This window comes from Allobosea sp. UNC402CLCol, assembly GCF_000745475.1.
Lineage (GTDB): Bacteria > Pseudomonadota > Alphaproteobacteria > Rhizobiales > Beijerinckiaceae > Allobosea > Allobosea spartocytisi.
The window spans coordinates 1-113,352 of record NZ_KN050692.1; the positions used below are offsets into that span (position 1 = coordinate 1).

At 66.4% G+C, this 113,352-nt stretch carries 103 protein-coding genes and 3 tRNA genes (1 of these 106 only partly in view); 54 read left to right on the plus strand and 52 right to left on the minus strand.

The features are described 5' to 3' along the window. Positions 1-677 precede the first annotated feature (677 nt). The 8 genes from GY40_RS22525 to GY40_RS22560 form a co-directional block, all read right to left on the minus strand. Entirely contained in the window at positions 678-1,973 is a 1,296-nt protein-coding gene (locus GY40_RS22525) for an ISNCY family transposase (RefSeq protein ID WP_038358251.1), read from the minus strand. Between the two features lie 151 nt (positions 1,974-2,124). Next, on the minus strand, positions 2,125-2,928 hold the full coding sequence (locus GY40_RS22530; protein WP_038367340.1) for an MBL fold metallo-hydrolase: 804 nt from the start codon (positions 2,926-2,928) through the stop codon (positions 2,125-2,127). Between the two features lie 7 nt (positions 2,929-2,935). After that, positions 2,936-3,736 (minus strand): TatD family hydrolase, encoded by an 801-nt coding sequence (locus GY40_RS22535; protein ID WP_038367343.1) that lies wholly within the window; start codon positions 3,734-3,736, stop codon positions 2,936-2,938. Beyond that, the gene (metG, locus tag GY40_RS22540; protein WP_038368632.1) at positions 3,736-5,295 is read right to left on the minus strand and encodes a methionine--tRNA ligase; all 1,560 of its coding nucleotides are present in this window, start codon (positions 5,293-5,295) and stop codon (positions 3,736-3,738) included. The genes GY40_RS22535 and metG overlap by 1 nt, the downstream gene beginning before the upstream one ends. Before the next feature lie 21 nt (positions 5,296-5,316). Continuing rightward, positions 5,317-6,387 carry a DNA polymerase III subunit delta' gene (locus GY40_RS22545; RefSeq protein ID WP_038367346.1) on the minus strand — a complete coding sequence of 357 codons (1,071 nt, stop codon included), beginning with the start codon at positions 6,385-6,387 and terminating at the stop codon, positions 5,317-5,319. Continuing rightward, the gene (tmk, locus tag GY40_RS22550) at positions 6,387-7,037 is read right to left on the minus strand and encodes a dTMP kinase (RefSeq protein ID WP_038367348.1); all 651 of its coding nucleotides are present in this window, start codon (positions 7,035-7,037) and stop codon (positions 6,387-6,389) included. The genes GY40_RS22545 and tmk overlap by 1 nt, the downstream gene beginning before the upstream one ends. A gap of 1 nt (position 7,038) precedes the next feature. Beyond that, a complete protein-coding gene (locus tag GY40_RS22555; protein ID WP_051988431.1) occupies positions 7,039-8,268 on the minus strand; it encodes a D-alanyl-D-alanine carboxypeptidase family protein in 1,230 nt (409 codons plus the stop codon). 49 nt (positions 8,269-8,317) lie between these two features. Continuing rightward, entirely contained in the window at positions 8,318-9,421 is a 1,104-nt protein-coding gene (locus GY40_RS22560; RefSeq protein ID WP_156116048.1) for a septal ring lytic transglycosylase RlpA family protein, read from the minus strand. A 457-nt stretch (positions 9,422-9,878) separates the two neighbouring features. Between GY40_RS22560 and GY40_RS22565 the strand changes: the two genes are divergently transcribed. Next, positions 9,879-9,968, plus strand: a tRNA-Ser gene (locus tag GY40_RS22565). A 78-nt stretch (positions 9,969-10,046) separates the two neighbouring features. Here the strand turns inward: GY40_RS22565 and GY40_RS28515 are convergent. Then, on the minus strand, positions 10,047-10,631 hold the full coding sequence (locus GY40_RS28515; RefSeq protein ID WP_081925616.1) for a TetR/AcrR family transcriptional regulator: 585 nt from the start codon (positions 10,629-10,631) through the stop codon (positions 10,047-10,049). A gap of 84 nt (positions 10,632-10,715) precedes the next feature. Between GY40_RS28515 and GY40_RS22575 the strand changes: the two genes are divergently transcribed. Next, entirely contained in the window at positions 10,716-11,783 is a 1,068-nt protein-coding gene (locus tag GY40_RS22575) for an aldo/keto reductase (RefSeq protein WP_051988432.1), read from the plus strand. A gap of 67 nt (positions 11,784-11,850) precedes the next feature. On the opposite strand, the gene GY40_RS22580 is transcribed toward GY40_RS22575, so the two are convergent. Further along, complete coding sequence (locus tag GY40_RS22580) at positions 11,851-12,750, minus strand: LysR family transcriptional regulator (protein ID WP_038367355.1); 900 nt, start codon at positions 12,748-12,750, stop codon at positions 11,851-11,853. 119 nt (positions 12,751-12,869) lie between these two features. On the opposite strand from GY40_RS22580, the gene GY40_RS22585 reads away from it, so the two are divergent. Next, entirely contained in the window at positions 12,870-13,487 is a 618-nt protein-coding gene (locus GY40_RS22585; protein ID WP_038367358.1) for an FMN-dependent NADH-azoreductase, read from the plus strand. Positions 13,488-13,505: 18 nt separating this feature from the next. Here GY40_RS22585 and GY40_RS22590 read toward each other — a convergent pair whose 3' ends face one another. Next, positions 13,506-13,694, minus strand: coding sequence for a hypothetical protein (locus tag GY40_RS22590; RefSeq protein ID WP_038367360.1), 189 nt, complete (start codon positions 13,692-13,694; stop codon positions 13,506-13,508). Positions 13,695-13,906: 212 nt separating this feature from the next. Beyond that, on the minus strand, positions 13,907-14,836 hold the full coding sequence (locus GY40_RS22595) for a LysR substrate-binding domain-containing protein (protein WP_248312670.1): 930 nt from the start codon (positions 14,834-14,836) through the stop codon (positions 13,907-13,909). Between the two features lie 174 nt (positions 14,837-15,010). Here GY40_RS22595 and GY40_RS22600 point away from each other — a divergent pair, with 174 nt between their 5' ends. The 6 genes from GY40_RS22600 to GY40_RS22625 all read left to right on the plus strand — a co-directional run bounded on the left by GY40_RS22600 (position 15,011) and on the right by GY40_RS22625 (position 21,740). Continuing rightward, the gene (locus tag GY40_RS22600) at positions 15,011-15,844 is read left to right on the plus strand and encodes a transporter substrate-binding domain-containing protein (protein ID WP_038367363.1); all 834 of its coding nucleotides are present in this window, start codon (positions 15,011-15,013) and stop codon (positions 15,842-15,844) included. Positions 15,845-15,908: 64 nt separating this feature from the next. Beyond that, the gene (locus GY40_RS22605; protein WP_038367365.1) at positions 15,909-16,571 is read left to right on the plus strand and encodes an amino acid ABC transporter permease; all 663 of its coding nucleotides are present in this window, start codon (positions 15,909-15,911) and stop codon (positions 16,569-16,571) included. Next, a complete protein-coding gene (locus GY40_RS22610; RefSeq protein WP_038367367.1) occupies positions 16,568-17,347 on the plus strand; it encodes an amino acid ABC transporter ATP-binding protein in 780 nt (259 codons plus the stop codon). Before GY40_RS22605 ends, GY40_RS22610 begins: the two co-directional genes overlap by 4 nt. A gap of 24 nt (positions 17,348-17,371) precedes the next feature. Next, entirely contained in the window at positions 17,372-18,493 is a 1,122-nt protein-coding gene (locus tag GY40_RS22615) for an enolase C-terminal domain-like protein (protein ID WP_038367368.1), read from the plus strand. A gap of 95 nt (positions 18,494-18,588) precedes the next feature. Continuing rightward, a complete protein-coding gene (locus GY40_RS22620; protein ID WP_038367371.1) occupies positions 18,589-19,878 on the plus strand; it encodes an NAD(P)/FAD-dependent oxidoreductase in 1,290 nt (429 codons plus the stop codon). Between the two features lie 107 nt (positions 19,879-19,985). After that, positions 19,986-21,740, plus strand: coding sequence for a thiamine pyrophosphate-binding protein (locus GY40_RS22625; protein ID WP_038367373.1), 1,755 nt, complete (start codon positions 19,986-19,988; stop codon positions 21,738-21,740). Between the two features lie 37 nt (positions 21,741-21,777). Here GY40_RS22625 and GY40_RS22630 read toward each other — a convergent pair whose 3' ends face one another. The 3 genes from GY40_RS22630 to GY40_RS22640 all read right to left on the minus strand — a co-directional run bounded on the left by GY40_RS22630 (position 21,778) and on the right by GY40_RS22640 (position 26,384). Beyond that, positions 21,778-22,224: a hypothetical protein gene (locus GY40_RS22630; RefSeq protein WP_156116049.1), complete on the minus strand. Its 447-nt coding sequence runs from the start codon at positions 22,222-22,224 to the stop codon at positions 21,778-21,780. Between the two features lie 154 nt (positions 22,225-22,378). Beyond that, positions 22,379-25,927, minus strand: a complete 3,549-nt coding sequence (gene mfd, locus GY40_RS22635; protein ID WP_038367378.1) for a transcription-repair coupling factor — start codon at positions 25,925-25,927, stop codon at positions 22,379-22,381. 160 nt (positions 25,928-26,087) lie between these two features. Further along, the gene (locus GY40_RS22640) at positions 26,088-26,384 is read right to left on the minus strand and encodes an FAD assembly factor SdhE (RefSeq protein WP_038367379.1); all 297 of its coding nucleotides are present in this window, start codon (positions 26,382-26,384) and stop codon (positions 26,088-26,090) included. 172 nt (positions 26,385-26,556) lie between these two features. On the opposite strand from GY40_RS22640, the gene recG reads away from it, so the two are divergent. Both recG and GY40_RS22650 read left to right on the plus strand, forming a co-directional pair. Continuing rightward, positions 26,557-28,656, plus strand: a complete 2,100-nt coding sequence (gene recG / locus GY40_RS22645; RefSeq protein WP_038367381.1) for an ATP-dependent DNA helicase RecG — start codon at positions 26,557-26,559, stop codon at positions 28,654-28,656. Positions 28,657-28,726: 70 nt separating this feature from the next. After that, entirely contained in the window at positions 28,727-29,560 is an 834-nt protein-coding gene (locus GY40_RS22650; RefSeq protein WP_038367383.1) for an AraC family transcriptional regulator, read from the plus strand. Here the strand turns inward: GY40_RS22650 and GY40_RS22655 are convergent, their stop codons facing one another. Continuing rightward, positions 29,561-30,271 carry a DUF502 domain-containing protein gene (locus tag GY40_RS22655; protein ID WP_081925617.1) on the minus strand — a complete coding sequence of 237 codons (711 nt, stop codon included), beginning with the start codon at positions 30,269-30,271 and terminating at the stop codon, positions 29,561-29,563. Positions 30,272-30,460: 189 nt separating this feature from the next. Here GY40_RS22655 and GY40_RS22660 point away from each other — a divergent pair, with 189 nt between their 5' ends. After that, positions 30,461-30,847, plus strand: a complete 387-nt coding sequence (locus GY40_RS22660) for a YbaN family protein (RefSeq protein WP_318652288.1) — start codon at positions 30,461-30,463, stop codon at positions 30,845-30,847. Positions 30,848-30,864: 17 nt separating this feature from the next. Here GY40_RS22660 and glmS read toward each other — a convergent pair whose 3' ends face one another. Together glmS and glmU are read right to left on the minus strand one after the other, a co-directional pair. Next, complete coding sequence (glmS, locus tag GY40_RS22665) at positions 30,865-32,691, minus strand: glutamine--fructose-6-phosphate transaminase (isomerizing) (protein ID WP_038367386.1); 1,827 nt, start codon at positions 32,689-32,691, stop codon at positions 30,865-30,867. Between the two features lie 120 nt (positions 32,692-32,811). Next, positions 32,812-34,179, minus strand: a complete 1,368-nt coding sequence (gene glmU / locus GY40_RS22670) for a bifunctional UDP-N-acetylglucosamine diphosphorylase/glucosamine-1-phosphate N-acetyltransferase GlmU (RefSeq protein WP_038368645.1) — start codon at positions 34,177-34,179, stop codon at positions 32,812-32,814. A 310-nt stretch (positions 34,180-34,489) separates the two neighbouring features. Between glmU and GY40_RS22675 the strand changes: the two genes are divergently transcribed. After that, on the plus strand, positions 34,490-36,037 hold the full coding sequence (locus GY40_RS22675; RefSeq protein WP_248311262.1) for an OpgD/OpgG family glucan biosynthesis protein: 1,548 nt from the start codon (positions 34,490-34,492) through the stop codon (positions 36,035-36,037). Between the two features lie 32 nt (positions 36,038-36,069). Further along, on the plus strand, positions 36,070-38,211 hold the full coding sequence (gene mdoH, locus GY40_RS22680) for a glucans biosynthesis glucosyltransferase MdoH (protein ID WP_038368647.1): 2,142 nt from the start codon (positions 36,070-36,072) through the stop codon (positions 38,209-38,211). A 185-nt stretch (positions 38,212-38,396) separates the two neighbouring features. On the opposite strand, the gene GY40_RS22685 is transcribed toward mdoH, so the two are convergent. The 4 genes from GY40_RS22685 to GY40_RS22700 form a co-directional block, all read right to left on the minus strand. Then, on the minus strand, positions 38,397-39,278 hold the full coding sequence (locus tag GY40_RS22685; protein ID WP_038367391.1) for a VOC family protein: 882 nt from the start codon (positions 39,276-39,278) through the stop codon (positions 38,397-38,399). 74 nt (positions 39,279-39,352) lie between these two features. After that, on the minus strand, positions 39,353-40,522 hold the full coding sequence (locus GY40_RS22690; RefSeq protein WP_038367394.1) for a glutathionylspermidine synthase family protein: 1,170 nt from the start codon (positions 40,520-40,522) through the stop codon (positions 39,353-39,355). A gap of 1 nt (position 40,523) precedes the next feature. Further along, positions 40,524-41,153, minus strand: coding sequence for a DUF1190 domain-containing protein (locus GY40_RS26745; protein WP_051988433.1), 630 nt, complete (start codon positions 41,151-41,153; stop codon positions 40,524-40,526). Between the two features lie 9 nt (positions 41,154-41,162). After that, positions 41,163-41,564 (minus strand): DUF350 domain-containing protein, encoded by a 402-nt coding sequence (locus GY40_RS22700; RefSeq protein ID WP_038367396.1) that lies wholly within the window; start codon positions 41,562-41,564, stop codon positions 41,163-41,165. 121 nt (positions 41,565-41,685) lie between these two features. On the opposite strand from GY40_RS22700, the gene GY40_RS22705 reads away from it, so the two are divergent. Next, complete coding sequence (locus GY40_RS22705) at positions 41,686-41,961, plus strand: GFA family protein (protein ID WP_349236418.1); 276 nt, start codon at positions 41,686-41,688, stop codon at positions 41,959-41,961. Next, positions 41,895-42,071: a GFA family protein gene (locus GY40_RS28570; RefSeq protein ID WP_349236419.1), complete on the plus strand. Its 177-nt coding sequence runs from the start codon at positions 41,895-41,897 to the stop codon at positions 42,069-42,071. Before GY40_RS22705 ends, GY40_RS28570 begins: the two co-directional genes overlap by 67 nt. Here GY40_RS28570 and GY40_RS22710 read toward each other — a convergent pair. The 3 genes from GY40_RS22710 to tpiA form a co-directional block, all read right to left on the minus strand. Then, a complete protein-coding gene (locus tag GY40_RS22710) occupies positions 42,068-43,696 on the minus strand; it encodes a CTP synthase (RefSeq protein ID WP_038367398.1) in 1,629 nt (542 codons plus the stop codon). The genes GY40_RS28570 and GY40_RS22710 overlap by 4 nt on opposite strands. A gap of 152 nt (positions 43,697-43,848) precedes the next feature. Continuing rightward, positions 43,849-44,274: a preprotein translocase subunit SecG gene (gene secG, locus GY40_RS22715; RefSeq protein WP_038367399.1), complete on the minus strand. Its 426-nt coding sequence runs from the start codon at positions 44,272-44,274 to the stop codon at positions 43,849-43,851. A 156-nt stretch (positions 44,275-44,430) separates the two neighbouring features. Next, the gene (tpiA, locus tag GY40_RS22720) at positions 44,431-45,195 is read right to left on the minus strand and encodes a triose-phosphate isomerase (protein WP_038367401.1); all 765 of its coding nucleotides are present in this window, start codon (positions 45,193-45,195) and stop codon (positions 44,431-44,433) included. A 192-nt stretch (positions 45,196-45,387) separates the two neighbouring features. Between tpiA and GY40_RS22725 the strand changes: the two genes are divergently transcribed. Beyond that, a complete protein-coding gene (locus GY40_RS22725) occupies positions 45,388-47,301 on the plus strand; it encodes a peptidylprolyl isomerase (RefSeq protein WP_248311263.1) in 1,914 nt (637 codons plus the stop codon). Positions 47,302-47,303: 2 nt separating this feature from the next. After that, a complete protein-coding gene (gene trpE, locus GY40_RS22730) occupies positions 47,304-48,818 on the plus strand; it encodes an anthranilate synthase component I (RefSeq protein WP_038367403.1) in 1,515 nt (504 codons plus the stop codon). A gap of 70 nt (positions 48,819-48,888) precedes the next feature. Here trpE and GY40_RS22735 read toward each other — a convergent pair whose 3' ends face one another. Further along, on the minus strand, positions 48,889-49,464 hold the full coding sequence (locus GY40_RS22735; RefSeq protein WP_038367406.1) for a TIGR00645 family protein: 576 nt from the start codon (positions 49,462-49,464) through the stop codon (positions 48,889-48,891). A gap of 248 nt (positions 49,465-49,712) precedes the next feature. Here GY40_RS22735 and GY40_RS22740 point away from each other — a divergent pair, with 248 nt between their 5' ends. Continuing rightward, entirely contained in the window at positions 49,713-50,177 is a 465-nt protein-coding gene (locus GY40_RS22740) for a BA14K family protein (RefSeq protein WP_038367408.1), read from the plus strand. 135 nt (positions 50,178-50,312) lie between these two features. Next, on the plus strand, positions 50,313-51,092 hold the full coding sequence (gene xth / locus GY40_RS22745) for an exodeoxyribonuclease III (protein WP_038367409.1): 780 nt from the start codon (positions 50,313-50,315) through the stop codon (positions 51,090-51,092). Here the strand turns inward: xth and GY40_RS22750 are convergent. From GY40_RS22750 to dps, 5 genes are all read right to left on the minus strand, one after another. Next, complete coding sequence (locus GY40_RS22750; RefSeq protein WP_051988434.1) at positions 51,089-52,021, minus strand: tetratricopeptide repeat protein; 933 nt, start codon at positions 52,019-52,021, stop codon at positions 51,089-51,091. The genes xth and GY40_RS22750 overlap by 4 nt on opposite strands. 16 nt (positions 52,022-52,037) lie before the next feature. Then, positions 52,038-53,768, minus strand: coding sequence for a dihydroxy-acid dehydratase (ilvD, locus tag GY40_RS22755; protein WP_038367412.1), 1,731 nt, complete (start codon positions 53,766-53,768; stop codon positions 52,038-52,040). Between the two features lie 288 nt (positions 53,769-54,056). Then, positions 54,057-54,638 carry a YqaA family protein gene (locus GY40_RS22760; protein ID WP_038367413.1) on the minus strand — a complete coding sequence of 194 codons (582 nt, stop codon included), beginning with the start codon at positions 54,636-54,638 and terminating at the stop codon, positions 54,057-54,059. A 150-nt stretch (positions 54,639-54,788) separates the two neighbouring features. After that, the gene (locus GY40_RS22765; RefSeq protein ID WP_038368654.1) at positions 54,789-57,608 is read right to left on the minus strand and encodes a valine--tRNA ligase; all 2,820 of its coding nucleotides are present in this window, start codon (positions 57,606-57,608) and stop codon (positions 54,789-54,791) included. A 147-nt stretch (positions 57,609-57,755) separates the two neighbouring features. Further along, positions 57,756-58,259 carry a DNA starvation/stationary phase protection protein Dps gene (gene dps / locus GY40_RS22770; protein WP_349236420.1) on the minus strand — a complete coding sequence of 168 codons (504 nt, stop codon included), beginning with the start codon at positions 58,257-58,259 and terminating at the stop codon, positions 57,756-57,758. 297 nt (positions 58,260-58,556) lie between these two features. On the opposite strand from dps, the gene GY40_RS22775 reads away from it, so the two are divergent. Continuing rightward, complete coding sequence (locus GY40_RS22775) at positions 58,557-58,787, plus strand: hypothetical protein (protein WP_133564231.1); 231 nt, start codon at positions 58,557-58,559, stop codon at positions 58,785-58,787. A 6-nt stretch (positions 58,788-58,793) separates the two neighbouring features. Here GY40_RS22775 and GY40_RS22780 read toward each other — a convergent pair whose 3' ends face one another. The 4 genes from GY40_RS22780 to GY40_RS22795 form a co-directional block, all read right to left on the minus strand. Then, the gene (locus GY40_RS22780; RefSeq protein ID WP_038367417.1) at positions 58,794-59,381 is read right to left on the minus strand and encodes a PopZ family protein; all 588 of its coding nucleotides are present in this window, start codon (positions 59,379-59,381) and stop codon (positions 58,794-58,796) included. Positions 59,382-59,562: 181 nt separating this feature from the next. Further along, on the minus strand, positions 59,563-60,879 hold the full coding sequence (locus GY40_RS22785) for a TolC family outer membrane protein (RefSeq protein WP_248311264.1): 1,317 nt from the start codon (positions 60,877-60,879) through the stop codon (positions 59,563-59,565). 259 nt (positions 60,880-61,138) lie between these two features. Continuing rightward, on the minus strand, positions 61,139-61,777 hold the full coding sequence (locus GY40_RS22790) for a protein-L-isoaspartate O-methyltransferase family protein (RefSeq protein WP_038367419.1): 639 nt from the start codon (positions 61,775-61,777) through the stop codon (positions 61,139-61,141). A gap of 309 nt (positions 61,778-62,086) precedes the next feature. Then, positions 62,087-62,161, minus strand: a tRNA-Asn gene (locus GY40_RS22795). Positions 62,162-62,329: 168 nt separating this feature from the next. Here GY40_RS22795 and GY40_RS22800 point away from each other — a divergent pair. Beyond that, positions 62,330-62,403, plus strand: a tRNA-Cys gene (locus GY40_RS22800). A 120-nt stretch (positions 62,404-62,523) separates the two neighbouring features. After that, positions 62,524-63,978 carry a cryptochrome/photolyase family protein gene (locus GY40_RS22805; RefSeq protein WP_038367421.1) on the plus strand — a complete coding sequence of 485 codons (1,455 nt, stop codon included), beginning with the start codon at positions 62,524-62,526 and terminating at the stop codon, positions 63,976-63,978. Positions 63,979-63,985: 7 nt separating this feature from the next. Here GY40_RS22805 and GY40_RS22810 read toward each other — a convergent pair whose 3' ends face one another. Further along, positions 63,986-64,771, minus strand: coding sequence for an SDR family NAD(P)-dependent oxidoreductase (locus GY40_RS22810; RefSeq protein WP_038367423.1), 786 nt, complete (start codon positions 64,769-64,771; stop codon positions 63,986-63,988). A gap of 170 nt (positions 64,772-64,941) precedes the next feature. On the opposite strand from GY40_RS22810, the gene GY40_RS22815 reads away from it, so the two are divergent. The 3 genes from GY40_RS22815 (at position 64,942) to GY40_RS22825 (ending at position 67,223) form a co-directional block, all read left to right on the plus strand. Then, positions 64,942-65,658 (plus strand): alanyl-tRNA editing protein, encoded by a 717-nt coding sequence (locus GY40_RS22815; RefSeq protein WP_038367425.1) that lies wholly within the window; start codon positions 64,942-64,944, stop codon positions 65,656-65,658. 168 nt (positions 65,659-65,826) lie between these two features. Next, on the plus strand, positions 65,827-66,681 hold the full coding sequence (gene sseA / locus GY40_RS22820) for a 3-mercaptopyruvate sulfurtransferase (RefSeq protein ID WP_038367427.1): 855 nt from the start codon (positions 65,827-65,829) through the stop codon (positions 66,679-66,681). 26 nt (positions 66,682-66,707) lie between these two features. Beyond that, positions 66,708-67,223: a cupin domain-containing protein gene (locus GY40_RS22825; RefSeq protein WP_038367430.1), complete on the plus strand. Its 516-nt coding sequence runs from the start codon at positions 66,708-66,710 to the stop codon at positions 67,221-67,223. Positions 67,224-67,366: 143 nt separating this feature from the next. On the opposite strand, the gene tsaA is transcribed toward GY40_RS22825, so the two are convergent. Then, complete coding sequence (gene tsaA, locus GY40_RS22830; protein WP_038367432.1) at positions 67,367-67,858, minus strand: tRNA (N6-threonylcarbamoyladenosine(37)-N6)-methyltransferase TrmO; 492 nt, start codon at positions 67,856-67,858, stop codon at positions 67,367-67,369. Positions 67,859-67,863: 5 nt separating this feature from the next. Beyond that, a complete protein-coding gene (locus tag GY40_RS22835; RefSeq protein ID WP_038367435.1) occupies positions 67,864-68,070 on the minus strand; it encodes a TOBE domain-containing protein in 207 nt (68 codons plus the stop codon). A 153-nt stretch (positions 68,071-68,223) separates the two neighbouring features. Here GY40_RS22835 and modA point away from each other — a divergent pair, with 153 nt between their 5' ends. The 6 genes from modA to GY40_RS22865 all read left to right on the plus strand — a co-directional run bounded on the left by modA (position 68,224) and on the right by GY40_RS22865 (position 75,406). Further along, positions 68,224-69,009: a molybdate ABC transporter substrate-binding protein gene (gene modA / locus GY40_RS22840; RefSeq protein WP_248311284.1), complete on the plus strand. Its 786-nt coding sequence runs from the start codon at positions 68,224-68,226 to the stop codon at positions 69,007-69,009. Between the two features lie 10 nt (positions 69,010-69,019). Further along, positions 69,020-69,718, plus strand: coding sequence for a molybdate ABC transporter permease subunit (modB, locus tag GY40_RS22845; protein ID WP_038367440.1), 699 nt, complete (start codon positions 69,020-69,022; stop codon positions 69,716-69,718). After that, complete coding sequence (modC, locus tag GY40_RS22850) at positions 69,715-70,812, plus strand: molybdenum ABC transporter ATP-binding protein (protein WP_038367442.1); 1,098 nt, start codon at positions 69,715-69,717, stop codon at positions 70,810-70,812. Before modB ends, modC begins: the two co-directional genes overlap by 4 nt. 89 nt (positions 70,813-70,901) lie before the next feature. Then, positions 70,902-73,397, plus strand: coding sequence for a heavy metal translocating P-type ATPase (locus GY40_RS22855; RefSeq protein ID WP_038368659.1), 2,496 nt, complete (start codon positions 70,902-70,904; stop codon positions 73,395-73,397). Between the two features lies 1 nt (position 73,398). Continuing rightward, positions 73,399-73,809: a Cu(I)-responsive transcriptional regulator gene (gene cueR / locus GY40_RS22860; protein WP_038367445.1), complete on the plus strand. Its 411-nt coding sequence runs from the start codon at positions 73,399-73,401 to the stop codon at positions 73,807-73,809. Positions 73,810-73,987: 178 nt separating this feature from the next. Further along, entirely contained in the window at positions 73,988-75,406 is a 1,419-nt protein-coding gene (locus tag GY40_RS22865; protein WP_038367447.1) for a M20 family metallopeptidase, read from the plus strand. Positions 75,407-75,788: 382 nt separating this feature from the next. Here the strand turns inward: GY40_RS22865 and GY40_RS22870 are convergent, their stop codons facing one another. The 6 genes from GY40_RS22870 to GY40_RS22895 all read right to left on the minus strand — a co-directional run bounded on the left by GY40_RS22870 (position 75,789) and on the right by GY40_RS22895 (position 79,622). Then, positions 75,789-76,034 carry a hypothetical protein gene (locus tag GY40_RS22870; RefSeq protein ID WP_038367450.1) on the minus strand — a complete coding sequence of 82 codons (246 nt, stop codon included), beginning with the start codon at positions 76,032-76,034 and terminating at the stop codon, positions 75,789-75,791. A 74-nt stretch (positions 76,035-76,108) separates the two neighbouring features. Next, on the minus strand, positions 76,109-76,969 hold the full coding sequence (locus GY40_RS22875; RefSeq protein ID WP_051988436.1) for an energy transducer TonB family protein: 861 nt from the start codon (positions 76,967-76,969) through the stop codon (positions 76,109-76,111). Then, positions 76,966-77,412: a TonB system transport protein ExbD gene (gene exbD / locus GY40_RS22880; protein WP_038367453.1), complete on the minus strand. Its 447-nt coding sequence runs from the start codon at positions 77,410-77,412 to the stop codon at positions 76,966-76,968. Before exbD ends, GY40_RS22875 begins: the two co-directional genes overlap by 4 nt. Positions 77,413-77,415: 3 nt before the next feature. After that, positions 77,416-78,453 carry a tonB-system energizer ExbB gene (exbB, locus tag GY40_RS22885; protein WP_051988437.1) on the minus strand — a complete coding sequence of 346 codons (1,038 nt, stop codon included), beginning with the start codon at positions 78,451-78,453 and terminating at the stop codon, positions 77,416-77,418. Positions 78,454-78,743: 290 nt separating this feature from the next. Further along, positions 78,744-79,094: a winged helix-turn-helix domain-containing protein gene (locus GY40_RS22890; RefSeq protein ID WP_038367455.1), complete on the minus strand. Its 351-nt coding sequence runs from the start codon at positions 79,092-79,094 to the stop codon at positions 78,744-78,746. A gap of 9 nt (positions 79,095-79,103) precedes the next feature. Then, a complete protein-coding gene (locus GY40_RS22895; RefSeq protein ID WP_051988438.1) occupies positions 79,104-79,622 on the minus strand; it encodes a GAF domain-containing protein in 519 nt (172 codons plus the stop codon). 217 nt (positions 79,623-79,839) lie between these two features. Between GY40_RS22895 and GY40_RS22900 the strand changes: the two genes are divergently transcribed. From GY40_RS22900 to GY40_RS22915, 4 genes are all read left to right on the plus strand, one after another. Beyond that, positions 79,840-80,256: an NUDIX hydrolase gene (locus GY40_RS22900; protein WP_038367456.1), complete on the plus strand. Its 417-nt coding sequence runs from the start codon at positions 79,840-79,842 to the stop codon at positions 80,254-80,256. 15 nt (positions 80,257-80,271) lie between these two features. Beyond that, a complete protein-coding gene (locus GY40_RS22905) occupies positions 80,272-81,063 on the plus strand; it encodes a class I SAM-dependent methyltransferase (protein WP_038368665.1) in 792 nt (263 codons plus the stop codon). Positions 81,064-81,172: 109 nt separating this feature from the next. Then, on the plus strand, positions 81,173-82,288 hold the full coding sequence (locus GY40_RS22910) for a DNA topoisomerase IB (RefSeq protein WP_197062805.1): 1,116 nt from the start codon (positions 81,173-81,175) through the stop codon (positions 82,286-82,288). Positions 82,289-82,505: 217 nt separating this feature from the next. Continuing rightward, positions 82,506-82,805, plus strand: a complete 300-nt coding sequence (locus GY40_RS22915; RefSeq protein WP_038367462.1) for a hypothetical protein — start codon at positions 82,506-82,508, stop codon at positions 82,803-82,805. 50 nt (positions 82,806-82,855) lie between these two features. Here GY40_RS22915 and GY40_RS22920 read toward each other — a convergent pair whose 3' ends face one another. The 5 genes from GY40_RS22920 to GY40_RS22940 all read right to left on the minus strand — a co-directional run bounded on the left by GY40_RS22920 (position 82,856) and on the right by GY40_RS22940 (position 87,215). Further along, positions 82,856-83,272, minus strand: coding sequence for a DUF1236 domain-containing protein (locus GY40_RS22920; protein WP_038367466.1), 417 nt, complete (start codon positions 83,270-83,272; stop codon positions 82,856-82,858). Positions 83,273-83,783: 511 nt separating this feature from the next. Beyond that, positions 83,784-84,335, minus strand: a complete 552-nt coding sequence (ssb, locus tag GY40_RS22925) for a single-stranded DNA-binding protein (RefSeq protein ID WP_038367469.1) — start codon at positions 84,333-84,335, stop codon at positions 83,784-83,786. Positions 84,336-84,552: 217 nt separating this feature from the next. Continuing rightward, positions 84,553-85,410, minus strand: a complete 858-nt coding sequence (locus GY40_RS22930) for an ABC transporter permease (RefSeq protein WP_038367471.1) — start codon at positions 85,408-85,410, stop codon at positions 84,553-84,555. Continuing rightward, positions 85,407-86,399: an ABC transporter substrate-binding protein gene (locus tag GY40_RS22935; RefSeq protein ID WP_051988547.1), complete on the minus strand. Its 993-nt coding sequence runs from the start codon at positions 86,397-86,399 to the stop codon at positions 85,407-85,409. Before GY40_RS22935 ends, GY40_RS22930 begins: the two co-directional genes overlap by 4 nt. 249 nt (positions 86,400-86,648) lie before the next feature. Beyond that, positions 86,649-87,215 (minus strand): biotin transporter BioY, encoded by a 567-nt coding sequence (locus GY40_RS22940; protein ID WP_038367475.1) that lies wholly within the window; start codon positions 87,213-87,215, stop codon positions 86,649-86,651. Positions 87,216-87,431: 216 nt separating this feature from the next. Between GY40_RS22940 and GY40_RS22945 the strand changes: the two genes are divergently transcribed. The 3 genes from GY40_RS22945 to uvrA all read left to right on the plus strand — a co-directional run bounded on the left by GY40_RS22945 (position 87,432) and on the right by uvrA (position 93,794). Further along, the gene (locus GY40_RS22945) at positions 87,432-88,610 is read left to right on the plus strand and encodes a pyridoxal-phosphate-dependent aminotransferase family protein (RefSeq protein ID WP_038367477.1); all 1,179 of its coding nucleotides are present in this window, start codon (positions 87,432-87,434) and stop codon (positions 88,608-88,610) included. A gap of 240 nt (positions 88,611-88,850) precedes the next feature. Continuing rightward, the gene (locus GY40_RS22950; protein ID WP_038367479.1) at positions 88,851-90,473 is read left to right on the plus strand and encodes an ABC-F family ATP-binding cassette domain-containing protein; all 1,623 of its coding nucleotides are present in this window, start codon (positions 88,851-88,853) and stop codon (positions 90,471-90,473) included. A gap of 399 nt (positions 90,474-90,872) precedes the next feature. Beyond that, entirely contained in the window at positions 90,873-93,794 is a 2,922-nt protein-coding gene (uvrA, locus tag GY40_RS22955; protein ID WP_038368666.1) for an excinuclease ABC subunit UvrA, read from the plus strand. A 62-nt stretch (positions 93,795-93,856) separates the two neighbouring features. On the opposite strand, the gene GY40_RS27295 is transcribed toward uvrA, so the two are convergent. Then, positions 93,857-96,691 carry a type I restriction enzyme HsdR N-terminal domain-containing protein gene (locus GY40_RS27295; protein ID WP_081925624.1) on the minus strand — a complete coding sequence of 945 codons (2,835 nt, stop codon included), beginning with the start codon at positions 96,689-96,691 and terminating at the stop codon, positions 93,857-93,859. A 631-nt stretch (positions 96,692-97,322) separates the two neighbouring features. On the opposite strand from GY40_RS27295, the gene GY40_RS22965 reads away from it, so the two are divergent. The 14 genes from GY40_RS22965 to rimO all read left to right on the plus strand — a co-directional run bounded on the left by GY40_RS22965 (position 97,323) and on the right by rimO (position 110,809). Further along, entirely contained in the window at positions 97,323-97,649 is a 327-nt protein-coding gene (locus tag GY40_RS22965) for a hypothetical protein (protein ID WP_038367484.1), read from the plus strand. 384 nt (positions 97,650-98,033) lie between these two features. Beyond that, positions 98,034-99,374 carry an O-antigen ligase family protein gene (locus tag GY40_RS22970; protein WP_156116051.1) on the plus strand — a complete coding sequence of 447 codons (1,341 nt, stop codon included), beginning with the start codon at positions 98,034-98,036 and terminating at the stop codon, positions 99,372-99,374. A gap of 234 nt (positions 99,375-99,608) precedes the next feature. Beyond that, positions 99,609-99,965: a DUF2849 domain-containing protein gene (locus GY40_RS22975; protein ID WP_038367490.1), complete on the plus strand. Its 357-nt coding sequence runs from the start codon at positions 99,609-99,611 to the stop codon at positions 99,963-99,965. A 3-nt stretch (positions 99,966-99,968) separates the two neighbouring features. Then, on the plus strand, positions 99,969-101,639 hold the full coding sequence (locus GY40_RS22980; RefSeq protein WP_038367493.1) for a nitrite/sulfite reductase: 1,671 nt from the start codon (positions 99,969-99,971) through the stop codon (positions 101,637-101,639). Next, positions 101,626-102,159 carry a DUF934 domain-containing protein gene (locus tag GY40_RS22985; RefSeq protein ID WP_038367494.1) on the plus strand — a complete coding sequence of 178 codons (534 nt, stop codon included), beginning with the start codon at positions 101,626-101,628 and terminating at the stop codon, positions 102,157-102,159. Before GY40_RS22980 ends, GY40_RS22985 begins: the two co-directional genes overlap by 14 nt. After that, positions 102,156-102,407, plus strand: a complete 252-nt coding sequence (locus tag GY40_RS22990; protein ID WP_038367496.1) for a hypothetical protein — start codon at positions 102,156-102,158, stop codon at positions 102,405-102,407. Before GY40_RS22985 ends, GY40_RS22990 begins: the two co-directional genes overlap by 4 nt. Beyond that, positions 102,404-103,858, plus strand: coding sequence for a siroheme synthase CysG (gene cysG / locus GY40_RS22995; RefSeq protein WP_038367498.1), 1,455 nt, complete (start codon positions 102,404-102,406; stop codon positions 103,856-103,858). The genes GY40_RS22990 and cysG overlap by 4 nt, the downstream gene beginning before the upstream one ends. Before the next feature lie 202 nt (positions 103,859-104,060). Further along, the gene (locus GY40_RS23000; RefSeq protein WP_038367500.1) at positions 104,061-105,104 is read left to right on the plus strand and encodes a sulfate ABC transporter substrate-binding protein; all 1,044 of its coding nucleotides are present in this window, start codon (positions 104,061-104,063) and stop codon (positions 105,102-105,104) included. Between the two features lie 4 nt (positions 105,105-105,108). Further along, positions 105,109-106,002 carry a sulfate ABC transporter permease subunit CysT gene (cysT, locus tag GY40_RS23005; RefSeq protein WP_038367502.1) on the plus strand — a complete coding sequence of 298 codons (894 nt, stop codon included), beginning with the start codon at positions 105,109-105,111 and terminating at the stop codon, positions 106,000-106,002. Beyond that, positions 105,995-106,882: a sulfate ABC transporter permease subunit CysW gene (gene cysW / locus GY40_RS23010; protein WP_038367504.1), complete on the plus strand. Its 888-nt coding sequence runs from the start codon at positions 105,995-105,997 to the stop codon at positions 106,880-106,882. The genes cysT and cysW overlap by 8 nt, the downstream gene beginning before the upstream one ends. Positions 106,883-106,910: 28 nt before the next feature. Then, positions 106,911-107,957 (plus strand): sulfate/molybdate ABC transporter ATP-binding protein, encoded by a 1,047-nt coding sequence (locus GY40_RS23015; protein ID WP_038367506.1) that lies wholly within the window; start codon positions 106,911-106,913, stop codon positions 107,955-107,957. A 128-nt stretch (positions 107,958-108,085) separates the two neighbouring features. Continuing rightward, positions 108,086-108,523: an OsmC family protein gene (locus GY40_RS23020; protein WP_038367508.1), complete on the plus strand. Its 438-nt coding sequence runs from the start codon at positions 108,086-108,088 to the stop codon at positions 108,521-108,523. Beyond that, complete coding sequence (locus GY40_RS23025; RefSeq protein ID WP_051988441.1) at positions 108,520-109,386, plus strand: sulfurtransferase; 867 nt, start codon at positions 108,520-108,522, stop codon at positions 109,384-109,386. Before GY40_RS23020 ends, GY40_RS23025 begins: the two co-directional genes overlap by 4 nt. A gap of 103 nt (positions 109,387-109,489) precedes the next feature. Then, positions 109,490-110,809, plus strand: a complete 1,320-nt coding sequence (rimO, locus tag GY40_RS23030) for a 30S ribosomal protein S12 methylthiotransferase RimO (protein ID WP_038367510.1) — start codon at positions 109,490-109,492, stop codon at positions 110,807-110,809. Between the two features lie 179 nt (positions 110,810-110,988). On the opposite strand, the gene GY40_RS23035 is transcribed toward rimO, so the two are convergent. Then, a complete protein-coding gene (locus GY40_RS23035; RefSeq protein WP_156116052.1) occupies positions 110,989-111,315 on the minus strand; it encodes a hypothetical protein in 327 nt (108 codons plus the stop codon). A gap of 219 nt (positions 111,316-111,534) precedes the next feature. Continuing rightward, on the minus strand, positions 111,535-112,509 hold the full coding sequence (locus GY40_RS23040; RefSeq protein WP_038367515.1) for a quinone oxidoreductase family protein: 975 nt from the start codon (positions 112,507-112,509) through the stop codon (positions 111,535-111,537). Between the two features lie 135 nt (positions 112,510-112,644). Between GY40_RS23040 and GY40_RS23045 the strand changes: the two genes are divergently transcribed. Continuing rightward, on the plus strand, positions 112,645-113,352 hold the 5' portion of the coding sequence (locus tag GY40_RS23045; protein ID WP_038367517.1) for a UbiH/UbiF family hydroxylase. 468 nt of this gene lie beyond the right edge of the window; the window shows 708 of its 1,176 coding nt (coding positions 1-708); its start codon is at positions 112,645-112,647; its stop codon lies beyond the right edge, outside the window.

Below are 113,352 nucleotides of genomic sequence, written 5' to 3' on the forward strand. Positions count from 1 at the left end.
TGTCAGAGCTCGTTAGACAAGTCGCTTTCTGTGCTCGTTAGAAATGTCACTCAGGCCAGTTCTCCGGCTTACCTCAAGCAGCGCGGCGGAGCTGGTCAGGGTTGCGCAGCCGCGCTGCGGCATGGCTACAAGCGACCGGGCGGGCAGGGCGCGACTCACGCTGAAGGGCAAAGAACGACCCACTGCCGACATTGCTATATCTTCGTTCAACGTCGCTTCGGCTCCACCAGCGCGACCGCTGGCTGCCCACATGAGTCCGAGCGTGGTACGACGAATACGGTTTGCCTGTATTCCACCTGATGGCCCGGCAAGGTCACTTCGGTCTGGCACAGGACCCACGTTCCCGAAGCATCCTTCCTAACAAACTCGATCACCGCGCGAGTGTTATGCTTGATACGCCAGTGAGATAGCACACTACCGCGAATGTGAGGCTCGACAGCAAGGCGCCTTTGATCAGCGAAGTGGCGCCATAACATAGCTACAAATGGCAAGCTCGCGACAACCAAGCTCAAGCTGATCAGTCCGACTTTAGCAACAGAGGAAGGCGAGGCTGACGTTGTCACGACCATTGCCAGTAGCGGCTGAACCCGATGGACGGTCGTAACGCCTCCATCATAGGAGCCGCAATAGCCTCTATCCACCCATCTAGGAAATTGCCGATCCATCCGGCTGCTTCGCTAGCCGGCCTTGAAGATGCTCTTCCCCTGACCCTGCCGTCGAGGCGCTCGGCCGCTGCGTGACATGTTGAGCTCCTTCTGGCGCTCGGCAATGTAGGCCAGCGTCGCGCCTAACCGTTTGTTCTCGACGATCGCGGCCTGATCGACCTGCTGAACCTTGTCGAAAGTCCGATAAGGCAGGTCAAGGCCCTGGTGCCGGATCGCAAACCGACCATCTGGATAGTCGTAGATCGTGACACGCTGGCGGGCGAGGGTGCGGGTCACCGGCGTCGGTTCAAGGATGAACAGCATCTTGTCGTATTGCAGCGTCAGGTTCTGCGAAACCGTCCGCTCCTCCTTCCAGGCAAAGGCCTCGTCGATATCGTCGTCCCCGGCGAGCGGACGGTGCAGATCCTTGTCGTTGAACGGCACCTTGGCGAAGCGCCGGTTGAAGTCCTCCATGAAGCCCGGCAGGAAGGCGTTCCCGGCCTCGAGCGATGAGATCCCGGCGAGCCGCAGCTCCTTCACCAGCCGGTCTTGCAGCGTGCCATTGGCGCGCTCGACCCGGCCTTTGGCCTGCGGGACGTTGGCACAGATGATGTCGATGTTGAGCTGATCCAGCGCCCGGCCGAACTGCGTCATGCCATTGCCGCCGGTCGCACCGACCTTGTTGACCCGAAACGTCGCGTGCTTGTCAGAGTAGAACGCAACCGGCTTGCCGTGGCGCTGCAAATAGCTCCGCGTCGCGGCAAAATAGTCGAACGTCGACTCTGCCGTGACGAATTGCAGGTGCATCAGTCGGCTGGTCGCATCGTCGATGAAGACGAGCAGGGTGCATTGCGGGCCACGGTCCTCAAACCACCAATGCTGCGAGCCGTCGATCTGGACGAGCTCGCCGACGCAATCGCGCCGGTAGCGCGGCTGATGCACTGGCTTGAGCCGCTCTCGACGATCGCGCCAGATTCCGTCAGCGATCATCCAGCGCCGCACCGTCTCGACGCCCAACCGCAATCCATGCCGTTCCGCGAGCTTCTCTGCCGCCAGCGTTGGCCCGAAATCCGGATAGTTCGCCCGGATCAGCGCCAAAGCCTGCGTCCGGACCGTCGGCGGATAAGACCGGTTGCTCGGCTTGCCACGCTTTTGCGACACCAGGCCGACTGGCCCGCGCCGGCGATAAACCTGCAGCAGCCGAAATACGTGCCGGTGCGTCAGATGAAGTAGCTGCGCCGCGTCGCCGACCGAAATCCGTTCCGCCACAACATCCCACAGCACCTGAACCCGGTCGAGTTCGGCATGGCTCATCGACACCACCGTCATCACGCAAAGCTCCCAGCAAGCCAGCACTCAGAACGAGTGACATCTCTAACGGGGAGACTGGTGACCTTTCTAACGGGGGCCTACATCTATGATTCGCATAAGACATATTATGGAACATAAACTCATGCCGAAACACGGCCAGGGCCGGATGTCAGGCCCGTGTCTCGATGATCATTCCATCATACGCAACCTCGATACTTCCCTCCAAGCGCTTGGACAGGCTCGCATAATCGAGATCGACATGGAGGTTCGTCAGGATCGCGCGCTTTGGCTTCAACGCTGCGATCGTCTCAAGCGATTGCGCGAGATGGAAATGGCTCGGATGCGGCGTCTCGCGCAAGCAATCGAGGATCAGCACATCAAGCCCCGCCATGGCCTCCAGGGCGGCCTGCGGGATCAGGCTGACATCCGGCAGATAAGCCAGATCGCCGAAACGGAAGCCGAGCGCTTCGTAATTCGGCCCGTGCTCGACGCGGAACGGCAGCGCCTCGATCGGGCCTCCGGGGCCGTCGATCGTCCGGCTGCGCCCGGGGCTGATCTCATTCAGATCGAGGATCGGCGGATAGTAGCTGCCCGGCGGCATCTCGAAGAGATAGCCGAAGCGTCCATGCAGCGAAGCCTGCGTCGGCTTGTCGGCATAGATGGGGATGCGACGGTGCATGTGCAGGACCAGCGCGCGCAAATCGTCGATGCCGTGGGTATGGTCGGCGTGGTCATGCGTCATCAGCACGCCGTCGAGCGCCGGAACCTCGGCCGAGAGAAGCTGCTCGCGCAGATCCGGCGATGTGTCGACCAGCACCCGCGTCGTGCCGTCTGGACCGGAACGCGTCACCAGGATCGAGCAGCGCCGGCGGCGGTTCTTCGGATCGGCAGGATCGCAGGCGCCCCAGCCGGAGCCGGGCCGCGGCACACCGCCGGAGGAGCCGCAGCCGAGGATCGTGACCGTCAGCGCCATGGCCGGATCAGGCGACCTGCGCCACGGGCGCGGCGTGATCCATCTTCCAATAGCAACGCTGCGCGTTTTCCGTGGTGATCCGGGCAGCCTCGTCGAAGTCGACGCCGATCGTATCGGCCAGAACCTTCGCTGTCTCAACGACATAAGCGGGCTGGTTACGCTTGCCTCTGAACGGCACGGGCGCAAGATAGGGCGCGTCCGTCTCGACCAGCAGCCGTTCGCGCGGAACCATGCGGGCGATCCGGCGCAGGCTCTCGGAGGTCTTGAAGGTCAGGATGCCGGAAAAGGAGACGTAGAGGCCGAGCTCGACGCCGGTCATCGCCAGCGCTTCGCCGGCCGTGAAACAATGCAGGATGGCGGGGAAGGCGCCCTTCCCCATTTCCTCGCGCAGGATCGCCGCCATGTCGTCATCGGCCTCGCGCGAATGGATGACGAGCGGCAACTGCGTCATGCGCGCCGCGGCGATGTGCGTGCGCAACCCCTGCGCCTGCGCCTCGCGCGGGCTCGAATCGTAGTGGTAGTCGAGCCCGGCTTCGCCGATGGCGACGCAGCGCGGATGACGGGACAGCTCGACGAGCCGTTCGGCCGTGACGTCGAGCTCCTCATGCGCCTGATGCGGATGGGTGCCGACCGAGAACCAGACCGACGGAAAGCGCTCGGCGATTCCGGCATAGTCCGCGAAACGCGCCACCCGCGTCGAGATCGTCACCATCCGGCCGACGCCGGCGGCCTCGGCCCGCGCGACATAGGCCGGCAGGTCCTCGGCGAAATCCGGAAAGTCGAGATGGCAATGCGTATCGATCAGCATCACGCGGCCTGACCATCCTCGGGCTCGACATAGCGCGGGAAGACCGCGCTCGGCGCCGGCAACGCTGTCCCGCTGTCCAGACGACCGGCCTTGCCGAGTGCCGCGAAATTGCGCGCCTCGGCCGGAACGCCAAGCAGGTCGAGCAATTTGCCCGCGGCCACCGGCATCACCGGCTGCACCAGGATCGCGACCTGCCGGATCACCTCGATCGTGACATAGAGCACGGTGTCACGGCGGGCCGGATCGGTCTTGGTCAAGCGCCAGGGCTCGTTGGCGGCGAAATAGCGGTTCGCCTCCGCCACCACGGCCCAGATCTCGGCGAGCAGGCTGTGCAGGGCGAAATCCTTCATCGCCTCGCGCGCCCTGGCGAGCGCGCCGTCGGCCATGGCGAGCATCGCGTCGTCGGCCTCGGTCAGCGTCCCGCAAGGCGGCACCCTGCCCTCGCAGTTCTTGGCGATCATCGAGAGCGAGCGCTGCGCGAGATTGCCGAGATCGTTGGCGAGGTCGGCATTGATGCGCCCGACGATGGCGTCATGGCTGTAATTGCCGTCCTGGCCGAAGGAGACCTCGCGCAGGAAGAAATAGCGCAGCTGGTCGACGCCATAGGTCGCGGCGAGGTCGAACGGGTCGACCACATTGCCGAGCGACTTCGACATCTTGGTGCCCTTGTTCAGCAAGAAGCCGTGGCCGAAGACGCGCTTGGGCAGCGGCAGCCCTGCCGACATCAGGAAGGCTGGCCAGTAGACCGTGTGGAAGCGGACGATGTCCTTGCCGATGATGTGGACGTCGGCCGGCCAGTAATGGGCGCGCGGGCTCGCCGGATCGGGAAAGCCCGTTCCGGTCAGGTAGTTGTTGAGCGCGTCGACCCAGACATACATGACATGCTTCGGGTCGCCCGGAACGGGCAGCCCCCAGTCGAAGGATGTGCGGCTGATCGAGAGATCCTCGAGCCCGCCTTTGACGAAGGAGACGACTTCGTTCTTCCGCGTCTCGGGCGAGACGAAGTCCGGCACGTCCGCATAAAGCTTCAGCAGCGCGTCCTGGTATTTGGTGAGGCGGAAGAAATAGCTCTCCTCCTCGACCCACTCCACCGGGGTCCCCTGCCCGCCCAGCCGCGTGCCGTCGGGCTGGAGGGTGGTCTCCTCCTCGCCGTAGAAGGCTTCATCGCGGACGGAATACCAGCCGGAATATTTGGCGAGATAGATGTCGCCATTGGCCTCCATCCGGCGCCAGAGCTCGTCGGTCGAGATCTTGTGGTCAGGATCGGTGGTGCGGATGAAACGGTCGAAGGAACAGCCGAGCGCCTGCTCCATCTCGTGGAAGCGGGCCGCGATCCCGTCAACGAACGCCTTCGGCGAAAGACCGTTCTGAGCGGCCGTGCGCTGCACCTTCTGGCCGTGCTCGTCGGTGCCGGTCATGGCGAAGACGTCGTAGCCGTCGAGCCGCTTGAAGCGCGCGATCGCGTCCGCCGCCACCATCTCATAGGCGTGGCCGATATGCGGCGGCCCGTTGGTATAGTGGATCGCGGTCGTCAGGTAGAATTTCGGGGCCGTGGCCATCATCTGTCCGAGAGCTTCGCTTCACGCTGCGCGCGAGCGGGAAACCGCAGCCGACAGATCATGAAACATCGACATCACCAGCGGGCGGCGGTCGAGATTATAGGTCTCGACCTCGCGCGCCGAACGTTCCAGCTTTTCCCATACCTCCGCCAGCGGTGCAAGGCGCGCCGGCCCAGCCGCAGCATGCGCGTGGAGATGGTCGGAGAGCCAGCCCTGCACCGTCTCGATCATTACGGCGAAGTCGCGCTCGCCGGCCTTGCCGGCGACATCCTCGGCCAGCGCCAGCAGGGCGGCAAGGTCGATCTGCGGCAAGGCATCGAGCCGTGCCCGCACCGCCTCGACCAGCGCCAGCGTCTCGGGATCGACATAGGTCAGGGCGCGCCTGACCGAGCCTTCCGCGAGATGGGACGCCCGCAGCAGGGCCGATGCGTCGAACGGCGTCTCCATGCGCTCCAGGGCGATGCTCCCGGCCTCGAGCACCTGCTCGGCCGGCAAAGGCTCGAAGCTCAGGAGCCGGCAGCGCGAACGGATCGTCGGCAGCAGCCGGCCCGGCGCATGGGCGACGATGAGGAACAGCGCCCTTGGCGGCGGCTCTTCCAGCAGTTTCAGCAGGGCGTTTGCGGTCGGCCGGTCCATATCCTCGGCGGAATCGACGATGCAGATGCGCCAGCCGCCTTCCGCCGCGCTGGCGCCGAAGCGGTCGATGACGCGGCGAGCCGCATCGACGGGGATGTTGCTGGTGTAGCTCTTGCCGTCCGGCTTCAGGCTGCGGCGCAGCAGATGCAGGTCCGGATGCGAGCGGGCCATGACGCGCCGCGTCGCCGGGTCGTTCTCCGGCATGGCGAGGCTGTCGCTACGGGTCGCCCTTTCAGAGGGATCGCCCGCCGCCAGCATGAAGCGCGCGGCGCGGTAGGCGAAGGTCGCCTTGCCGATGCCCTCCGGGCCGCCGAGCAGCCAGGCATGATGCATCCGGCCGCCGCGCAGCGCATCGAGGAAGGCGCGTTCCTGCGCGGCATGGCCGATCAGGGCGAGGGTCTCGCGCGGATGCGGCGCGATGGGCAGCCGGTCTGGTTCGTCGCTGGTCTCGCGCATCAGGATTCCGGTCCGATTGGGAGGCGGTCGCGCAGGGCGTTCCAGGCGGCGTCGGCGAGTTCTTCCGCCGGCAGCGCCGCATCGATCACGACGCAACGTTGCGGCTCGCGCCCGGCGATGTCCAGATAGGCCCCGCGGAGCTTGCGATGAAAGGCGAGCGCCTCGCCTTCGAAACGATCGACGCTCTCGCCGGGGCTGCGACGCTTGGCGGCGCGGGCGAGACCGATTTCGGGATCGAGATCGAGGATCAGCGTCAATTCCGGCATCAGCCCGTCGATGGTGACCTGTTCGAGCTCGCCGAGCAAACTCGCGTCGATATCGCCGAGGACGCCCTGATAGACGCGGGTCGAATCGATGAAGCGATCGCAGATCACCCAGTTGCCCTGCGCCAGAGCCGGGCGGATCAGGCGGTCGATATGGTCGATCCGCGCCGCCGAAAACATCAGCGCCTCGGCAAAGGCGCCGTATTGTTTGATGCGGCCGGCCAGGATGGCCTCGCGGATGGCTTCCGCCTTTGGCGAGCCGCCGGGCTCGCGCGTCGTGACGACGCTCGCGCCGCCATCGCGCAGCCTCTGCGCCAGCGCTTTCGCCAGCGTCGACTTGCCGGCGCCCTCACCGCCTTCGAGCGTGATGAAATGACCGTGCTGCACGTCAGGACCGCGTGATCCGAGCGAGCGCCTGACGAACCCAGCCGGTCGAGACTTCGAGCAAGGCATCGAGCGCCCGGCTCTGCAAACTCCCCGCCTTGACCGTCTCCGCGGCGTAGAGCGGAATCTCCAGCGTCTTCACATCGCCGCGCGAGACGACGAGCTGCGCCACCGCGGCGCCTTCCTGCACCGGCACGTTCAAGGGGCCCTGATAGACGATCCGGGCCGAGAGGCGCTCGCCCGTGCCACGCGGCAACAGCAGGCTGACCGCGCCCTTGGTCCGCAGGGCGATGCGGCCCTTCTCGCCGCCATAGACGCTTGCCTCGCCGATCACCTCGCCATCGGCGAAGAGCTGGCGCTTCTCAAAGGCTCGAAAACCCCATTCGAGCAGCTTGCGGGCCTCGGCGGCGCGGTCCCGCCCGTTCTTGAGCCCGTTCACCACGACGATCAGCCGCTGGCCGTTCTCGATGGCCGAGCCGACCAGCCCATAGCCGGATTCCTCCAGATCGCCGGTCTGCAATCCATCCGCACCGATCTCCATCGTCAGCAGCGGATTGCGGTTGACCTGGCGGATCTTGTTCCAGGTGAATTCCTTCTGGCCGAAGATTTTGTAGAGCTCGGGGTAGGTCTTGACGATGTGGTTCGCCAACAGCGCGAGCTCGCGCGCCGTGACCCGCTGTTCGGGATCGGGCATGCCGGTCGCGTTGCGGAAGACGGATTTCGTCAGGCCGAGCGCCCTCACCCGCTCGGTCATGACGCGGCCGAAGGTCGCCTCGTCGCCGGCGATCGCTTCGGCCAGCGCAATGGCCGCGTCGTTGCCCGCCTGGACGATCAAGCCCTGCAGGATGTCGGAGAGCTTGATCCGGCTGCGAACCATCGCGAACATCGTCGTGCCGCGCGCCGGGGCGCCGCCCTTGCGCCAGGCATTCTCGGAAATGCCGATCTCGCTATCGAGATTGAGCCGCCCTGCCCCGATCTCCTGGAAGGCGACGAGCGCGGTCGCGATCTTGGCCATGCTGGCCGGCACCATCGGATCGTCGGCCGACTTCTCGTAGAGAACTGCGCCGCTGTCGGAATCGAGCAGGAAGGCGAAGGGCGCCTGCGATTGGAAATTCTGGGCTCGCGCTTCGGGAGCCGCGACGAAGACGAGAAGCAGCAGCGCCAACCCGCGCAGAAACCTCCCCGCGAGGGGGAACGGCCTGCCTTGCGATGTCGGGTCAAACGTCGCGCTCATGCTCCGATCTGAAGCAGAGCGCCCCGGCCGAGGTCAAGCCGGGCCAGCGTCAATTCCGTGCCAGCGATTGCAGCGTCTGCGGTGCCAGCCGGTTCAGCGGGTGATTGCCGGAGAAGCGCTCGCCCGGCGCCCTCTCGGGCGTGGCGAACAGGCTTGCGACATTGCCCCGCACCGGCGGCAAGGTCGTACGCAGGGTCGCGGGAACCGCGACCGGCCGGGCTGCGTTGGCAATGGTGTCGAGATCGAACGGACGGTTGGGCGGCAGCGGCGCGGCATGAACCGGCGTACCCGCAGCCGTCGAAACCGGCGTATTCAGCGGCCTCGAACTCGCCGAGGCCAAGCTGGCGACGACGGGGTCGCTCGGCGCGACGACGCGCGGCTGCGGCGGCGCATAAGCCTGCGCGACCGGCTGGCTGGCTGGCGGCGCGCTGACCGGGGCCGGTTCAGGCTCGAATGCGGGCTGTGTGTCCAGGTCCGGGGTCGGCGTGCGCGTGGTCGACACCCCGCTCGCGCTCGCGACCATGGTGCGAGCGCTGGTTCCGGGGATCGGAGCCGGCGAGCCGTCCGTGCGCAGCGTCGCAAGCAGGAGATTATCGTCCGAGCCCGCCAGCGAGGCCTGGCCGAGATATTCCATCTTGATGCGGGCCGTGCCGAGATGGCGGAAGGCCAGCGCCTCGGCCGTCTTCTGCGAAACGTCCATCAGGCGGCCGCCATGGAACGGTCCGCGGTCGTTCACGCGCACGATGATCGAACGGTTATTGAGGAGATTGGTGACGCGCGCATAGGCCGGGAGCGGCATGGTCGGGTGCGCGGCGGTGATGCTGTTGCGGTCGTAGACTTCGCCGTTCGAGGTCCGGCGGCCGTGGAAAGCCTCGCCATACCAGGAGGCCGTGCCGACGGCGCTGTAGCCGACGGGCTTTTCGAATGGGACGTAGCGCTTGCCCGCGACCGAATAGGCTTTTCCGACCAGCAGGCGCCCCCCGCCCTTCGGTACCGGCTCGCCATCGGCGATGACGCGCGGGCTGGCGGCGCCGTATTTCGACTGCGGAAAGGCGCCGATTTCCTTGGAGCGGCGACCGGCAACCTGATTTCCGGCGCAGTTGGCGACGAGCAGCCCGGCGAGAACCACGCAGCCGAGTCTCGCAATGGACATGGAGCCAGAGGGCGCCGTGATCGACCCGGAGTCTTCGGAGGACGTTTCCATGGTCGACAAGCGAGCGCCTCGAATCATGCCGTCATTCCGTCTTTCAAGCCAAAAACGTCGCGCCGGGCCAAAGTCGCAAGCGCGACCTTGCCGAGTTTTCGGCTAATTCCATTAAGGGATCGTTAAACGAAGGCAGCGCGACGCGCCGCCATCGGAGGGCCATCCCCTGCCTTGGAGCGGGCACAAAAGTGTCGGAAAACGGACACGTGTCAACCCGATCCGCCGACTCTTCGGTTTTTTCGGGGGAACGTTGCGCCTATGCCACGCTCGGAACAGGGTGGTCGCCGGGCCTCGAAAGCGGTCGAAAATCGCCGGATCGGCGTGATTTTGAGCCGAACGGCTGTGCACGGGATAGCTTCCGGGCCACTTGCAAAATCTGTGGGCGAGCGGCATTGAACGGGCCACCGGAAGGGTGGCCGAGTGGTTTAAGGCAGCGGTCTTGAAAACCGCCGTGGGTGCAAGCCCACCGTGGGTTCGAATCCCACCCCTTCCGCCATTGGCTGCCGATCACCGCATCCCGCCAACTGGCATAGCGAACCAAACCCCCGACACGCGCTCCAACACAGAACGAGCTTCATGGTCCAGCGAGGCAGCCTGGCTCGTCTTCGGCACCCAACCCCCTGAAGATGAGCGCTATGATCCTCGCTGCCTGAGCATCCCTGCCGCGATGGGATGGAATCTGCCAGAGGACTCCGAGAAGCATCAAAACATCATCGGCATTTGCATCGCGATCAATCGCGCCGGCGGTCTCGCATGCAGCGATGAGTGAACGCACTGCCAACAGCATCTGCTGATAGGTTTCGCGTTCGTCATCCTCGGACGTGGCTCCTTGCAGAAGTTTTGCCACGCCGCGCTTCATGGCGCTGGAATCCGCCACCTGGGCGCACCACAGACGAAATGCCTCCAGCGGCGGATGCTCCTGCAGAAGCGTGGATGCGAGAGCCGCAAGGGCGTTGATCTCCTTGCGATAAATCGCCAGGGCCAGAGCTTCCCGCGTCGGGAAGTGGCGATAGAGCGTGCCTTGCCCGACTCCGGCTGCCTTGCCGATGGCGCTGAGCGGCGTTTCGGGATCGGCGGTCAGAGCCTTTCGTGCCGCTTCAAGGATGCGATCACGGTTGGCGCGGGCGTCCGCTCGCAATCCATCCTCTTCTACAGCCATATCGCCCCTTGACTAAGCGGACAATTGTCCGCTACTTAATGATAAGCGGACAGTTGTCCGAATATAGTGCATGTGGAGACGGGCATGCAATATGCCAAGCTCGGCCGGACGGGTCTCGATATTTCGCCGATTGCTATTGGCTGTATGGGGTTCGGGGACCCGTCGCGCGGTTACCCTTCCTGGTCGCTCGACGAGGCAGCAAGTCGACGTCTCGTTCGTCATGCCCTTGAGGCGGGCATCAATGTCTTCGACACCGCCAATTTGTATTCGAACGGTTCCAGCGAGGAGATCCTCGGGCGGGCCCTGAAGGACTTTGCACACCGCGAAAACGTGGTGATCGCCACCAAGCTCAGCGCGCCCATGCGCGACGGGCCGAATAGTATGGGGCTATCGCGCAAGGCGATCATGACCGAAGTCGATATGAGCCTCAGGCGCCTGGGCACCGACTATATCGACCTCTACCAGATCCATCGTCGTGACGGGACCACCCCCTGGGAAGAAACGCTCGCGGCCCTGAACGATGTCGTCAAGGCCGGCAAGGTCCGCTATCTCGGCGCATCGTCCATGAAGGCCTGGGAATTCGGCAAAGCGCTACACCTGCAGGAATCCAACGGCTGGGCCCGCTTCGTGTCGATGCAGGACACCTACAATCTTCTCGACCGCGAGGAGGAGCGCGAAATGCATCCGCTTTGCATCGACGAAGGGGTGCAGACCGTCATCTATAGCCCTCTCAACCGTGGCCGGCTGGCCCGGCCGTGGGGTGTGACCACTGCACGAGCGGAAAGCGAAGCGGCCTACAAGCTGGGAGCGGCCACGGCCGATAGCGACAAGCTGATTATCGATGCGGTGGGGGCGATTGCGGAAGAACGGGGCGTCGGCCGGCCCATGATCGCGCTGGCCTGGTTGCGTCGCAATCCCGTGGTGGCAGCTCCGATCGTCGGTGCGCTGAAAGCAGAGCATATCGACGACGCCGTGGCCTCCCTGTCGATCAGCCTCACCGACGAGGAGGCGGCAAGGCTGGAGGCGCCCTATACGCCGCGGCTCGACCATCAGGGAGTGTCGGATCCGGCCATGCTGCGCCGCGCGGCTGAAACAGCCACAGGATACAGCATCAGCCGTCTCCCCGTCCGTGAACTGAGCAAAGTGACATGAACCTTGCTCGTTCTGGCGACTGACATGTCATCTTCGAGGCGATACTGACGACAACTGTTTGACCGGATCAGAGCGACAGCCGGGCCTGCAGGTCGTTAAGGAGCCACCGGCCAGCCGGGCCAGGTACATGGTCCGCCATGCGGGCGGCGTAGATGGTCAGGGCGTTCGCCGGGTCACGGGCATCTTCGGCCAGCTCGAGCCGAACCAGATTGCCGGCTGCGAGATGATCGGCAATCAGATACTCCGGCATGCGGCACCAGCCGAAACCGGCCAGCAGGAAATCCAGTCTGCGGCCGAGGTCGACAAAGCGCCACCGCGTGGCGCTGGCCAGGCCGTAATTGTTCGCTTCCCGATCGACTGGATCGGACAGGACGAGCTGGATATGACGCTCCAGGTCGTCGCGGGTTGCCGGACGACCAAGCGCTGCCAATGGGTGTTCGGCGCTGACCACGGGCGTCAGCGCCACGCGCAGGATCGGCGAAGCCACGACGTCCTCGGGCACCACCGGCAGCAACAGGCAGAAGGCCAGTGCGACGTCGCCGCTGCGCAAACGACGCAGCGCCCCGCCCAGCCCCTCGGTCGAGAAGCTGATGGGAAGATGCGGATAGGCCTGGTGCAAAGCGCGCAGGCTTTCGATGAGCGGGGCGGTAGGCACCAGCGGATCTATGGCCAGGGCGAGCTCGGGCTCGATCCCGCCTCGCGCACCGATGGCGACGGCCTCGAAGCGTGCCGCGCTCGAAAGCACCAGCCGGGCCTGATCGACCAGAACCCGGCCCGTTTCAGTCAGGCGGGGGCGATGGGTGCTGCGGTCAAAGAGCTGGACGCCCTGCGCGGCTTCCAATGTCGCCACCGACTGGCTGATTGCCGATTGCGCGCGGCGCAATTGCCGCCCGGCCGCCGAAAAGCTGCCGGTATCAGCAATCGTCACCAGGACGCGCAATTGGTCGAGGCTGAGACTGCCGATCATAATCCATCTCATTAGCCGATAGAGATGATCGGTTTATTATCGCTCCTGCCGCTGAATAGAAAGCCCTACATATCGTCCACATCTGTTCCGGCTGTTCAGCCCAAAGCCTTGAGGACGCCATGCCCAACCTTCTTGTTGTCGAAACCAGCGCGCGCGGCGAGGCTTCGATTTCCCGTCAGCTGACCAAACGCCTTGTCGCCAATTGGCTCGAGGTGCACCAGGATGGCGCGATCGTGCGGCGCGACCTGGCCGTGGATGCGCTGCCGCACGTGACCATGCCGTGGTTATCGGCTTATTTCACGCCACCGCATGCCCATACCTCGGACATGGCCGAGCAACTGCGCCTCTCGGACGCGCTGGTTGCCGAATTGCTGGCAGCTGACGAGCTTGTCATCGCCACGCCGGTCTACAACTACAATATCCCGGCCAGCCTCAAAGCCTGGATCGATCACATCGTGCGCAAGGGCGTAACGCTTGGCTTCGACGGCAAGGGGCTGCTGATCGGCAAGAAGGCCACCGTGGTGCTGGCATCCGGCGGCATCTATGGCGAGGCCTCACCCATCGACCACCTCAATTTTGCCCCGCGATACCTCACGGCCATTCTCAACGTCCTCGGCATCACCGATGTGAGGATTATCCACGGTGAAGGTGCCAAAGCCGTGGATATGGGTGAAGCAACGATGGACAGATTCATCGACGCCGTCGTTCCGAAACTCGATCGTGCCGCGGCAGCCTGAAGCCGTTATCGATCGAAGTCAGCTCAGCGCGGTCCAGACCGCGTGACAAAAGGACATCGCCAGGGCGAACACGGTTCCGGCGCCGATGGCGACCGCCAGGCCGACAGCAAAGTCCTTGAGCCAAGCGATCTGCTCATGCCGCTCGGAGGCTTGAAACGAGACAACCGCGGTGCGGCTTGTGTCGTGACGGTACTTAGTCTGACCCACGATGACATCTCCCGGTCCTGTACGGGCTACCGGGGCAAGCTGCGTTCCAGGGCCGTCGTCGGGAGGCGCGTTGCGCCGGCCGGTATGGGCAGCGACAGGGCATCTTCCAAAAGCTCAAAAGCCTACTTCACGGCGGGTCGCTTTTCGGAAGGCCGGTCAGATCATCGCCCGGTACCTTCAGCCGCCCTGCCGGACGACGGATGCGACGCGCATTACTGCGTCTTCAGCTTTCGATAGGTTCGCGTCTCGCGCGTGACCCAGCCGCGGAACGCCACGACGCTCGGCAATTGCGCCTTTCTTTCGGGATAGACCGCATAATAGGAGTCGCCCGACAAGATCGGCGGTCCAAACGGCATATGGAGTTCGTTTCGAGCGAGCTCGGCTTCGATGTAGCAGACGGGGACGATGGCAATGCCGATGCCCTGGACCGCGGCATTGATGAGCATCTCGGTGTGCGCGAACCGGGTTCCCTGAATTCGGCCCTGATAGTTGAGCCCGGAAAGCCGCAGCCAATGCAGCCACATGCTGGGGCGGCTGGCGTTCTGCAGCATCGGGAATTTCGCGAAATCCTCGTTTTCAAGCTTCGTTCCGAGCTCCACCAGCTTGGGCGAAGCCACAATGGCAATCTCTTCGGCAAACAATTCGACCGACCTGGCGTTCAGCCAGGTCCCGACCCCTCGCAGAATGGCGATGTCGAGGCGCGTGGTTTCGAAGTCCAGATCCGCGGGCGCCAGCGTGACTTCGATCGGGATCTCCGCATGCGCGCGGATGAATGTTTCGATCCGCCTGGGGAGCCAGCGCGCGCCCAATGTCGGATGGGTGCCGATCATGAGGGAGCTATCGACGGAGCGCCCCCGCACGGCGTCGATGGTGATTTCCTGGAGCTTGTCCAGCGTCAGCGCGAGGTCCCGGTAATAGTTCGCGCCGACTTCCGTCAGAACCAGACGTGGTCCCGACCGGTGGAACAACGGCACGCCGAGAAATTTCTCCAGATTGTGGATCTGCCGGCTGATGCCGCTCTGCGTGAGGCCCAGATCCTCTGCCGCCTTGGTGAAATTCATGAATCGCGCTGCCGCCTCAAATGCGTGCAAAGCTGAGAGCGACGGTAGGTAACGTCTCATGAGAACCTCGGTGGCCATCATGATTAAAAGTCATCCTAGATGAAATTTTCAACGTTTTTGTTTCATCGGGGAGCCGGTCAAACTCGGTCCGTCCGGCTCGATAAAGAGAGCCTGAGCGACTGATCCGAGGGGACAGGCAACAGCTCAGGCGCAGAAAGCCAGAGCCGCCGGATGTGAACTGGAGAGGGGAAGAGTATGGACAGGCGTGAGTTCAACAAGCTGATCGGCTTTGGCGCGGTTGCCGGAGCAGCCGGTCTCTATACGGGGAAAGGCGCTTTGGCGGCCGGTTCCCTGGAGCGGATCAAAGCGTCAGGCACCCTTCGGATCGCGGCCGTGGCGGACGGGGCTCCCTACTATCAGAAGAGTGTCACCGACGGCAGCTGGCGCGGATTCTACATCGATATCTGCAAGAAGCTCGCGGACGATCTCGGCGTGAAGATGTCGATCCTGGAAACGACCTGGGGCAACTCGGTGCTGGATCTCCAGGCCGACAAGATCGACGTCTTCTTCGGCCTCAACCCCACGCCGGAACGGCAGAAGGTCATCGATTTTTCCGGTCCCGTCTTCAAGAACGCCTTCACGATGGTCACCAAGAAGGGCCTGGGAGCGAAGAGCTGGAGCGACTTCAACAAGCCGGAGATGCGGATCGCGGTCGATGCCGGTTCGTCGCATGACGCCGCCGTCACCCGCCTCGCGCCCAATGCCCAGATCTCCCGATTGAAGACGGCCAGCGACGCGACCGCTGCCTTGCAGGCCGGGCGCGTCGATGCGCAGTGTCTGGTTCTGATCCTCTCGCTCTCGCTGCGCGCCAAGAACGCCGCGCTCGGCGAGATCGTCATGCCGACTCCGGCCGATTTCACCACCTCGAATGCGGGCTTCCGGCGCGAGGCGGATCAGTCCTGGCGCGAATTCGTGGATGGCTGGATCAGCAAGGAACGCGACAGCGGCTTCATCAAGAACGCCGTCGTGAAGAACATGGAACTCGTCGGCGTCAAGGAAAGCGACTTCCCCCCCGGATTCGAAATCTGATGGTCTAATATGGCGGGGCTTTAAGCCCCTCCATGCTCGATTTCGATCACGGGACTTCACCACCATGTATGAATGGGATTTCTCCATCCTGTGGGGCTACCGCTGGTTGCTCCTGCAGGGTCTGGGCGTGACTGTGGCTTTCACGGCCGCGACGGTCGTCGGCGGCCTGGCCATCGGCATGACCGCGGCGATCTGCCTGCTGTCCCGCTTCAGGATTCTGCGCGGGTTCGCGCTCGGCTTCATCGAGGTCTTTCGTTGCACGCCGGTCCTGGTGCAGCTGATCTGGTGCTATTATGCGCTGCCGATGATCGCGGGCATCGAAATGACCCCGATCACCGCCTCGCTTCTCGCCCTCTCCTGCTATGGCGGCTCGTTCTACGCCGAGATCATCCGTGGCGGCATCGTCTCGATCGACCCGGGGCAGTCCGAGGCCGCTTCGGCGTTGGGGATGACGCCTGCGCTGGCCATGCGCCGCATCATCCTGCCCCAGGCTCTGCGCCGGATGCTCCCGGCGCTGATGAACCAGTCGATCCTGCAGTTCAAGAACACCTCCCTGGTGTCCGTTCTCGCCGTTCCCGACCTGGTCTATCAGGGCCAGATCGCGGCCCATGACAGCTTCCGCCCGCTGGAAACCTACTCGGCCGTGGCGGTCGCCTATTTCATGATCCTCTTCCCCCTGACGCTGTATGTCCGCCGCCGCGAGCGCCGCCTGGGAGAGGCCCGATGACAGCGAAAACGCCGATGATCGAGATCTCCCGGTTGCGGAAATGCTTCGGCCAGCTGGAGGTCTTGAAGGACATCAACCTGCAGGTCGAGCAAGGCGGCGTCGTCGCTTTGCTGGGGCCGTCGGGATCGGGCAAGTCGACGCTGCTGAGATGCATCAACTTGCTGGTGACCCCTGATGACGGAACCATCCGCGTCGGGGAAGCCAGCTTCCAGTTCGGGAAATCGGTCCAGCAGCCCAAGACCAGATCGCTGGCCGCGTTCCGCACCCGCACCGGCATGGTGTTCCAGAGCTTCAACCTGTTCCCGCACATGTCGGTGCTTGGCAACGTCATCGAGGCCCCCATCCATGTGAAGGGGCTGGACCGGAAGACGGCGACCGACCAGGCGATGGCGCAGCTCGAAAAGGTCGGGCTCGCGGACCGCGCCTCGCAGATGCCCGACACGCTGTCGGGCGGCCAGAAGCAGCGCGTCGCGATCGCTCGCGCCCTGGCCATGGAGCCGGAGGTCATGCTGTTCGACGAGGTGACCTCGGCGCTGGACCCCGAGCTCGTCGGCGAAGTCCTGCAAGCGATGCAGAAGCTCGCCGCCGACGGCATGACGATGGTGATCGTCACGCACGAGATCACCTTCGCGCGCGATGTCGCGGACCGCGTGGTCTTCATGCGCGACGGCTACGTCGTGGAAGAGGGCCCGGCGCGCGAGGTGATCGACACGCCGAGGATGGACGCGACGAAGACGTTCCTGAGCCATTTCCACAAGGGCGCGTCGCCCCGGTAAACGCCTGCACAAGAGTTCGATACGATGGAAACAGTCAGCAATCTGCGCGTCTTCCTGATCGAAAGCCCGATCAAGATGGCGAGGCAACAGGGCGTCGGCGACGTCAAGGGCACGGTGAAGCGCGTCCTCGTCGAGCTGACTTCCTCGTCGGGCATCGTCGGCTGGGGCGAGGCTGCGCCGTGGGAGGTCTTCACCGGCACGGCCGAGGCCGCCGTCGCGGCCCTCGACATCTATCTGCGCCCGCTCGTCATCGGCGCCCGGGTCGATCGCATCCGCGCTCTGACATTGCAGATGAAGAAGGCGCTCGTCGGACATGGCGAAGCCAAGCTCGCGATCGAGACCGCGATGTTCGACATTCTCGGGCAGTCGTCGGGGCTCTCGGTCGCCGATCTGCTCGGCGGCCGGGTTCGCGACACCATCCCCCTCTCCTTCTCCATCGCCGATCCGGATTTCGACGCGGATATGCGGCGCATGGAGGAGATGGTTCCGAAGGGCAACCGGATCTTCAAGGTGAAGACCGGGGTGAAGAGCCATGCCGAGGACGTCGCCCATCTCGAGGCGATGCGGAACGCATTCGGCAACCGGATCGATCTGCGCATCGACTATAATCAGGCGCTCCAGCCATTCGGCGCCATCAAGAAGCTGCGCGACGTCGACCAGTTCAAGCCGACCTTCATCGAGCAGCCCGTGCCGCGCGATTGCCTGGCGGCCATGGCCTCTTTCACCGCGGACCTGGATACCCCGATCCTCGCCGATGAGAGCTGCTTCGATGCCCGGGATCTGCAGGAGATCATCAGGCTTCAAGCCGCCGACGCCATCTCGGTGAAACTGATGAAGACCGGCGGCATGCTCAACGCGCAGGCGCTGATGGCGCTGGCGGATCTCGCCAGCATCCCCGGCTATGGCGGAACGCTTTACGAGGGCGGCATCGCCCTCGCGGCCGGGACGCAGTTCATCGCGGCGACGCCGGGCATCTCGCTGGGCTGCGAATTCTACATGCCGCATCACGTCCTCACCGAAGACGTGCTCGAGGAGAAGATCGAGAACCGCAACGGCGAGGTCGTCGTGCCCGATGGACCAGGTCTGGGAATTCGCGTGTCCGAGCGCTCGCTGAGATCGAACGCGCGCATCCTCGCAGAGCGCTGACGCCCGACTGATAGCACCACCGCTTTTCCTGAGCCGCTCACGGCCCCGCCGTGACGGAGACGAGAACTATTGCCCAAATTCCAGGGGATATGGTTATGCCCAACGCCGCCAGAACGCACACATTGGTCATCGGCAGCGGCATCGTCGGCGCCTGCAGCGCGCTCGAACTCGTGCGCGCGGGCCATACGGTGACGCTGATCGATATCGGTGAGCCGGCGGGCAGGCAGTCCGCGAGCTATGGCCATGGCTGCTGGATCAGCCCGGCATCCGTCGTCCCGATGTCGATGCCCGGCCTCTGGAAAAAGATCCCCGGCTATCTGCTGAATCCCGACAGCCCCCTCGTCATTCGCTGGCGGCATGTCCCGCGGCTGCTGCCGTGGCTGCTGCGCTTCTTGTGGGCGGGCTCCTCCGTCCCGCGCGTCGAGGCAACCGCCCGGGCACTGAGCCAACTGCTCCATGACAGCCCGCAGCGCCACCAAGCCTTGAGCGATGAACTCGGCACGCCGGAGCTGATCCACCGCGAAGGGCTGCTCTACGCCTATCCGGACAGGCGTGCCTTCGAGGCGGAGGCGCTGTCCTGGCATTTGCGGCGGATGACCGGGCTTCGGTGGCGGGAACTCGACGCCACGGCTCTGGCCGAAAGGGAGCCGGATCTCGATCGGCATTACGGGTTCGGGATCCTCGCCGAGGACGGCGCCCATTGCGTCGATCCAGGCCGCTACGTCTCGAAGATCGTCGAGATGGCGGCCGCCCGGGGAGCAAAGGTGATCCGGGCCAAGGCGGGCGGATTCGTGTTCGCCGGCGAACGGCTCGTCGGCGTCCGAACCGATATCGGCCTGATCGCATGCGATCAGGCCGTCGTGGCCGCAGGGGCATGGTCGAAGAGACTGGCCAGCGGTGCCGGCGACGAGATCCCGCTTGAAAGCGAGCGGGGCTATCACGGCGTCATTCCCCTGAAGGCGGGAGGACCGCGCCACCCGGTCATGCCGAGCGACGGCAAGATGGCGAACACGCCGACGCTGGCGGGCCTGCGCCTGTCCGGCCAGGTCGAGCTGGCCTCGATCGATACGCCCCCGAACTGGAGCCGCGTCGATATCCTGATCGGCCATGCCCGCCGGACCTACCCCGCGCTGGCCCGGATGCAGGAACTGAGCGTCGACAAATGGATGGGGCATCGCCCGTCGACGCCGGACGGCCTCCCGGTCATCGGAAGATCCACGCGATCCCCGAATGTCTTCTACGCCTTCGGACATGGTCATGTCGGCTTCGCCTCAGGCCCGGTGACGGGCCGCATCGTGGCCGAGCATCTGGCGGGGCTGCCAGGCGCTTTCGACATCGGCCCGTACTCGCCCCGGCGCTTCAAGTTTGGGCGGATCGAGCCATGAGGGCCGGCATGGTTGGCTGCGTCAGCTCGGGCCAAGCCGCCCGCTTCCAAGCTCAACAGCCCCATCGATAACCAAGACATTGCAGGACATTAAAGGAGAACTCGGACATGCGTGGCGCGGATATCCTGGTCGAGATGCTGATCGGCTATGGCGTCGAGGTGATCTTCGGCGTGCCGGGCGACACGAACGTGCCGCTTTATGAAGCGCTGCAACAGAACGAGGGCCGCATTCGCCATGTCATGGCGCGCGACGAGCGTTCGGCGGGCTACATGGCCGACGCCTATGGCCGCTTCACCAGGAAGCCGGGCGTTTTCGAGTGCCCGTCGGGCGCCGGTGCCATGTATTCGCTGCCGCCGGTCGCGGAATCCAACGCCTCCTCGGTTCCCGTCATTCTCCTGACGATCGACATCCCCCTGCCGGGCGAGGGCCGCGGCGTCCTGACCGAGCTCGATTGCGCACGTCTTTTCGAGCCGATCACCAAGATGTCCGTGCAGGTCAAGTCGGCGGAAAAGCTGCCGGAGATCATCCGCCGCGCCTTTCGCGTCGCGACCTCCGGCAAGCCCGGCGCCGTTCACCTGCAGATTCCGGAGGATATGCTGATGGCGGAGGTCGATCCGGCCCGCATCTCCATGCATGTCGAGACGGAGTGCATGGAGTTTCCGGCCTATCCGACGCTCCCTGCCCCGGAAAAGCTCGACACGCTGATATCGCTGCTGACCGGCAGCAAGCGCCCGCTGATCGTCTCGGGCGGTGGCGTCAACCGCTCCTGCGCCGGCCCGGACGTCACCGAGCTGGCCGAGCGCCTGAACATCCCCGTCTGCACGACGATGACCGGACAGGGCACCATGCCCGACGATCATCGCCTCGCGGTCGGCGTCATCGGCGACAACGGCTTCCATCCGCATGCCAATTGGGCGCTGGAACATGCCGACTTCGTGCTCTTCGTGGGCTCGCGGATGGGTTCGGTCGTCACCATCGGCTGGACCTTCCCGAAGATCACGCTGAACAAGCGCGTCGCCCAGATCGATATCGATCCGGAGGTCATGGCGAACAATTATCAGAACGTGGTGTCGGTCCAGGGCGACGCCAGCCTCGTCCTGCGACGCCTGATCGAGATGGCTCCCGCCGAGAACGATGCCGGCCGGACGCAGGGTTGGGTGGATCAGCTCAACGAGCTGCGCGCGAATTTCTGGGCGAATGCCGAAGCCTTGTTGAGCTCGGAGGCGACGCCTCTGCGGCCGGAACGGGCCGTGCGCTGCTTCAACGAGGCTCTGGAGCTCTACGGCAAGCCGGCTCACATCTACTCGGACGCGGGCACGCCGACGCCTCACATGACGCGTTTCCTCAAGCTCAAGGATCGCAGAACGCGCTTCGCCATCCCGCGCGCCTTCGGCGGCCTCGGTTCGGCGCTGCCGGCGACTGTTGGCGCCTGGTTCGCGGACAAGGAACGCCGGCCCATCGGCATGTTCGGCGATGGATCATTCGGGATGTCGGTCGGCGAATTGGAGACGCTGGTCCGGTTGCAGGTTCCAGCCATTCTCTTGCTGTTCAACAACGGCACTTTCGGATGGATCAAAGGTCTGCATCGGCTGAAAGGCCATAACCAGTGCTTCGGCGTCGATTTTACGCCGCCGCGCGGGCAGGCCATTGCCGAGGCCTTCGATGTGAAAGCCTGGACCGCGACGAACTCAGAGGAACTCGACGCGGCGCTGGCCAAAGCCTTCGCCTACACCGACGGGCCGTGCCTGATCGACATCCACGTCGAATCGATCGCGGACCGGGTGCCGCCGGTTTACTCATGGCTGACGAAGCGCGGCAAAGACCCGCTCAGCGTCGCGGCCGAGGACGTGCGCTACTTCTGAACAGGCAGGAACGCATCGAGGCGGCGGCGCGACCGCCTCACTCGACGGCCTTGCATTCCATCCTGACGCGCTCGCCCGGCTGGTTCGTCGTCTGGCAGGACACCTTGGCAGGGAGCAGCGGCGCGCTCTCCTGCGGAACTGTCGCGCGGGCCGGCCCCGCCGAAACCGGCACAGTCCGGGCCGTCGACAGCCTTGCGGTCTGCTGAGGCCGGCGCCGTTCGACCGGCCGGCGCAGTTCCTTCAGCTGGATGGCGGGCTCGGAGAGCGGCACGGCTACAACCTCCTGCCGGGCGGGAGGCGTGTCGGCGATCACCAGAGGCGGCGCCTGCTCAGGCGTCGGCTTCCACGGCGTCCAGGAACTCAGCCGCGCAAAGGCTTCGACCGTCGGCTTGGTCAAGCTTTCCGCCGTCGGCATGGACTGCATGCAGCCCGATAGCGCGATCCCTGTCAGGCACAGGGCAGTCCGGTTCGAAATCGACAGCATGATCGCCCCATCTTGCTGTGGTTTTTGTTTTGCATCGGCGTTTTCCGACTTTTCGGGCCGATGCTCACGGAACATGACTGGCGGCACTATCGACCGATGCACCGCTCTGGGTCAACCGCAGGCTGCCGGAACAGTTTGCGGTCCGGCCCCGATCTCAGGCTGCCTTCTTGCGTTCGGCGATGCGGGCGAGATCGGTGAGCAGGCGGCGCGTCGCCTTCAGCCGCTGCTCGACGCTGTCGAAATCGTCGATGAAGACGACACGCATGTCGGGGCGCACCTTCGCCAGCGTGCCGATCTTGGCGACATAGGAGACGAGGCCTTCCGGGTTGGCGAACTCGTTGTTGCGGAAGGCGACGATGATGCCCTTCGGCCCGGCCTCGACCTTCTCGACATTGGCGCGCTTGCAGAGCGCCTTGATCGCGACGATCTCCAGCAACTGGTTGACCTCCTCCGGCAGCGGGCCGAAGCGATCGACCAATTCGGCGCCGAAGGACTGCAATTCGGCATCGTCGTCCATGGTCGAGAGGCGCTTGTAGAGCGTCAGCCGCAGCGTCAGGTCGGCGACATAGTGCTCGGGGATCATCACGGGCGCACCGACCTGGATCGCCGGCGACCATTGCGTCTCGGTCTCGAACTCGATGCCGGCCTTGAGCGCCGCCACGGCCTCCTCCAGCATCTGCTGGTAAAGCTCGTAGCCGACTTCCTTGATATGGCCGGACTGCTCGTCGCCGAGGAGATTGCCGGCGCCTCGAATGTCGAGGTCGTGGCTGGCGAGCTGGAAGCCGGCGCCGAGCGTATCGAGCGACTGCAGAACTTTAAGCCGCTTGTCGGCCTGCTCGGTGAGCTTGCGGTTGGCCGGCACGGTGAAGAGCGCATAGGCCCGTGTCTTCGAGCGGCCGACGCGGCCCCTGAGCTGGTAGAGCTGGGCGAGGCCGAACATGTCGGCGCGATGCACGATCAGCGTATTCGCGGTCGGGATATCGAGGCCCGACTCGACGATCGTGGTCGAGAGCAGGATGTCGTACTGGCCGTCATAGAAGGCCGTCATCACGTCCTCCAACGTGCCCGCCGCCATCTGGCCATGGGCGATGCCGACCTTGGCCTCCGGCACCTGCTTGTCGAGGAAATCCTTGACCTCGGCGATGTCCTCGATGCGCGGCACGACATAGAAGGAGCGCCCTCCCCGGTAGCGCTCGCGCAGCAAGGCCTCCCGCACGATCAGCGGGTCGAAGGGCGTGACGAAGGTGCGCACGGCGAGACGGTCGACCGGCGGCGTCGCGATGATCGAGAGCTCGCGCACCCCGGTCATGGCGAGCTGGAGCGTGCGCGGGATCGGCGTCGCCGAGAGCGTCAGCATATGCACCTCGGCGCGCAATTCCTTCAGCTTCTCCTTATGGGCGACGCCGAAATGCTGCTCCTCGTCGACGATGACGAGGCCGAGATCCTTGAAGTCGACGCCCTTGCCGAGCAGGGCATGGGTTCCGACGACGATGTCCATCGTGCCGTCCCTCGCGCCCTGCTTCACTGCCTTGAGATCGGCCGAGCCGACGAAGCGCGAGGCCTGCCCGACATTGACAGGTAAGCCGGCAAAACGATCCGCGAAGTTGCGGTAATGCTGACGCGCCAGCAGCGTCGTCGGCACCACGACCGCGACCTGCTTGCCGTTGAGCGCGGTCGCGAAAGCGGCCCGCAGTGCGACCTCGGTCTTGCCGAAGCCGACATCGCCGCAGACGAGCCGGTCCATCGGGCGCCCGGCCGCGAGGTCGTCGAGCACTGCATCGATGGTGTTCTGCTGGTCTTCCGTCTCCTCAAAGGGGAAGCGGGCGACGAATTCGTCGTAGAGCCCATCCGGTGGCACGAGGCGCGGCGCGTCCTTGAGCGCGCGCGCCGCCGCGATCTGGATGAGCTTGCCCGCCATCTCGCGGATGCGCTGCTTGAGCTTGGCCTTGCGCGCCTGCCAACCGCCGCCACCGAGCCGGTCGAGCTGGACTTCGGTATCCTCGGAGCCGTAGCGGGAAAGCAGTTCGATGTTTTCGACCGGCAAAAATAGCTTCGAATCGCCGGCGTAATGGATCTCCAGGCAGTCATGTGGCGCGCCGGCCGCCGTGATCGATTGCAGGCCGATGAAGCGGCCGATGCCGTGATCGACATGGACGACGAGATCGCCCGGCACGAGCGACGACAGCTCCGCGATGAAATCCTGCGGTCGCTTGGTCTTGCGGCGCGGACGCACGAGGCGGTCGCCGAGAATGTCCTGCTCGCCGATGACGGCAAGGCGCCCGGCCTCGAAACCGCTCTCGAAACCCCAGACCGCGAGCGCGACCGTGCCGGGCTTGAGATCGAAGGCCGCGCGCAGCGAGCCGGTCATCTGGACGCTTTTCAGCCCATGATCCTCGAGGACATGGGCCAGGCGCTCGCGCGACCCTTCCGACCAGGCGGCGAGGATGACGCGCTTGCCGTCGGATTCCAGCGCGCGGACATGGGCGACGGCGGCCTCGAAGACACTGCCGGACTCGCCGGCGCGCTCGGCCGCGAAGCTGCGGCCCTGCTTGCCGCCGAGATCGAGGATGAGCTTGCCCTCGCTGTCGGGCAGCTGGAACGGGGTGAGCGTCGCGACGCCCGCGGCATCGACGATGCCGCGCCATTCGGCCGGCGAGAGATAGAGCGCATCGGGGAGCAGCGGCTTGTAGGGGATGCCGCCCGCCCCGCCCTGGTCGAGCGCAGCCTTGCGGGCGTCGTAATAGTCCTTGATCAGGCTGATGCGCTCGCCGACCGCGTCCTCGGCCTGATGGTCGAGCACCAAGGGCACGTCCGGCAGATAGGTGAAGAGCGTGTCGAGCTTTTCCGCCAGCAGCGGCAGCCAGTGCTCCAGACCAGCCGGGCGGCGGCCTTCGCTGACGGCTTCGTAGAGCGTGTCGTCACGGCCGGGCGTGCCGAATGTGGAAATATAGGACTGGCGAAAGCGACGGATGCTCTCGCTCGTCATCTGCGCTTCGGACATCGGCACGAGGTCGAGCCCGCGCAATTGCCCGGTGGTGCGCTGCGTCTCCGGATCGAAGGTGCGGATCGATTCCAGCGTATCGCCGAAGAAATCGAGCCGGATCGGCGCCGGCATGCCCGGCGGGAACAGGTCGACGATGCCGCCGCGCACGGCGAATTCGCCGGTCTCGCGCACGGTCGAGGTGCGCAGATAGCCGTTGATGTCGAGCCAGCGCGCCAGCTCCTCGATATCGACCATGTTGCCCGGCGCTGCCGAGAAGCTCTCGGACGCCACCTTGCCGAAGGCCGGCACACGCTGGAGCGCGGCGTTGACGGTGGTCAGCAGCAGGCGCGGCCGGTCGCCGGATTTGGTCTTGGCGAGGCGCGACAGCGTTGTCATCCGGTGCGCGACGATGGCCGGCGCCGGGGAAACACGGTCATAGGGCTGGCAGTCCCAGGCCGGGAAACTCATCACCTCAAGATCGGGCGCGACGAATTGCAGCGCATTCTCAAGCACCTGCAGGCGTTGGCCGTCGCGGGCGATGAAGACGAGCATCGCTGCCCCCTCGGCCTTCTTCGTCCGGGCGCGGGTGAGATCGGCGAGGACGACGGCGTCGAATCCATCGGGCACGCCGGCGAGCGTCGGCTTGTCGCCGCGGTTCAGTGCGTCGAGCAGGCGGTCGAGCTGCGGCTTGGCAACCTGGCTGGGAGGAGGAATGCTCATTCGATCGTCGTTCGTCCAAAAATCTCAGGTCATCCCGGACAAGCCGCGAAGCGGCGCCGAGCCGGGATCCATGCCTCAATCTCTATCGGCAGCGTTCCGGAATGGATCCCGGGTCTATGCTTCGCTACGCCCGGGATGACAGCGCACAGTTCATCGGTGCTCACACATGAATCGGCTTGTCGTGGTGGTGAAACGCCTTCAGCCGCCGGTACAGTTCCGTGTCGTAGTTTTCCGGCACGGCGATCTCGCCGGTGATCCAGCCGAGCAGGTCGCGATCCTGCACCTCGATCAGCCGCTCGAACTCGTCGAGCTCCGCCTCGCTGAAGCCGGTGATCGCCTCGTCGGCGAAGCGGCCCATGATTAGGTCCGTCTCGCGCATGCCGCGGTGCCAGGCGCGAAACAGGATCTTGCGGCGGCGCGGGTCGAGATCGGCGCTGGAACGGGTCGAGCCGGACATAGGAACCTCGGCAAGAAAAGATCAGGTCCGAAAACCTGGGGGATGGCGCAATGACGAACGGGCCGGCCCCGTCGCAGAGCCTGCCTTAGCGCGTTATATAACGACCCAACCCGGCGAAGTCAGCGGCCAAGCGGCCGCGATCTTCGCGCTCCTGACATATCGCTGAGACGTCTTGCGCCCTTCGATCCTCGATCCGCTCTTCGCTTCCGCCACGACGCTCTCCGGCGTCGGGCCGAAGCTCGGCAAGGTTCTGGACCGCTTCCTCGGCGACGAGATGAGGCCTGCGCGCGTCATCGACCTCCTGTTCCATCTGCCGACCGGCGCGGTCGACCGCCGGCCGAGCCCTTCGATTGCCGAAGCCCCGATCGGCGATATCGCGACCTTTGCGGCCCGCGTCAGCGAGCACCGCCCTGCCCCGGCCGGCAAGAAGGCGCCCTATCGCATCATCGTCGAGGATGAGACCGGCGACGTCACGCTCGTCTTCTTCCACGCCGATTCACGCCATCTCGCCCAGACTCTTCCGGTTGGCGCCTACCGCATCATCTCGGGCAAGCTCGAACTCTGGGAAGGCATGCGCCAGATGGTGCATCCCGAGCGCATCCTCGATCCTAAGCTCGCCGCGACGCTCCCTGCCTTCGAGCCGGTCTATCCGCTGACCGAGGGCATCGGCGCGCGCGTCATGATGCGCATCGCCCAGGCGGCCGCCGAGCGCTGCCCCGACATGCCGGAATGGCAGGATGCCGGCTTCCTGGCCAAAAGCGATTTTCCCTCCTTCCATGCAGCGATCGAAGCCCTGCATCACCCTGCCGACCGCAAGGCCGCCGAGGGCGATACCGTCGCGCGTCGGCGCATTGGCTATGACGAATTGCTGGCGAGCCAGATCGCGCTCGCTTTGGTGCGCCGCCAGCAGAAGAAGATCGCCGGACGCGCCACCACCGGGGATGGCGGCCTGCGCTTCCGCATCCAGTCCGCCCTGCCCTTCGAATTGACGGAGGGCCAGCGCAAGGCGATCGCGGATATCCATGGCGATATGGCGAAGCCCGAGCGGATGCTGCGGTTGCTCCAAGGCGATGTCGGTTCCGGCAAGACCGTGGTGGCATTGATGGCGATGGCTGCCGCCGCCGAAGCCGGCCGGCAATCGGTGCTGATGGCACCGACCGAGATCCTCGCTCGCCAGCATGCCGAGAGGCTGGCGCCGCTGGCGGAGCAAGCCGGGCTGAAGCTCGCCTTGCTGACCGGACGCGAGAAGGGCGCCGGCCGCAGGCAGGTGCTCGAAGGGCTGGCAGATGGCAGCATCGACATTGCCGTCGGCACCCATGCCTTGTTCCAGGAGGGCGTCGCCTTCCATGATCTCGCCTTGGCTGTGGTCGACGAGCAGCACCGCTTCGGCGTGCACCAGCGCCTGCTGCTCGGCTCGAAGGGCGAGGCCGTCGACGTCTTGGTGATGACCGCGACGCCGATCCCGCGAACGCTCTCCCTGACCTGGTTCGGCGACATGGACATCTCCATCCTGTCGGAGAAGCCGGCGGGCCGAAAGCCGATCGTCACCCGCGCCATCTCCTCCGAGCGTTACGACGAGGTCGTCGGCGCCATCGGCCGCGCCGTCGAGAACGGCCAGCAGGTCTACTGGGTCTGCCCGCTGGTGCAGGAATCCGACACGCTCGACGTCGCTGCCGCGCAGGAGCGCTATGAGGCGCTGCGCGAAATCTTCGGCGACAAGGTGGGACTGCTGCACGGCCAGATGCCCGGCCGCGAGAAGGACGCCGCCATGGCCGCCTTCGTCGCCGGGCAGACCCGCATCCTCGTTTCGACCACAGTGATCGAGGTCGGCGTCGACGTGCCCAATGCCAGCGTCATGGTGATCGAGCATGCCGAGCGCTTCGGCCTCGCCCAGCTGCATCAATTGCGCGGGCGGATCGGGCGCGGCTCTGCGGCCTCGACCTGCCTCCTGCTTTACAAGGGACCGCTCGGGCCGATCGCCGAGGCCAGGCTCACCATCATGCGCGAGACCGAGGATGGTTTCCGTATTGCGGAAGAGGATCTGCGCCTGCGCGGCGAAGGCGAGGTGCTCGGCACGAAGCAATCCGGCTCGCCCGACTGGCGCATCGCCCGGCCGGAAACGGATGGTGACCTGCTCGCGGCGGCGCGCGATGATGCACGCCTCCTGATCGAACGCGACCCGCATCTGGAGACGCCGCGCGGCCAGGCGATCCGGGTGCTGCTCTATCTGTTCGAGCGCGACGTCGCGATCCGTTTGCTCAGGGCCGGCTGAGCCCGGAGCAATCCCGATCAAGCGGGCCGGTTGCGCCCGCGTCAGTGTTCGGCCGCTTCGTGGAGGGACCATGGACCCGGTCAAGACAGCCATCTGGTGCATCGAGAGCCGCTTCGCCTCCGAGCTTTCGCTCGACGAGATCGCGGAGGTCAGCGGCGTCTCGCGCTTCCATCTCTGCCGTGCCTTCGGGGCGTCCACCGGGCGCTCCGTCATGCGCTATGTGCGCGAGCGGCGATTGACGGAAGCGGCGCGGCAACTGGCTGACGGCGCGCCCGATATCCTCTCGGTCGCGCTGAGCTGGGGCTATGGCTCGCACGAAGCCTTCACCCGCGCCTTCCGCGAGCAGTTCGGCATGACGCCGGAGGCCCTGCGCGCGAGGCGCGATCTCTCCATCCTTCGTCTTTCGGAGCCCCTTCCCATGCAGGCAGAAACATCCATCACGTTGCCCAAACCCCGGATCGAACAAGGCAAGCCCATGCTGATCGCCGGGCTCGGCGGCTCGTTCTCCGTCGGCAAGGTCGAAGGCATTCCTGCGCTCTGGCAGCGCTTCGCTCCGCATATCGGCCATGTGCCGGGCCAGCTCGGCTACACGACCTATGGCGTCAGCCTGAACTGCGACGACAACGGCAATTTCGACTATATCGCCGGCGTCGCGGTTTCGGATTTCGACAATCTGCCGGCGGAATTCGCCCGCACCCGCGTCCCGGCCCAGATCTATGCGATCTTCGAGCACCGTGGCCATGTCACCGCGATCAAGCGGACCTATGAGGCGATCTGGCGCGACTGGCTGCCGAAATCCGGCCGCAAGCCCGCCGACGGCCCGACGCTCGAGCGCATGGACCAGCGTTTCGATCCGGCAACCGGCAATGGCGTGCTGGAGATCTGGCTGGCGCTTCAGCCCTGATCAGACGATGGAGCCCGGCTGCGGCGCGAGCTTCGGCGCCGCCTCGCCCGGCTGGATCAGACCGGCCGACATGATGAGCTTGGCTCCGTCCTCGATCGAGATCGAGAGTTCCACGATCTCGCGGCGGGGCAGGTAGAAGAAGAAGCCTGTCGTCGGATTCGGCGTGCAGGGCAGGAAGACGCCGATCTGCTGGTCGCCATCCGGCAGGCGGTCGGCGATCTCGGGCGCCGCCTCCTGCGCGATGAAGACGATCGACCACATGCCCGGTTGCGGGAACTGCACCATGCCGACCTTGCGGAACGAGGTGCCCGACTGGGAGAAGATGGTCTCGAAGACCTGCTTGACCCCCTTGTAGAGGCCGCGAACCACCGGCATGCGGCCGAGGATCGATTCCCCGGCGCTGATCAGCGAGCGCCCGACGAGATTGGCGGTCAGGAAGCCGAGCAGCGTCAGCCCGACCAGCGCGATGACGAGGCCGAAGCCGGGAATCGGATACGGCAGATAGGTATCGGGCAGGTAGGAGTTCGGAATGAGCGGCTTCACCAGCCCGTCGATGAAGTTGATGAACCACCAGGTCACCGAAGCCGTGATGGCGAGCGGCGCCGCGATGACGAGCCCCGTCAGGAAATAGCGGCGCAGGCGCGTGCCCAGCGTCGGGCGCGTCAATTCGGTCGGCAGGACGAGGCGCGGATCAGGCGGGCCGGCGGTCATGGTCGCGTTCTTTGTCCTCTCGCATTTTCGTCACGCGAACCGGCATCCACTTCGCTTGAAAATGCTGTGGCAACGATGCGCTCTCCGGTCGCCTTGCCGGCACCGGTCGGTGCCGCGATATGACATGATAGGCGAGACGGCGGCATCCGCCAGTACCTGCCCTTCCGGCCGCAAGCAAGGATCGAGCCCGTGCCGAACGACAATCAGCCGCCACGCCGCCTGACGCGGCCCGTGCTGATCGTCGCAGGCTGGCTCTTCACGGTGCTCGGCGCGATCGGGCTGGTCTTGCCTGTCATGCCCGGAACCGTCTTCCTGATCCTGGCGGCCTGGTGCTTCTCGCGCTCATCGCCGCGCTTCGAGGCCTGGCTCACCGGGCATCCGAAGCTCGGGCCGCATGTGCTGCGCTGGCGCGAGACGGGAGCTATCGCGCGGCGGGCGAAACTCCTCGCCTGCGGCTCGATGGCGGCGAGCTTCCTGCTGCTGACGCTGACCTCGGCGCCGCCGATCGCGCTGGCGACGACGGCGCTTTGTCTGATCGCCTCCGGCGCCTATGTGGCGAGCCGGCCGGAGCGCTGAGCGCCCCGGCCGCACGCTCACTCCACCGTGACGGATTTCGCCAGGTTGCGCGGCTGGTCGACGTCCTTGCCCATGAAAACCGCCGTCTGATAGGCGATCATCTGGATCGGCAGGGCGTAGACGATCGGCGCGAAGGTGGGGTCCATATCCGGCATCACGATCGTCGCCTCGGGCTCGATGCCGCATTCGGCGGCGCCCTTGGCATCGGTGATCAGGATGATACGCCCGCCGCGCGCCGCGACCTCCTGCATGTTGGAGGCTGTCTTCTCGAAGAGCGCATCGTGAGGCGCGACGACGATGACCGGCATATCCTCGTCGATCAGCGCGATCGGCCCGTGCTTGAGCTCGCCCGCCGCATAACCTTCGGCGTGGATGTAGCTGATTTCCTTCAGCTTTAGCGCGCCTTCGAGTGCCAGAGGGAAGCTGGTGCCGCGGCCGAGATAGAGCACGTCCTTGGCCTTGGAGAGCTCGCGGGCGAGTTTTTCGATCTCGGGCTCCAGTTCCAGCGCCTTGGCGATCAGGCCGGGCAGCGCGATCAGGTGCTGCACATGGACAGCTTCCTCTTCGGCCGAGAGCGTGCCCCGGGCCCGCGCTGCAGCGAGCGCGAGCGAGGCGAAGACGGCGAGTTGGCAGACGAACGCCTTGGTCGAGGCGACCCCGATCTCGGGGCCGGCGAGCGTCTGGGCGACCGCGTCGCTTTCGCGCGCGATGGTCGAGGTCGGAACGTTGACGACCGAGAGAATGGCCTGCCCGTTCTGGCGGGCGTAGCGCAGCCCGGCGAGCGTATCTGCGGTTTCGCCGGACTGCGAGATGAACAGCGCCAGGCCGTGCTCCGGCAGCGGCGCCTCGCGATAACGGAATTCCGAGGCGACATCGATCTCGACCGGCAGGCGTGCCAGCTTCTCGAACCAGTATTTCGCAATGAGGCCAGCATAATAGGAGGTGCCGCAGGCGCTGATCGTCAGGCGCGAGAGGCCCTTCCAGTCGATCTTGTCGCCGAAGGGCAGACGCACCTTGCCGGCAACCATGTCGAGATACTGCGTCAGCGTGTGGCCGACGACCTCCGGCTGCTCGTAGATCTCCTTGGCCATGAAATGGCGGTGATTGCCCTTCTCGACTAGGAAGGCGCCGGCGGCGACGCGCTGGGCGCGGCGTTCCACCTGCGTGTTGCTCTTGTCGTAGAAGGTCGCGCCGCGGCGGTGGAGCACGACCCAGTCGCCCTCTTCCAGATAGGCGATGAGGTTGGTGAAGGGCGCGAGCGCCAGCGCATCCGAACCGAGATACATCTCGCCATCGCCTATGCCGACCGCCAGCGGCGAGCCCTTGCGGGCGCCGATCAGCAGGTCTTCCTCGCCCTGGAACAGGAAGGCGAGCGCGAAAGCGCCATGCAGAAGCGGGAGGCTCGCAGCCACCGCATCAGACGGAGACTTGCCGCGATCAAGCTCGCGGGTGACGAGATGCGCAACGATCTCGCTGTCGGTCTCGGTCTCGAAGACATAGCCATCGGCCTGGAGATCGGCGCGCAATTCGCGGAAATTCTCGATGATGCCGTTATGGACCACCGCGAGCTTCGACGTCGCGTGTGGGTGGGCGTTGACCTCGTTGGGCTTGCCGTGGGTCGCCCAGCGGGTGTGGCCGATGCCGACCAAGCCTTCGAGCGGCTCGTTCGACAGGCGAATCTCGAGGTTCTTGAGCTTGCCCTCGGCGCGTCGGCGGGTGAGTTGGCCGCCCTCGAGCGTCGCGACGCCCGCTGAATCGTAGCCGCGATACTCCAGCCGCCTGAGCGCTTCGACGACCTGCGTCGCCACTGCTTCCTTGCCCAGAATCCCGACGATGCCGCACATGGGCGATCCCCTTCAGCCATTGCTATAGGCAAAGCGCATAGCCGCGAAACGCGCGCGGACCCAATCACTATGCGTGACGAACTGTGAACGGCGACTTGCCGCTTTGACGCGATTCGCGACCTATTCCGCCGCTTTCTTGGCCGCTTTGCGGGCGAGCGAGGCTTCCCGGAACCTCTTGGCCCAGCCAGCCTTCTCCACTTGCTGGCCGCGGCCGATGGCGAGCGCATCCGGAGCCACATCATTGGTAATGACCGAGCCGGAGCCGACATAGGCGCCGTCGCCGATCGTGACGGGCGCTACGAGCGCGGAATTGGAGCCGATGAAGGCGCCGGCGCCGATCGTCGTCCGGGACTTGAGGAAGCCGTCATAGTTGCAGGTGATGGTGCCGGCGCCGATATTCGCTGCCGCGCCGACCGAAGCGTCGCCGATATAGGTCAGATGGTTGACCTTGGCCCCGACGCCGATCTCGGCGGCCTTGATCTCCACGAAATTGCCGGCCTTGGCCTTTTCCGCGAGCTTCGTGCCAGGGCGCAGGCGGGCGAAGGGGCCGACCATGGCGGCGGGCCCGATCTCGGCGCCTTCGAAATGCGAGAAGGCATGGATCACGGCGCCGTCAGCGATGCTGACTCCGGGGCCGAAGAAGCAGTTGGGCTCGATCAGGACATCGCGGCCGACTTGCGTGTCGAAGCTGAAGAAGACGGTTTCGGGCGCGATCAGCGTCGCCCCCTCCGCCATCACGGCAAGGCGCTTGCGCCGCTGGAATTCGGCTTCGGCGACAGCCAGTTGGGCGCGGTCGTTAACGCCGTGGACCTCGCTCTCCGGCGCGCGCAACACGGTGGCGGAAAGCCCGCGCGAACGGGCGACCGCGACGGCATCGGTCAGGTAGAACTCGCCTTGGGCGTTGTCGTCGCCGATCGCTTCGAGAATCTCCAGCGCGCGGGCGCCTGACAATGCCATCAGCCCGGCGTTGCAGAGCGTGATCGCGCGCTGCTGCTCCGTCGCGTCCTTGTGCTCGACGATGGCCACGAGCTCGCCATTCCGCTCGACGAGCCGGCCATAGCCGGTCGGATCCTGCGCCTCGAAGCCGAGCACGACGACGGCCGCGCCCGCGGCCAGGCCGGCGCGCAGCGCGGCGAAGGTCTCGGGCAGCACCAGGGGCGTGTCGCCGAAAGCGACGATGACGTCGTCATAGCCGCGGCGCAGGCTCTCGCGTGCTGCCAGAACGGCATGGGCGGTGCCGCGCCGCTCCTGCTGGATCGCAAGCTCGGCCGTCGGGAACCAATGCTTTGCTTCGCGGCCGACCTCCGACCGGTCCGGCCCGATCACGACCACGGCCGCCGCGGCGCCGGCTTCGGCGACCGCCGAGAGGGCGTGCCCGAGCAGGGATCGCCCGCCGACCTCGTGCAGCACCTTCGGGCGCTGCGATTTCATGCGCGTTCCCTCGCCGGCTGCCAGAACAATGGCGAGACAGGACCGGGTGGGCTGCATTTCGGTCATGTTTCTCGTTTCCTGTCTGTGCGAGCCGCGATATCCGCGGTCGTTTCATCGCATGATGGCATTGCAGGCCGCGTGGATAGCCGATCCAGGCAGCATTTGCCAAAGTCATCGCACGATAAAAAGGGGCCATTCTCATGACCAACGGCACATAGCCCGCCGACCGACCGGCAACCGCATCCGTCAAAAGCATGGCCGGCGAGATTTTTCCGCTCGCCACCGCTTTTCACCGGCCTTGGAAATGCTCTAGAAGCGCGGAGGACGAGGGCGTCGTCCGCGTAGTTTGGACCACATGGCGAAGTCATTGAATCGCAGGCAATTTCTGGAAGCCGCCGCTGGCGGCGTAGCGCTGGCGTCGCTGGCTGCTTCCGCGTCCGCCCAAACTCCGACAGGCGCCGCAGCCTTCAACATTCCCAGCCTCGCCGACGGGCAGCGCTTCGACCCTTCGCTGGTCGTCGATGCCGCGCGCATGCTGGCGCAAAAACCGCTAATACCGCTCACGGCGACGGATCTGCCCGAGGGCTACGCCACGCTGCCCTTCGACCAGTATTCCGGCATCCGGATGCAGCCCGCTGCCGCGATCTGGGCCAGCGAGAATCGCGGCTTCACCGTCGAGCCCCTGCATCGCGGCTACGTCTTCGCGAACCCGGTCAGCCTTTTCACCGTCGAGGACGACATGGTGCGCCGGGTCGCCTTCGACCGGAGCAAGTTCGACTATGGGCGGGTCGCCCCACCCCCGGACAATGCCGATCTGCAGTTTTCCGGCATGCGAATCTCGGCGGGGCTGGAGCGCCCCTTCGAGGTCGCGAGCTTCCAGGGCGCCACCTTCTTCCGCGCCCTCGCCCGCGGGCAGAATTTCGGCGCGATGGCGCGCGCCCTGATCCTGCGGCCCGGCGAGCAGCGCGGCGAGGAAATCCCCTTCTTCCGCGCCTTCTGGATCGAACGACCGAACCCCGCCACCGCCGCGCTGGTCATTCACGGCCTGCTCGATTCGGAGAGCGTCAGCGGCGCGGTGCGGATGACCCTGCGGCCCGGCGACGTCACCTTCATGGATGTCGAGATGACGCTGTTCGCGCGTCAGGCGCTCGACCATGTCGGCTTCGGCTGCGCGACCGGCATTTTCCTCTCCGGCCCGCAGAGCCGGCGAACCTTCGACGACATCCGCCCGGCGATCTACGAGGTTTCGGGCGTACAGATGCAGTCGGGCTCGGGCGAGTGGATCTACCGGCCGCTCAACAACCCGGCCAATCTCCAGGTTTCCTCCTTCGTCGACCAGAATCCCAAGGGCTTCGGGCTGATGCAGCGCGAGCGCGACGCGGCCGCCTTCCAGGACGATGATCAGCGCTTCGAGCTGAGGCCCAGCGTCTGGATGGAGCCGCTCGGCGACTGGGGCGCGGGCTCGATCCAGCTCATCGAGATTCCCAGCGATTCCGAGGCGAACAGAAACATCATCATGTACTGGCGGCCGAAGCAGCCATTGGCCGCCGGCAGCGAAGTCTCGATGAGCTATCGGCAGGCCTGGTGCTGGCAACCGCCGGATCGCCCGGACCTCGCCGTCGTAACCCGGATGAGACAGGGCAAGGGCTCGCAAGGCCGCCGCCGCCGCTTCCTGCTCGAGTTCACCGGGGGCAAGCTGGGGGATGCCGCAACCGTAGCTGCGATCCGCGCCGCGGTCTCGACCGCTCCGGGCTCGATCCAGAACATCCGCCTCTGGCCTTATCCCGAACGCAAGCAGATGCGCGTGGGCTTCGAGGTCGACCCCGGCAACGACAATCTCTGCGAGCTGCGGCTCGTCCTGCAAGCAGGCGGTCAGGCCGTCTCTGAAACCTGGTTGGACCGATGGACGTGGTAACCGCGCCCCGCCCCAGCGCCGCGGGCACCGACATGCGCGCACTCGTCTCGCGCGAGCCGGCGACGCCGCCGGAGAGCCGCCTCGTCATGCCCGTGCAGTCCTTCCGGAGCTGGAAGGCATCGGACCGCCGCGAGCCGGCCGCTCCGCGCGACTGGAAGACGCCGTGGCTGAAGCGCCTCTTCGTCTTCGGCGGCGGGCTGGCGCTCACGGCCTATGGCGCCTGGGAAATGTACCATGTCGTGTCGGTCAGCCGCACGACCTCGCTGCAGTACGTCCTGCTCCTGCTGTTCACGATCAATTTCTCGTGGATCGCGCTGGCCTTCACCAGCGCGCTCCTCGGGTTCTTCGGCGTGCTGTTCGGCGTCGGACGGGCCGAGCGGGCCGAAAGCCTGAAGCATCGCACCGTCGTGGTGATGCCGATCTACAACGAGTCCTCGGCACGGACCTTCGCCGCGGTCGCCGCGATCCGTGAATCCGTCGAGGCGACCGGGCTCGGCGAGCATTTCGACTATTTCATCGTCTCCGACACGACCAATCCCGATATCTGGGTCTCCGAGGAGCGCGCCTTCCTGGCTTTGCGCGAGCGGCTCGGTCCGAATTCGCGGGTCTATTACCGCCACCGGCCTAAGAACCATCACCGCAAGGCCGGCAACATCGCCGATTTCGTGACGCGCTGGGGCGGGCATTACGAGCAGATGATCGTGCTCGATGCCGACAGCCTGATGACCGGCAGCTGCATCGTGCGCCTCGCCGCCGCGATGGAAAACGATCCCGACGCCGGTATCATCCAGTCGCTGCCGCTGATCATCAACCGCAACACCTTCTTCGCGCGGCTCCAGCAGTTCGCGGCGCGGGTCTATGGCCCGGTCATCGCCACCGGGCTCGCCATGTGGTCGGGCCGCGACGGCAATTACTGGGGCCACAACGCCATCATCAGGACGCGCGCCTTCGCCGAGCATTGCGGCCTGCCGGACCTGAAGGGCAAGCCGCCCTTCGGCGGTCATGTGCTCAGCCACGATTTCGTGGAGGCGGCGCTGATCCGTCGCGCCGGCTGGTCGGTCTACATGCTGCCGGACCTGACGGGCTCCTATGAGGAAAGCCCGCCCTCGCTGATCGACATCTCCGTGCGCGACCGGCGCTGGTGCCAGGGCAATCTCCAGCATTCGCGCATCATCGGCGCGAAGGGCTTCGTTCTGCCGACGCGGCAGCATTTCGCCACCGGCATCATGGGCTATCTCGCCTCGCCCTTCTGGCTGATGCAGCTCGTCGTCGGTATTCTGATCGTGCTGCAGGTCAACTACGCGCGGCCCGAGTACTTCACGCAGGAATTCACGCTCTTCCCGGTCTGGCCGCGGTTCGACCCCGAGCGCGCCTTGCGGCTGTTCGCGCTGACCATGGCGATCCTGCTGGCGCCGAAGCTGTTCGGCCTCCTGCTGACGTTGTTTAACAACAAGCTGCGCCGGGCCGGCGGCGGCGCCATCCGGTTGATCCTGTCCTCGCTGATCGAGGTGCTGTTCTCGGCCTTCTTCGCGCCGATCATGATGCTGATCCAGTCGGGTTCGGTCTTCCAGATCCTGCTCGGGCGCGATACCGGCTGGAATCCGCAGCGTCGCGACGACGGCTCGATCCCGCTCAACGACATCATCCGCCGGCATCGCACTCACACGGTTCTCGGCGTGGTGACGGGCCTCTCGGCCTTCATGATCGCGACTGCGCTCTTTGCCTGGATGTCGCCGACGATCGTCGGTCTCGTTCTGGCGATCCCGCTGTCATGGGCCTCGGGCCAGCTCGGCATCGGGCTCTGGCTGAAGCGCCGCGGGCTCCTGCTGACGCCGGAGGAAGGCGATCCGCCATCGGTCGCCCTTCGCGCCAATGAATTGCAGACCGAGTTCGCCCAGGCCGGCTTCGACGATGCCGACGGGCTGAAAGCGATCCATGCCGATCCCGAGCTTCGGCATGCGCATGAGCTGATGCTGCCCGACAGCCATCCGCGCCGGCGCGGCGAGATCGACCCCGAGCGCGCGGTGGCGCAGGCCAAGCTCGTCGATGCGGAGACGGTCGATGACGCCGTGATCTGGCTGAAGCCCAAGGAGCGCATGGTCGTGCTGCATGACCGCGCGCTGATCGGCCTGCTCGCATCACTGCCGGCGGAGCGCGCCGAGAACGCGGCCTGAGAGGTCGGCACGGCACCCCCCTTCAACCCTCATCCTGAGGAGCCGCGTCAGCGGCGTCTTGAAGGATGCTCCAGGAGGTTCCGGCGACATTTTGAGCATCCTTCGAGACGCGAGCCTTCGGCTCGCTCCTCAGGATGAGGGCTGAGGGATTTCAGCCGGAAAGTCGTGGCTCTCCGTTGAGCCGTTCAGACCGGCTCGAAGGCGACCATGCAGCCCATGGCGTCTTCCGCCTGCACGAAGAGCCGCTCCTCGTTCTGGATGAACGGAATCTCCGCAGCCGTCAGCCGCTCCGCCACCGCATCCAGATCCGGCACCGCGACGCAGAAGCCGAGAAAGCGCGCCGGCGTCGTATCGGGCTCGACCTGATAGGCGCCCTGCGCGGTTTCGGGATCGAGCACGTCGAGGCGCCCGCGCGGCAGCGCCAGCACGTAATCCTCGTTGCCTTCGAGCACCTCGGCCCCGCCGCTGAAAGCGGTGAGGAAGGCGCGGTGCGCTGCCGGGTCCTCGGCCAGCATCACCGCGGACGACAATGCCTTGGCGCCGTTCGGATGCTGCTGGAACGCCGGATTCCAGAAATTCTGCGGCTCGAGCTGCCGGCAGACGAAGAAGCCGCATTCCGGCGCCTTCGGATCGGCGGCGAAGGCGAGCTCGAAGGCGACCCTGACCGTCGAACCGTCCGGCCGCTTGCCTTGCCGCTCGAAGAAGAAAGGTTCGTAGTCGCCGATTCCGGTGGCCTTGAAGGCGGCGGCGTCGGCCTTGGCGTCCGTGCTTTCCAGCACCAGCATCGAGAGCCCCTCGCCCTGCCCCGCCAGAGCGTCGCGGACGAAGGCGCCGAACGAGAAGGTCCGCTCACCGGCTGGCGGGATCGCGCCCGCATCGGCGATCGTCACCAGTTCGAGGAAGGAGCCGGGGAACTGGACGATCCGATTCTCGGTGCCCCAGGGGTGGCGATTGCGCGCACCGACCCTGAAACCGAGCTTTTCGTAGAAGGCTCCCGCCGCGTCGAGATCGCGGACGCCGATGACGAGATGGTCGAGGCCGCGAGGCGTGGAGGCTGATGCAGGCATGGCAGACTCTTTCGGCAGGCTTATCGGGCCGGAAGGCTAGCAATTCTTCACGGCGCGGTCATGTCGCGTCGCGGTCACGGCTCGATATAGTGCGGCAGGAAGCGCGAGGTGTTCTTCGTGATCGGCGAGGCATCCTCGCGGACGCAAAGCCCGCAGGCCTGCGAGGCGACGAGCCAGGAGCCCAGCACCGCGTAATTGCCATCGGCCGAGAAGAGATTGGTCGCGGCATCCTGCAGGACATAGCCCTCCGCGCCATAGGGGCCGTCGTCGCTGTCGAGGACGCGGCCGCGCTCCATCAGCGTGACATTGGCGCCCTCGCGCGAATAGAGCGGCTTGCGGACGCGGCGGGCCGACAGCGTCGCGCAGCGCGGGTCGCCCTCGAAGAAGGCCGGCAGCAGGTTGGGATGGCCCGGCTCCATCTCCCAGAGGCAGGCGAGCAGGCCCTTGTTGGAGAGCAGCGCCTTCCAGGGCGGCTCGATGAACTGGCAGCGCGAGCCGGCCAGCGCCTCGCCATAGCGCTCGCGGAACAGCCATTCCCAGGGATAGAGCTTGAACAGGGTCTCGATCGGCTGGTTGGCGCCGTCGCAGAAGCGCCCGTCCGTGAGCAGGCCGATCTCCTCGATATAAGTGAAACGCGCATCGAGGCCGGCCTGGACGGCGCAGTCCGTCAGATAGTCGACCGTGCCCTTGTCCTCGGCACTGCCCTCGACGCAGGTGAGATGCAGGCGATAGGGCGACGGCGTGCGCAGGCCGGCGAAGGCCGCGATCAGCCGCTCGTGCAGGGAGTTGAACTGGTCGCTGCCGGGGGGAAGCGCGCCACGCGCCATCGCCTGCTCGAGCCAGTCCCACTGGACGACGCTCGATTCGAACAGGGCGGTTGGCGTATCGGCGTTGTATTCCAGCAGCTTGGCCGGCCCATGCCCGTCATAGGCGAGGTCGAGCCGGCCATAGAGATTGCGTTCGCCGCTCTGCCAGCTCCGCCGGATATAGTCCCAATACGCGGCTGGGATGGCGAGGCTGGTCAGGATCTCCTCGCTGGCGAGTGCCTTCTCGATGAAGGCGAAGCAGAGCTCCTCGATCGCCTCGGTCGGCGCCTCGATATCGCGCTCGATCTCCTCCAGCGTGAAGGCGAACGCAGCGCTCTCGTCCCAATAGGTCTCGTCGTCGATGGTGTGGAAGGCGAAGCCCAGCCGCTCGACCTGCGCGGCCCAGTCGGGACGGGGCGGAAGCGTGACGCGGCGCATCTCAGGAGGAGGAATGCGAGGAGAAGGAACGGGCGATGGAGCCGAAGCCGCCCCGCGACGAGACGCGGGTCGTCGTGCTCACGCCGCGCGTGCTCGTCGGCGACACCGCGACGCTGCCGCCGGTCGTCGTCGAATAGGCGCGCGAGCGGCTGCTGCTCGAGGAACTGTTGCTGCCATAGGAGCCGCTGCCGCCGGATGACGAGGAAGAGGAACTGGCGGCGCGCGCCTGCTGGCATTCCGGCTGGGCGGAGCCCGGTGGGCAGGTAGCGGCCGTCGGCGGCAGCAGGGGCTGCGCCTGCGAACCGGCCAGGCCCCGCGCCAGCATGAAGCCCGCGAGCGCCGGGACAAAATACTGGGCGCCGCCGATGCTGGCGCTGGAACAGCCATTGGCGCCGTACTGCGCCTCGCATTCGTTCTGATTGTTGAACTTCGGCGCATCCTTGAGGCGTGTGGCGGTCGCTTCGGAGAAGGCGGTCTCGCATTGTTGCGCGCTGAGCTGCCCGCCGGCGCGGCAATCGCTCAGGCTGTTATAGACGAGGCTTTCCTGGGTTTCCTCGCTGGAGCGTGGCCAGAACGAGGCGACGAGCACGACGCCGACCGCGGCCAGCCCGATCTGTGTCGAGCGCTTCATGGCATGCCCTCAGATCGTCATGCTGGCCGCGGCCAGCGTACCCGAAATCACTGCGATCACTGCCAGCATCGCGGCCGATGGCAGGCGGTCTTCCGCGATCTTCCGCGAGAGCTCCGGGATGACGATCCGCGCGAGGCCATAGGCCGCGAACTGGACCAGCATCGCCGCGACGGCCCAGAGCACGCAGTCCGGGATGCTGCTGGCCTGCGAGATCGCCTTTTCGAGCGGCACGGTGAAGCCGATGAGGTTGCCGCCCAGTGCGATCGCGGCCGAGAGATTGCCACCTCGGATCAGGGCGATCTCGTCATGGGCCGTCATGCGCAGATAGATCACGGCGAAGGCTGCGATCAGCGCCGTGCCGACGACGAAATAGAGAAGGAACGCGGGCAAGCCCGCCATCGAGATCGTCATGCCCCCGCCCCCCAGTCCATCCGATGCCTCGCAGCCTCATCATAGGTGAGGCATTGTCGGGCACCAGCGAAGCTAGCCGAAAAAGCTGCGTCAGCCGTCATCTAAAACGAGGATGCGCCGCATGAAGATCCGGGAAGCCCGCTGCAGCTGCGGCCAGTTGCGCATCACCTGCCGGGGAGAGCCGGCCATCGTCGCCCTGTGCCATTGTCGTGAATGCCAGAGGCGAACGGGCAGCGCCTATGGCGTGGCGGCTTTCTTCGCGCGGGAGGCCGTCGCCGTGTCCTGGGATCATGCTTACTATGACGCCTTGCCGATAGCGGCTTTCGCGTCCTGCATCATTTCTGCCCGGCCTGCGGCAGCACGGTCTTCTGGGAGCCGTCTCACAGGCCGGAGATGATCGCTGTGGCGGTCGGCGCCTTCGCCGATCCGGCATTTCCCGCCCCGCGAAAGGCGGTCTTCGAGGAGCACCGCCATCCCTGGGCGGCGGTTGCCCTCGACAGCGATTAGACCAGACGGCTCTGCACCACGGCCGCTTCGACGAAGCTCGCGAAGAGCGGATGCGGCTCGAAGGGGCGCGACTTCAGCTCGGGGTGGTACTGCACGCCGATGAACCAGGGATGGTCCGGATATTCCACCGTCTCGGGCAAGAGCCCGTCCGGCGAGACGCCGCTGAAGCGCATGCCCTGCTCTTCCAGCCGCTGGCGGTAGTTCATGTTGACTTCGTAGCGATGGCGGTGGCGTTCCGAGATCTCGGTCGAGCCGTAGATCTTCGCGATCTTGGTGTCCGGCGAGAGGACGGAGGCGTAGGCGCCAAGCCGCATGGTGCCACCGAGATCGCCGCCGGCCGCGCGCTGCTCCAGCTCGTTGCCGCGCAGCCATTCCGTCATCAGGCCGACGACAGGCTCCTTGGTCTCGCCGAACTCGGTCGAGCTTGCCGCCTCGATCCCGGCGAGCGAACGCGCCGCCTCGATCACCGCCATCTGCATGCCGAAGCAGATGCCGAAATAAGGCACCTTGCGCTGCCGGGCGAAGGTCGCGGCCTTGATCTTGCCCTCGGCACCGCGATGGCCGAAGCCGCCCGGCACCAGGATGCCGTGGACATGCTCCAGGAACGGCGCCGGGTCCTCCTTCTCGAAGACCTCGGACTCGATCCAGTCGAGATTGACCTTGACGTTGTTGGCGATGCCGCCATGGGTCAGCGCCTCGATGAGGGACTTATAGGCGTCCTTCATGCCGGTGTATTTGCCGACGACGGCGATGGTGACCTCGCCCTCGGGGTTCTTTACCCGGTCGGAGATGTGCTTCCAGTTCGTGACGTCCGGCTCGCTCGAGGCGTCGAGGCCGAAGGCGGCCAGCACTTCGTTGTCGAGCCCTTCCGCATGGTAGGAGAGCGGCACGTCGTAGATCGAGGCGACGTCGCGGGCTTCGATCACGGCGGTTTCGCGGACATTGCAGAACAGCGCGAGCTTGCGGCGCTCCTCGCGCGGGATCTCGCGGTCCGTGCGGCAGAGCAGGATGTCGGGCTGGATGCCGATGGAGCGCAATTCGGCGACCGAGTGCTGGGTCGGCTTGGTCTTCAACTCACCGGCGGTCGGGATATAGGGCAGCAGCGTCAGGTGGATGAAGATGCACTGCCCGCGCGGCAGTTGCTGGTTCACCTGCCGGATCGCCTCGAGGAAGGGCAGGCTCTCGATGTCGCCGACCGTGCCGCCGATCTCGACCAGCGTGAAGTCGTAGCCCTCATTGCCGGAAAGGATGAACTCCTTGATGGCATTGGTGACGTGCGGGACGACCTGGATCGTGGCGCCGAGATATTCGCCGCGACGCTCCTTGGTCAGGATGTCCATGTAGATGCGGCCGGTGGTGATGTTGTCGCCCTTGTTGCAGGGCCGGCCGGTGAAGCGCTCGTAATGGCCGAGGTCGAGGTCGGTCTCGGCGCCGTCATCGGTGACGAAGACCTCGCCGTGCTGATACGGGCTCATCGTGCCCGGATCGACATTGAGATAGGGGTCGAGCTTGCGCAGGCGGACCTTGTAGCCACGTGCCTGCAGAAGGGCTGCGAGAGCCGCCGCCGCCAGGCCTTTGCCAAGCGAGGACACCACGCCGCCGGTGATGAAAACATACCGCGTCATGGGAGTTCACCTCTATCGCCACGGGTTCGATTCGCTAAGCGCATGCAGTGCAGTCCCGCCTTGCTCTGCGCGCTTGTCCACAAAAGAGAGGGCCGGTCGCCCGGCCCGTCTCCACACAAAAGAGAAGGGCCGGTTTCCCGGCCCTGCCCTGGTTACTGCTGCGGTGCCGCTGGCGGCGCCGGGGTCGGCGGCTGCGCGCCGCCTTGCGTCTGGTTCTGGAGCTGACGGAGCTGATCGAGCACGCCGCCGGCATTGGGCGCGCTCGGGGCGTTCGGCGCGGCGGGCTGGCCCGGAGTGACCGGAGCCGTCGTCGCCGGGGCGCCGTCGATGATCGAACGCTGCACGCGGCCCTGAGTGGCCATGATCGCGAGCACGATCGAGGTCAGGAAGAACAGGCCGGCGAGAATCGCCGTCGCCCGGGTCAGCGCGTTCGCCTGGCCGCGCCCGGTCATGAAGCCGCCGACGCCACCGCCGCCGGAACCCATGCCGAGCCCGCCGCCTTCGGAGCGCTGCAGCAGCACGACGCCGACGAGCGCGACGACGATGATCAGATGAATGACGATGAGAACGTTCTGCATGATCTCACGAAATGGGGATGGCGCGGGCCGCCGCAAGGGCTACCCGCTCCTCCTCGAAAGGTCGAGGCGAATTCGGCGGCGCACATAGCACGGGGTTTGCGGCTGCGCCACCCCTGAAGGTCCGCCGGCTTGCATGACCGGGGCTCGGATGACGCCTCAGCCGGCGCAAGCGCGCGCGATCGCCAGGAATTCCTCGGCCTTCAGGCTGGCGCCGCCGACGAGCGCGCCGTCGACATTCGCGACATTCAGCAGCTCGGCCGCGTTCGAGGGCTTCACCGAGCCGCCATAGAGCAGCCGGACGCCGGCCGCGGCGTTCTTGCCGACGATCCGCGCCAGATCGCTGCGAATCGCGGCATGCATCTCGGCGACATCGGCTGCCGTCGGGGTCAGGCCCGTGCCGATCGCCCAGACTGGCTCATAGGCGACGACCAGACTCGCGGCGTCGAGGCCTTCCGGCACCGAGCCCTTGAGCTGCCGGCGCACCACGGCCAGCGCCTTGCCGGCCTCGCGCTCGCCCTGCGTCTCGCCGACGCAGATGATCGGCACGAGCAATGCCTTGCGCGCAGCCTCGGCCTTGGCGCGGATGGTGGCGTTGTCCTCGCCATGGAGCGTGCGCCGCTCGGAATGGCCGACGATGCAGAAGCTCGCCCCCGCATCGGCCAGCATCGCGGCCGAGACCTCGCCGGTGAAGGCGCCGGCGGGCTGAACGCTGCAATCCTGCCCGCCGGTCGCGATGCGCGAGCCGATCAGCGCGGCGGTGGCGGTGAACAGCAGTGTCGAGGGCGGGCAGATCGCGAGATCGACAGCGGCCTTGAGTGAGGCGTCATAGCCGCGGGCGACCTCCGTCGCGATGGCGAGATCGGCCTTCAGCCCGTTCATCTTCCAGTTGCCGGCTACCAGCGGCCTGATGCTGCGCGTCACGTCGTTCCTCCGGAAATTGTGCTGTCCGGGCTCTATCAATGCCCGGCTGGCGCCGCAATCTCATGTGAACCGGAAACACGAAGCCGCCGCGGCGATTGCGGCTTTCGCCGCCGGTTCCTATAAGCAGCGCCGACAAAAACGCGCGCGGGCCCGTCTCCGCGCCACGAACGGGTTCAGGGAAAGACAGCTTCCATGATGATGCAGGGCATCCGCAAGGCGAGTCAGGGTTTGCTCGGCAAGCTCGTCATCAGCGTCCTGTTCGGCGTCCTGATCCTCGCCTTCGCGATCTGGGGCGTGGGCGACATCTTCCGTGGCTATGGCCGCAACGAGGTCGCGCGGGTCGGCAAGACCGAGATCAGCATCGAGCAGATGCGCACCGCCTATCAGAACGACCTCCAGAACCTGATCCGCCAGCAGCGCCGCCAGATCTCGCCGGAGACGGCGCGCGCGCTCGGCCTCGACCGGCAGGTGCTCTCGCGGCTGGTCAGCGAGGCGACGCTCGACCAGACGGCCAAGAACCTGCATCTCGCCGTCTCCGACGACACGATCCGCAACCTGATCTTCGACGACCCGGTCTTCCGCGACGCGTCCGGCCAGTTCTCGGCGGCGCGCTTCAACGAATTGCTGCGTTCGAACGGCTATAGCGAGCAGAGCTATGTCGCGCTCCAGCGCGCTACCATCCTGCGCCAGCAGATCGCCGAGATGATCAGCGGCGGCTTCACCGTTCCGGTCGCCCTGCAGGAGATCGGCAACCGGCTGCGCAACGAGAAGCGCACCGTTACCTTCGCCCGCATGCCGGCGAGCGCCGCCGGCGAGATCGCCGCTCCGACCGAGGACCAGCTCAAGGCCTTCTACAACGAGCGCAAGATTGCTTTCCGCGCCCCGGAATACCGAACCGCCTCCGTGCTCGCGATCACCGCCGAGGCCGTCGCCGACCCGGCCAAGGTCACCGATGACGAGGCGAAGGCACGCTACGAGGCGGCCAAGGCGCAGCGCTTCACCACGGCTGAGACGCGCACCGTCGAGCAGATCCCCTTCCCCAATGCCGAGGAGGCACAGGCCGCCAAAGCCAAGATCGACGGTGGCGAGACCTTCGACGAGATCGCGACCGAGCGGAACGTCGCCTTCAAGGACCTCACGCTCGGCACCTTCACCCGCGAGCAGATCTTCGACCCCGCCGTGCGCGAGGCCGCCTTCGCGCTGGAGGAAGGCGCCGTCAGCGCGCCCGTGCAGAGCGCCTTCGGGACCGTGCTGCTGCGCGTCACCAAGGTCGATAGCCAGCATGTGCGCCCCTATGAGGAGGTCGCCGAGGAGGTGAAGAAGGAGATCGCGGCGGGCCGCGCCTCGAGCCGGATCACCGAGCTGCATGACAAGATCGAGGATGAGCGCGCCTCGGCGAAGCCGCTGGCTGAGATCGCCAAGCAGTTCAACCTCGAGCTGCGCGTCGTCGGCCCGATGAGCCAGGGCATGACCAAGCCCGACGGCGCCCAGGAAGCCGCCCTGCCCGGCGGCGATGCGACGCTGCGCGCGATCTTCGCCTCCGATATCGGCGTCGACAACGAGGCGATCCGCCTGCCCCAGAACGCCGGCTATGTCTGGTTCGACATCGCAAAGATCGACCCGTCCCGCGACCGCTCCTTCGACGAGGTCAAGGGCGAGGTCGCGACGCAGTGGCGCGCCGACGAGACAGCGAACAAGCTCTCGGCCAAGGCGCGCGAGCTCGTCCAGAGGCTCGACAAGGGCGAGGCCTTCGCGACGGTCGCGGCGTCGAGCGGATTGACGATGGAGACGGCCGCCGGCATCGGGCGACAGGAACAGCGCACGGATCTGCCGGCCAACGTCGTCACCCAGGTGTTCGGCACGGTCGCCGGCAAGGCCAATTCGGCGGCCGGCGCCGATGGCGGCCGCATCCTGTTCAAGGTCGATTCGGCGACGGTGCCGCCTTACGTCCGCACGACGCAGGAGGCGGACAACTTCGTCCGCCTGCTCTCCGCCAATCTGAGCGAGGGGCTCCTGCTGCAATATGTCGCCGAGCGCCAGGCCAAGCTCGGCGTGAGCATCAACGACGCGGCGTTCCGCAACGCCACCGGCGGGGTGCAGAATTGACGATGCAGCACCTCGACGAATTCGAGCGCTTCGCGCAGATCTACGAAACGGGCGCACCGCAGCTCCTGCGGCAAGTCCTGGTCGGCGATTGCGAGACGCCGGTCGCCGCCTTCCTGAAGCTGCGGCACGCCACCTCCGGGCCGGCCTTCCTGCTGGAATCGGTGGAGGGCGGCGCCGTTCGCGGTCGGTACTCGATGATCGGGCTGGAGCCGGACCTGATCTGGCGCTGCCATCAGGGGCAGGCCGCGATGTGCCGGCCGGCGCTCGGCGACGCCTTCCTCGACGATCCGCGCCCGGCCTTCGAGAGCTTGCGTTCGCTGCTGGCCGAAAGCGCGATCCCCGAGGCGGAGGGGCTGCCGCCGATGGCGGCCGGCGTCTTCGGCTATCTCGGCTACGACATGGTGCGGTTGATGGAGCGCCTGCCCGAGCCGAAGGAGACCGGCACCGGCGTTCCCGACGCGATCCTGAGCCGGCCGACGCTGATGGTCGTGTTCGACGCCGTGCGCGACGAGATCCACATCGTCACGCCGGTGCGTCACCAGCCCGGCATCGCGGCGCGGCACGCCTATGAGAGCGCCCAGGAGCGGCTCGACGGCGTCGTCCGTGTCCTTGAAGGCGCCCTGCCCGCCGAGGCCGACATCGACATCGCCAATCTGCCCGAGCCGGTCACGACCTCGAACACCAGCGAAGCCGAGTATCTCGACATGGTGGCGAAGGCGAAGGAGTACATCCGCGCCGGCGACATCTTCCAGGTCGTGCTGTCGCAGCGCTTCGAGGCCCCCTTCGCGCTGCCGCCTTTCGCGCTCTACCGGGCGCTGCGCCGCGTCAACCCGGCGCCGTTCCTCTGCTACCTCGATTTCGGCGGCTTCCAGATCGTCTGCTCGAGCCCCGAGATCCTGGTCCGGCGGCGCGACGACACGGTCACGATCCGCCCCATCGCCGGCACGCGCCGGCGCGGCGCGACGCCTGCCGAGGACGACGCCCTCGCCGCGGAGCTGCTGGCCGATCCGAAGGAGCGCGCCGAGCACCTGATGCTGCTCGATCTCGGCCGCAACGATGTCGGGCGCGTCGCGGAGATCGGAACGGTCAAGGTCACCGATTCCTTCTTCATCGAGCGCTACAGCCAGGTCATGCACATCGTCTCGAACGTCGAGGGCAAGATCGACCCGAAGCACGATTCGCTGGCCGCCCTGATCGCCGGCTTCCCGGCCGGCACCGTCTCGGGCGCGCCGAAGGTGCGGGCGATGGAGATCATCGACGAGCTGGAGCGCGATGCACGCGGCGCCTATGCCGGCTGCATCGGCTATTTCGGCGCCAATGGCGAGATGGACACCTGCATCGTGCTGCGGACCGCCGTGGTGAAGGACGGCAGGATGCATGTCCAGGCCGGCGCCGGCATCGTCTACGATTCGAACCCGGCCTCCGAGCAGGAGGAGTGCATCAACAAGGCCAAGGCCCTGTTCCGGGCGGCCGAGGAAGCGATCCGCTTCGCCGCGCGCAGCGGGCGCGGACAGTAGCATCCGACGCATGCGAACCGCCCGGCTGGAAGCAGCCGGGCGGTTTTCTTTTGCGGTCTTGCGTGCCGCCTCAGTGCCCCTTGCTGGGATGGGCCGTCATCCGGTCGACCCAGGCGATGCCGACGGCGGACAGGATGAAGACGACATGGATCAGCGTCTGCAGCAGGACGCCGGATTCGGTGTAGTTCGTCGTCCGGCCGAGCCCGCCGATATTGCCGGCCTCGATGAAGGTCCTGAGCAGGTGGATCGACGAGATGCCGATGATCGCCATGGCGAGCTTGATCTTGAGGATGCTGGCATTGACGTGGCTCAGCCATTCCGGCTGGTCCGGATGGCCTTCCAGCCGCAGCCGCGAGACGAAGGTCTCGTAGCCGCCGACGATCACCATGATCAGCAGGTTCGAGATCATCACCACGTCGATCAGTCCCAGCACGACCAGCATGATCTGCTGCTCGCTGAAGTCGAAGGCGTGGGTGACGAGGTGCCAGAGCTCCTTGAGGAACAGGAAGACGTAGACGCACTGGGCCACGATGAGGCCGATATAGAGCGGCAGCTGCAGCCAGCGGGAGCTGAAGATCAGCGCCGGCAGAGGCTTCATCGCGCCAGGCGGGGCGGAACGGGAGGGCGAGCTGCCGGTCTGGGCCATGGTAGGGTCCTGATCCTTCGAATGCATGAGGAGGTTTCTGTGAAGCGAAGCGCTAGATGGCGAGGAAAACCCGTCGACGCAAGACGCCGGATGAGGCTCCGAGCCTCAACAGCCACAATGTTGTGACGGCGCATTTACGCCGGGATTGCGGACTAGTCTTTCCGCCGGCTCGATAAATCGCTACAATCACGCCCAATCGGGGGGACATGCGAAGTTCCACTCGCACGGGACAGTAAAGGAGTTTCGCCATGATCAGGACGTTTGCCGTCGCCGCCGCCCTCGCCGGCTGCGCCGCTCTCGCTGCTCCCGCCACCGCGGCGCCGCTGGCGCCGGCCTCTGCTGCGGTCGCCTCGGCCAAGGCGGATGCCGGCCTGCTCCAGACCGTGCAATGGCGCCGCTATGGCTATTACGGCCCCCGCTATTATGGTGGTTACCGCCGCGGCCCGGCCATCGGCGCCGGCATCGCCGCCGGTGTCATTGGCGGTGCTCTGGCGGCCGGTGCGCTGGCGGCCCCGCCCCCGCCGGTCTATTACGAGCCGGCCCCGGTCTATGTCGCGCCGCCGGTGGTCTATGCTCCGCCCGTTCCGCGTGCCTATGGCTACAGCGTCGAGGATACCGACGCGGTCGCCTACTGCTCGCGCCGCTTCCGGTCCTACAATCCCGAGACCGGAACCTATATCGCCTCGGGCGGTGTCGTCCGCGCCTGCCCCTGACAGGGCCCGACAGCCCGACCGGGAATCAATGGCTCCCCGCAGCGATGCGGGGAGTTTTTGTTTGCGGTGGAAAGCGGCTTGCCATCGCGATTGCGATTCCGCTTATCTGCGGCCTGCCTGATACCGGAGCATCTCGTGCGCATCGCCACCTGGAACGTGAACTCGGTCCGCCAGCGGCTCGGCCATCTGCTCGATTTCCTGAAGGAGGCCGAGCCGGACGCGCTCTGCCTGCAGGAGATCAAATGCCTCGATGCCGATTTCCCGCGGGCCGAGATCGAGGCGGCCGGCTGGCAGGTCGAGACGCATGGTCAGAAGACCTTCAATGGCGTCGCGATCCTCAGCCGCAGCAAGCTCGAGGATGTGCGCCGCGGCCTGCCCGGCGACGAGGGCGACGAGCAGGCGCGCTATCTCGAAGGCGTGCTGCCGCTAGGCAACGGCGTGGTGCGGCTGGCCTCGATCTACCTGCCCAACGGCAACCCGCCGAACACCGAGAAATATCCCTACAAGCTCGGCTGGATGAAGCGGCTCACGGCGCATGCCGAAATGCTGCTGGAGCACGAGGAGCCGCTGGTGCTGGCCGGCGATTACAATGTCATCCCCGAGCCCCGTGACGCACGCGACCCCGCGGCCTGGGTCAGCGATGCGCTGTTCCTGCCCCCGACACGGGCCGCCTTCCGGGAGCTTCTCAATCTGGGCCTGACCGAAGCCTTGCGCAGCACCACCGAGGCCGGCGGGCTCTACACCTTCTGGGATTATCAGGCCGGCGCCTGGCAGCGGAACAACGGCATCCGCATCGACCATCTGCTGCTGTCGCCGCAGGCGGCCGACAGGCTCGCCGGGGTGAAGATCGCCAAGCATGTCCGCGGCTGGGAGAAGCCGTCGGACCATGTGCCGGTGATGATCGAGTTGAACTAAGGCCGGCCGGCGCCGCGGCTCGGGCTGGCGCCGGTTGCGACCTGCTGGCGCTCCACCAAAGCAAGGGCGGCCGTACGGTCTGCCGGCGACGCCGACGCGAAGGCGGCATCGTTGCGCTCGAGGATCCAGGCCTCGCGCGCCGGATCGGCGCTCTCGCGGGCCAGCGCGAGCCACATCAGGCCGAGCACGGGCTGGCGCGGCACGCCCTCGCCGCCACGCAGCAGCATCTCGCCGAAGGCGGCGCGGGCTGGCGCATGGCCCTTCTCGGCAGCGAGCTTCATCCAGCGCGCCGCCTGACGCGGATCGCGGGCGGTGCCCTGCCCCTTCATATAGAGCCGCGCCAGATTGTACTGGCCGTCCGGGTCGCCGAAATAGGAAGCGGCGTAGTTGAACATGTCGAAGGCGCGGTCGGGATTGGGCTTCACATAGCTGCCCTTGATCCCGTCGATGAAATAGCTGCCGAGCGCCACGAAGGCGCTGCCGACCATGCGGCCGTCCGCCGTGCCGGGAATGGCGTCGGCATTTTCATCCGCGATCTTCGAGAAATATTCGAAGGCCTTGAGATCGTTGGTCGGGACGCCTTCGCCGCCGGCATACATCCGGCCGAGCTTGTACTGCGCGGTGAGATGCCCCTGCGAGGCGGCGTATTCGAGTGCGCGGACGGCACCGACCTGATCCCCGGCGGAGGAATCGCGCATCCAGGCGCGCAGCGCGTCGCGCGCGCTGTTGAAGGGGACGAGCGGCAGCGCTGAATGCGCCATCGGCGTGTTCGGAGCCGGCGCGATCGTGGCCGTGTCGGGCGAGGTCGGGCGCGAGGAATCGGGTTCCGGGAGAGCGATTCCGGGAATCGGCCTCGGCGGCAGCATGGGCTGCCCATTGGCATAGTCCTGTGCCCGGGCGGCCTGGGGGCCGCCGAGCATCAGCAACATGCAAGCTATGGTGACGTCAGATATCCGCATAGCAATGGGTTTCGGCCGCCCCTCCTGGGTGGGTGACGGCGCCGCCTTTGGCGGAGCCGACCGTCTGCGCGTATTTCCACAGCGCGCCGGAATTGTAGTCGGTCTTCCGCGGTTTCCAGTCCTTACGACGCTCCTCAAGTTCGGCATCAGAAAGGCGGACTGCGAGCTTTCCTGTGATGGCGTCGAGTTCGATGATGTCGCCGTCGCGGATCAGGCCGATCGGGCCGCCGACGGCGGCTTCAGGCCCGACATGGCCGACGCAGAAACCGCGGGTCGCGCCCGAGAATCGGCCGTCGGTAATGAGCGCGACCTTGTCGCCCATGCCCTGGCCGTAGAGGGCCGCGGTGGTTGACAGCATCTCGCGCATGCCGGGACCGCCCTTGGGACCCTCGTAGCGGATGACGAGGACGTCGCCGACATTATAGGTCCGGTTCCTGACCGCCTCGAAGGCATCCTCCTCACGGTCGAAGCAGCGCGCCGGGCCGGTGAAGACGAGCTGGTCCTCGGGCATGCCGGCGATCTTCACGATGGCGCCCTCGGGCGCGAGATTGCCCCGCAGGCCGACGACGCCGCCGGTCACCGTGATCGGCTTGTCGGCGCGGTAGACGACGTCCTGCTGGTCGTTCCATTTCACCGAGGCCATGTTCTCGGCGATGGTGCGGCCGGTCACGGTCAGGCAGTCGCCGTGAAGATAGCCGGCATCGAGCAGGCTCTTCATCACCAGCGGAATGCCGCCGACCTCGAACATGTCCTTGGCGACGTATTTTCCGCCCGGCTTCAAATCGGCGATATAGGGCGTCTTCTTGAAGATCTCGGCGACCTCGAACAGGTCAAAATCGATGCCGCATTCATGGGCGATCGCCGGCAGGTGCAGCGCGCCATTGGTCGAGCCGCCGGTGGCGGCGACGACCATCGCGGCATTCTCGAGTGCCTTGCGGGTGACGATGTCGCGCGGGCGGATGTTCCGCGCGATCAGCTCCATCACCATCTCGCCGGCGGTGTAGCAGAAGGTGTCGCGGACATCGTAGGGCGCCGGCGCGCCGCAGCTATAGGGCAGCGCCAGGCCGATCGCCTCGGCGACCGTCGCCATGGTGTTGGCGGTGAACTGGGCGCCGCAAGAGCCGGCCGAGGGGCATGCAGCCTCCTCGAGCTCTTTCAGGTCCTCATCGGACATCGCGCCCACCGAATGCTTGCCGACGGCCTCGAAGACGTCCTGGACGGTCACGGGACGGCCCTTGAAGGTGCCGGGCAGGATCGAGCCGCCATAGATGAAGATCGAGGGGACGTTGAGGCGGACCATCGCCATCATCATGCCGGGCAGCGACTTGTCGCAGCCGGCGAGGCCGACCAGCGCATCATAGCAATGGCCGCGCATGGTGAGCTCGACCGAATCGGCGATGACCTCGCGCGAGGCCAGCGACGACTTCATGCCCTGGTGGCCCATGGCGATGCCGTCGGTGACGGTGATGGTGCAGAACTCGCGCGGCGTGCCGCTGGCGGAAGCGACGCCCTTCTTGACCGCCTGGGCCTGGCGCATCAGCGAGATGTTGCAGGGGGCGGCCTCGTTCCAGCAGGAGGCGACGCCGACGAAGGGCTGCGCGATCTGCTTCGCGGTCATGCCCATCGCGTAATAATAGGAGCGGTGCGGGGCCTTGGCCGGGCCGACGCTCACATGGCGGCTCGGCAGCCTCGACTTGTCATACACACGCCCGTCCATCGCCACTCGCCCTGTCCTCCCAGACCAGCCCGGCCGGAAAATGCCACGCCGATCAGGCCGATCGCAACGCCGGCCTCGAAACCCCGATTTCGGCCGGGATATTGCGATCCACGGCGCCACGAAGTTTCAATTTGTCTATATCTCAAAGACTTAACGTGCCCTTGTGCTGGGCGCTCTTTGTGGCGGCTTCGCGGCGAGCGCGGACGCTGGCGACGCCCCGGAAGCGTTCCCGCCACAGTGTTGCAGCGATGACACGAAAAGGCCGAGGCGGCGGCGGAGCGACGCGCCTCAGAGCACCATCGGCAGGACGAAGAAGCCGCCGACCACAACCACGAGTAGCGTCAACGCCGCCAGCGGCAGGTGCTTCTCGATGAAGATGCGGATGTCGTCGCCATAGAAGCGCAGGGCCACCGCGATCATCAGGAAGAAGGTGACGCGGGAGACGACCATGCCGACTGTGAACTTCCACAGGTCGAAATGCAGGAAGCCCGACATGATCGTGACGATCTTGAAGGGGATCGGCGTCAGGCCCTTGGTGACGAGCACCCAGAACCAGTAATCCTGCGAGGTGGCGATGAGATGCGCGGCCTTGTCCTGCAGCCCGTAGATCCCGATCAGCCAGGCCCCGACCGATTCATAGAGCAGCGCGCCGATGGCGTAGCCGAGATAGCCGCCGAGCACGGCGCCGAGCGAGCAGATTCCGGCGTAGAACCAGGCACGATCCGGCCTGGCGATGCACATCGGCAGGAGCAGCGGCAGCGGCGGCAGCGGGCTGATCGAACTCTCGACGAAGGTCAGCGCAAAGAGCAGCCAGGGAGCGGCCGGGTGCGAGGCGTAGGAAACACACCAGTCATAAGCCCGCTTCAGCATGGGTCCTGATCAGCCGATCCGAATTGCCGCCATATCGCGCATGGCGGAGTTGCGCCATGCGCATCTAAGCGATGTCCAAGGAGAAGGCGAGTCCTCTCTTACGGTAACGTCAATTTGAAGACGCAGCGGTGGCCGGAATGCGGTGGCGGATCAGGCCAACCGCGCCAGCGCCTCCGCGATCTTCGTCTTGCGCGCTTCCGCCGCGGCCCTGCGCTCGCGATTCTCCTCGACGATCTCGTCGGGCGCGCGCGCCATGAAATCGGGGTTGCCGAGCTTCTTCTCGACCACCGCGATGTCCTGGTCGAGCTTGGCCAGTTCCTTGGTCAGGCGGGAGCGCTCGGCTTCGAGATCGATCAGGCCGGCCAGCGGCAGCGCCGCGACCTCGCCGCGCACGATGATCTGGGCCGACTGCGCCGGAGCCGCCGTTTCGAAAGCGATGTCGGAGACGCGGGCGAGCCGCTCGATCATTGGCCGCCAGCTCTCGATGGTCGCGCGCGTCGCGGCCGAGGCGTTGACGAGGACGAGCGGCGCCTGCGTGCCGGCCGGCACGTTCACCTCGGAGCGGACCGAGCGGATGTCCGAGATCAGGTCGACAACGAAACCGATCTCGGCTTCGGCCGCCGCGTCCTTGAGACCGGAGAGATCCGGCCAGCGCGTGAGGCAGACCAGCGCGTCATCGCCGGCGGCGAGCTTGCGCGGCGCGCCGGCCCCGGTCTTCTGGGCCCAGAGCTCTTCCGTCAGGAAGGGCATGAAGGGATGCAGGAGCTGGCAGATCAGGTCGATGACATAGGCAACCGTCGCCTGCGTCTCGGCACGTGCGGCGGCATCGACGCCCTCGCCCTGCAGCACCGGCTTGGCAAGCTCGAGATACCAGTCGCAGAACTGGTTCCAGACGAAGCGATAGGCTGCGCCCGCCGCCTCGTTGAACCGGAAGCTCGGGATGCCCGCCGCGATCTCCTCGGCGGCCTGCGCCGCCTCGCTCAGGATCCAGCGGTTGAGCGGCTGCTTGACGGCGGCGGGGTCGAAGCCGTCCGCCCGCGCGCAGCCATTGATCTCGGCGAAGCGCGCCGCGTTCCAGATCTTGGTCGCGAAGTTGCGATAGCCCTCGACGCGCTGCGTGCTGAGCTTGATGTCGCGCCCCTGCGCCGCCATCGCGGCCAGGGTGAAGCGCAGCGCATCGGCGCCGTACTGGTCGACGAGCACCAGCGGATCGATGACGTTGCCCTTCGACTTCGACATCTTCGCGCCCTTCTCGTCGCGAACGATGGCGTGGATATAGACGTCCTTGAACGGCACCTCGTCCATGACGTTGAGGCCCATCATCATCATCCGGGCGACCCAGAAGAAGATGATGTCGAAGGCGGTGACGAGCGTCGCCGTCGGGTAATAATGCTTCAGCTCGGCGGTCTGCTCGGGCCAGCCCAGCGTCGAGAACGGCCAGAGCGCCGAGGAAAACCAGGTATCGAGCACGTCCTCGTCGCGCGTCAGCGCGACGGTGTCGCCGTAATGCGCCATGGCGAGCGTCTGCGCCTCGGCCTCCGACTCGGCGACGAAGACCTCGCCATCCGGCCCGTACCAGGCCGGGATCTGGTGGCCCCACCAGAGCTGGCGCGAGACGCACCAGGGCTCGATGTTCTCCAGCCAGTCGTAGAAGACCTTGGTCCAGTTCTCGGGCGTGAATTTGGTGCGGCCGTCCTGGACCGCCTTGATCGAGCGCTCCGCCAGCGGCTTGACGTCGACATACCACTGGTCGGTGAGCCAGGGCTCGATCACGACATCCGACCGGTCGCCATGGGGAACCGTATGGCCGTGCGGCTCGACCTTCGCCAGGAAGCCGCGCTCGGCCATCATCGCGACAACGCGGCGGCGGGCGACGAAGCGGTCGAGCCCGTCGAGCGCCAGCGTCTCGTCGTCCGGCTTGGCGCCGGCCAGGAAATCCTCGTTGCCGGCGAGCAGGATGCGCGCCTCGCCGTCGAGGATGTTGACGACGTCGAGCTGGTGGCGCTTGCCGACCTCGAAATCGTTGAAGTCATGCGCCGGTGTGATCTTGACCGCGCCGGTGCCCTTCTCCGGGTCGGCGTAATCGTCGGGCACGATCGGGATGATGCGGCCGACCAGCGGCAGCACCGCCTTGCGGCCGATCAGATGGCCGATCGTCTCGTTGTCCGGATGCACGGCGATGCCGGTGTCGCCCAGCATCGTCTCCGGGCGCGTCGTCGCGACGGTGATGAAGGTCGAGGCGTCGTCCGCGTCGTAGGTCGCACCTTCGAGCGGGTAGTTGAAATAGTAGAGGTGGCCGTTCGGGTCGCGATTCAGCACCTTGTCGAGCTTGGCCGGGTCGAAGGCCTCCTCGCCGCCGCGCTCCCATTTGAACGAGCCGTTCTTCTCGATCTGCAGGACCTCGATGTCGGAGATCGCGGTCTGGAACTTGGGGTCCCAGTTCACGAGGCGCTTGGCGCGGTAGATCAGCCCCTGCTTGTGCAGGCTGACGAAGACCTTGAGGACGGCGGCCGACAGACCCTCATCCATGGTGAAGCGCTCGCGCGACCAGTCGCAGGAGGCGCCGAGGCGGCGGAGCTGGTTGACGATCGTGCCGCCCGACTCCTCCTTCCACTTCCAGACCTCGGCGAGGAAGGCCTCGCGGCCCATCGTGCGGCGGTCGGTCTTGTTCTCGGCAGCGAGCTTGCGCTCGACGACCATCTGGGTCGCGATGCCGGCATGGTCGGTGCCGGGCTGCCAGAGCACGTCCTTGCCGCGTAAGCGCTCGAAGCGGCAGAGCACGTCCTGCAGCGTGTTGTTGAGCGCGTGGCCCATATGCAGCGAGCCGGTCACGTTCGGCGGCGGGATCACGATGCAATAGGGCTCCGCGCCAGGCTGAGCTCCCCTGCCCGCCTTGAAGGCTCCGGCCTCGTCCCAGGCCTTGCTGATCCGGGCCTCGACGGCTGCCGGCTCGAAAGTCTTGTCCATCATCGCATCGCTCGAACGCAGAAAGGCCGGGGAACCTGCCCCGGCCGGAAAAATCACGGGCCAAAAGGTCTCGGCCCTTAAGAGCCCATGCACGGGCCGCGCGTCAACGTTTTCGATGATGCGCCGCACCCTGCAAGGCCAGCATGGACCTTAGGCGAGGTTCGACTGCAGGAACCAGAGCGACTTGTCGAGCATGCGGGAATAGGCGGTGAGGATGTCGGCGGAATCGGCATCGCCGGCCTCGTCGCAGGCATCGATCGCCTCGCGCACCTTGTTGCCGGCATCCGCGTAACGCTCGATCAGCGCTTTGAGATGGTCCTGAACCGGGACGATATCCGTCGGATAGGGCTTGAGCGACGTCGCATCGGCCGTCGTCTGCACGGTTCCGAGCGCAATGCCGCCGAGCTGGGCGATGCGCTCGGCCACGGTGTCGACATGCTCGTCGAGATCGGCACGGAAGCCGTCGAGCATCAGATGGACGCCGATGAAGCCCGGCCCCTTCAGATTCCAATGCGCCTGCTTGGTCACCAGCGCCAGATCGATGCCGTCGGCAAGGCGCTCATTGAGCAGCCCCACGACCTTCGCCTTGGTATTCGATGCCAGCTCGATTCTGCTCGACTTGACGATTTTCGCGGGAGCCGATGTCTTCGCCACTGCCCTGGTGGCAGGCGCTGTCTTGGTTGCGGGATTTTTGCCGGACTTGGCCATGGGTGAGATCCCCTGAGGAAGGAAGCGGGGCCTGCGCCGGGTTGCGCGGCTCGCGCCCCTCCTACGCCTCAGACGATCGGTTGTTCCCGCCCCGCATCGCCGCGATGGCACGGAACCTCCGTCGCGCCGGACGGTTGCACCCACAAGATCAGCACGGGAAGAGCCCGCCCGCCGCGCCGGGCATTGCTGTCGCGCGCTCGGCGGCACCGCGCAACCGCAAGGTCAGATTGTGAGGACAGGCAGATGAGATTACTGGTTCACGCCCTGGGCGCCTGGATCACCGTGGAAGCCGCATCCGGCCGCTACCCGCGCCCGTTCGCGATCGGCCTGACGATGCTGGTTTCGCGTCTCGGCGCACCGACGGCCGCGCTCGCGATGGCAGGTTTCGCGCTCAAGCGCCTCGACGAGGCAGGGGCCTTCGACGGCTTGCGGGCATCACGTCCGGCCGCGAGACGCGCTCGCAGCACCGAATAAAGCTGACTAACTGCGCCCGCCGCGCGCGACACGCTCGATCTCGGCCCGGACCAGACGCTCGACCATCAACGGCAGGTTGTCGTCGAGCCAGGTCTTCAGCATGGGCTTGAGCATGTCCTTGACGAGATCCTCGAGCGTCCGCGCATTACTGCTGAGCACGGTGTTGGCAAGCTGCCCGAACGCGCTGGTGACGGCGGAACTCGCCTGATCCGACAGGAGGCTCGCCATGTCGACGGGCCGCGGCGCCGGTTCCGGCTGGGGCGCGGCAACAGGGGCCGGCGTCGGTTCGACGGGGGCCACGGTCGCGACCGGAGCCGGCGGCTCGGACTCCTCGGTCTCGCGAAAATCGACATCAGCCTCGGCTTCAGCCGGGGCGGTGGGCGCAGGTGGCGGCTCGACGGCGGGAGGCGCGACGAACGCGGCCTCCGTGCCGAGATCCAGCACGTCGTCGTCGATCGAAGCCGGCACCGGCTCGGGGGCCGGAGCCTCAACCTCGGCTTCGGCGGGCTTGGCTTCGTCGTCGGAAATGATCCGGCGGATGGAGGCGAGAATCTCCTCCATCGACGGTTCATTGGGCTTGGCTTGCGCGTTCATGACAGTCTGGACCGTTGGACAGCGCGCGCGCCGATGGAATCAACGCCGCTCCAAAGCGGAGTATTCCATGAGACTCCGGGCAGACAAGGCGGCAAAGCCTTATCCCACAGGAGAAAACAGCGCTGTTGCCCGAATGTGCCGCCCCTGCCCGGGGCGGCCTTGCGCGGAACTGTGCCGGGGCTCAGCGCCCGTCCGGGGTCTGGGTGCCCCACCAGAGGTCCTTGACCTGGTCGTAATGCTGCCGCGAGTCGTAGTTGGCCGTCTTCAGCTTCAGGGTCTGGGCCGAAAGCTTGCCGACCGCCGAGAGCACGGAATAGGAGGCGACTACACGGTCGCGCTGGGCCGACACCAGGTTCGACCGGGCGCTGACCAGTTCCTGCTGCGCGTTGAGGACATCGAGCGTGGTGCGCTGGCCGACCTTGGCCTCCTCACGCACGCCGGCGAGCGCCGTCGAGGAAGCCTCGACCTGGGCCTGAGCCGCGATGATCTGCGCCTTGGCGGCTTCGAGCCCGCCCCAGGCGGAGATGACCGCGGCGCGCACCGTGTCGCGCTGCGTGTCGACGTCGATGCGACGCTGCCCGGCCGTCTCCTTGGCCTGGCGGGTGCGGGAATAGACCAGGCCGCCCTCGTAGATCGGGATCGTCAGGGAGCCGACGATGCTGGCCGAGGTGCGGTTATCGCCGAAATACTGGTTGTCGTAACGCTGCTGGACCGAGCCGGTCAGGCCGATGGTCGGCCCGAGATCGGCCTGCGTCACCTTGACCTGGAGCTCGGCCGCGTCGACGCCATGGAGCGCCGCGATGATCGCCGGATGGCCCGCGAGCGCCTGGTTCACCGCCACGGGCAGCGATTTCGGCAGAAGGTTCTCGACCGGGCGGCCGGGGGCGAGCGAGCGCGGCTCGGTGCCGACATTCTGCCGGTAGCGCGCCACCGAGGTCTTCAGGTTCGATTCAGCGAGAATCGCCTGGGACTGCGCCGAGGACAGGCGGGCTTCCGCCTGCGCCACGTCGGTGCGGGTCACTTCGCCGACCTGAAATCGGTCGCGCGTCTGGCGCAGCTGCTCCTCCAGAACCTCGACGTTGTTGCGGTTGAGATTGAGGATCGCCGTGTCGCGCAGCACGTTCATATAGGAGGTCGCGGCATCGAGCAGCACGTTCTGCTCGGTGTTGCGCAGGGTTTCGCGCGCCCCGAGGACCTGCGATTCGGACTGGCTGATCGAATTGCGGGTCTTGCCCGAGTCGAAGATGTTCTGGGTGATCTGCACGCCGGCGCCGCGTGGATTGAGCCGGGTCGTGAGGTTGTTATGGAAGGCGGACGAGGCCGCCCCGGCGGGAACCGACGAATCGAGGACGCTGGCGCCGATATCGGCGGAGGCCGTGATTCGGGGCCGATAGCCGGCGCGCGCCTGCGGGACGTTCTCGTCTGTTGCGCGCACCGAGGCGCGCTGGGAGTTCAAGGTCGGATTGCCCGCATAGGCGCGGGCCAAGGCCGCGTCCATGGTTTGGGCTTGCGCGGCGGCACTCCAGCCGCCTGCAAGCACCAAAGCCAGAACGGCGCTGACGCCGAATCCGAAACTCTTCTTATCGCTTCGTCGTTCCACTGGACGCCTCTCGTGCGCACTAAAGTCGCGCCCAGGCATCGCCCCAGCCTCGGCATAAGTTGTCATTTCATACCCTTACCGGCGCTTCGAGCCAATGCAATGGCCGCGCCGGACTGGTTTCCGTGAACAGGTGCCGTAAAAATGCGACACCTTAAAATCAAAAAACGAAGGCCGGCGGACGCCGGAACTCCGCCAGTTCCGGCGCTGCCGCGTCGAAAACGGTACGCCCGGCAACAACATCTGCCGATTTCTGGTAGAGTTTCACGCGGGCGGCGCGCCCCTGCCCCTCCACCACGATCAAGCGACCTTCGGGACGCAGGAGCGAAAAGAGATTCCGCGGTTCGAGCTCGCAGGAGCCGCTGACGAGAATGGCGTCGAACGATCCCGCCGCGGGCTCCTTGTCGGCAACGGAGGCGCCGCTGCCGGCGGCCGCGAGTGCGGTGGCAGCCAGGGCGCGGGCTTCGCCATCGGGCTCCCACAACGTCGCCTTCGCCCCCATCCGGTCGATCAGCGCGGCGCCATAGCCCGTGCCGCCGCCATATTCGAGGACATCCTCGCCCGGCTCGATATCCAGCGTCTGGATCATGCGTGCGATCACCATCGGCGTCATCAGGGCCCGGCCCGTGCCCGGCAGCCCGATGGCCTGGTCGAGATAGGCGAGATGAGCCAGGCTCTCGGGGACGAAAGCCTCCCGGGGGACCTCGTCCGCAGCGGCCAGCACGGCCCGGTCCGTGACGTCATAGGTCCGCAACTGGCAATCCACCATGTTGCGGCGAAGCCCGGTGAAACCTTCCATGCCCTGAACTCTCCGTCCGCGACGCGGTCCGGCCGTAGCCTCAGACCTCTTGCCCGAAGCCGGCGCGGCACCGCCGCTCATGGCAGCTTTCTGTTCGAGTGCGGCGCAAAAGGCAAGCGCGCTCGCATCCCGCGAGCGTCGCATGCGCCTGCCGGATCGAGCGACCGGCGGCGGAATTTCCCGAAGAATGCGGCCTTCGGCTCGTAAGCTTTGAGCCTGTGCGGGCCGGGGGGCAGGTCCGGCACGACCTGCCCTGCCCGGGAACGAAAAAGGGCCTGAGCGATCTTTCGCTCAAGCCCTTGAATTCGCTGGCTCCCGGAGCAGGATTCGAACCTGCGACCAATCGATTAACAGTCGATTGCTCTACCGCTGAGCTATCCGGGAACGGTGGCCGGGGTAATAGCGGCGTGATCCCGACAGCGCAACCCCCTTTGCGACCGCAAAACACATCTTCATGTCGGACAGGTGAAAGATGCGATGCCGGGTTGCGGTGCGTCCCGGCTTGTGGTTATAGCCGCTCTCGCGGATGCGGCAGGGCCGTTTTCGCCGGAAGGCCTCGTGGCGGAGTGGTTACGCAGAGGACTGCAAATCCTTGCACCCCGGTTCGATTCCGGGCGAGGCCTCCAAATAATCTTCTTGAAAACCGATCGTTTGGCTCCCGCGTATAGCGTCCGGGGCGATTGCGATGGCTGCCGCGCCGTTCGGCAGGCCACCGTCCGTCCCCCGAGAAGCTCTGGCGAGGTCCGATGACGCAGCGCAGCCTGCACTGGTTCCGGGACGATCTGCGGCTCGCCGATAACCCCGCCCTCACCTGCGCAGCGGAATCGGACGCCGTCCTGTGCCTCTATATTCTCGATGAAGACGGCGCGCGGCGCCCTCTCGGCGGCGCGGCGCGCTGGTGGCTGTCGCGCTCGCTCGCGGCGCTTTCCGCCGCATTGGCCCGCAAGGGCGGCCGGCTGGACATCCTGCGCGGCGCCCCGACGACGCTGCTGCCGGCCCTCACCGAGGCGGCCGGAATCGAGCGCGTTACCTGGAACCGCCGCTATGAGGCGGGATCGATCGCGCTCGATACGCGACTCAAGGAAAGGCTTTCCAGCGCGGGAATCGAGGTCCGCAGCTTCAACGCCAGCCTGCTGAACGAGCCGTGGCAGGTGACGACGCGCACCGGCCAGCCGATGAAGGTCTTCACGCCCTATTGGCGCGCGGCGCGCGAGCGCGGCGAGCCGGCAGCGCCTTTGCCCGCGCCCTCCCGAATCCGTTCCTTCCTGCTGCCCGATTCGTTCGGGAAACGCGCGCTTGCCCTGGAAGAGCTCGCTCTCGAACCGACGCGGCCGGACTGGGCCGGCGGCCTGCGCGACGCCTGGACACCGGGCGAGGACGGCGCGCGGGAGCGGTTGGAGGATTGCCTGGGCGATTCGCTTGCTGGCTATGCGGAAGGACGCGACCGCCCCGACCGCGACTCGACATCGCGGCTCTCGCCGCATCTGCGCTTCGGCGAGATCGGCCCCCGCCAGATCTGGCATGCGCTCGGAACGGCGCGTGACAATGGCGAGGCGGTTGGCTCGGCGGCGGATGCCGAGAAATTCCTGTCCGAGCTCGGCTGGCGCGAATTCTCCTATCACCTGCTTTTCCACAATCCCGAACTGGCGACGCGGAATTACGATGCGCGCTTCGATGCCTTTCCGTGGAAGGCGGACCAGCAGGCTTTGCGCCGCTGGCAGCGTGGCCGGACCGGCATTCCGCTCGTCGATGCCGGGATGCGCGAGCTCTGGGCCACGGGCTGGATGCACAACCGCGTGCGGATGGTCGTGGCCTCGTTCCTCATCAAGCATCTCCTGCAGGACTGGCGGGAGGGCGAAGCCTGGTTCTGGGACACGCTGGTCGATGCCGATCCGGCCAACAATGCCGCGAGCTGGCAATGGGTGGCGGGGTCCGGGGCCGATGCCGCGCCCTATTTCCGGATCTTCAACCCCGTCACGCAGGGGCAGGCCCATGATCCGAAAGGCGCCTATGTCCGGCGCTGGGTGCCCGAGCTGGCCGGGCTTCCCGACACAGAGATCCACGCGCCGTGGAAAGCCTCGGAGGAGACCCTGCGCGCAGCGGGCATCCGGATCGGCGAGACCTACCCTGCCCCGCTCATCGACCTCGCCCTCGGGCGCCAGCGCGCGCTCGACGCTTTCGCCACGATCCGCGGCCGTTGACGTCGGTTCAACGCTGCCGGTCGACGACTCTGGAGAGCAGCGCGAAATAGACCGGATAGGGCAACAGCCGGGCCGCCTTCAGTATCCAGGCGAGACGGCGTGGAAAGGTGATCTCGAAGCCGCCGCGCTCGAAGCCGTCGACGATTCGCCGCGCGCTCTCCTCGACGCTCATCAGAAAGGGCATGGCGAAGCGGTTGCGCCGGGTCATCGGCGTGTCGACGAAGCCCGGATTGACGAGCTGAAGCCGAATCCCCGCGCGGCGGCAGTCCAGATACAGGGCCTCGCAGAGATGGATCGCCGCCGCCTTGGAGGCGCCATAGGCGGCCGCGCCGACGAGGCCGCGATAACCGACGAGCGAGGCGTTGACGGCGATCTGCCCGCGACCGCGCTGCGTCATGGGGGCTAACGCCGCCGCCAGGCCCTTGGCGACACCGAACAGGTTGACCGCCATCGCCGCTTCGACGTTTGCGGGCTCGAACGGGCCGCCCGTAGGGCCGGGGGCGACGCCGGCGTTGAGGAAAGCGAGCGCGATCGGCCCGTGCACGGTCTCGACGGCTTCGACGATGTCCCGCATCGCCTGTTCATCGGTGACGTCGCCGGCATGGGCGACGATCCGGCCGGGCAGGCTTTCGGCCTCGCGTGCGACGGCCTCGAGCGCGTCGGTCCGGCGGGCGGTGATCGCGACCGTCCAGCCGCGCCGCGCCAGTTCCAGCGCGACGGCCGCGCCGATGCCGGAGCTGGCGCCGGTGATCCAGGCGACGCCGTCCGTCGGTTTCATGCGGGGCAAGGCCATGGCGGCTCCGGATTGGTCGAGACCGCCATCTAGGCATTGAATCGAGGGGCGGTAAGCCTCGCAGGCTGCGTCATCCCCGTTATCCCGCCAATGAGGTGGCACCCGCCCGGCAATCGGTGCAGTCTGCGGGCCGAAGGTGCCGCGAGCACCGCGAGCGAGACGACGAGATCATGCCGACCGAACTGCTGTTCCGCCAGGATGCCTATCTGAAGGAGACGCCGGCGACCGTGGAAGCCGTCAACGAGCGCGGCGGTATCGTCCTCGATCGGACGATCTTCTACGCGACCGGCGGCGGCCAGCCCGGCGATGCCGGGCATCTGCGCCGGGCCGACGGCAACCTGATCGCGATCGGCACGACGATCTACGACCCCGAGGACAAGAGCCGCGTCCTCCATGTTCCCCTCGAAGGGCAGCCGGCGCCCGCGCCCGGCGAGGCTGTGACCGCGATTCTCGACTGGGAGCGGCGCTTCAAGCGCATGCGCATCCACACCGCGCTCCATCTGCTGAGCGTCGTGCTGCCCTACCCCGTCACCGGCGGCTCGATCGGCGACGGCGACGGCCGGCTCGATTTCGACATCCCCGAAGGCGGGCTCGACAAGGCCGAGCTGGCGGAGAAGCTCAATGTGCTCGTCGCCCGCAATGCCGACGTGACCGAGCGCTGGATCACCGACGCGGAGCTCGACGCCAATCCGGGGCTGGTCAAGACGATGTCGGTGAAGCCGCCGCGCGGCTCCGGCCGGGTCAGGCTGGTCGCGATCGGCGATATCGACCTCCAACCCTGTGGCGGCACGCATGTGCGCAACACCGCCGAGATCGGCCTTGTCGCCGTCACCGACATCGAGAAGAAGGGCAAGCAGAACCGGCGCGTCCGCATCGCGCTGGCCTGAGAAGCGGTTTTCGACGGAAGCACACCGTCATTCCGGACCAGCGGCGAAGCCGCGCCGATCCGGAATCCATTGTCGGGCGATGTTCTCTACAATGGATTCCGGGTCAAGCCCGGAATGACGGCGCGGTTCCAATAACCAACAAACCTCGAATATCCCCAAGGACATCACATGGCCCGCGAAGACGTTTTCGTATCGACCGACTGGCTCGCCGAGCGCCTGAACGCGCCAGACGTCATCGTGGTCGACGGTTCCTGGTATCTCCCGGCCCATGGCCGCGATCCCCATGCCGAATTCGCCGAGCGGCGCATTCCCGGCGCGGTGCATTTCGACATCGACGCGGTCAAGGATACCGGCTCCGACCTGCCGCATATGCTGCCCCGGCCGGAGGCTTTCGCGGCGGCGGTCGGCGCCATGGGCATCGGCGACGGCATGCGCATCGTCGTCTATGACGGGCTCGGCCTGTTCTCGGCGCCGCGCGTGCGCTGGACCTTCCGCACCTTCGGCGCGAAGGATGTGGTGATCCTCGAAGGCGGCTTCCCGAAATGGGAGAGCGAGGGCCGGCCGATCGAGCACGGCCCGCCGCGCGCCCGCTCCAACCGCAGCTTCACCGCGAGGCTCGACCATTCCGCCGTCGCCAGCGCCGAGGATGTCGCCAAGGCTCTCGCCAATGGCACGCAGGTCGTCGATGCCCGCCCGGCCGACCGCTTCCGCGGCGAGGCGCCGGAGCCGCGCCCGGGTGTCCGCTCCGGCCATATGCCGGGTGCGCGCAACGTGCCGGCGACCGCGCTGATCGCCAATGGCAGCCTGAAGGACCCGGCCGCGATCGCGGCCGCCTTTACCGAGGCGGGCGTCGATCTCGACAAGCCGCTGATCACGAGCTGCGGCTCGGGCGTCACCGCCGCGATCCTGTCGACGGCGCTGGAAAGCATCGGCAAGCCGGGACGCGCGCTCTATGACGGGTCCTGGGCCGAATGGGGTGCGAGCGACCGGCCGCTGGCGACCGGGCCGGCGAAGACGGCCTGAATTCGGACGGACAACAGGAGGGTGCCATGAGCGATCATTCGCACGACCACGACCATCCGCACGATCACGCCCATGACGAGCCGCGCTGGAAGCATGATGGCGTGCGCGTCATCACCGGCGACAAGCTGGACCCCAACACCGCGCAGACGCCGGGCATGTTCCGGCAGGCGGCGATCAACCACGCCCGCGTCGGCGCGCAGAAAATCTGGGCCGGCACGGTCGAGATCGAGCCCAACGCCAAGACCGGCGTGCACCATCACGGCGCGCTCGAAAGCGTGATCTATGTGGTGAGCGGCAAGGCCCGGATGCGCTGGGGGGACCGGCTGGAATTCGTCGCCGAGGCCGGGCCGGGCGATTTCATCTATGTCCCGCCCTTCGTGCCGCACCAGGAGATCAACGCCGATCCCGACAACCCGCTGCAATGCGTGCTGGTGCGCTCGGACAACGAGGCGGTGGTGGTCAACATCACCGATGTCGACCCGGTCGAGAAGCCGGAAGAGGTCTATTGGGTCGACCCGATCCACAAGCACCCGCACGGGTGAGCGGGAGGGTTCCCATCGAACCGCGCCGTCATTCCGGACAAGCGGCGAAACCGCGCCGATCCGGAATCCATCGAAGGGCGCCAACGCTCTAGGATGGATTCCGGGTCAAGCCCGGAATGACGGCTTGGTTCGATTGCGAATTTTCACCCCGTCTCGAAATCGCCCGGCTGCGGCGGGGCGATCGGCTTGAACAGGGTGCGATCCGGCTTGATGTCGAGCAGCGGCGTCTCGTCGAGGCAGTCGAGCCCGCGCGCCAGCAGGACCGGGCCTTCGCGCGCGACCAGCGTCGCGATCGAGGTGCCGATCGGATTGGGCCTGACCGGCGTGCGCAAGGCGAACGTTCCGCGGGTCTCGCCGTTGTTGGCCGGACTCTGGCGGACGAGATCGCGGCGCGACTGGTGCAGCCAGTACAGCACCTCCAGCCGCTCGAAGCGCTCGATGCCGTCGAGCGCCTGATCCCAGGGCGCGAAGAGTTCGATGCGGCAGATCGGTCCATCCGCCCTGCCCTGACGTGGGCAGGCCAATCGCGAGGTCCATGGCGTGCGGATCGTTCCGATGAAAGCGAGGCCGGCATCGGTCGCCTGCGGCGGCGCGACGGCGACCTCTTTGTCGCGGATCTCGTTCTCGCGGACCATCGAAATCAGTCGATCGCGATCATCACGTCGGACGCTTTCACCACGGCATAGGCTTCCTTGCCAACGGTGAGGCCGAGATCGTCGACGGCCGCATTGGTGATCGAGGCGGTGACGACCGCGCCGCCGATGTCGATGCGGATATGGGCGGTGGTGGCGCCCTTGGTGATCTCGACGATTCGGCCCTTGAGCTGGTTGCGCGCGCTGATCTTCATCGTCTCTCTCTCTCTCTCTCTTTGGTGATGTGTCGGTCACGCGGTCGCAGCCGGCCGTCCTTGACTTGGCCGAGGGCGCACGGCAACCATCGCTATATCCAACGATATACAACGACAAGCGCAGCGAGGGACAGCATGATCGACCGCCGGACGATGCTCGGGATGGGCCTGGCTCTTGCGATGGGCCTCGCCCCGAGCTTCAACGCCGCCCAGGCGCAGACGAAGGATCTCGTGATCTTCGCCGCGGCGAGCATGAAGAACGCGCTCGACGAGGCTACCGCCAACTGGGTCAAGGAAACCGGCAAGCCCGCGCCGAAGATCTCCTATGCCGCGAGCAACGTGCTCGCCAAGCAGATCGAGAGCGGTGCGCCGGCCGACCTCTTCGTCTCGGCCGATCTCGACTGGATGGACTATGCGGCGAGCAAGAACCTGATCAAGCCGGATACCCGCGTCAGCCTGCTCGGCAACAAGATCGTCCTGGTCGGCGCCAAGGATACGACCCTCAAGGTCGAGCTGGCGCCGGGAGTCGATCTGAGCGGTGCGCTGGGTTCGAGCCGCCTCGCCATGGGCAATGTCGATTCCGTGCCGGCCGGCAAATACGGCAAGGCCGCGCTCGAGAAGCTCGGCGGCTGGGACAAGGTGAAGGACAAGATCGCGCAGGCCGACAATGTTCGCGCCGCCCTGCTCCTTGTTTCGCGCGGCGAGGCGCCGCTCGGTATCGTCTACGCCACCGACGCCGCCGCCGACCCGCAGGTCAAGGTCGTCGCAACCTTCCCCGAGGGCTCGCACCCGCCGATCGTCTATCCGGTCGCCGTGACCAAGGATTCGGCCAATCCCGACGCGCTGGCTTTCCTGACCTATCTGCGCGGGCCCGCGGCCAAGCCGGTCTTCGAGAAGCAGGGCTTCACCGTCCTCAACAAGCCCGCCTCGTCGTCGTGAGCCTGCCGGCTTGAGCCACTGGCTGACTCCCGAGGAATGGACAGCGGTCAGGCTGAGCCTGATCGTCGCCACGACCGCCACACTCGCGAGCCTGCCGCTCGGGCTCGTGGTCGCGCTCCTGCTGGCGCGCGGACGCTTCTGGGGCAAGTCGCTGCTCGATGCGGCGGTGCATCTGCCGCTGATCATGCCGCCCGTCGTCACCGGCTATCTGCTGCTGATCGGCTTCGGCCGGCGCGGGCCGATCGGCCAGTTCCTCTATGACTGGTTCGGCATCGTTCTCTCCTTCCGCTGGACCGGCGCGGCGCTGGCCTGCGGCGTGATGGGCTTTCCCTTGATGGTGCGGGCGATCCGGCTCTCTATCGAGGCCGTCGACCGCAAGCTGGAGGCGGCCGCCGGCACGCTCGGCGCCAATCCGCTCTGGGTCTTCCTCGTCGTGACGCTGCCGCTTTGCGTGCCCGGCATCCTCGCCGGCATGATCCTGTGCTTCGCCAAGGCGATGGGCGAATTCGGCGCGACCATCACCTTCGTCTCGAACATCCCGGGCGAGACACAGACCCTGCCCTCCGCCATCTATACCTTCACCCAGGTTCCCGGCGGCGAGACCGGCGCGATGCGATTGACGATCATCTCCATCGCGATCTCGGTCGCCGCCCTCTTCCTCTCCGAATGGATGGCGCGTCTGGTCGGCCGGCGGATCGCCGTCGAATGACCGCGCCCGTCCTCGACATCGCCGTCCGGCACCGGCTGGGCGACTTCCAGCTCGATGCGGCCTTCCAGTCGCAAGGGCGATTGACGGCGCTGTTCGGCACGTCGGGCTCGGGCAAGACCTCGCTGGTGAACGTGATCGGCGGGTTGATCCGCCCGCAGGCGGGCCATGTGCGGGTCGAGGGCGAGGCGTTGCTCGATACAGCGCGCGGCGTCTTCCTGCCCAAGCATCGCCGGCGGATCGGTTACGTCTTCCAGGAGGCACGGCTGTTTCCGCATCTCACCGTGCGGCAGAACCTGCTCTTCGGCCACTGGTTCGTGCCACATGCGGTGCGCAAGCCGGCCGAGCTCGACAAGGTGCTGGAGCTGCTCGGCATCGGCCATCTGCTGAAGCGGCGGCCCGGAGCCCTCTCCGGCGGCGAGAAGCAGCGCGTCGCCATCGGCCGTGCCCTGCTGACGCAGCCGCGCCTGCTCTTGATGGACGAGCCGCTCGCCGCGCTCGACGAGGCCCGCAAGGCCGAGATCTTGCCGCATATCGAGCGGCTGCGCGACGAGGTCGGCATCCCCATCGTCTATGTCTCGCATTCGCTCGCCGAGGTGGCGCGGCTCGCGACCACCGTCGCCATCGTCGATGCCGGGCGGATCGCCGGCTGCGGGCCGACGGCCGAGATCCTCGCGCGCGTTGACCTCGCCTCGCGGCCCGGAGCGCCGGAGGCGAGTTCGGTGCTCTCCGCCGCGGTGACGGGCTTCGACGAGGCCTTCGGCCTCGCCCGGCTGGCGACGCCGGCGGGCGAACTCGCCATTGCCCGCGGCGCGCTCAGGCCGGGGCAGCAGCTGCGCGTACGGATCATGGCGAGCGACGTCATGCTCAGCCTCGCCCCGCCTGAAGGGACCAGCGCGCTCAACGCCCTGCCCGGCAGGGTCGCGGAGATCGGCGAGCGGACGGGCGAAGGCGGCAGCACCGTGCATCTGCGGCTCGATTGCGGCGATGCGAATCTGATCGTGCGGCTGACGGCGAAATCGGTGGCGAGCCTCTCCCTGTCTGTCGGCAAGCCGGTCTACGCCATCATCAAGAGCGTCTCTGTCGAGACGCCCTGAGGTCATCTGCAAAAAGGCACAGCCGCGCCCTTGACCTTCCCATGATGGGAAGCCCCATATGAACCGTCATCACGATGAAGGAGACGGCGATGACGGTCATCGACAGGACGAAGGATGGGCTGGCGACGCTCGACATGGCCGTGGAGGGCATGTCCTGCGCGAGCTGCGTCGGCCGGGTCGAGCGCGCCATCGCGGCGGTGCCGGGCGTCGAGTCGGTCGCGGTCAATCTCGCGACCGAGCGCGCCCATGTGACCTTCGCCAAAGGCGGCGACGTGTTGAGGCAGGTCGAGGAGGCGGTGCGCCAAGCAGGCTACCAGCCGATGGAGCAGACGATCGACCTGTCGGTCAGCGGCATGACCTGCGCGTCCTGCGTCGGCCATGTCGAGAAGGCTTTGCGCGGCGTGCCCGGCGTCGTCGGGGCCACCGTGAACCTCGCCACCGAACGCGCCAGCGTGAAGGCCGTGGCCGGCGGCGATCTTGGCCCCGAGCTGATCAAGGCGGTCGAGAAGGCCGGCTACGAGGCGAGCCCGGTGACGCCTGATGATGGGCATGCAGCCGGCCAGCACGACCATATGCAGATGCTGAAGGAGGAAGAACAGGCGCGGTTGCTGCGCTCGGTCATCCTCGCCGGCGTGCTGACGATCCCGCTGCTGGTGATCGAGATGGGCAGCCACATGGTCCCGGCCCTGCACCACTGGCTTGCCGGTAATTTCGGCGAGTGGAACCTCCGCATCTTCTCCTTCGTGCTCGCCACGATCGTGCTGTTCGGACCAGGGTTGGTCTTCCTGCGCAAGGGCTTCCCAGCCCTGCTGCGGGCCGCTCCCGACATGAATACGCTGGTCATGCTCGGGGCCGGTGCTGCCTGGCTCTATTCGAGCGTCGCGACCTTCCTGCCCGGCCTGCTGCCGGAAGGCACGGCGCTGACCTATTTCGAATCGGGCGCCGTCATCGTGACGCTGATCCTGCTCGGCCGCTGGTTCGAGGCCCGCGCCAAGGGCCGGACCGGCGCGGCGATCCGCAGCCTGATCGCGCTTCAGCCGAAGACGGCGCGCATCCTGCGCCAGGACAGCGAAACCGATATTCCGGTCGACGAGGTCAAGCCCGGCGATGCCGTGATCCTGCGGCCGGGCGAGCGCGTGCCGGTCGATGGCGAGGTCATCGAGGGCACCTCCTTCGTCGACGAATCGATGATCACCGGCGAGCCTGCCCCGGTCCGCAAGGAAGCCGGCAGCCTCGTCACCGGCGGCACGGTGAACGGCTCGGGCGCGCTCAGCTTCACCGCCCGCAAGGTCGGCTCCGATACGCTGCTCGCGCAGATCGTGCGCACGGTGCAGGCGGCGCAGGGAGCCAAGCTGCCGATCCAGGCCGCGGTCGACCGCATCACCCTCTGGTTCGTGCCGGCGGTGATGGCGGTGGCGCTCGCGACCTTCCTCGTCTGGCTCGCCTTCGGCCCGAGTCCGGCCCTGTCCTATGCGCTGGTCAACGCGGTCGCGGTGCTCATCATCGCCTGCCCTTGCGCCATGGGGCTGGCGACGCCGACCTCGATCATGGTCGGCACCGGGCGCGGCGCCGAGCTCGGCATCCTGTTCCGCCAGGGCGATGCCTTGCAGGCTCTCCGCGACGTGCAGGTCGTCGCCCTCGACAAGACGGGAACGCTGACCAAGGGCAAGCCGGAGCTGACCGATATCGAGCCGACTGAGACCTTCGAGGCCAACGAGATCCTGCGCCTGATCGCCTCCGCCGAGAACCGCTCCGAACACCCGCTGGCGCTGGCCATCGTCGCGGCGGCGAAGGCGCGTGGCCTTGCGCTGGCCGAGCCGGCCAACTTCGTCAGTGATGCCGGCCGTGGCGTCACGGCGACCGTCGAGGGCCGGCGCGTCGCCATCGGTGGCCACAGGCTCCTGGCGCAGATCGGCATCGACGTTTCGGCCTTCGCGGGCCGGGCCCAGGCACTGGCGGAAGCCGGCAAGACCCCGCTCTATGCCGCCGTCGATGGCAAGCTCGCCGCCGTCATCGCCGTCGCCGACGCAATCAAGGAGACGACGCCGGCAGCCATCGCGGCATTGCACCAGCTCGGCCTCAAGGTCGCGATGGTGACCGGCGACGACAGCCGCACCGCCGCCGCCGTGGCCCGGCAGCTCGGCATCGATGAAATCCGCGCCGAGGTGCTGCCGACCGACAAGGCCGAGGTGGTGAAGGCCTTGCAGAAGGATGGCCGCAAGGTCGCCTTCGTCGGGGACGGCATCAACGATGCTCCTGCCCTCGCCCAGGCCGATGTCGGCATCGCCATCGGCACTGGCACCGACATCGCCATCGAAAGCGCCGATGTCGTGCTGATGTCGGGCGATGTCATGGGCGTGCCGCGCGCCATCGCGCTGTCGAAGGCGACGATCACGAATATCCGCCAGAATCTTGCCTGGGCCTTCGGCTACAACGCCTTCCTGATTCCGGTGGCGGCCGGCCTGCTCTATCCGCTCTGGGGCGTGCTGCTCTCGCCGGTCTTCGCCGGGCTTGCCATGGCGCTGTCGAGCGTGAGCGTGCTGGCCAACGCACTCCGGCTCAGGCGCTTCAAGGTGGAGGCATAGGATGAATATCGGCGAAGCCTCGGCCCGCTCCGGCGTCAGCGCCAAGATGATCCGCTATTACGAGAGCATCGGGCTGATCGAGGCGCCGTCGCGGACGGCGGCGCAGTACCGGGTCTATGCCGATGACGACGTGCATACGCTGCGCTTCGTCCGGCGGGCGCGCGATCTCGGCTTCTCGCTGGAGGAAACGCGCGAATTGCTGGCGCTCTGGCATGACCGCAGCCGCGCCAGCGCCGATGTGAAGAAGCTCGCCATGGCCCATATCCGCGATCTCGAGGCCAAGGCCGCCGAGCTCCAGGCCATGGCCGATACACTCCGGCATCTGGCGGCGCATTGCCATGGCGACCACCGGCCCGATTGCCCGATCCTGAGCGATTTCGCCACGCAGCCTCTTCTCGCCGAAAAGGCCTGAGACGCCGCTCCGCCATGCGCCGCGCGTCTGGACGCGGGCCGAGAGGCTTGCTCATATGCGGCCGCGAGGCATCGGGTCGGCGATCACAGCCGGTCTCCGACGGATCGATGCCTCCCAAGGGGATAGATCGCCATGGTGCGCCGCTGCGGCGCGCCGCGATCCGACAAGGCAATAGATCATGGACAATCGAAACGATCTCTGGCGTCACGTCGATGCGAACAAGGAGCGATTGATCGCTCTCTCCGACCGGGTCTGGGGCATGCCGGAGGTGTGCTACACCGAGAAGCGCTCCGTCGCCGAGCATGTCGCCGAGCTGAAGCATCAAGGCTTCCGCATCACCGAGAACGTCGCCGACATCCCGACCGCCGTGATCGGCGAGGCCGGCGAAGGCGGCCCGGTCATCGCCTTCCTCGGCGAATACGACGCCCTGCCCGGCCTGTCGCAGGAGGCTGGCGTCGCCGAACACAAGGAGATTGAGACCGGCGGCCACGGCCATGGCTGCGGCCACAACCTGCTCGGCTCCGCCGCGATGCTCGCCGCCGTGGCCATGAAGGACTGGCTGGCCGAGAACAAGATTCCCGGCCGCGTTCGCTATTATGGCTGCCCGGCCGAGGAAGGCGGCGCGGCCAAGGCCTTCATGGTCCGCGCCGGCGCCTTCGACGACGCCGATGTCGCGATCAGCTGGCACCCGTCGAGCTTCTGGGAGGTCGCTCCGGCGCTCGCGCTCGCCAACACCCGCGCCGATTTCGTCTTCACCGGCCGCGCCTCGCATGCCGCCGCCGCGCCCCATCTCGGCCGTTCGGCGCTCGATGCCGTGGAACTCATGAATGTCGGCGTGAACTACATGCGCGAGCATATGCCGAGCGACGCGCGCGTGCATTACGCCCTGCTCGACACTGGCGGCATCGCGCCGAACGTCGTGCAGGCCCATGCCCGCGTGCGCTACTCGATCCGCGCCCGCGATCTGCGCGGCATGCTGGAGCTCGTCCAGCGCGTGAAGAAGATCGCCGAAGGCGCCGCGCTGATGACGGAAACCAAGATGGAGATGCGCATCGTCAGCGCCGTCTCCGACCTCGTCGCCAACACGCCGCTCGAAGAAGCCATGCACAAGGTGATGGAGGATCTCGGCCCGCCGCATTTCGACGATGCCGACAAGGCCTTCGCCGAGGAGATCCGCAAGACGCTCTCGCCGCAGGACATTGCCGCGATCTGGCGCACGGTCGGGATGCAGGACAGCGGCGCCCCGCTGGCTGACTTCCTCGTGCCGCGCAGCGCCAAGCGCAATCCGGCGATCGGCTCGACCGATATCGGCGATGTGAGCTGGGCCGTGCCGACCGTGCAGGCGCATGCGCCGACCGTCGCGATGGGCACGCCGTTCCACACCTGGCAGGTCGTGGCGCAGGGCAAGGCGCCGGCGGCGCACAAGGCCATGGTGCATGTCGCCAAGGCGATGGCGGCGACCGGCGCTGCCGTGCTGAGCGACCCGGCCCTGATGGAAGCGGCCAAGGCCGACCACAGGGCCCGCCTCGGCAAGGAAGGCTACACCTCGCCGCTGCCGCCCGAGGTCAAGCCGCCGCTGACGATGTCGCTGGGCTGACCCTTCCGCCTCGATAGGCCCGGCCATGGCGCGATGCCGCGGCCGGGCTGCTCGATCGGGCTTGCGTTTCGCCTCGCAGATGCCGCATCGAGAGGCTCCTGAGCCGGCGCCGGCAAAATTGCCCACGAAACGGGCAATGCATTCGAGAAACCCGCTCAATACCCTGATTTCGCGGTGATATTTCTCAGGCGCAATTTAAGTCAGCTTTGCTTCCCTTTTACCCTTGCAGGCAAACGATTGCCGTCCTATCTAAGGTGCAGCGCAGCAGAGATGTTGCGTCGCCCTCCTTGGGCGTTTCCTCCCTAGACTTGGGCTGCGCTCACGCGCGGCCCTTTTTTCTTGCGGCCGATCCTCACGCCGGAACTGCCGAAACCGGCAAGGGCTACCAGCGCCGCCAATAATAGGGCGGGCCGCCGAAGCCTGAATCGAAGCGGTCGAACTGGTAGCGACGCTCCGCCGAGCGATCCAGATCGATCTGCAGCAGGCAGTTCGAGAAGCCTTCGCTGCCGGGTTTGAAGCCGTAGGAACGGCAACGCGCCTCGTCGGCCGCCCGCCGCTCCTCGAGCGTGACGCAGCCGCTGCAGGCCAGCGCCAGCAGAAGCCCGGCTGCGAGTTTCGGTGCGATCATGCCCCATCTCCTGTCCGCGCCCGCGACGACCGATTAACCGCCGGAATCTCCGGCAGTTCAATCGCAGCAACGATCTATCGCGAAAACCTGATCGGCACGGACAGGGAAACCGAGCCGCCGCCGAGCCCGTCCGGCGGTGCCGGGACAGGGCTCGCCCGCCGGATCATCGCCACGGCCTCCTCGTCGAGCGCGGAATCGCCGGAGCCGCGGACGAGCCGCGCCGACAGCACCCGCCCACCGCGGTCGATGCTGAAGGCGACCTGCGCGGTGCCGGGATTCGCCCCGTTCGGGAACCGCTTGAAGCGGTTGAGATGGGCGATCAGCGTGCCGCGCCAGCTTGCCGTCGCCGCCGGCGAGGCGGAGGACGCGCCCGATGCGGGGGCGGCAGTGCGCTGGGCAATCTGCGCCTGCGCGGTCGGGGCCGAGCTTTGCTCGGAGCGCGGCTTGTCCGGGTTCACCGGCTTGCGTCGCTGCACGACCTTGGGCTTCGGCGGCGGCTGCTTCTTCACCTCCTTCGGCGGAGGCGGCGGCTCCTGCTTCGGCGGCGGCGACAGCACGGCGGCGGCGTCCGGCAAGGGCGGAAGCTCGGGGATCTTGATGTCCGGTTCAGGCGCCGCGACGGGCGCCGGCTCCGGCGGCGGCTCGGGTTCCCTGGGTCGCTCGACCATGGGCTCGGGCGGCGGCGGTTCGGGCTCGGATTCGACCATCTCGGGTCCGGGCGCGATATCCTGCTGCGGCGTTTCCGGCGCAACCGCAAGCGGCGCGAGCTCGATCATCACGGCGGCGGGCTGAGCGCCGGCCGCAGCCTCGGCTGGCTGCCAGGTCGCGATCATCCAGCCGGCCGTGCCATGGGCGCCGGCGATGACCAGCGCCGCGACGCCCCAGCGCAATGCGGCGGGCCAGAAACGCGTCTGCGGCGAGCGCCCGATGCTCATGGCTTGGCCGCCGCCGCGCCCTGCCCGGTATCCTCGAGGCCGACGAGCGCGATCTTCAGATAGCCCGCCTTGCGCAGGAGGTTCATCACCTCCATCAGCTCGCGATAGGCGACGGCACCGTCGGCGCGCAGGAAGACGCGCTGCTCGCGGTCATTCCCGGTGCGCTGGTCGAGCGTCGCCTGCAGCGCCTCGCGCGGCAGGGCGTCGTTGCCGAGCGCGAGCGACAGATCGCCCTTCACCGTCAGGAAGACCGGCGTGTCCGGCCGGGGCTGCGGCTGCGCGTTCGAGACCGGCAGGTCGACCGCGACATCAACCGTCGAAAGCGGCGCCGCCACCATGAAGATGATCAGCAGCACCAGAATGACATCGATGAAGGGCGTGACGTTGATGTCCGCGACTTCGCCGAGATCGCCGTCCTGCGGGTCCTTGAGCGAGACGGCCATGGCTCACTCCGCCCGGACACGCGGCATCGCGGCGGCGGCCGGCGGCACCGCCTGCAGGACCGAACGCGCCGGCACGCTCGCAACCAGGCGCTGGCGCCGCTCGAGATCACGCGAGAGATGGCGCAAGATCTCGCCCGAGGCGTCCGACAGCGTCGCGCGATAGCCGGTGATGGCGCGGGCGAAGACGTTGTAGATGATGACGGCCGGGATCGCCGCGACCAGGCCGATCGCCGTCGCCAGCAGCGCCTCGGCGATGCCCGGCGCGACCACGGCGAGATTGGTCGTCTTCGCCTGGCTGATGCCGATGAAGGAATTCATGATGCCCCAGACCGTGCCGAACAGGCCGACAAAGGGCGCCGTGGAGCCGATCGTCGCCAGGAGCCCGGTGCCGCGCGCCATGTTCCGGCCAGCGCGAGCCTCGATCCGCGACAGTGCGATGGCCGCCCGCTCCTTGATGCCGTCCTCGCCGAGATCGACCGAGCGGCGGGTCTCCTCCAGCGCGGCGGACAGCAGCGCCCCGACCGCGCCGCGCAGCTTGCCGTCCTTGCCCGAGATGGTTTCGGCCGCATCGCCGAGGCTGTCGGCGGCCTCGATCCGGCGGAGCGAACGCAGCGCGCCGGTCTTGGCGGCGGCGAGTTCCATCACCTTGGCGAGCCAGATCGTCCAGGTCACCAGCGAGGCGAAGGCGAGGCCGATCATCACCGCCTTCACGACGATATCGGCCGCCATGAACATGCCCCAGGGCGACAGGTCGTGCGGCAGCGTCGCGGCGGCCTGAGGCGCCGGAGCGACCGGGAGGCTGGCTGGCGTATCGCCCGGTTGCAGCGGCGGATGCGCGGCGCTCGGCGGAGCGATCCCCATCTGCGAGGCCGCCGGTGGCAAGGGATTCGCCGGCGCTGCGGGCGGGGGAGCCGGCTGCATGGCCGGCGGAGAGGCCGGCTGCGCCGGAACCTGCGGAGCGCCCTGAATCTGGGCCAGCGCGGCAGAAACGGGCAGCAAAAGGCTCAGCGCCAGAAAAGCCGAACGAAGCAGTCTCGTCATGACCAGTCCTACATCCGCCGCGTGATCGCCACCCGGCCTCGCTCTCCCCGCCATCGGGGAGCGAGGATCGCTCTCGAACGACGGCCGGCGCGTACCGGCCAAGCCAAGCGAAAGCGGCGAACCTCACATTGGAATAAATAAAAAAAGCACGCTTTATCAGCGAGTTGCGAGCAGAACGAGTGTTTGAATCACACCCTCCTGTCAAGGCTTGAACGGGCCGCGGGATGGCCGGGCTGCCTTTTTCGAATGGGTGCCGGGCGGCCGCGACCCGCCCGTCGATGCGGCTCGCTTCAGCCCGTGGCGGACGGGTCGATTTCCGCCTGGATGGCCGCCAGATGCTCGGCTGCGGCTGCGGTCGCGGCCTGCTCCACCGCGCGAAACCGGCTCACCAGCACCTGGCCGAGGCTGGTCAGGCTGGCGCCGCCGCCATTCTTGCCGCCGACCTGGCGCTCCACCACCGGCTGGCCGAAAAGCGTGTTCAATTCCTCGACCAGCTCCCAGGCGCGTCGGTATGACATCGCCATGTCGCGCCCTGCCGCCGAGATCGAGCCCAGCGCCGCGATCTTCTCCAGCAATTCGATCTTGCCCGGGCCGATGCGGCCTTCGGGGTCAAGCTGGATGCGCAGGCTGAGCGAAGGCACGGCTCGGCCCTAGGAGGCCGCGGCCAGCGCGGGAGTCGCGGCCTGCGCGCAAGCCGCCAGATAAATCGCCGCGACGCGCTCGATGCCGGCCTGATCGGCGGCGTCGAAACGGGCCACGGAGGGGCTGTCGAGATCGATCACCCCGATGACGCCGTCGGTCCCAATCAGCGGGACGACCAATTCGGAGCGCGACGCCGCGTCGCAGGCGATATGCCCCGGAAAGGCATGCACATCCTCGACCAGGACCGAGCTGCGCCGCGCCACGGCTGCGCCGCAGACGCCCGCGCCGACGGCGATGCGCACGCAGGCCGGCTTGCCCTGGAAGGGACCGAGCACCAGCTCGCCGCCGCGCATCAGATAGAAGCCGGCCCAGTTGAGGCCGGGCATCGTCTGGAACAGCAGGGCGGCGGTGTTGGCGGCATTGGCGATCGGATCGGGTTCGCCATGCAGCAGGGCTTCGAGCTGCTGGGCCAGTTCGCGGTAGAACACGGCCTTGTCTTCGGTCTCGATGTCGCGCGCCTCGAACATGACCCTGCGCCTCCGGAATTTTCGCGATTCCCAGATCGCCACGCGTCCCGCGGATGCGGCAGCGGCGATCTATGCATTTGTTATCGCATTGGATTGTCCCGAAAAGTGGCGTCCACTTTTCGCGCGATGCTATAGCACCATCGGCCGGGCTTCGCCATGCGCGGCAAGCGAACCGCCTTCGCCCCGCCCGGCCGCAACCGAGAGTTCACCGCTCGCGATGCCCCACCCCAGCCGCCCCATCCGCATCGCCGCCGCATTGCTGACTGACAGCCGGAATCGCCTCCTGCTGGTCCGCAAGCGCGGCACGGAAAGCTTCATGCAGCCGGGGGGCAAGATCGAGCCGCGGGAGGAGCCGGGTGCGGCGCTGCTGCGCGAATTGCAGGAAGAATTGGGGCTGACGGAGCGCCGCGAAGCGCTGAGCTTTCTCGGCAGCTTCGCGGCGCCTGCGGCCAATGAGCCTGGCTTCACGGTGGAGGCCGAGATCTTCCGGCTCGTTTCCGACGAGACACCGCGGCCGGCGGCGGAAATCGCCGAGATCGCCTGGCTGATGCCGGGCGTCGCGGCGACTGTCACATTGGCGCCATTGACGCGCGACCATGTGCTGCCGCTCTGGCTTTCCGGCTCCAGTGATTGAGGTGACGAGATGGATATGAACGCGACCGCTGCGGCGCGCCATGCCGATGGCAGTGCCGGCGATGCCGATTACGGCCGGATCGGACGCGGCTACGCCTCCTATCGCCGGCCCGAGCCCGCCATCGCGGCGCAGATCGAGGCTGCGCTCGGCCCGGCCGGAACCATTCTCAATGTCGGCGCCGGCGCGGGCTCCTATGAACCGCGCGGCCGCGACGTCACCGCCGTCGAGCCTTCCGCCTCGATGCGGGCGCAGCGCCCGGCCGAGATCGCCGTTGCCATCGACGCGACGGCGGAGACCTTGCCCTTCCCCGACCGGTCCTTCGACGCGGCCATGGCGACCTTCACGGTGCATCAATGGCAGGATCTCGATGCGGGCCTGCGCGAAATGCGCCGGGTGACGCGCGGGCCGGTCGTCATCCTGTCCTGCGACCCCGCGCTGGTCGAAACCTTCTGGCTCGCCGACTACGCGCCGAAGGTGCTGGCGACCGAGGCGAGGCGCTATCCCGCGCTCGACCATATCGGCGCGGTGCTCGGCGACCAGGTCGAGATCGTGCCGGTCGCGATCCCCCTCGCCTGCCGCGACGGCTTCAACGAAGCCTATTACGGGCGGCCGGAATGCTTCCTCGACGAGGGCGCGCGCTCGGCCTGCTCGGCCTGGAGCTTCGTCGATCCAGCGGAAAACGCGGCCTCGGTGGAGCGGCTGCGTCGCGACCTCGAAACCGGCGCCTGGGATGCCCGTTACGGCGCCCTGCGCGGCCAGCCGAGCTTCGACGGCTCGCTGCGGCTGGTGATGTCGCGCCCGGCGTGAGGCGAGCCGATGCTATCGCGCGACGCGATAACATCGGCTCGCAAAGTGGAAGATGGCTTTCGGAATGGCTGCCGGCGAATTGGCAGGGCGAGGCCTACCTGAAGGGACGGTGGATCTTTCCGGCGCAGAGCGAGACGGCTCCCATTCGGAACCATCTCCAGCCCCCGGGCATTGTCTCGCGACAATGCGTGAGTCCGCGCCCATGGCCGCTTCCCGACATGCCAAGCAACGCCCCGCTGTGAAACGCCTGCGGCGGGTCTCCTCGGACGAACTTGTCATCCGCCGCGTACGGCGCGGCCGCTTCTTCAGCTATCGAGATGCAAACGACAACAGGATCACGGATGAAGAGATCCTGGCTCGCATCCGTTCTCTCGCCATTCCCCCCGCTTACGAGGATGTCCGCATCGCGGACGATCCGGCAGCGCATCTTCAGGCGATCGGGCGTGACGAGGCGGGGCGCATCCAGCATCGCTATCATCCGGACTGGGAGAAGGTGCGAGAGCGTCGCAAGCTCAAGCGGCTGGCGTGCCTGATCGCGGCGCTCCCCAAGCTGCGAGCCCGGATCGCCAAGGATTTGCGCTCACGACAGCTTGGCCATGACAAGGCGTTGGCCTGCGCCGCCGCCATCATGGACCGCTGCCATATCCGTGTGGGCAACGAGGCCTATGCCAAGGCCAATGGAAGCCGCGGCGCGTCGACCTTGCTGAAGCGACATGTCGACCTCACCGGCTCACGAATTACGCTGCACTTCCGCGGCAAGAGCAGCAAGGATATCGCCTGCACCGTCGAGGCTCCAGCTCTCGCGCGGGCCATCGGGCGGATATCCGCCCTCCCAGGCGCGCGCCTGCTGCAATATCTGCGCGAAGACGGCAGCGTCGCGCCGATCAGCGCCGACGAGATCAACGGATATCTCAGGAGGGCTAGCGGGCAGCGGATCAGCAGCAAGGATCTGAGGATGCTCGCGGCCAATGCGGCTGCTGCCGAGCTGCTCCTCGCCGGTGAAGAGGCCGTCAGCGAGATGGGCCGCAAGCGGCAGATCGCCGACATCATGCGCATAATTTCGGAGCGGCTCGTCAACACGCCAGCCGTCGTGCGGAAAAGCTATGTCCACGCCATCGTCATTGACGCCTATGCGAGCGGCCGCCTGCAGAGCAGCTACGCGAAAGTGCGCGCCTCGGCGCGTTGCTCTCGCATCGAGCGGGCCTTGGGCCAGCTCGCGGCCTGATGAAGGTACCCTGACATCTGCGTGCGATATCGCAGCCCGACCTGCGGTTCTCATGTCTCGTTGTGACGCCCACGAACATCACGGACCGGGTGATGCAGAGGCACGAAGGCAGCGCTCGGCAGTCGGATGCGGTTGACATCTCCCAACGTCATCGGGACACTCTGGTTGTGGTGTCCCCTTCTTACCTTCCCCATGATTCAGGGAGGCCGGTGTCGCCATGAAACCTACGGTAGATGCCTATACGGTCGCCCTCCCCTGGTACGAGCCGGAGGACTTCGCAGCGCTGTTGAAGCTCGCTCAAGATCGGGACGAGATGCCGACCGATTATGAGACGTGGCATCGCCAGGCCGTCGCTGTGATGAATGCGTGGCTGGCCCGTGGGCGAGCGCTCGAAATCGTCACCATTCGACCGCATGAGTTCGTCGCTTGGCTCGAAAGGGAAGGCCTTCCCAACACGGCCGAGACGAGGCGGCGGTATGTCGAGGAACAGGCTCGTCACTGCCACGATGTCGCCTGAAACAATAAAGCCCGGTCTCAAGGATGAGACCGGGCCATCGCCATCGCTCGCTATTCGATCACTTGGATAATTTTCCGCGTTCTCGGCTCAACGATGACGGTACGGTCATTCACGATCGTGTATCGATAGCCTTTGGCGGCCCCATATTCGGGCGGAACTTCCCGATAGGTCACGCCACGCTCGGGCAGAACAGCCCCGACCCGCACATCCTCGCGGTAGGTGTATGAAGGCACCTCGTGTTCGGTCACGTAGGTCTTGAAGCGGGGCGTGGCGTCGCCCGTGATGCCACCGACCACGGCGCCGCCGACTCCACCGACCACGGCACCGACCGGACCGCCAACAACAGCCCCGCCGACCGCACCAGCCGCGGCGCCGGCCGCGGCACCGCCGCGAGCCCCTTCAGGGTTCTGCGCGAGCGCCGTCAAAGGAGCCAGCGTGACCGCAGCAGCAAGAATGATCTTTCTCATCGATCGATCTCCTGGTTGCCCCCAGTTGAGATCGCAAACCTCCCGGATCGCCGGCGGTTCCGCGCGCTGCAAAAATGCCCCGGAAACTGCACATTATGGTCACGTCGCCGCACATTGCGGGGGCCCAGTGATCCTCAAACCACGCGAATGCGATGCCGGGAGCTATTGCCGGGGTCAGGACCAAATCGTGCGAAAATGGGCTTCCATGGTGCCGGCAGAGCCCTCTTAAGACACGCAGGACATGAACCGCGTCGATCGTCGGATCGAACGCGATGATGCCGGCGCCATCGACGATGCGCGGGACGCGCTCGCCGGACGCAAACCGGCTCCGCATGATCCGGTAAGGTGCAACGTGCTTATACATAGCCCCTTAGGAGCCCTTGGTTGACGAGACCAAAGACCCGCATAGCGCACAAGGGGCGGGTTGCATTTCCCTCAACAAATTGGCCCGATTTCATCAATCGGACCAACTCGTTACGAGGACAGCTTGCAAGCCTGCAAGTACCGCAGTTTAGAACGGGATATCGTCGTCGAGATGGCTCGACGAGGAGCGTCCGCCGCCACCGCCGCCGCTCGACATGGCCGGCTGGCGCGAGCCGCCGCCGCTGCCGCCCATCGCGCTGGAGCGACCGAAGGAGCCGCCGCCACCGGAGCGCTCTTCCCCATAGCCGCCACCGCTGCCGCCTTCGCTATACTCCTCCGAGCCGCCCTGGCGGCTGTCGAGGATGGTGAGCTCGCCGCGGAAACGCTGCAGCACGATCTCGGTGGTGTATTTCTCGACGCCGGACTGGTCCTGCCATTTGCGGGTCTGGAGCTGGCCCTCGATGTAAATCTTCGAGCCCTTCTTCAGGTACTGCTCGGCGATCTTCGCCAGATTCTCGTTGAAGATCACGACCGAGTGCCACTCGGTGCGCTCCTTGCGCTCGCCGGACTGCTTGTCGCGCCAGGTTTCCGAGGTGGCGATCCGCAGATTGACGACAGGCTCGCCGCTGCCGAGGCGACGCACCTCCGGGTCGCGCCCGAGATTGCCGACCAGAATGACCTTGTTGACGCTACCAGCCATGACAGGCTCCATTTCCTGCGCACCAAGCGCCCGTCGAGGCCTTCCGGGTCTCGTCGGGAGCTCCAATCACATCCGGCCGATCGACCGGAGCCGAACCCTATCGGCCTGTTCACCCAATATCAATGATGTTCCTGTTTTGTTCAAGGGGCTCAAGCGAGGTTTTCCCCGGCTGATTCGCCGCTCCGCCGAAGTTCCCGCAGCGGCCGGCCGGGCTCGGTCAGGCAAGCGGACGCCGCGCGCCCAGAACCGCCTGCGCCATCCGGTCGAGCAGGATGGCGAGCACGACGATCGCCATGCCGCCGACGAAGCCGAGGCCGGGATCGGCGCGCTGCAGGCCGAGAAGGACGATCTCGCCCAGCCCCTTCGCGCCGATCATCGAGGCGACCACGACCATAGCGAGCGCCATCATGATCGCCTGGTTGAGCCCCTGCAGGATGGTCGGCCGCGCCAATGGCAATTCGACGAGCCAGAGCGTCTGGCGCGGGCCGAGGCCGAGCGCGCGGGCCGCCTGCACCAGCCCGGCGTCGATGCCGCGCAGGCCGAGCTCGGTCAGCCGGGCGAAGGGCGGCAGGGCGTAGATCAGCGTCGCGACCAGCGCCGGCGCCCGTCCCAACCCCAGCACCATCGCCACCGGGATCAGGTAGACGAAGCTCGGAATGGTCTGCATCAGGTCGTAGAGCGGCGCGAGCGCCCGCCCCAGCCGCGGCAGCCGCGCGGCGGCGATGCCGAGCGGCAGGCCGAGAATGGCGACCAGCAACACGGCGACGACGACGAGCGCGAGCGACTGCATCGCCTCGTTCCAGACGCCGAGACCGGCGAGGACCAGCGGCAGAAGCGCCATCGCCAGCGCGAAGCCGATCTTGCGCCCCGCGAGCCAGGCGCCGACCGCGATGGCCAAGACGAAGACCGGCACCGGGACGTGAAGGAGAGCCGTCTCGACACCGCGCACCGGGGCCGTCAGCAGCGCGCTGAAACCGTCGAGATCGTCGCCATAGCCGGTGACGACGGCATCGACCGCGCGGTTGACTAGCCTTTGCAGCGCCTTGCCGAATTCCGGCAGCCAGTCCGGAATCACAGGCCGGATGCGACCTTGGCGGCGATATCGGCCGGCAGCCACGCCTTCCAGACATCCGCTTTCGTCTTGAGGAAGACGAGCGCCTGCTGCTCCGGCGTCACGCCCTTCTCGCGCGCCTCGGCCAGCATCTTCGAGGTCAGGTCGCTGGTGGTGGTGTAGTTCTTCAGGAAGCTCGCGAGCTGCGGCGCCTTCTTCGCCAGATCGATATTGGCGCCGATGACGACCCGGCTCATCGGATAGGCCGTCGCCTGCTTCGGCGCGTCGCTCGTCTTGAGCTCCTCCCAGATCTTGGGATCGAAGGGCGGCTCCTCGAGCTTGACGAGGTCATAGGCGCCGAGCAGCCAGCTCGGCCCCCAGTAATAGAACACGACCGGCCGCTTGCGCTTCAGCGAAGCCTCGATCGCGGCGACCAGCGCCTCGCCCGAGCCGCCGCGCGTATTGGTGAAATCCTGCGCCAGCCCGTAGGCCGCGAGCTTCTTGGTGTTGATGCCCTCGCAGACCCAGCCGGCGACGCAGTTGTAGAAGCGGCCCTTGCCGGGCTCGTCGGGGTCGGCGAAGAGATCCTTGTAGCGCTTGAGATCCTGGACCGATTTCAGCTCGGGGGCCTTCGCATCCGGGCCGGAGACCAGATAGCGCGGCACGAACCAGCCCTCGCTCGCATCGGGGAAGGTCGTGCCCAGCGGCTCGACCTTGCCGGCCGCGGCCTCCTTCACCCAGGCCTCGACCGGGTTCGCCAGCCAGATCTCCATGACGATATCGACATCGCCGCGCCCCATGCCGTTGACCAGCGGCGCGATGGCGCCCGGCACGCGCTCGACCTTGCAGCCAAAACCCTTCTCGGCGATGGCGCTGGCGACGGCGGTGTGGAAGGCGGCGGAGTCGTAGTCGAGCCCGGCGATCTTCAGCGGCCGGTCGAGCTCGCAGGCGAGGACGGGAGCGGCCAGGCCGAGGCCGAGCATCAGGGCTGCGCCTCGCAATAGGGCTTTCATCATCGCATTCCCCCGCTGGCTGTGACCCCGATCGTGCACCTGACGATCGGTCATGTCCACGAAGCGCGGAAGTCCGCCAAAAGTTCCACCACAGGGCGAACGGGGACCCGGCTCCGTGCCGTCAGCATCGCGCAGGATGGCGGACGAAGCCAGTTCCGGTCCTGTCAGCGTCTGTCAGGACCGGAGGAGGCCGTCATTCCGGGGCAGGCCCGGAATGACGGCGCAGTTCTTGTTGAACGAAGCGCTCGCTCAGCCGCGCGGCGCGAAAGCCTTCAGCGTCGCGGCCGCCAGGGCGGATTTCAGGATCGCGCCGAGCAGGAAGGGCGTCGCGCCGACCGCGATGGCCTTTTCCATGCCGATGAAGGTCGCGAGCCAGGCTGTGCCCAGCACGAGGCAGAGCGCGTTGCCGGCGAGCATGGAGAGCGTCGCGAGGCCGATCCGGCGGCCGTTCCAGCCGCGCTGGGCGAGGAAGCCCGTCAAAGCCGCGGCGAAGGGGAAGGCCAGCAGATAGCCACCGGTCGGGCCGGCGACATAGGCGGCACCGCCGAGCGCGCCCGCGAAGACCGGCAGGCCCGCCACGCCTTCGAGCAGCCAGGCGATCACCGTGACGGCGCCGAGGCGCCAGCCATAGAGCGCGCCGATCAGCGTGACGGCGAAGGTCTGCATCGTCATCGGCACCGGCACCATCGGCACCTTGATCTGCGAGGAGAGCGCCAGCAGCAGCGTGCCGACGAGCACGGCGGCCGTCCGCCAGGCGAGCGAGCGGCTTTCCAGGCGCAGCGGGCTGAACGGGCGAGCGAGAACGAAATCGGTCATGGTTGCTCCGTAAGCATGATCGGCGCCGCGTCGCCGCGACTCCGGTGCCGCCTTGTGAGCGCTTTCCCGCGCCGGATGCAAGGCCCGACCGCGAAAGCCGTGCGCCCCGCATCATGCGCCGCGGGAGGGCGCGCAATGCCGCGCAGCCGCTTGCGCGCGACGCCGATATGTCGGATTGGCTGCGGAAGTCCGCTTTTCCCAGCCCGAGGATCTCCGATGACCCTGGCCAATGGCCGGCCGCTGCTCGCTATGCCCGGCCCGACCAATATCCCCGACCGCGTGCTGCAGGCGATGATGCGCCCGGCCGAGGAACTGAGCTCGGCCAGCATCGTCAGGCTGACGGATTCGGTGCTGGCCGATCTCAAGCGCATCTTCCGCACCGGCGGCGAGACCTTCGTCTATGCCGCCAACGGCCATGGCGGCTGGGAGGCAGCCTTCACCAATGTGCTGTCGCGCGGCGACAAGGTGCTGGTGCTGGAGAGCGGGCGCTTCGCGACCGGCTGGGGCGAGATGGCGCGGTTCATGGGCGCCGATGTCGAGATGCTGGCGGGAAGCTGGCGTCGCGCGGTCGATCCCGCCACCGTCGAGGCCCGGCTGCGCGCCGATACGGCCCACGCGATCAAGGCGGTGATGGTGGTGCAGATCGACACCGCCGCCGGCGTCGTCAACGACATCCCGGCGATCCGCCGGGCGATCGATGCCGCCGGGCACCCTGCCCTGTTCATGGTCGACGGCGTCGCCTCGGTCGGCTGCATGGAATTCGAGATGGACGCCTGGCGGATCGACGTCGCCGTCTCCGCCTCGCAGAAGGGGCTGATGTCCTCGCCCGGCCTGGCCTTCGTCGCGGCCAATGAAAAGGCGCTGGCGGCCCATGCCCGCGCCGACATGCGCAGCGGCTACTGGGACTGGAGCGGCCGCATGAACACGCTGGCCTATATGAAGCATTGCGGCACCGCGCCGGAGCATCTGCTCTTCGGCCAGCGCGCCGCTCTCGACATGATCTTCGAGGAAGGGCTTGAGGCGATCTGGCGTCGCCATGCCGCGCTGGCGAAGGCGACGCATGCGGCGGTCGAAACCTGGGCGAGCGGCCAGGCGCTGGGCTTCGGCGTTGCCGAGCCGCAGGAGCGCGCGCCCTCGGTGACGACGATCCTGACGCCCGGCTTCGACGTCGCCGAGATCACCGATTTCACCCGCGACATCTGCGGCGTCTCGCTCGGGCTCGGCATCGGCGACTATAGCGGCAAGGCCTTCCGTATCGCCCATATGGGCCATTTCAACGCAGCCAGCCTGCTGGGCACGCTCGGCGCCGTCGAGATGGCGCTGCAGGTCAAGGACATCCCGCACGGCTCCGGCGGCGTCGCGGCGGCGGTGGCGAGCCTGGCGGAAGCGGCCTGAGGCGACCGACACCCGCCGAACTCTCCCACGCCCTTCCACGGCCGTCATGCTCGCCCTCGTGGCGAGCATCCACGTCTTGAACGCGACACTCGACCAGAGAAGACGTGGATGGTCGGGACAAGCCCGACCATGACGCGGCAAGCCTTCCATTCATAGGCCTCAGGTTCGAGCCTGGAGCCTGTCCCGAAATGACCGGCAAATTCATCCCGGTCGAACAATCACAGCAGCTCGCAGTACCCCATGATCCGGCTCGAAAACATCAGCAAGCAGAACGGCAAGCAGATCGTCTTCATCGAGGCCTCCGCGGCCTTGCAGAAGGGCGAGAAGATCGGCCTCGTCGGCCCCAACGGCGCCGGCAAGACCACGCTGTTCCGCCTGATCACCGGCGAGGAAGCGCCCGATGAGGGCCAGGTCTCGATCGATCGCGGCATCACCATCGGCTATTTCAGCCAGGATGTCGGCGAGATGGCCGGCATGAGCGTCGTCTCGGCCGTGATGGACGGCGCCGGCCCGGTTTCGAGCGTCGCGGCCGAGCTCGCGGCGCTGGAAGCCGCCATGGCCGATCCCGACCGCGCCGACGAGATGGAGGAAATCGTCCTGCGTTATGGCGAGGTGCAGGGCCGTTTCGAGGAGCTCGACGGCTATGCGCTCGACGGCCGCGCCCGCGAGGTCCTCGACGGCCTCGGCTTCAGCCCGGCGATGGTCGAGGGCGATGTCGGCGCGCTCTCCGGCGGCTGGAAGATGCGCGTCGCGCTCGCCCGCATCCTGCTGATGGCGCCGGACGCCATGCTGCTCGACGAGCCGTCGAACCATCTCGACATCGAGAGCCTGATCTGGCTGGAGGAGTTCCTCAAGGGCTATGAGGGCGCGCTCCTCATGACCTCGCATGACCGCTCCTTCATGAACCGCATCGTCGGCAAGATCGTCGAGATCGACGGCGGTTCGCTCACCACCTATTCTGGCGATTACGAATTCTATCAGCAGCAGCGCGCTCTCTCGGAGAAGCAGCAGCAGGCGCAGTTCGAGCGCCAGCAGGCGATGCTGGCCAAGGAGATCGCCTTCATCGAGCGCTTCAAGGCCCGCGCCTCCCATGCCGCGCAGGTGCAGAGCCGGGTGAAGAAGCTCGACAAGATCGAGCGCGTCGAGCCGCCGAAGCGCCGCCAGACCGTGAAGTTCGAGTTCCAGCCGGCGCCGCGCTCCGGCGACGACGTCGCGGGCCTGAAGGGCGTCGCCAAGCGCTATGGCGAGAAGGTCATCTATGACGGCTTCGACTTCCAGATCCGCCGGCGCGAGCGCTGGTGCGTCATGGGTGTCAACGGCGCCGGCAAGTCGACGCTGCTGAAGCTCGTCACCGGCACCTCCGAGCCTGATAGCGGGATCGTCACCCTCGGCGCCGGGGTCAAGCTCGGCTATTTCGCCCAGCATTCGATGGAGCTGCTCGACGGCGAGCGCACCGTTTTCGAGACGCTGGAGGATGCCTTCCCGCAGGCCAATCAGGGCTCGCTGCGGGCACTGGCCGGCTGCTTCGGCTTCTCGGGCGACGATGTCGAGAAGCGCTGCCGCGTGCTCTCCGGCGGCGAGAAGGCGCGGCTCGTCATGGCGCTGATGCTCTACGACCCGCCGAATTTCCTCGTGCTGGACGAGCCCACCAACCATCTCGACATCGCCACCAAGGAGATGCTGATCGAGGCGCTCGCGGCCTTCGAGGGTACGATGCTGTTCGTCAGCCACGACCGGCATTTCCTCGCGGCCCTGTCGAACCGCGTGCTGGAACTGACGCCGGAGGGCGTCCACGCCTATGGCGGCGGCTACACTGAATATGTCGCGCGGACCGGACAGGAGGCCCCGGGACTGCGGCACTGAGGTGCTGCTGGCCGCGCTTTACCCTCAGCCCTCATCCTGAGGAGGCCTGAAAGGCCGTCTCGAAGGATGTTCCAGGAGGCGCCTGAGATAACTGGAGCATCCTTCGAGACGCCGCTGACGCGGCTCCTCAGGATGAGGGCTCACATTTCCGGCCAGGCATTCAGGGATGAGGGCTTGTGAAGGTCGTGGCCGAAGAGCTGCGTTCCTGCCATCCCCTGTCAGCATCGCTCTTGGCTGCCTCCCGTCCGGGCCGTCCCGCATGCTAAACATTCCCGCTGCCCGGAGGACCGGGCTGGTATGGCGCGACAATTGCCCTATCTCTAGGCCTTCTCCGAGACGGACGCCCCGATGGCCCGCAAGACCGAAACCGCCGCTGCCCAGGCTGCTGCGCTGGAAGACATGTTCGACCGCAACCGCGCGGCCGATCCGAACAGCCGCGCCATCACCGTGCGCGGGGCGCGCGAGCACAATCTGAAGAATGTCGATCTCGCCATCCCGCGCGACAAGCTCGTGGTGTTCACGGGCCTCTCCGGCTCGGGCAAGTCCTCGCTCGCCTTCGACACGATCTATGCGGAAGGGCAGCGCCGCTATGTCGAGTCGCTCTCGGCCTATGCCCGCCAGTTCCTCGAGATGATGCAGAAGCCCGATGTCGACCAGATCGACGGGCTCTCGCCGGCGATCTCGATCGAGCAGAAGACGACCTCGAAGAATCCGCGCTCGACCGTCGGCACCGTCACCGAGATCCACGACTACATGCGCCTGCTCTGGGCGCGCGCCGGCATTCCCTATTCGCCCGCGACCGGCCTGCCGATCGAGAGCCAGACCGTCCAGCAGATGGTCGACCGCATGACCGAGCTGCCGGAGAAGACGCGCGGCTATCTGCTCGCGCCTGTCGTGCGCGGCCGCAAGGGCGAGTTCCGCAAGGAGATGGCCGACTGGCTGAAGCGCGGCTTCCAGCGCGTCAAGGTCAATGGCGAGTTCTACGAGATCCCGGACGCCCCTGCCCTCGACAAGAAGTTCAAGCACGACATCGACGTGGTGGTCGACCGGATCGTGATCCGGCCCGATCTTGGCGCCCGTCTCGCGGATTCGCTGGAGCAGGCGCTGGAGCTGACCGACGGCATCGCGGTTTTCGAATATGCCGACGAGAAGGAGGAGAACGGCGAGGCCAAGCGCGTCACCTTCTCCTCGAAATTCGCCTGCCCGGTCTCCGGCTTCACCATTCCCGAGATCGAGCCGCGGCTGTTCTCGTTCAACAATCCGTTCGGCGCCTGCCCGGTCTGCGACGGCCTCGGCCACGAGATGCGGATCGATCCGGACATGATCGTGCCGGATCATTCGTTGACGCTGAAGAAGGGTGCGATCGCACCCTGGGCCAAGTCGACCTCGCCCTATTACGGCCAGACGCTGGAATCGCTGGCGAAGCATTTCGGCTTCTCGATGACCAAGCCTTGGTCGGAGCTGCCGGAAAGCGCGCGCAAGGCGATCCTGTTCGGCACGGGCACCGAGCCCGTCCGCATGGCCTATAATGACGGCCTGCGCAGCTACGAGGTGAAGAAGCCCTTCGAGGGCGTCATCACCAATATGGAGCGGCGCTGGAAGGAGACGGAGTCGGACTGGGCGCGCGAGGAGATCGGCCGCTTCATGTCCGAGACGCCCTGCGCCGCCTGCAACGGCTATCGCCTGAAGCCCGAGGCGCTGGCGGTGAAGATCGACGGCCGCCATATCGGCGAGGTCTCGAAGCTCTCGGTCAAGGACGCGCTGGACTGGGTCACGAACCTCCCTGCCCGGCTCTCGAAGAAGCAGAACGAGATCGCCCCGCGCATCCTCAAGGAAATCCGCGACCGGCTGACCTTCCTGCTCGATGTCGGGCTGGAATACCTGACGCTCGCCCGCGCCTCCGGCACGCTGTCCGGCGGCGAGAGCCAGCGCATCCGGCTGGCGTCGCAGATCGGCTCGGGCCTGACCGGCGTGCTCTATGTGCTGGACGAGCCCTCGATCGGCCTGCACCAGCGCGACAACGAGCGCCTGCTCGGCACGCTGCGGCGCCTGCGCGACCTCGGCAACACCGTGATCGTGGTCGAGCATGACGAGGACGCAATCCTCACCGCCGACTATGTCGTCGATGTCGGCCCCGGCGCCGGCATCCATGGCGGCGAGATCGTCGCCAAGGGCACGCCGCAGGACATTCTCGACGATCCCAATTCGCTCACCGGCAAATACCTCACCGGCGAGATGTCGGTCGCGGTGCCGGCCAAGCGGCGCAAGGCCACGAAGGGCCGCAGCCTCAAGATCGTCGGCGCGCGCGGCAACAACCTGCGCAATGTCGATGTCGAGATCCCCTTGGGGATGTTCACCTGCATCACCGGCGTCTCCGGCGGCGGCAAGTCGACGCTGGTGATCGACACGCTCTACAAGGCGGTGGCGCGCAAGCTGAACGGCGCGATCGACCACCCGGCCCCGCATGACCGGATCGAGGGCATCGAGCATCTCGACAAGGTCATCGACATCGACCAGTCGCCGATCGGCCGCACGCCGCGCTCGAACCCGGCGACCTATACCGGCGCCTTCACGCCGATCCGCGAATGGTTCGCCGGCCTGCCGGAGGCGAAGGCGCGCGGCTATCAGGCCGGGCGCTTCTCCTTCAACGTCAAGGGCGGCCGCTGCGAGGCCTGCCAGGGCGACGGCGTCATCAAGATCGAGATGCACTTCCTGCCGGATGTCTACGTCACCTGCGACGTCTGCAAGGGCAAGCGCTACGACCGCGAGACCCTCGAGGTGAAATACCGCGACAAGTCGATCGCCGACGTGCTCGACATGTCGGTCGAGGAGGCGAAGGGCCTGTTCAAGGCAGTGCCCTCGATCCGCGACAAGATGGAGACGCTGGCGCGAGTCGGGCTGGACTATGTCAAGGTCGGCCAGCAGGCGACGACGCTCTCGGGCGGCGAGGCGCAGCGCGTCAAGCTCTCCAAGGAACTGTCGAAGCGCGCCACCGGCCGCACGCTCTACATCCTCGACGAGCCGACGACCGGCCTGCATTTCCACGACGTCGCCAAGCTCATGGAGGTGCTGCACGAGCTGGTCGACCAGGGCAATTCGGTGGTGGTGATCGAGCACAATCTCGAGGTGGTGAAGACCGCCGACTGGGTGATCGACATGGGCCCCGAAGGCGGCGACGGCGGCGGCCAGGTGGTGGCCGAAGGCACGCCGGAGGACATCGTCCGCATCGGCAAGGGCCACACTGCGCGGTTTTTGAAGGAAGTGCTGGAGCGCCGGCCGATCAAGAAGGGGAAGACGGTCGCGAGGCAGGCGGCGGAGTGAGCCGACAGAAATTTACATTTACGATATCGGTAAAGATCAAATTTTATCACAGAAAAACATCTTCATGGAGGCATTTCTGAGAATAAGCTCTCAAAATCTCTCTTAAGCCATGCCATGGCTCCGCGCACGACTGCACTTTCATCCCGTAATCCGTCAAATCTACCATCCCTTCCATTTAGATCGATAATTACATACGAGTTACCCCACTCAACACTGCGTTTAGCAAACCACCGCCCGAACGATTTCAAGAGAGCATCGGTTTTGGAGACGTATGTTTCTTGTGCTTCATTACTGTCCCAATCTGATGTCACATCTGGGAAAGACACGTCCGCGCCTGCTTCATCGAAAGTTCGAACGGGCCAGCGCCTGTAGTTGATCGCCGGCCGCTCGACATCATTCTTCGAATATATCTCGACCTCAATCTCATATCGCATCGGTGCCATGCGAAATGTAGGAAGATGAGAGCGTAGCTTTGGGAAGCTTCGCTCGACGACTTCCGCATACGCCACTTGCCGCCTACGATGATAACTGTCGATTGTACGAGCGAAAAGACTACGATCTTCAATCGAACGTAGATTGAGGCGATCAAGATCGTCCCACCAAGGAATAAGCGAGGATACTCCTTCTTCGATCAGCAGCTCGATATCACTAAGCAGCTCACTCATTGGAAATTTTTGGCCACTGCGAAGATTACTCGGCGCGACCAACCTATCGGCGTTTGGCTTTAAGGCATCGTACGCATCCTTGAGATTCGCCGCACTTACGGGCGCATCGTATTCTCTCGCCAGATGACGCAAGCGGCCCAATACTTGCTCCTCGGTCCAAACTCGCCCCCCACGAAGACGCCTGGCCTTGGTCAATGCCGCTAACGATTCCTTGACGCGCTGGGTTCCGATAATACGTCCAGCCTCCACTCCATAGCCAACACGCTTCAGAGCGTGTCCGTACACTCGAGGGGCCTGCTCCCACCGCTCTGCTGGCAGCAAGCGCACAGCGTGAGCATCACCCTTAGCCTCGAAGAAGGAGTACACTATATCATCTGAACCCAACGTGCCGTGAATGCCGAGATTCTCGGCGGCCAGACCGGCGATCTCTTCGCGAATGAGATTGCCGATAGGCTCCAGATGAACCGCTACCAGCGATTCAATTGTGGATCGAATGTCGGAAAGAATGCGTATTGTATCGCCGTGGCCATCATTCCCGAAGGTTTCATCGCCCGCTGCGAAGCGGAGACTCCGGATGGCTAACTGCATGTCAGTTTGAATAATTGCCTGCCACACAGCGCCGCGCGCGTCGACGTTTGGCGCGGTAGCGACAAGCAAAATCGGGAATTGCGAAGAGGAATCGAACGTAAGCGACGCTAATTCCTCCTGATACCGCGCAGGATGGGCGGTCCAAAACCGCATCGATCGGAGATAATCTGCCAATCCTTCGTGCTGCAGTTCGACAGTTGCTCCGCGAACGCTGAGCGCATCTGCCTCAGCAAGCCTATGTAAAGTACGCTCAGGGTTCGGATGGTGCCGACAGAGCTCCACCGCTCGCCTTAGAGGAATAGGACCTAATGAGGTTTCTGTAGCGATTTCCGCAAGAATTTCGCGATCTAGAGCGCGCTCAATCGGTCGCGACGCAGCCAAGATACGACCAAGCCATTCTTCATATAGGGACGCGATATTGGCAGTGCGCCGTTGCTCGCGCGCGTGCCGATCTAACAACAGATCAGCGAGCAGCGGCACCTCGGCTATGCGGTAAATATAATCAGGCGCTCGATCGAAGAAATTCTTAACAATCGGTCGATCCACGGATCTGACTTCGGCGATTCTTCTAAGGTCATCAATTTTGTAACCAGCCAAGTGAAAAGTCGGGAGACTAAGACCAACAGGAGCAGCTTGTCCGCGAGACGTAACAATGAGCCGCGCGCTAGGATAATCTAGCATCAAAGTTCGTAAAGCACTCTCCAACGCCCCCCGCTGCTCCGGTTCGACTCTCTCGAAACCATCTGCGATTAAGAGGAGACCTTGTTCCCGCGCGATCGTACGGAGCGCTGCCAGCTTGAAACCTCGCTTATGGCTGGCTACCCGATCTACCAGAAACTCTTCTAATGCCCGCCCAGAGAGCGCGACATCAGGTAGAAAAACCGCGAGGGGAAGCTCTGTACTCGCCCCCTCCCAACGCCTTTCAATTCCTTCACGAAGCAAAGATCTAGCAAGCGTCGTCTTACCATATCCTGAAGGTCCGATTATAATCGCCCCTCGAATTCCCGAGGATATTAACTCACCAGAACGCATGTTGCGCTCAGATCCAGGGTCAATAAGCGTTCTTTCTATTGAAAAGCGACAACCTATTACAGAATCTTCGTACTGCGCACGCTCGTAATCAGCAAGATTTCTTGCTAAAATATCGAATTTCTTATTTTCAAGAACTGAACAGTGCGCCTTAATTGCCTCTTTCGACAAAAGCGACTCTATATCACCTCTCCTAGCCGCCAAATCGGAAATATCACAAGTTAGAACACAAATGCTCTCAGTCGAAATTTGCATTTGCCAGACTTCTAGGCGGAGGCCGTTAGTCATTAAGAGGATCGGCGCTCTCAAATTCTGCGCATAAGATTCACCCTGTTCTTTGCCCTCATCGAGCGGCTCGTCGCTTCGCTTCGTCTCAACGACGATGAGCGAGTTAGCACGACTAAATGGCTTCTCAGCGTAAACGACAAAATCGGCTTCCGGTTTGCGGCCAGCACGCCTCTGGCGCCCCTCTTGAAATGTAATCGGAACCTTGGCCTCAATGCACATGGGTTCATGCCCCAATGCATTTAGAAGTGGGAGGACCAGCCAAGTCTCGATATTGGCCTCGCGCGCATCGGAAATGTTGTCGATCGCGTTCCAGAAACTCGCGCTCATATTTGGTACGAATCCATAGAAATGCGCGTCATGTACCTATTCCACCCGTCCAGCTGCGCGTTTTCAAGAGCGGCCCCGCGAAGGGTAGGCAAACTGCGCTTGAGAGTCTGGCGTCCGAACGGCCCAGAAAACTTATCCCCGCCCCTTGTCACCCGCCCTATCCTGCCCTCGCCCATCACCCAAACGGGGCGGCCGTCCGGAGGTATGCTGGAGGTTGGGTGAGGGTCGGCGCCTGCGGGCGGGGGTTACGCCCTGCTCCCGGGAGGCTTCGGGGCACCGCCCTGGGGACATTACGATCCCTGTGCGAGGAGCTCGCTGGGAACGGCCGGCGGTTGACGATGGGTGCGGCGACGACGCGACAACCCGATGAGGGGAACTGGCGTCGAAACCCGCCACCCTGAACCGTCCAAGCCCGATAAGCGCGGCCCGGAGTCCGAAATCGCCGGAGGCGGAGCGCCACGGGGCGTGCGACGGGTGGCTCAATCCCGCCGCGCCGCAGCCTGGCTCAACGGTTGCGGATTCCCTTGCGCCTCGCGGCGCTCCGCCAGCCCTGCCTAGCCACCCTTGCGACCCCGCCGCGCATCCGCGCGGGCGGACGATCCCGCCTGCCTCACCCGACCGGAGCCCCGCCATGCCGAAACGCCAGAACACCCCAGCCGATATCCCGCCGATCACCGATTTCGAGAGCTGCCAGAGGGCGCGGTCCGCGCTGTTTCGCCGGCTGACCGACCAGCTCGAAATCTTTCGCGTCTGCCCGCACAGAAACTGCAAACGGATGCGCGCCTGCCAGGATGCGCGCGGCGCCTGCTTCCACGCCGTCTTGCAGGCCATGCCGGACGAGGTCCGCAGATCGTTCGCCTATGCGATGCAGAACCGCGCCAATGGGCTCGACCCCGACGAGGCGATCGCGCAGGCCGAGGCCCGTATCGCGGCGGAGCGCGCGCGCTACGGCCGGTAGACGCCCGCCGCATGTTCTTGGAAACGCGGGGCATCCCGGACGGAGCCTTCGGGTCCGATCCTCGATCGGCCCAGGGATTTGAAAACTCCGCGGAGATCCGGGATCCACGCCTGAGCCTTGCTCTGATGGGTTCCGGCATGGATCCCGGGTCAAGCCCGGGATGACCGCGGGGTTCCCAGGCCCGCCGTCGATCCGGGGCGCCGCAGCCTCGTCGTCGCGGGCTCCTCCGGGGCCGCGCATGACGCCAGCGGCGGGAGACTCGACCGCCGGGACGGGGCGGTCAGCGTCATGAGCGGGGAATGACGGGCTCTTAACGAGCCTCTGTCATAGGATGGCGCGTGGAGGCCCTTGCGGGCCGCAGGGCACACGGACCGCCGCGACGCCATGAGCCAGACAGGGAGCATCACGCAGGCCGCCGCAGGCCCGGCCGGGAGCGCATCCGGGCGCGCTCAGGAGGCTCTGCGCCTGCGCCGGCTGGCGACCTTCCTCTCCGGTCTCGCGCTGTTCATCCTGATCCTGACGCTGCAGCCCTTCGCGCCGCCGCCGGACCCGTCGCAGATCGGCGCGCCCAGCAGCGGCAATATCGTCAACCAGATCGGCTATCTCGTGCTGGGCGGGCTCTATCTCGCGGCCATGCTCCGGCTGAAGCCGCGGCCGGTGCTGGCGCGGCTCGGACTCGGGACCTGGCTCACGGTCTTCGCCATCGCGGCGCTCTCGACCGTCCAGGCGCTCGACCAGGCGGCGGCGCTGCGCGGCCTGCTCCTCGGCGCGATCGCGATGATCCTGGTGGCGGGCGTGCTGGTGCTGCCGGAGGACGAGCCGGGCTTCGCGCTCGCGGCCGCGAATGCCTGCCTCGCCGTGCTCGCCATCGTCTATGGCGTGCTGCTCGTCGCGCCCCATCTCGCCGTGCACAGCGCCGAGGGCGTCGAGGGCGTCCATGCCGGCGACTGGCGCGGGCATCTCTCGCACAAGAACTTCGCCGCGCCGGTCTTCTCGATGATGGCGATGATCGGGATCTATTGCTGGCGCAGCGGGCTGAAATGGCGCGGCGCGATCATCGTGGCGCTGTGCGTGGTCTTCGTGCTCAACAGCGGCTCGAAGACGACGCTCGGCTTCCTGCCGATGGCGATCGGGCTCGTTGTCCTCGGGCGGTTCAGCGGGCGTCCGGGATTGGCCGTCGCCCTGCACATCCTGCTCGTCGCCGTGATCGCCTGCCTCACCGTCGGCACGGTGATGTCGCCGCAGCTCTACAGGCTCGGCGCGGCGCTGATCTCGGACCCGACCTATACCGGCCGCGACGAGATCTGGAAATTCGCCCTCGCCCGCATCGCCGAGAAGCCCTGGCTCGGCTACGGCTATGCCAGCTTCTGGCAGACCCCGGTGGTCACCGGGCTGGAGGAGAATTTCGAGGCGAGCTGGGACGTGCGCGGCATCGGCTCGGGCCATAACAGCTATCTCGACGCGATGCTGATGTTCGGCGTCCCCGGCGCCGTCGTCATGATCTGGCTGCTGATGATCCGCCCGCTGGGAAGCTATCTCGCCGCCGCCCGGACGCCGGACAGGGCGAGGCTCGCCGATCTCTTCGTCATGATGGTCATCTTCATGACCTATGTCGGGATGCTCGAAGCCTTCCTGCTCAACCGCTCGGATCCGCTCTGGACCCTCTTCGCCACGGCGGTGATGGGGCTCGAATTGCTGCGGCGGATGCGGGTGAGGACGGGCTGAGGCCGGCGAAGGACGAGACCGGGCGGCCTGACAGGCCCTGCGCGACGGGGCGCAGGATAAAATTACTCCAAATGGATGGTAATAGAGAAAATCACGCTATCTGACGTGAATTGAAGCGTGTCGAAGGCTGCTTTATTTTACGCGTTCGGAAAAACGAACGTATCGGACGCAAGCCTTGGCGAGACTGACCCTCGATCATCGACCGGCTGAAGCCAGCGGCGCGGAGTTCGCCTGATGGCTGCAGCAGCCAAACGCGTTCCGCTGCCGGCGATCCTGCTGGCCAACGATCTGCTCGACGGCGATGTCGTTTTCGCGACGGCTGGCGCAGCTGGCACCCTCGTCTGGACGCGCGATCCGGCGCAGGCACTGGTCGCGAATGACGATGCCGCGGCCGATGGGCTCGAAGCCTTCGCCGCGGCCGGGCTGCGCGGCAACACCGTCGTCGACGCCTATCTCGTCGATGTCGCGATCGAGGGCGGCCATCCGGTTCCACGCCATTTCCGCGAGCGCTTCAAGACGCTCGGTCCCAGCAATCGTCCCGATCTCGGCAAGCAGGCCGGCGAGGGTATCGCGTCCGCGCCCAAAGGTTGATCGATGTACCGTTACGATGAATTCGACGAGCATTTCGTCCGCGAGCGGGTCGCGCAATTCGCCGATCAGGTCTCGCGCCGGCTCGACGGTTCGCTGACCGAGGACGAGTTCAAGCCGCTGCGGCTCAAGAACGGCGTCTATCTCCAGCTCCACGCCTATATGCTGCGGATCGCCGTTCCCTATGGCACGCTGAATTCCAGGCAGCTTCGTCGGCTCGCGCTGATCGGCGAGAAGTACGATCGCGGCTACGGCCATTTCACCACGCGCCAGAACCTGCAGTTCAACTGGCCGAAGCTGCGCGATATCCCGGAGATCCTCGGCCTGCTCGCCGATGTCGAGATGCACTGCATCCAGACCTCCGGCAACTGCATCCGCAACGTCACGGCCGATCATTTCGCCGGCGTCGCGCAGGACGAGATCGAGGATCCGCGCCCGACGGCGGAGCTGATCCGGCAATGGTCGTCGGCCCATCCCGAATTCAGCTACCTGCCGCGCAAGTTCAAGATCGCGGTGACCGGCGCCGAAGCCGACCGGGCGGTGATCAAGGCCCACGATATCGGCCTGCGCCTGCGTCGCCATCCTGACACGCATGAGACCTGCTACGAGGTCAGCGTCGGTGGCGGGCTTGGCCGCACGCCGATGATCGGCAAGGTCGTGCGTGACTACCTGCCCAAGAAGGACCTGCTGGCCTATCTCGAGGCGATCATGCGGGTCTATAACCTCGAGGGCCGGCGCGACAACAAGTACAAGGCCCGGGTCAAGATCCTCGTCCACGAGATCGGCGCCGAGGAGTTCGCCCGCCGCGTCGAGGCTGAGTTCGCCCAACTCGACGGCCCCTCGATCAATGCCGATCCGGAAGAGGTCGCGCGCATCGCCGCCTATTTCGCGCCGCCGGCCTATGAGACGCTCCCGGCCGTCAGCAACACGCTGGAGGCGGCCAAGGCGAGCAATCCGGCCTTCGCCCGCTGGGTCGAGGTCAACACGGCGCCGCACAAGGTGCCGGGCTATACCGCGCTGACGATCTCGCTGAAGCCGATCGGCCAGGCGCCGGGTGATGCGAGCTCCGAGCAGATGCGAGTGGTCGCCGATCTGGCGCAGCGCTATTCCTTCGACGAGTTGCGCGTCACCCATGCGCAGAACCTCGTCCTGCCGCATGTGCGCCAGCGCGATCTCTTCGCGATCTGGCAGAAGCTCGGCGAAGCCGGGCTGGCGGAGGCCAATATCGGCCTCGTCACCGACATCATCGCTTGCCCCGGCCTCGATTACTGCGCCTTGGCGACGGCCCGCTCGATCCCGATCGCGCAGGCGATCCAGCAGCGCTTCGCCAATGAGGCCCGCCAGCGCGAGATCGGGCCGCTCGGCATCAAGATCTCCGGCTGCATCAATGCCTGCGGCCATCACCATGTCGGCCATATCGGCATTCTCGGGCTGGAGAAGCGCGGCATCGAATCCTACCAGATCACGCTGGGCGGCGACGCCACCGAGAACGCCGCGATCGGCGAGATCCTCGGCCCCGGCCTCGCGGCGGAAGACGTGCCGGACGCGATCGAGCGCATCGTCGCGGTCTATCTCGCTGAGCGGGCGGAGGGCGAGAGCTTCATCGACAATGTCCGCCGGATCGGGCTTGCCCCCTTCAAGGCCGCCTTCCAGGAGACGACCCGTGCCGCTGCTTGACCGAAACGGCGCCCGCGCGGATGGCTGGACCCGCAGCGAAGGGGCGGCGATCGACAATATTCCGGCGGCGATCGTGCCATGGGAGTTCCTCGCCGAGGCGCTTGACCGGCAGGTGCCCGGGCAGAGCATCGGCGTCCTGATCCCGAACAACCTCCCGACGGCGGAGCTCGCCCCGTTCCTGCCGCGCCTCGCGCTCGTCGCTATCGCCTTCCCCGCCTATTCCGACGGGCGCGGCTTCAGCCAGGCCCGGCAGATCCGGCGCGTGGGCTTCGCCGGCGAATTGCGCGCCAGCGGGCCGCTGATCGCCGACCAGTTCGCCTATGCCCTCTCCTGCGGCTTCGACACGGTCGAGCTGCCGGAGGCCAGCGCGGCGCGGCAGCCTGTCGAACAATGGCTGCGCGCCCGGGCTTCGTTCAGCCGGACCTATCAGCGCGGCTATGGCACGCCGGAGCGCAACATCCTGGATCGGCGGCGCGCGGCGCGTACCGACGCGGCGGCCACATCAGCGGCAACGCCATGAGCATCACCACACCGGCCAGCGGGCAAACCGGCGCGAGCCGGCGCATCGCGCCGGTCACGATCGAGGAGGACAGCATGGCTGGTGAGGTCGAAATGCTCCTGCAGCCCGGCCAAACGGCCCGCAGCCGTTGGCTCGATCTATGCTTTCGTCTTATCATCCTCGCGCTGGCGGCGTTGTGGCTGCTGGTGCCGCCCGCTGGCGGGGCGCCTATGGCGACGGATGGGAAGGCGATAGCGACCACGCGATGAGCGAAAGACGCCCCGAGACGACCGCACGGCGCATCGAGCCGCTGGCGACGCTGCCGCTGTTCCACAAGCTGGCCGGCCGCAAGGCCGTGCTGGCCGGGAGCAGCGAAGGCGCACTGTGGAAGGCCGAACTGCTCGCGGCCGCGGGAGCGGAGCTGCATATCTTCGCCGGCCGCGATTCGGCATCTTTCGCGGCACTCGCCGAGGATCCCGCCGCGCGCATCCATATCCACGCCCGGCGCTGGTCGCCGGAAGATCTCAATGGGGCCGCGCTTGCCGTCGCCGATCTCGACGATACCGAAGAGATTCGTGCCTTCGTCGCGGCCGCGCGCGCTGCCGGCGCCCCGGTCAACATCGTCGACAAGCCGGAATTCTGCGATTTCGCCTTCGGTGCGCTGGTCAACCGCTCGCCGCTCGTCGTCGCCGTTTCGACCGACGGGGCCGCGCCGGTCTTCGGGCAAGCGATCCGGGCCAAGATCGAGGCGCTGCTGCCGGCCGGGCTGAAGGGCTGGGCGCAGGCCGCGACCGATTGGCGCCCGAGCGTTCAGGCGCGCGAACTGCCCTTCGCCCTGCGCCGTGCCTTCTGGGAGCTCTTCGCCGGCAAGGCGATGGCCGAGCCCGAACGCGAACCGACGCAACAGGACGCGGCCGAGCTTTTCGCGAAGCTCGCACAGCTCGAATCGTCCTTCGACGGCAAGGGCCGGGTCACGCTGGTCGGCGCCGGGCCGGGCGATCCGGAACTGCTGACGCTCAAGGCGATCCGTGCCCTGCAGAGCGCCGATATCATCCTCTATGACGATCTCGTCTCGCCGGGCGTGCTGGAATTCGCCCGGCGCGAGGCCAAGCGCATGCTGGTCGGCAAGACCGGTTACGGGCCCTCGGTGAAACAGGGCGACATCAATGCACTGATCGTCTCGCTGGCCTCGCAGGGCAAGCATGTCGTGCGGCTCAAGGGCGGCGACCCCGGAATCTTCGGCCGAGCCGGCGAGGAGATCGAGGCCTGCCAGGCCGCCGGCATCCCGGTCGCGATCGTGCCCGGCATCTCGGCGGCACAGGGCGCAGCCGCCTCGCTCGGCCTCTCGCTGACCCATCGCGACCATGCAAGGCGGCTGCAATTCGTCACCGGCCATTCGCGCAAAGGCGAATTGCCCGATGATCTCGACTGGCGCGCCATGGCCGACCCGGCCGCCTCGACCGTGATCTACATGGCGCGCGCCACCCTGCCCGGCTTCCGGGAAAAGGCGCTCGCCGCCGGGCTCGATCCACAGACGCCGGCCGTCGCCGTGCTTGCGGCGACACGGCCCGACGAGCTACGGATCGCGGCGACGATCGAAACCCTGCCGGACCGGCTCGCGGAACTTTCCGCGACCGGGCCGGTTCTGGTCCTGCTGGGACGTGCCTTCGGCTCGGCCCTGGCCGAGGCCGAGGCGGCGGCGGATCGCCGCCGCGCCTGAGAGCGGGCGAGGAGAAGCATCCTCGCTTTGGCCCGTAACGATGCGGGGAGATGCGTGTTCTCCCCGGCGTCGAAACTTTGGAACGGGACCGCTGCCCGGCCACATTGTGGCAAGATCGAGATTTCAGTACGTTTCGTTTGTTATTCAGAACGGGCGGAGCTTCCTCAATCGGGCTCCGCCCGGATCGCAACGGAGCCCTGACATGACACGACCCGCGTTTCGCCGCCTGCTTCGGGCCGGACTGGTTCTGGGAGCCTTCACGATCTGCTTCGGCGTGGTCGCGGGAGCCCGCGCCCAGTCCATCGAGCTGCTCAACGTCTCCTACGATCCGACCCGCGAGCTCTACCGCGACATCAACGCCGCCTTTCTGGCGGATTGGAACGCCAAGCATCCCGACAGGAAGATCACGACCATCCGCCAGTCGCATGGCGGCTCGGGCGCGCAGGCGCGCACCGTGATCGACGGGCTCAACGCCGATGTGGTGACGCTGGCGCTGGCCGGCGACATCGACGCCGTCGCCGAGCGCTCGAAGAAGCTGCCGCTCGACTGGCAGAAGCGCCTGCCGGACAACTCCTCTCCCTACACCTCGACCATCGTGTTCCTCGTCCGCAAGGGCAATCCCAAAGCGGTCAAGGACTGGGGCGACCTCGTGAAGCCCGGCATCCAGGTCATCACGCCGAATCCGAAGACCTCGGGCGGCGCGCGCTGGAACTATCTCGCCGCCTGGGCCTATGCCGAAAAAGCTTTCAACAAGGACGACGCCAAGGTCCGCGACTATATTGCCAAGCTGCTCGGCAATGTCCCGGTGCTCGACACCGGCGCGCGTGGCGCGACCACGACCTTCACCCAGCGCGGCATCGGCGACGTGCTGCTCGCCTGGGAGAACGAGGCCTTCCTCGCCCAGGACGAGTTCGGCAAGGACAAGTTCGACATCGTCGTGCCGAGCCTGTCGATCCTGGCGGAGCCGCCGGTCGCCCTGGTCGACGGCAATGTCGACGCCAAGAAGACCCGCGAGGCCGCGCAGGCCTATCTCGAATTCCTCTATACGCCGAAGGCACAGGCGATCATCGCCAAGAACCACTACCGTCCACGCAACACCGAGGCGGCCGACCCCAAGGACCTCGCCCTGTTCCCGAAGCTCGAGCTCGTCACCATCGACAAGGATTTCGGCGGTTGGGCCAAGGCGCAGCCGACGCATTTCGGCGATGGCGGCACGTTCGACCAACTCTACAAGCCGGCACGGTAAGTCTATGACAACGACGGCGTCCTTCCGCTGGCGAGAGCCCAGTATCCTGCCCGGCTTCGGCCTGGCGATGGGCATCACCGTGACGGCGCTGTCGCTGATCGTGCTGATCCCGCTGGCGGGCCTGTTCGTGAAGGCCGCCAGCGCCGGCCCGGCCGATATCTGGGCGGTGGCGACCTCGCCCCGGACGCTGGCCGCGCTCAGGCTCTCCTTCCTCGGCGCGCTGTTCGCGGCGCTGGTGAACACCGTGTTCGGGCTGATCCTCGCCTGGGTTCTGGTGCGCTACGACTTTCCCGGCCGGCGCCTGATCGACGCGGCGGTCGACCTGCCCTTCGCCCTGCCGACCGCGGTCGCCGGCATCTCGCTCGCCGCCATCTATGCGCCGAACGGCTGGGTCGGCTCGTGGCTGGCGCCGCTGGCCTTTCGTTTCACCATCCCCTTCACCGATGTCTCGATCGGCTTCGACGGCAAGGTCGCCTACACGCCGCTCGGCGTCATGGTGGCGCTGATCTTCATCGGCCTGCCCTTCGTGGTCCGCACCGTCCAGCCCGTGCTGGAAGAGTTGCAGAGCGACGTCGAGGAGGCGGCAGCGCTGCTCGGAGCAAACCGTTTGCGCACCGTCTTCCGCGTCATCCTGCCGCCGGTGCTGCCGGCGCTGCTGACCGGCTTCGTGCTGGCCTTCGCGCGGGCCGTCGGCGAATACGGCTCGGTGATCTTCATCGCCGGCAATATCCCGATGGTCTCCGAGATCGCGCCGCTGCTGATCGTGATCCGGCTCGAGCAGTTCGACTATGCGGGCGCCGCCGTAATGGCGACGATGATGCTGCTGATCTCCTTTGCGCTCATCCTGGCGGTCAACCTGGTGCAGGCGCGGGCGCGCCGGAGGTTCGGCGATGTCTGACGCCACCTTGCCTGCCGCGACCGCGCCGGCCCGGCGCGATGGAAGCCGCGCCCGCGGCGAGAGCCGGTTCGTCCAGTTCGTGCTGATTGCGGTTTCGCTCGCCTTCCTGCTGCTCTTCCTGCTGCTGCCGCTGGTCACGGTCTTCGTCGAGGCTGCTGCCAGGGGCTGGGAAGCCTATCGTGCCGCGATCACCGAACCCGACGCGCAAGCGGCGATCCGGCTCACGCTCATCGTCGCGGCCATCGCCGTGCCCTTCAACACCGTCGTCGGGATCGCCGCGGCCTGGGCCATCGCCAAGTTCGAATTCCGCGGCAAGAACCTGCTGATCAGCCTGCTCGACCTGCCCTTCTCGGTCTCCCCGGTGATCTCCGGCCTGGTCTTCGTGCTGCTGTTCGGCGCGCAGGGCTATTTCGGTCCGTGGCTGCAGGCGCATGGCGTCTCGATCATCTTCGCGCTGCCGGGGCTCATCCTCGCCACGGTCTTCGTCACCTTCCCCTTCGTGGCGCGCGAATTGATCCCGCATATGCAGTCGCTCGGCTCGGCCGACGAGGAAGCGGCGCTGACGCTCGGCGCGTCGCCCTGGCGGGTGTTCTTCACCATCACCCTGCCGAACGTGAAGTGGAGCCTGTTCTACGGCATACTGCTCTGCAATGCCCGGGCGATGGGCGAATTCGGCGCCGTCGCGGTCGTCTCCGGCAAGATCCGGGGCGAGACCAACACCATGCCGCTGCATGTCGAGATCCTCTACAACGAGTACATGGGACCGGCCGCCTTCGCCGTCGCCTCGCTGCTGGCGGGGCTGGCCCTCGTCACCCTCGTGCTCAAGACCCTGCTGGAATGGCATTATGGCGATGCGATCGCCGCCAGCCGCCGGCACTGACCCAAGCCTGGACGAAGGACGAAAACCCATGTCGGTCGCCGTCACCATCGAAGCCATCGAGAAGCGTTTCGAGAATTTCCCGGCGCTGCGCGGCGTCTCGCTCGACATCCAGCCGGGCGAGCTCGTCGCGCTGCTCGGCCCTTCCGGCTCGGGCAAGACCACGCTGCTGCGCCTGATCGCGGGGCTGGAAGAGGCCGACCGGGGCCGGGTCCTGTTCGGCGACATCGACACGCGGGCGCTGTCGCTGCGCGACCGGCGCATCGGCTTCGTCTTCCAGCAATATGCGCTGTTCAAGACGATGAACGTCGCCGACAACATCGCCTTCGGCTTGCGGTCCCGCCCGCGCGAGGAGCGCCCCATCGCGAGCGAAATCAGCAAGCGCGTCAAAGGCCTGCTCGAACTGGTTCAACTGCCGGGTCTGGAAAAGCGCTATCCGAGCCAGCTCTCCGGCGGCCAGCGCCAGCGCGTCGCGCTCGCCCGCGCGCTCGCCATCGAACCGCGCGTACTGCTGCTCGACGAGCCTTTCGGTGCGCTCGACGCCAAGGTCCGCAAGGATCTGCGCGCCTGGCTGCGCGAATTGCACGGGCGCGTCGGCCACACCACCGTGTTCGTCACCCATGACCAGGAAGAGGCGCTGGAGCTTGCCGACCGCGTCGCCATCCTCAACGCCGGCAAGATCGAGCAGGTCGGCTCGGCCGACGACGTCTACGACCATCCGGCGACGCCCTTCGTCTGCGAATTCCTCGGCGAGGTGAACAAGCTGCCGGTCAAGGTCGTCGGCAGCCAGGCCTTCTTCGGCGACCGGCCGGTGCTGGGCGGATTGTCGCAGAACCAGGGCGGCCCGGCCTCCCTCTATGTTCGGCCGCAGCATCTGCGCATCGTCGACGAGACGCCGCTCGCCCTGCCCGGCACGGTCGAGCATCTGCGCCGCAACGGGCCGCTGCGCCGGGCTGAGGTCGCTGTCGAGGGGCTGAAGAAGCGGCTCGACGTCGATCTCGCCAGCCAGGTCGCTCCCGCGATCGGCGAGCGGGTGCGGCTGCGCATCACCCATGGCAACCTGTTCGCCGCCGCCTGATCCCGCTCTCGGGGGCACCCAGCGGTGCCGAAAACCGGTTTCCACTTTTGGGCCCGATGCCCTAGCCTCCGCCCCCGAATCCCGCCGCGACAAGGGCGGCCGGTCCTCGATCCGGACAGGAGATCGCGATGAAAGCACGCGCGAAATGGGTGGAAGGCATGGCCTTCATGGGCGAGGCCGGCAGCGGCCACGCGGTGATGATGGACGGTGCGCCTGACTATGGCGGCCGCAATATCGGCATCCGGCCGATGGAGATGCTGCTGATCGGGCTCGCCGGCTGCACCGGCTTCGATGTCGTCAGCATCCTCAAGAAGGGGCGCGAGGCGGTGACCGGCTGCGAGGTCGAGGTCGAGGCCGAACGCGCCGCCAGCGACCCCAAGGTCTTCACCAAGATCCATCTGCGCTACCGCATCACCGGCAAAGGCCTCGCTTATGCCAAGGCCGAGCGGGCCGTCACATTGTCGAAGGAAAAATACTGTTCGGCTTCGATCATGCTCGGGGCGACTGCCGAGATGAGCTACGAGCTCGACGTGATCGACGAACTGCAGAAGGATGAAGCTGCATGAGCCAAACCGGATTCGCAGGACTGATCGCGCCCGACGCCCTCGCCGCGCGTCTCGGCTACAAGAACCTCGTCATCCTCGACGTGCGCACCGCGGCGGATGGCGGCAAGGAAGCCTTCGACGCCGGGCATATTCCCGGTGCCGTTCATTCCGACTATGCCGCCGATGGCTGGCGCGCCAAGGTCGGAAACGCGCCCGGCATGCTGCCTGCCGCCGACCACCTCGCCACGCTGGTCGGCCGGCTCGGCATCAAGCCGCATGACGACGTCGTCATCGTCTCGGCCGGCACGGCCGCGACCGACTTCGCCGCGGCAGCGCGGGTCTACTGGACGCTGAAATTCATCGGCCACGGCCAGCAGGCGATCCTGGATGGCGGATTCAGGGGTTGGACGAGCGATCCGAAGCGGCCGGTCGAGAGCGGCCCGTCGCAGCCGAAGAGCACCGAGCCCTATCCGGTCGTCGCCCAGCAGCAATTGCGCAGCACGACGGATGCGACCCTCATCGCCTCGCGCAGCAAGCAGGCGAGCCTGGTCGATGCGCGTGGGCCGAGCTATTTCGAGGGACGCGAGAAGGCGGCCGAGGCGACGCGCGGCGGCCATATCCCCGGTGCGATCGCGCGCGACTATGCCGGCGCCTTCGAGGCTGGCACCGGCAAGCTCAAGCCGCGCTCCGAGCTGGAGAGGATCTTTGCCGTGGTGCCGCAGGGGCCGGCGATCTCCTATTGCAACACCGGCCATTCGGCAGCGGCGAACTGGTTCGTGCTCTCCGAACTGCTCGGCCGCGACGAGATCGCGCTCTATGACGGCTCGATGACCGACTGGACGCAGGATCCCGAGCGGCCGGTCGCGACGGGCGCGGCGGCCTGAGCCGCTTTCGATTGCAAATCAGGCTGAAAAGGTTCAAAGGAAGCGCCGATCGCGTGTCACGCGCGCGGCGCTTCCTGACATTCTGGACATAAGCCATCAGCCGATGAACGCCGTCGCGCCGAAAATCTCCTTCGTTTCCTTGGGTTGTCCGAAAGCCCTCGTCGATTCCGAGCGGATCATCACCTCGCTGCGTTCCGAGGGCTATGAGCTCTCGAAGAGCCATGCCGGGGCCGACCTCGTCATCGTCAATACCTGCGGCTTTCTCGACAGCGCCAAGGCGGAATCGCTCGAGGCGATCGGCTCGGCCATGGCCGAAAACGGCAAGGTCATCGTCACCGGCTGCATGGGCGCCGAGCCCGAGCAGATCCGCGACGCCTTCCCGAACGTGCTCGCGATCACTGGCCCGCAGGCCTATGAGAGCGTGGTCTCGGCGGTGCACCAGGCGGTGCCGCCGAAGCACGACCCGTTCGTCGATCTCGTGCCGGACCAGGGCGTGAAGCTGACGCCGCGGCACTACGCCTATCTCAAGATTTCAGAGGGTTGCAACAATCGCTGCACCTTCTGCATCATCCCGAAGCTGCGCGGCGACCTGGTCTCGCGGCCGATCGGCGACGTGCTGCGCGAGGCCGAGAAGCTGGCCAAGGCCGGCGTCAAGGAATTGCTGGTGATCTCGCAGGACACCAGCGCCTACGGCCTCGACATCAAATACGCGCCGTCGATGTTCAAGGATCGCGAAATCCGCACCCGCTTCTTCGAGCTCGCCCGCGAGCTCGGCCAGATGGGGATGTGGGTGCGCCTGCACTATGTCTACCCCTATCCGCATGTCGACGAGGTTATCCCGCTGATGCAGGAAGGGCTGGTGCTGCCCTATCTCGACATCCCGTTCCAGCACGCCTCCCCCAATGTCCTCAAGGCGATGAAGCGCCCGGCCCATCAGGACCGCACGCTCGACCGCATCCGGAAATGGCGCGAGATCTGCCCGGACCTCGCCATCCGCTCGACCTTCATCGTCGGCTTCCCCGGCGAGACCGAGGAGGATGTGCAGTTCCTGCTCGACTGGCTGAAGGAAGCGAAGCTGGAGCGCGTCGGCTGCTTCAAATACGAGCCGGTCAAGGGCGCGCCCGCCAACGACCTCGGCCTCGCCCTCGTTCCCGAGGACGAGAAGGAGGCGCGCTGGCACCGCTTCATGAAGGCGCAGGCCGAGATTTCCACCCGCATCGTCAAGGCCAGGGTCGGCAAGCGCATTCAAGTCATCATCGACGAGGCCGGGCCGACCGTCGCCAAGGGCCGCTCGAAATGGGACGCCCCCGAGATCGACGGCAATGTCTATGTCGCGAGCCGGCGCCCCTTGCGCCCGGGCGACATCGTCACCGTGAAGATCGAGCGCGCCGACGCCTACGACCTGCACGGCGTCGCGGTCTGAGCCGCGCCTTGAGAGCTTGCTGATTTTAGGCGGAAACACAGGGTCATCCCGGGCCTGACCCGGGATCCATGCCAGAGCGTTTCCGACGAAGGTTCGGGCATGGATCCCGGCTCTCCGCCTTGCTCCGGCCGGGATGACCCGCCTTTCCTCGGAATGCGCTCCAGCGCGTCCGACTTCCCTCAGTTGAAGGTGCAGAGCCGGCGGATGGTGCGGCCGTTACGGTCGCGCGCCGTGCCGAGGCTGCTGCAGGCATCGGCGACGGGAGCCGCCTCGCCCTGTTCGCTCCGCTTCGGCGGCTCGCTGCAGATGCCGGCAGCACAACCCGTTTCGGCGTAACGCAGGCGCGCTGCGCCGGGAACGCGGAGGCGGCCCTGCTCGGCGCCGTTCAGGATGGCGGCCGGAACGGTGGCCTGCCGGCCTTGGCCCCGGAGCTGCTGCGCCAGCGCAACGCCGGAAAGGCTCAAAATACCCAGAAGAAAAACAGTTGCCTGAAACCTGGTCGACATGACCGTCGTCCCGAAAAGATCGTCAGCATTGCGCTGGCATCCATTCGTCGCGGCGTCGTGCCGGCGGGTTCACGACGCCAACAAAAAAGCGCCCGGCAAGACCGGGCGCAGGATGTGACCGTCGTCTGACGTCATGCTCGGGCTTGACCCGAGCATCTCGGAAACCAGCTTCCTCTGGTCATGAGATTCTCGGGTCAAGCCCGAGAATGACGAGCAGGATCAGGGGAGAAGCACCGTCGAGCCGGTCGTACCGCGCGATTCGAGCGCGCGATGGGCGTCCGCCGCGTCCTTCAATGGGAAGGTGGCGTTGACCGGTACCGTGACCTTGCCGGAGAGCACCGCGTCGAACAGGTTCTTCGCCATCGCCACCATGGTTTCGCGCTTCGCGGTGTGGGTGTTCAGCGTCGGGCGGGTGACATAGAGCGAGCCCTTGGCCGAGAGGATGCCGAGATTGAAGGCGTCGACCGGGCCGGAGGCGTTGCCGAAGGAGACCATCAGGCCGAAGGGCTTCAGCGTGTCGAGCGACTTCATGAAGGTGTCCTTGCCGACGCCGTCATAGACCACGTCGCAGAGCGCCCCGCCGGTGATCTCCTTCACCCGCGCCGCGAAATCCTCCTCGCGATAGTTGATGACGTGGTCGGCCTTGTGTGCCTTCGCCAGCTCCGCCTTTGCCTGCGAGCCGACCGTGCCGATCACGGTCGCGCCCAGAGCCTTGCCCCATTGGCAGAGGATCAGGCCGGTCGCCCCGGCCGCCGCATGGACCAGGATGGTGTCGCCCGGCTTCACCTTGTAGGTCCGGTGCAGCAGGTACTCGGCGGTCAGCCCCTTCAGCATCATGCTGGCGGCGGCCTCGTAGGAGATGCCCTCCGGCAGCGCGACGACCGAGGCCGCCGGCACGATGCGCTCCTCGGCATAGGCGCCGTGCGCCGCGACGACCGCGACGCGATCCCCGACCTTGAACTCGGTGACGTTCGGCCCGACCGCCAGCACGTCGCCGGCGCTCTCATTGCCCAGGGTGAAAGGCAGTTGCGGCGCAGGATAGAGCCCCGAGCGGAAATAGGTGTCGATGAAATTGAGGCCGATGGCGCGGTTGCGGATGAGAATCTCGCCCGGCCCGGGCTGCGGCAGCGTGACGTCCTCGAACGCCAGAACGTCCGGGCCGCCGGTTTTATGCACGCGAATGGCTTTGACCATGGAAGACATCTCCCTCGAATGAATGCACCGACCATAGTTCATCGCGCGGGAAAGCAGCATCCTCGGCAAATGCAGACGCACCTTGCGACTTTGCGGCCCGTGGCCAAAACGCCGTGCATCGGATAGCGAGGGATCATGAGCATGCATGCCGGGGCCTCGGTCGATATCGCCATCGTGGGAGCGGGCCCGGTCGGGCTCGCCGCGGCGCTCGCATTGGCGAGCGAGGGCCGCAGCGTCGCGCTGCTCGGCCCGCTGGCGACGCCCCGCGACGGGCGCACCGTCGCATTGCTCGACAGTTCGTGGCGGCTGCTCGCCGAACTCGGCCTGCAGGATGCGCTGCTGGAGAAGGCGGCGCCGCTTGCCGTGATGCGGCTGGTCGACGACAGCGGCAGCCTGTTCCGGCAGCCGCCGGTCGAGTTCCGCGCTTCGGAGATCGGGCTCGAGGCCTTCGGCTGGAATATCGAGAACGCCGATCTGACCGAGGTGCTGACCGAGACCGCCCGGCAACGCGCCGGCCTGCGGCTGCTGCCGGGCCTTGTCCGCTCGATCGAGCCCGCCGCCGATTCCGTGCGGCTTTGCGGAGACGGCTTTGCGCCGCTCGGCGCGCGTCTGGTCGTCGGTGCGGATGGGCGCAACTCGCATGTCCGCGCCGTCGCGGGGATTGCAAGCCGCGACTGGCGCTATCCGCAGGTGGCGCTGACCGGCATTTTCACGCATGCCCGCGACCATCGCGAGATCTCGACCGAATTCCATACGCGCCAGGGGCCGTGCACGCTCGTTCCCCTGCCCGGCCGGCGCTCCTCGCTGGTCTGGCTGCTCGAGCCCGAGGCGGCGGAGGCCGTC

What these genes read in the sequence shown, in the direction of transcription:
- GY40_RS22525 (WP_038358251.1), bottom strand. Translation starts at nt 1,973, where the DNA reads ATGACGGTGGTGTCGATGAGCCATGCCGAACTCGACCGGGTTCAGGTG.
- GY40_RS22530 (WP_038367340.1), bottom strand. Translation starts at nt 2,928, where the DNA reads ATGGCGCTGACGGTCACGATCCTCGGCTGCGGCTCCTCCGGCGGTGTG.
- GY40_RS22535 (WP_038367343.1), bottom strand. Translation starts at nt 3,736, where the DNA reads ATGCTGATCGATACGCATTGCCATCTCGACTTTCCGGATTTCGCCGAG.
- metG (WP_038368632.1), bottom strand. Translation starts at nt 5,295, where the DNA reads ATGGCCACGGCCCCGAAATTCTACCTGACGACCGCGATCCACTATACC.
- GY40_RS22545 (WP_038367346.1), bottom strand. Translation starts at nt 6,387, where the DNA reads ATGCGCGAGACCAGCGACGAACCAGACCGGCTGCCCATCGCGCCGCAT.
- GY40_RS22555 (WP_051988431.1), bottom strand. Translation starts at nt 8,268, where the DNA reads ATGAGCGCGACGTTTGACCCGACATCGCAAGGCAGGCCGTTCCCCCTC.
- GY40_RS22560 (WP_156116048.1), bottom strand. Translation starts at nt 9,421, where the DNA reads ATGTCCATTGCGAGACTCGGCTGCGTGGTTCTCGCCGGGCTGCTCGTC.
- GY40_RS28515 (WP_081925616.1), bottom strand. Translation starts at nt 10,631, where the DNA reads ATGGCTGTAGAAGAGGATGGATTGCGAGCGGACGCCCGCGCCAACCGT.
- GY40_RS22575 (WP_051988432.1), top strand. Translation starts at nt 10,716, where the DNA reads ATGCAATATGCCAAGCTCGGCCGGACGGGTCTCGATATTTCGCCGATT.
- GY40_RS22580 (WP_038367355.1), bottom strand. Translation starts at nt 12,750, where the DNA reads ATGATCGGCAGTCTCAGCCTCGACCAATTGCGCGTCCTGGTGACGATT.
- GY40_RS22585 (WP_038367358.1), top strand. Translation starts at nt 12,870, where the DNA reads ATGCCCAACCTTCTTGTTGTCGAAACCAGCGCGCGCGGCGAGGCTTCG.
- GY40_RS22595 (WP_248312670.1), bottom strand. Translation starts at nt 14,836, where the DNA reads ATGATGGCCACCGAGGTTCTCATGAGACGTTACCTACCGTCGCTCTCA.
- GY40_RS22600 (WP_038367363.1), top strand. Translation starts at nt 15,011, where the DNA reads ATGGACAGGCGTGAGTTCAACAAGCTGATCGGCTTTGGCGCGGTTGCC.
- GY40_RS22605 (WP_038367365.1), top strand. Translation starts at nt 15,909, where the DNA reads ATGTATGAATGGGATTTCTCCATCCTGTGGGGCTACCGCTGGTTGCTC.
- GY40_RS22610 (WP_038367367.1), top strand. Translation starts at nt 16,568, where the DNA reads ATGACAGCGAAAACGCCGATGATCGAGATCTCCCGGTTGCGGAAATGC.
- GY40_RS22615 (WP_038367368.1), top strand. Translation starts at nt 17,372, where the DNA reads ATGGAAACAGTCAGCAATCTGCGCGTCTTCCTGATCGAAAGCCCGATC.
- GY40_RS22620 (WP_038367371.1), top strand. Translation starts at nt 18,589, where the DNA reads ATGCCCAACGCCGCCAGAACGCACACATTGGTCATCGGCAGCGGCATC.
- GY40_RS22625 (WP_038367373.1), top strand. Translation starts at nt 19,986, where the DNA reads ATGCGTGGCGCGGATATCCTGGTCGAGATGCTGATCGGCTATGGCGTC.
- GY40_RS22630 (WP_156116049.1), bottom strand. Translation starts at nt 22,224, where the DNA reads ATGCTGTCGATTTCGAACCGGACTGCCCTGTGCCTGACAGGGATCGCG.
- mfd (WP_038367378.1), bottom strand. Translation starts at nt 25,927, where the DNA reads ATGAGCATTCCTCCTCCCAGCCAGGTTGCCAAGCCGCAGCTCGACCGC.
- GY40_RS22640 (WP_038367379.1), bottom strand. Translation starts at nt 26,384, where the DNA reads ATGTCCGGCTCGACCCGTTCCAGCGCCGATCTCGACCCGCGCCGCCGC.
- GY40_RS22650 (WP_038367383.1), top strand. Translation starts at nt 28,727, where the DNA reads ATGGACCCGGTCAAGACAGCCATCTGGTGCATCGAGAGCCGCTTCGCC.
- GY40_RS22655 (WP_081925617.1), bottom strand. Translation starts at nt 30,271, where the DNA reads ATGACCGCCGGCCCGCCTGATCCGCGCCTCGTCCTGCCGACCGAATTG.
- glmS (WP_038367386.1), bottom strand. Translation starts at nt 32,691, where the DNA reads ATGTGCGGCATCGTCGGGATTCTGGGCAAGGAAGCAGTGGCGACGCAG.
- glmU (WP_038368645.1), bottom strand. Translation starts at nt 34,179, where the DNA reads ATGCAGCCCACCCGGTCCTGTCTCGCCATTGTTCTGGCAGCCGGCGAG.
- mdoH (WP_038368647.1), top strand. Translation starts at nt 36,070, where the DNA reads ATGCGCGCACTCGTCTCGCGCGAGCCGGCGACGCCGCCGGAGAGCCGC.
- GY40_RS22685 (WP_038367391.1), bottom strand. Translation starts at nt 39,278, where the DNA reads ATGCCTGCATCAGCCTCCACGCCTCGCGGCCTCGACCATCTCGTCATC.
- GY40_RS22690 (WP_038367394.1), bottom strand. Translation starts at nt 40,522, where the DNA reads ATGCGCCGCGTCACGCTTCCGCCCCGTCCCGACTGGGCCGCGCAGGTC.
- GY40_RS26745 (WP_051988433.1), bottom strand. Translation starts at nt 41,153, where the DNA reads ATGAAGCGCTCGACACAGATCGGGCTGGCCGCGGTCGGCGTCGTGCTC.
- GY40_RS22700 (WP_038367396.1), bottom strand. Translation starts at nt 41,564, where the DNA reads ATGACGATCTCGATGGCGGGCTTGCCCGCGTTCCTTCTCTATTTCGTC.
- GY40_RS22705 (WP_349236418.1), top strand. Translation starts at nt 41,686, where the DNA reads ATGAAGATCCGGGAAGCCCGCTGCAGCTGCGGCCAGTTGCGCATCACC.
- GY40_RS22710 (WP_038367398.1), bottom strand. Translation starts at nt 43,696, where the DNA reads ATGACGCGGTATGTTTTCATCACCGGCGGCGTGGTGTCCTCGCTTGGC.
- secG (WP_038367399.1), bottom strand. Translation starts at nt 44,274, where the DNA reads ATGCAGAACGTTCTCATCGTCATTCATCTGATCATCGTCGTCGCGCTC.
- GY40_RS22725 (WP_248311263.1), top strand. Translation starts at nt 45,388, where the DNA reads ATGATGATGCAGGGCATCCGCAAGGCGAGTCAGGGTTTGCTCGGCAAG.
- trpE (WP_038367403.1), top strand. Translation starts at nt 47,304, where the DNA reads ATGCAGCACCTCGACGAATTCGAGCGCTTCGCGCAGATCTACGAAACG.
- GY40_RS22735 (WP_038367406.1), bottom strand. Translation starts at nt 49,464, where the DNA reads ATGGCCCAGACCGGCAGCTCGCCCTCCCGTTCCGCCCCGCCTGGCGCG.
- GY40_RS22740 (WP_038367408.1), top strand. Translation starts at nt 49,713, where the DNA reads ATGATCAGGACGTTTGCCGTCGCCGCCGCCCTCGCCGGCTGCGCCGCT.
- GY40_RS22750 (WP_051988434.1), bottom strand. Translation starts at nt 52,021, where the DNA reads ATGTTGCTGATGCTCGGCGGCCCCCAGGCCGCCCGGGCACAGGACTAT.
- ilvD (WP_038367412.1), bottom strand. Translation starts at nt 53,768, where the DNA reads ATGGACGGGCGTGTGTATGACAAGTCGAGGCTGCCGAGCCGCCATGTG.
- GY40_RS22760 (WP_038367413.1), bottom strand. Translation starts at nt 54,638, where the DNA reads ATGCTGAAGCGGGCTTATGACTGGTGTGTTTCCTACGCCTCGCACCCG.
- GY40_RS22765 (WP_038368654.1), bottom strand. Translation starts at nt 57,608, where the DNA reads ATGATGGACAAGACTTTCGAGCCGGCAGCCGTCGAGGCCCGGATCAGC.
- GY40_RS22775 (WP_133564231.1), top strand. Translation starts at nt 58,557, where the DNA reads ATGAGATTACTGGTTCACGCCCTGGGCGCCTGGATCACCGTGGAAGCC.
- GY40_RS22780 (WP_038367417.1), bottom strand. Translation starts at nt 59,381, where the DNA reads ATGAACGCGCAAGCCAAGCCCAATGAACCGTCGATGGAGGAGATTCTC.
- GY40_RS22785 (WP_248311264.1), bottom strand. Translation starts at nt 60,879, where the DNA reads ATGGACGCGGCCTTGGCCCGCGCCTATGCGGGCAATCCGACCTTGAAC.
- GY40_RS22790 (WP_038367419.1), bottom strand. Translation starts at nt 61,777, where the DNA reads ATGGAAGGTTTCACCGGGCTTCGCCGCAACATGGTGGATTGCCAGTTG.
- GY40_RS22805 (WP_038367421.1), top strand. Translation starts at nt 62,524, where the DNA reads ATGACGCAGCGCAGCCTGCACTGGTTCCGGGACGATCTGCGGCTCGCC.
- GY40_RS22810 (WP_038367423.1), bottom strand. Translation starts at nt 64,771, where the DNA reads ATGGCCTTGCCCCGCATGAAACCGACGGACGGCGTCGCCTGGATCACC.
- GY40_RS22815 (WP_038367425.1), top strand. Translation starts at nt 64,942, where the DNA reads ATGCCGACCGAACTGCTGTTCCGCCAGGATGCCTATCTGAAGGAGACG.
- sseA (WP_038367427.1), top strand. Translation starts at nt 65,827, where the DNA reads ATGGCCCGCGAAGACGTTTTCGTATCGACCGACTGGCTCGCCGAGCGC.
- GY40_RS22825 (WP_038367430.1), top strand. Translation starts at nt 66,708, where the DNA reads ATGAGCGATCATTCGCACGACCACGACCATCCGCACGATCACGCCCAT.
- tsaA (WP_038367432.1), bottom strand. Translation starts at nt 67,858, where the DNA reads ATGGTCCGCGAGAACGAGATCCGCGACAAAGAGGTCGCCGTCGCGCCG.
- GY40_RS22835 (WP_038367435.1), bottom strand. Translation starts at nt 68,070, where the DNA reads ATGAAGATCAGCGCGCGCAACCAGCTCAAGGGCCGAATCGTCGAGATC.
- modA (WP_248311284.1), top strand. Translation starts at nt 68,224, where the DNA reads ATGCTCGGGATGGGCCTGGCTCTTGCGATGGGCCTCGCCCCGAGCTTC.
- modC (WP_038367442.1), top strand. Translation starts at nt 69,715, where the DNA reads ATGACCGCGCCCGTCCTCGACATCGCCGTCCGGCACCGGCTGGGCGAC.
- GY40_RS22855 (WP_038368659.1), top strand. Translation starts at nt 70,902, where the DNA reads ATGACGGTCATCGACAGGACGAAGGATGGGCTGGCGACGCTCGACATG.
- cueR (WP_038367445.1), top strand. Translation starts at nt 73,399, where the DNA reads ATGAATATCGGCGAAGCCTCGGCCCGCTCCGGCGTCAGCGCCAAGATG.
- GY40_RS22865 (WP_038367447.1), top strand. Translation starts at nt 73,988, where the DNA reads ATGGACAATCGAAACGATCTCTGGCGTCACGTCGATGCGAACAAGGAG.
- GY40_RS22870 (WP_038367450.1), bottom strand. Translation starts at nt 76,034, where the DNA reads ATGATCGCACCGAAACTCGCAGCCGGGCTTCTGCTGGCGCTGGCCTGC.
- GY40_RS22875 (WP_051988436.1), bottom strand. Translation starts at nt 76,969, where the DNA reads ATGAGCATCGGGCGCTCGCCGCAGACGCGTTTCTGGCCCGCCGCATTG.
- exbD (WP_038367453.1), bottom strand. Translation starts at nt 77,412, where the DNA reads ATGGCCGTCTCGCTCAAGGACCCGCAGGACGGCGATCTCGGCGAAGTC.
- exbB (WP_051988437.1), bottom strand. Translation starts at nt 78,453, where the DNA reads ATGACGAGACTGCTTCGTTCGGCTTTTCTGGCGCTGAGCCTTTTGCTG.
- GY40_RS22895 (WP_051988438.1), bottom strand. Translation starts at nt 79,622, where the DNA reads ATGTTCGAGGCGCGCGACATCGAGACCGAAGACAAGGCCGTGTTCTAC.
- GY40_RS22900 (WP_038367456.1), top strand. Translation starts at nt 79,840, where the DNA reads ATGCCCCACCCCAGCCGCCCCATCCGCATCGCCGCCGCATTGCTGACT.
- GY40_RS22905 (WP_038368665.1), top strand. Translation starts at nt 80,272, where the DNA reads ATGAACGCGACCGCTGCGGCGCGCCATGCCGATGGCAGTGCCGGCGAT.
- GY40_RS22915 (WP_038367462.1), top strand. Translation starts at nt 82,506, where the DNA reads ATGAAACCTACGGTAGATGCCTATACGGTCGCCCTCCCCTGGTACGAG.
- GY40_RS22920 (WP_038367466.1), bottom strand. Translation starts at nt 83,272, where the DNA reads ATGAGAAAGATCATTCTTGCTGCTGCGGTCACGCTGGCTCCTTTGACG.
- ssb (WP_038367469.1), bottom strand. Translation starts at nt 84,335, where the DNA reads ATGGCTGGTAGCGTCAACAAGGTCATTCTGGTCGGCAATCTCGGGCGC.
- GY40_RS22935 (WP_051988547.1), bottom strand. Translation starts at nt 86,399, where the DNA reads ATGAAAGCCCTATTGCGAGGCGCAGCCCTGATGCTCGGCCTCGGCCTG.
- GY40_RS22940 (WP_038367475.1), bottom strand. Translation starts at nt 87,215, where the DNA reads ATGACCGATTTCGTTCTCGCTCGCCCGTTCAGCCCGCTGCGCCTGGAA.
- GY40_RS22945 (WP_038367477.1), top strand. Translation starts at nt 87,432, where the DNA reads ATGACCCTGGCCAATGGCCGGCCGCTGCTCGCTATGCCCGGCCCGACC.
- GY40_RS22950 (WP_038367479.1), top strand. Translation starts at nt 88,851, where the DNA reads ATGATCCGGCTCGAAAACATCAGCAAGCAGAACGGCAAGCAGATCGTC.
- uvrA (WP_038368666.1), top strand. Translation starts at nt 90,873, where the DNA reads ATGTTCGACCGCAACCGCGCGGCCGATCCGAACAGCCGCGCCATCACC.
- GY40_RS27295 (WP_081925624.1), bottom strand. Translation starts at nt 96,691, where the DNA reads ATGAGCGCGAGTTTCTGGAACGCGATCGACAACATTTCCGATGCGCGC.
- GY40_RS22965 (WP_038367484.1), top strand. Translation starts at nt 97,323, where the DNA reads ATGCCGAAACGCCAGAACACCCCAGCCGATATCCCGCCGATCACCGAT.
- GY40_RS22970 (WP_156116051.1), top strand. Translation starts at nt 98,034, where the DNA reads ATGAGCCAGACAGGGAGCATCACGCAGGCCGCCGCAGGCCCGGCCGGG.
- GY40_RS22975 (WP_038367490.1), top strand. Translation starts at nt 99,609, where the DNA reads ATGGCTGCAGCAGCCAAACGCGTTCCGCTGCCGGCGATCCTGCTGGCC.
- GY40_RS22980 (WP_038367493.1), top strand. Translation starts at nt 99,969, where the DNA reads ATGTACCGTTACGATGAATTCGACGAGCATTTCGTCCGCGAGCGGGTC.
- GY40_RS22990 (WP_038367496.1), top strand. Translation starts at nt 102,156, where the DNA reads ATGAGCATCACCACACCGGCCAGCGGGCAAACCGGCGCGAGCCGGCGC.
- cysG (WP_038367498.1), top strand. Translation starts at nt 102,404, where the DNA reads ATGAGCGAAAGACGCCCCGAGACGACCGCACGGCGCATCGAGCCGCTG.
- GY40_RS23000 (WP_038367500.1), top strand. Translation starts at nt 104,061, where the DNA reads ATGACACGACCCGCGTTTCGCCGCCTGCTTCGGGCCGGACTGGTTCTG.
- cysT (WP_038367502.1), top strand. Translation starts at nt 105,109, where the DNA reads ATGACAACGACGGCGTCCTTCCGCTGGCGAGAGCCCAGTATCCTGCCC.
- cysW (WP_038367504.1), top strand. Translation starts at nt 105,995, where the DNA reads ATGTCTGACGCCACCTTGCCTGCCGCGACCGCGCCGGCCCGGCGCGAT.
- GY40_RS23015 (WP_038367506.1), top strand. Translation starts at nt 106,911, where the DNA reads ATGTCGGTCGCCGTCACCATCGAAGCCATCGAGAAGCGTTTCGAGAAT.
- GY40_RS23020 (WP_038367508.1), top strand. Translation starts at nt 108,086, where the DNA reads ATGAAAGCACGCGCGAAATGGGTGGAAGGCATGGCCTTCATGGGCGAG.
- GY40_RS23025 (WP_051988441.1), top strand. Translation starts at nt 108,520, where the DNA reads ATGAGCCAAACCGGATTCGCAGGACTGATCGCGCCCGACGCCCTCGCC.
- rimO (WP_038367510.1), top strand. Translation starts at nt 109,490, where the DNA reads ATGAACGCCGTCGCGCCGAAAATCTCCTTCGTTTCCTTGGGTTGTCCG.
- GY40_RS23035 (WP_156116052.1), bottom strand. Translation starts at nt 111,315, where the DNA reads ATGTCGACCAGGTTTCAGGCAACTGTTTTTCTTCTGGGTATTTTGAGC.
- GY40_RS23040 (WP_038367515.1), bottom strand. Translation starts at nt 112,509, where the DNA reads ATGGTCAAAGCCATTCGCGTGCATAAAACCGGCGGCCCGGACGTTCTG.